This is a genomic window from Vibrio sp. Vb0349, assembly GCF_033338975.1.
The window spans coordinates 1-108,623 of record NZ_JAWOTS010000007.1 but is presented as its reverse complement, the minus strand read 5'-3'; the positions used below and the strand labels follow the sequence as shown (position 1 = coordinate 108,623).

At 44.1% G+C, this 108,623-nt stretch carries 98 protein-coding genes; 41 read left to right on the top strand and 57 right to left on the bottom strand.

Features of this window, described 5'->3' with window-relative positions; translation table 11 throughout:
- On the bottom strand, window positions 1-2,492 hold a 2,492-nt coding region (locus R7Q47_RS10925), incomplete at its 3' end, for a Calx-beta domain-containing protein (RefSeq protein WP_318088973.1).
- A gap of 401 nt (window positions 2,493-2,893) precedes the next feature.
- Here R7Q47_RS10925 and R7Q47_RS10920 point away from each other — a divergent pair.
- Both R7Q47_RS10920 and R7Q47_RS10915 read left to right on the top strand, forming a co-directional pair.
- Complete coding sequence (locus R7Q47_RS10920) at window positions 2,894-4,210, top strand: TolC family outer membrane protein (RefSeq protein ID WP_195723090.1); 1,317 nt, start codon at window positions 2,894-2,896, stop codon at window positions 4,208-4,210.
- 2 nt (window positions 4,211-4,212) lie between these two features.
- Complete coding sequence (locus R7Q47_RS10915) at window positions 4,213-4,827, top strand: OmpA family protein (RefSeq protein ID WP_031781371.1); 615 nt, start codon at window positions 4,213-4,215, stop codon at window positions 4,825-4,827.
- 88 nt (window positions 4,828-4,915) lie between these two features.
- Here R7Q47_RS10915 and R7Q47_RS10910 read toward each other — a convergent pair whose 3' ends face one another.
- Window positions 4,916-14,236, bottom strand: a complete 9,321-nt coding sequence (locus R7Q47_RS10910; RefSeq protein ID WP_318088972.1) for a tandem-95 repeat protein — start codon at window positions 14,234-14,236, stop codon at window positions 4,916-4,918.
- A 400-nt stretch (window positions 14,237-14,636) separates the two neighbouring features.
- On the opposite strand from R7Q47_RS10910, the gene R7Q47_RS10905 reads away from it, so the two are divergent.
- The 6 genes from R7Q47_RS10905 to R7Q47_RS10880 all read left to right on the top strand — a co-directional run bounded on the left by R7Q47_RS10905 (window position 14,637) and on the right by R7Q47_RS10880 (window position 20,836).
- Entirely contained in the window at window positions 14,637-15,947 is a 1,311-nt protein-coding gene (locus tag R7Q47_RS10905; RefSeq protein WP_017821962.1) for a TolC family outer membrane protein, read from the top strand.
- Window positions 15,948-15,949: 2 nt separating this feature from the next.
- A complete protein-coding gene (locus tag R7Q47_RS10900; protein WP_005377354.1) occupies window positions 15,950-16,564 on the top strand; it encodes an OmpA family protein in 615 nt (204 codons plus the stop codon).
- A 175-nt stretch (window positions 16,565-16,739) separates the two neighbouring features.
- Window positions 16,740-17,093 carry a DUF2750 domain-containing protein gene (locus R7Q47_RS10895; protein ID WP_005377352.1) on the top strand — a complete coding sequence of 118 codons (354 nt, stop codon included), beginning with the start codon at window positions 16,740-16,742 and terminating at the stop codon, window positions 17,091-17,093.
- 187 nt (window positions 17,094-17,280) lie between these two features.
- On the top strand, window positions 17,281-19,251 hold the full coding sequence (locus R7Q47_RS10890) for a diguanylate cyclase domain-containing protein (RefSeq protein WP_248486619.1): 1,971 nt from the start codon (window positions 17,281-17,283) through the stop codon (window positions 19,249-19,251).
- Between the two features lie 87 nt (window positions 19,252-19,338).
- A complete protein-coding gene (locus R7Q47_RS10885; RefSeq protein ID WP_017635969.1) occupies window positions 19,339-20,037 on the top strand; it encodes an IclR family transcriptional regulator in 699 nt (232 codons plus the stop codon).
- 106 nt (window positions 20,038-20,143) lie between these two features.
- Window positions 20,144-20,836, top strand: coding sequence for an SDR family oxidoreductase (locus tag R7Q47_RS10880; RefSeq protein ID WP_318088971.1), 693 nt, complete (start codon window positions 20,144-20,146; stop codon window positions 20,834-20,836).
- A 198-nt stretch (window positions 20,837-21,034) separates the two neighbouring features.
- Here the strand turns inward: R7Q47_RS10880 and dkgB are convergent, their stop codons facing one another.
- Window positions 21,035-21,835 (bottom strand): 2,5-didehydrogluconate reductase DkgB, encoded by an 801-nt coding sequence (gene dkgB, locus R7Q47_RS10875; RefSeq protein ID WP_047102673.1) that lies wholly within the window; start codon window positions 21,833-21,835, stop codon window positions 21,035-21,037.
- Between the two features lie 112 nt (window positions 21,836-21,947).
- On the opposite strand from dkgB, the gene R7Q47_RS10870 reads away from it, so the two are divergent.
- A complete protein-coding gene (locus R7Q47_RS10870) occupies window positions 21,948-22,853 on the top strand; it encodes a LysR family transcriptional regulator (RefSeq protein ID WP_005377343.1) in 906 nt (301 codons plus the stop codon).
- Between the two features lie 132 nt (window positions 22,854-22,985).
- The gene (locus R7Q47_RS10865; protein ID WP_262687702.1) at window positions 22,986-23,891 is read left to right on the top strand and encodes a TIGR03571 family LLM class oxidoreductase; all 906 of its coding nucleotides are present in this window, start codon (window positions 22,986-22,988) and stop codon (window positions 23,889-23,891) included.
- Between the two features lie 115 nt (window positions 23,892-24,006).
- On the opposite strand, the gene R7Q47_RS10860 is transcribed toward R7Q47_RS10865, so the two are convergent.
- Window positions 24,007-24,891, bottom strand: a complete 885-nt coding sequence (locus R7Q47_RS10860) for a LysR family transcriptional regulator (protein ID WP_025768150.1) — start codon at window positions 24,889-24,891, stop codon at window positions 24,007-24,009.
- A 159-nt stretch (window positions 24,892-25,050) separates the two neighbouring features.
- Between R7Q47_RS10860 and R7Q47_RS10855 the strand changes: the two genes are divergently transcribed.
- The 3 genes from R7Q47_RS10855 to R7Q47_RS10845 all read left to right on the top strand — a co-directional run bounded on the left by R7Q47_RS10855 (window position 25,051) and on the right by R7Q47_RS10845 (window position 27,943).
- Window positions 25,051-26,232: an MFS transporter gene (locus tag R7Q47_RS10855; RefSeq protein WP_017635963.1), complete on the top strand. Its 1,182-nt coding sequence runs from the start codon at window positions 25,051-25,053 to the stop codon at window positions 26,230-26,232.
- Window positions 26,233-26,375: 143 nt separating this feature from the next.
- Window positions 26,376-26,897 carry a TetR/AcrR family transcriptional regulator gene (locus R7Q47_RS10850; RefSeq protein ID WP_042523849.1) on the top strand — a complete coding sequence of 174 codons (522 nt, stop codon included), beginning with the start codon at window positions 26,376-26,378 and terminating at the stop codon, window positions 26,895-26,897.
- Complete coding sequence (locus tag R7Q47_RS10845; protein ID WP_262643753.1) at window positions 26,894-27,943, top strand: alcohol dehydrogenase family protein; 1,050 nt, start codon at window positions 26,894-26,896, stop codon at window positions 27,941-27,943. Before R7Q47_RS10850 ends, R7Q47_RS10845 begins: the two co-directional genes overlap by 4 nt.
- 193 nt (window positions 27,944-28,136) lie before the next feature.
- On the opposite strand, the gene R7Q47_RS10840 is transcribed toward R7Q47_RS10845, so the two are convergent.
- Window positions 28,137-29,048: a GlxA family transcriptional regulator gene (locus R7Q47_RS10840; RefSeq protein WP_262643752.1), complete on the bottom strand. Its 912-nt coding sequence runs from the start codon at window positions 29,046-29,048 to the stop codon at window positions 28,137-28,139.
- Window positions 29,049-29,168: 120 nt separating this feature from the next.
- On the opposite strand from R7Q47_RS10840, the gene R7Q47_RS10835 reads away from it, so the two are divergent.
- Both R7Q47_RS10835 and R7Q47_RS10830 read left to right on the top strand, forming a co-directional pair.
- Window positions 29,169-29,687, top strand: a complete 519-nt coding sequence (locus R7Q47_RS10835; protein ID WP_005377333.1) for a cysteine hydrolase family protein — start codon at window positions 29,169-29,171, stop codon at window positions 29,685-29,687.
- Between the two features lie 120 nt (window positions 29,688-29,807).
- Window positions 29,808-30,569: a transporter substrate-binding domain-containing protein gene (locus tag R7Q47_RS10830; RefSeq protein WP_005377331.1), complete on the top strand. Its 762-nt coding sequence runs from the start codon at window positions 29,808-29,810 to the stop codon at window positions 30,567-30,569.
- Between the two features lie 98 nt (window positions 30,570-30,667).
- Here R7Q47_RS10830 and R7Q47_RS10825 read toward each other — a convergent pair whose 3' ends face one another.
- On the bottom strand, window positions 30,668-31,741 hold the full coding sequence (locus R7Q47_RS10825; RefSeq protein WP_411912872.1) for a permease: 1,074 nt from the start codon (window positions 31,739-31,741) through the stop codon (window positions 30,668-30,670).
- Window positions 31,742-32,087: 346 nt separating this feature from the next.
- Between R7Q47_RS10825 and R7Q47_RS10820 the strand changes: the two genes are divergently transcribed.
- Complete coding sequence (locus R7Q47_RS10820) at window positions 32,088-33,080, top strand: zinc-binding dehydrogenase (RefSeq protein WP_005377328.1); 993 nt, start codon at window positions 32,088-32,090, stop codon at window positions 33,078-33,080.
- A gap of 147 nt (window positions 33,081-33,227) precedes the next feature.
- On the opposite strand, the gene R7Q47_RS10815 is transcribed toward R7Q47_RS10820, so the two are convergent.
- The 4 genes from R7Q47_RS10815 to R7Q47_RS10800 all read right to left on the bottom strand — a co-directional run bounded on the left by R7Q47_RS10815 (window position 33,228) and on the right by R7Q47_RS10800 (window position 37,027).
- A complete protein-coding gene (locus tag R7Q47_RS10815) occupies window positions 33,228-34,130 on the bottom strand; it encodes a homocysteine S-methyltransferase family protein (protein ID WP_205390900.1) in 903 nt (300 codons plus the stop codon).
- Between the two features lie 276 nt (window positions 34,131-34,406).
- Entirely contained in the window at window positions 34,407-35,141 is a 735-nt protein-coding gene (locus R7Q47_RS10810) for an amino acid ABC transporter ATP-binding protein (RefSeq protein ID WP_170893395.1), read from the bottom strand.
- A 14-nt stretch (window positions 35,142-35,155) separates the two neighbouring features.
- Entirely contained in the window at window positions 35,156-36,103 is a 948-nt protein-coding gene (locus tag R7Q47_RS10805) for an amino acid ABC transporter permease (RefSeq protein WP_054579516.1), read from the bottom strand.
- A 135-nt stretch (window positions 36,104-36,238) separates the two neighbouring features.
- On the bottom strand, window positions 36,239-37,027 hold the full coding sequence (locus R7Q47_RS10800; protein ID WP_017821680.1) for a transporter substrate-binding domain-containing protein: 789 nt from the start codon (window positions 37,025-37,027) through the stop codon (window positions 36,239-36,241).
- Between the two features lie 461 nt (window positions 37,028-37,488).
- Here R7Q47_RS10800 and R7Q47_RS10795 point away from each other — a divergent pair, with 461 nt between their 5' ends.
- A complete protein-coding gene (locus tag R7Q47_RS10795; protein WP_005377323.1) occupies window positions 37,489-37,833 on the top strand; it encodes a DUF3316 domain-containing protein in 345 nt (114 codons plus the stop codon).
- A gap of 606 nt (window positions 37,834-38,439) precedes the next feature.
- Here R7Q47_RS10795 and R7Q47_RS10790 read toward each other — a convergent pair.
- The gene (locus R7Q47_RS10790) at window positions 38,440-39,414 is read right to left on the bottom strand and encodes a porin (protein ID WP_005377322.1); all 975 of its coding nucleotides are present in this window, start codon (window positions 39,412-39,414) and stop codon (window positions 38,440-38,442) included.
- 140 nt (window positions 39,415-39,554) lie between these two features.
- Window positions 39,555-40,478, bottom strand: a complete 924-nt coding sequence (locus R7Q47_RS10785) for a LysR family transcriptional regulator (protein WP_085570005.1) — start codon at window positions 40,476-40,478, stop codon at window positions 39,555-39,557.
- Between the two features lie 378 nt (window positions 40,479-40,856).
- Here R7Q47_RS10785 and R7Q47_RS10780 point away from each other — a divergent pair, with 378 nt between their 5' ends.
- The 3 genes from R7Q47_RS10780 (at window position 40,857) to R7Q47_RS10770 (ending at window position 46,254) form a co-directional block, all read left to right on the top strand.
- Window positions 40,857-42,026 carry an efflux RND transporter periplasmic adaptor subunit gene (locus tag R7Q47_RS10780; RefSeq protein ID WP_053304410.1) on the top strand — a complete coding sequence of 390 codons (1,170 nt, stop codon included), beginning with the start codon at window positions 40,857-40,859 and terminating at the stop codon, window positions 42,024-42,026.
- A gap of 12 nt (window positions 42,027-42,038) precedes the next feature.
- The gene (locus R7Q47_RS10775) at window positions 42,039-45,179 is read left to right on the top strand and encodes a multidrug efflux RND transporter permease subunit (protein ID WP_318088968.1); all 3,141 of its coding nucleotides are present in this window, start codon (window positions 42,039-42,041) and stop codon (window positions 45,177-45,179) included.
- A 145-nt stretch (window positions 45,180-45,324) separates the two neighbouring features.
- Window positions 45,325-46,254 carry a LysR family transcriptional regulator gene (locus tag R7Q47_RS10770; protein ID WP_318088967.1) on the top strand — a complete coding sequence of 310 codons (930 nt, stop codon included), beginning with the start codon at window positions 45,325-45,327 and terminating at the stop codon, window positions 46,252-46,254.
- Between the two features lie 1,233 nt (window positions 46,255-47,487).
- On the opposite strand, the gene R7Q47_RS10765 is transcribed toward R7Q47_RS10770, so the two are convergent.
- The gene (locus R7Q47_RS10765) at window positions 47,488-48,387 is read right to left on the bottom strand and encodes a LysR family transcriptional regulator (RefSeq protein WP_017821689.1); all 900 of its coding nucleotides are present in this window, start codon (window positions 48,385-48,387) and stop codon (window positions 47,488-47,490) included.
- Between the two features lie 112 nt (window positions 48,388-48,499).
- Between R7Q47_RS10765 and eamB the strand changes: the two genes are divergently transcribed.
- The 3 genes from eamB (at window position 48,500) to queC (ending at window position 50,458) form a co-directional block, all read left to right on the top strand.
- On the top strand, window positions 48,500-49,084 hold the full coding sequence (gene eamB, locus R7Q47_RS10760; protein WP_025768137.1) for a cysteine/O-acetylserine transporter: 585 nt from the start codon (window positions 48,500-48,502) through the stop codon (window positions 49,082-49,084).
- A gap of 308 nt (window positions 49,085-49,392) precedes the next feature.
- Complete coding sequence (locus R7Q47_RS10755) at window positions 49,393-49,734, top strand: helix-turn-helix domain-containing protein (protein ID WP_025768136.1); 342 nt, start codon at window positions 49,393-49,395, stop codon at window positions 49,732-49,734.
- Between the two features lie 67 nt (window positions 49,735-49,801).
- Window positions 49,802-50,458, top strand: coding sequence for a 7-cyano-7-deazaguanine synthase QueC (gene queC, locus R7Q47_RS10750; protein ID WP_005377298.1), 657 nt, complete (start codon window positions 49,802-49,804; stop codon window positions 50,456-50,458).
- A 310-nt stretch (window positions 50,459-50,768) separates the two neighbouring features.
- Here queC and queE read toward each other — a convergent pair whose 3' ends face one another.
- The gene (gene queE / locus R7Q47_RS10745; RefSeq protein WP_005377296.1) at window positions 50,769-51,419 is read right to left on the bottom strand and encodes a 7-carboxy-7-deazaguanine synthase QueE; all 651 of its coding nucleotides are present in this window, start codon (window positions 51,417-51,419) and stop codon (window positions 50,769-50,771) included.
- Window positions 51,420-51,635: 216 nt separating this feature from the next.
- On the opposite strand from queE, the gene R7Q47_RS10740 reads away from it, so the two are divergent.
- Entirely contained in the window at window positions 51,636-52,445 is an 810-nt protein-coding gene (locus R7Q47_RS10740) for a Cof-type HAD-IIB family hydrolase (protein WP_017821691.1), read from the top strand.
- 160 nt (window positions 52,446-52,605) lie between these two features.
- Here the strand turns inward: R7Q47_RS10740 and R7Q47_RS10735 are convergent, their stop codons facing one another.
- The 10 genes from R7Q47_RS10735 to R7Q47_RS10690 all read right to left on the bottom strand — a co-directional run bounded on the left by R7Q47_RS10735 (window position 52,606) and on the right by R7Q47_RS10690 (window position 66,099).
- Window positions 52,606-54,051 (bottom strand): bifunctional NUDIX hydrolase/phosphatase PAP2 family protein, encoded by a 1,446-nt coding sequence (locus R7Q47_RS10735; RefSeq protein WP_318088966.1) that lies wholly within the window; start codon window positions 54,049-54,051, stop codon window positions 52,606-52,608.
- 385 nt (window positions 54,052-54,436) lie between these two features.
- Window positions 54,437-55,768: a trypsin-like serine protease gene (locus tag R7Q47_RS10730; RefSeq protein ID WP_248486631.1), complete on the bottom strand. Its 1,332-nt coding sequence runs from the start codon at window positions 55,766-55,768 to the stop codon at window positions 54,437-54,439.
- A gap of 191 nt (window positions 55,769-55,959) precedes the next feature.
- The gene (locus tag R7Q47_RS10725) at window positions 55,960-56,439 is read right to left on the bottom strand and encodes a GNAT family N-acetyltransferase (protein ID WP_005377290.1); all 480 of its coding nucleotides are present in this window, start codon (window positions 56,437-56,439) and stop codon (window positions 55,960-55,962) included.
- 189 nt (window positions 56,440-56,628) lie between these two features.
- The gene (locus R7Q47_RS10720) at window positions 56,629-58,506 is read right to left on the bottom strand and encodes a propionyl-CoA synthetase (protein WP_213874499.1); all 1,878 of its coding nucleotides are present in this window, start codon (window positions 58,504-58,506) and stop codon (window positions 56,629-56,631) included.
- A gap of 77 nt (window positions 58,507-58,583) precedes the next feature.
- On the bottom strand, window positions 58,584-59,780 hold the full coding sequence (gene prpF / locus R7Q47_RS10715) for a 2-methylaconitate cis-trans isomerase PrpF (RefSeq protein WP_222712538.1): 1,197 nt from the start codon (window positions 59,778-59,780) through the stop codon (window positions 58,584-58,586).
- Between the two features lie 9 nt (window positions 59,781-59,789).
- Window positions 59,790-62,381, bottom strand: a complete 2,592-nt coding sequence (gene acnD, locus R7Q47_RS10710; protein WP_054579505.1) for a Fe/S-dependent 2-methylisocitrate dehydratase AcnD — start codon at window positions 62,379-62,381, stop codon at window positions 59,790-59,792.
- Window positions 62,382-62,537: 156 nt separating this feature from the next.
- Window positions 62,538-63,680, bottom strand: a complete 1,143-nt coding sequence (prpC, locus tag R7Q47_RS10705) for a 2-methylcitrate synthase (protein ID WP_005377283.1) — start codon at window positions 63,678-63,680, stop codon at window positions 62,538-62,540.
- Window positions 63,681-63,813: 133 nt separating this feature from the next.
- Complete coding sequence (prpB, locus tag R7Q47_RS10700; RefSeq protein ID WP_042523753.1) at window positions 63,814-64,710, bottom strand: methylisocitrate lyase; 897 nt, start codon at window positions 64,708-64,710, stop codon at window positions 63,814-63,816.
- Between the two features lie 12 nt (window positions 64,711-64,722).
- Window positions 64,723-65,436, bottom strand: a complete 714-nt coding sequence (locus R7Q47_RS10695) for a GntR family transcriptional regulator (RefSeq protein WP_005377279.1) — start codon at window positions 65,434-65,436, stop codon at window positions 64,723-64,725.
- Between the two features lie 264 nt (window positions 65,437-65,700).
- The gene (locus R7Q47_RS10690) at window positions 65,701-66,099 is read right to left on the bottom strand and encodes a GFA family protein (protein WP_017633774.1); all 399 of its coding nucleotides are present in this window, start codon (window positions 66,097-66,099) and stop codon (window positions 65,701-65,703) included.
- A 265-nt stretch (window positions 66,100-66,364) separates the two neighbouring features.
- On the opposite strand from R7Q47_RS10690, the gene R7Q47_RS10685 reads away from it, so the two are divergent.
- From R7Q47_RS10685 to R7Q47_RS10665, 5 genes are all read left to right on the top strand, one after another.
- Window positions 66,365-67,336: a tripartite tricarboxylate transporter substrate binding protein gene (locus tag R7Q47_RS10685; protein WP_005388181.1), complete on the top strand. Its 972-nt coding sequence runs from the start codon at window positions 66,365-66,367 to the stop codon at window positions 67,334-67,336.
- Window positions 67,337-67,574: 238 nt separating this feature from the next.
- On the top strand, window positions 67,575-68,069 hold the full coding sequence (locus R7Q47_RS10680) for a tripartite tricarboxylate transporter TctB family protein (RefSeq protein ID WP_005388179.1): 495 nt from the start codon (window positions 67,575-67,577) through the stop codon (window positions 68,067-68,069).
- 19 nt (window positions 68,070-68,088) lie between these two features.
- The gene (locus tag R7Q47_RS10675) at window positions 68,089-69,615 is read left to right on the top strand and encodes a tripartite tricarboxylate transporter permease (protein WP_005388177.1); all 1,527 of its coding nucleotides are present in this window, start codon (window positions 68,089-68,091) and stop codon (window positions 69,613-69,615) included.
- Between the two features lie 279 nt (window positions 69,616-69,894).
- Window positions 69,895-70,410: an adenylate kinase gene (locus R7Q47_RS10670; RefSeq protein ID WP_054728525.1), complete on the top strand. Its 516-nt coding sequence runs from the start codon at window positions 69,895-69,897 to the stop codon at window positions 70,408-70,410.
- Window positions 70,411-70,491: 81 nt separating this feature from the next.
- Window positions 70,492-71,262, top strand: a complete 771-nt coding sequence (locus tag R7Q47_RS10665; RefSeq protein ID WP_054575024.1) for a sulfite exporter TauE/SafE family protein — start codon at window positions 70,492-70,494, stop codon at window positions 71,260-71,262.
- A 293-nt stretch (window positions 71,263-71,555) separates the two neighbouring features.
- Here R7Q47_RS10665 and R7Q47_RS10660 read toward each other — a convergent pair whose 3' ends face one another.
- The 13 genes from R7Q47_RS10660 to sctW form a co-directional block, all read right to left on the bottom strand.
- Complete coding sequence (locus R7Q47_RS10660) at window positions 71,556-72,527, bottom strand: TAXI family TRAP transporter solute-binding subunit (protein ID WP_005388171.1); 972 nt, start codon at window positions 72,525-72,527, stop codon at window positions 71,556-71,558.
- A gap of 205 nt (window positions 72,528-72,732) precedes the next feature.
- On the bottom strand, window positions 72,733-73,737 hold the full coding sequence (gene vopD / locus R7Q47_RS10655; RefSeq protein ID WP_017821326.1) for a type III secretion system translocon subunit VopD: 1,005 nt from the start codon (window positions 73,735-73,737) through the stop codon (window positions 72,733-72,735).
- A gap of 10 nt (window positions 73,738-73,747) precedes the next feature.
- Window positions 73,748-74,947, bottom strand: coding sequence for a type III secretion system translocon subunit VopB (gene vopB / locus R7Q47_RS10650; protein ID WP_005377260.1), 1,200 nt, complete (start codon window positions 74,945-74,947; stop codon window positions 73,748-73,750).
- 7 nt (window positions 74,948-74,954) lie between these two features.
- Window positions 74,955-75,440 carry a SycD/LcrH family type III secretion system chaperone VcrH gene (gene vcrH, locus R7Q47_RS10645; protein ID WP_005377258.1) on the bottom strand — a complete coding sequence of 162 codons (486 nt, stop codon included), beginning with the start codon at window positions 75,438-75,440 and terminating at the stop codon, window positions 74,955-74,957.
- Between the two features lie 12 nt (window positions 75,441-75,452).
- Window positions 75,453-77,276: a virulence-associated V antigen gene (locus R7Q47_RS10640; RefSeq protein ID WP_282572859.1), complete on the bottom strand. Its 1,824-nt coding sequence runs from the start codon at window positions 77,274-77,276 to the stop codon at window positions 75,453-75,455.
- Between the two features lie 10 nt (window positions 77,277-77,286).
- Window positions 77,287-77,571: an LcrG family type III secretion system chaperone gene (locus tag R7Q47_RS10635; protein ID WP_005377254.1), complete on the bottom strand. Its 285-nt coding sequence runs from the start codon at window positions 77,569-77,571 to the stop codon at window positions 77,287-77,289.
- Window positions 77,572-77,631: 60 nt separating this feature from the next.
- Window positions 77,632-78,045, bottom strand: coding sequence for an LcrR family type III secretion system chaperone (locus R7Q47_RS10630; protein ID WP_005377252.1), 414 nt, complete (start codon window positions 78,043-78,045; stop codon window positions 77,632-77,634).
- Window positions 78,045-80,171, bottom strand: coding sequence for a SctV family type III secretion system export apparatus subunit VcrD (gene vcrD, locus R7Q47_RS10625; protein WP_086013006.1), 2,127 nt, complete (start codon window positions 80,169-80,171; stop codon window positions 78,045-78,047). Before vcrD ends, R7Q47_RS10630 begins: the two co-directional genes overlap by 1 nt.
- Window positions 80,155-80,496, bottom strand: coding sequence for a type III secretion system chaperone VscY (gene vscY / locus R7Q47_RS10620; RefSeq protein WP_005377248.1), 342 nt, complete (start codon window positions 80,494-80,496; stop codon window positions 80,155-80,157). The genes vcrD and vscY overlap by 17 nt, the downstream gene beginning before the upstream one ends.
- A 5-nt stretch (window positions 80,497-80,501) precedes the next feature.
- Window positions 80,502-80,879 carry a type III secretion system protein VscX gene (gene vscX, locus R7Q47_RS10615; RefSeq protein ID WP_318088965.1) on the bottom strand — a complete coding sequence of 126 codons (378 nt, stop codon included), beginning with the start codon at window positions 80,877-80,879 and terminating at the stop codon, window positions 80,502-80,504.
- Window positions 80,876-81,250, bottom strand: a complete 375-nt coding sequence (gene sycN, locus R7Q47_RS10610; protein WP_005388159.1) for a type III secretion chaperone SycN — start codon at window positions 81,248-81,250, stop codon at window positions 80,876-80,878. The genes vscX and sycN overlap by 4 nt, the downstream gene beginning before the upstream one ends.
- Window positions 81,237-81,521 carry a TyeA family type III secretion system gatekeeper subunit gene (locus tag R7Q47_RS10605; RefSeq protein ID WP_005377239.1) on the bottom strand — a complete coding sequence of 95 codons (285 nt, stop codon included), beginning with the start codon at window positions 81,519-81,521 and terminating at the stop codon, window positions 81,237-81,239. Before R7Q47_RS10605 ends, sycN begins: the two co-directional genes overlap by 14 nt.
- The gene (gene sctW, locus R7Q47_RS10600) at window positions 81,502-82,395 is read right to left on the bottom strand and encodes a type III secretion system gatekeeper subunit SctW (RefSeq protein WP_130546115.1); all 894 of its coding nucleotides are present in this window, start codon (window positions 82,393-82,395) and stop codon (window positions 81,502-81,504) included. The genes R7Q47_RS10605 and sctW overlap by 20 nt, the downstream gene beginning before the upstream one ends.
- A gap of 186 nt (window positions 82,396-82,581) precedes the next feature.
- Here sctW and vscN point away from each other — a divergent pair, with 186 nt between their 5' ends.
- From vscN to R7Q47_RS10550, 10 genes are all read left to right on the top strand, one after another.
- Window positions 82,582-83,904: a SctN family type III secretion system ATPase VscN gene (vscN, locus tag R7Q47_RS10595; RefSeq protein ID WP_137282053.1), complete on the top strand. Its 1,323-nt coding sequence runs from the start codon at window positions 82,582-82,584 to the stop codon at window positions 83,902-83,904.
- Window positions 83,901-84,362, top strand: a complete 462-nt coding sequence (locus R7Q47_RS10590; protein WP_239932555.1) for a type III secretion protein — start codon at window positions 83,901-83,903, stop codon at window positions 84,360-84,362. Before vscN ends, R7Q47_RS10590 begins: the two co-directional genes overlap by 4 nt.
- Window positions 84,363-84,371: 9 nt before the next feature.
- Window positions 84,372-85,583, top strand: coding sequence for a type III secretion system needle length determinant (locus R7Q47_RS10585; protein WP_238844307.1), 1,212 nt, complete (start codon window positions 84,372-84,374; stop codon window positions 85,581-85,583).
- A complete protein-coding gene (gene vscQ, locus R7Q47_RS10580; RefSeq protein WP_193579112.1) occupies window positions 85,580-86,548 on the top strand; it encodes a SctQ family type III secretion system cytoplasmic ring protein VscQ in 969 nt (322 codons plus the stop codon). The genes R7Q47_RS10585 and vscQ overlap by 4 nt, the downstream gene beginning before the upstream one ends.
- A complete protein-coding gene (gene vscR, locus R7Q47_RS10575) occupies window positions 86,545-87,195 on the top strand; it encodes a SctR family type III secretion system export apparatus subunit VscR (protein ID WP_005377232.1) in 651 nt (216 codons plus the stop codon). The genes vscQ and vscR overlap by 4 nt, the downstream gene beginning before the upstream one ends.
- A 13-nt stretch (window positions 87,196-87,208) precedes the next feature.
- Window positions 87,209-87,475, top strand: coding sequence for a SctS family type III secretion system export apparatus subunit VscS (gene vscS / locus R7Q47_RS10570; protein ID WP_005377227.1), 267 nt, complete (start codon window positions 87,209-87,211; stop codon window positions 87,473-87,475).
- On the top strand, window positions 87,472-88,257 hold the full coding sequence (gene sctT, locus R7Q47_RS10565; RefSeq protein ID WP_318088964.1) for a type III secretion system export apparatus subunit SctT: 786 nt from the start codon (window positions 87,472-87,474) through the stop codon (window positions 88,255-88,257). The genes vscS and sctT overlap by 4 nt, the downstream gene beginning before the upstream one ends.
- A 15-nt stretch (window positions 88,258-88,272) precedes the next feature.
- Window positions 88,273-89,322, top strand: coding sequence for a SctU family type III secretion system export apparatus subunit VscU (gene vscU / locus R7Q47_RS10560; protein ID WP_005387129.1), 1,050 nt, complete (start codon window positions 88,273-88,275; stop codon window positions 89,320-89,322).
- Between the two features lie 102 nt (window positions 89,323-89,424).
- Window positions 89,425-90,135 carry a helix-turn-helix domain-containing protein gene (locus R7Q47_RS10555; protein WP_154204542.1) on the top strand — a complete coding sequence of 237 codons (711 nt, stop codon included), beginning with the start codon at window positions 89,425-89,427 and terminating at the stop codon, window positions 90,133-90,135.
- A 106-nt stretch (window positions 90,136-90,241) separates the two neighbouring features.
- Window positions 90,242-91,144 carry a DMT family transporter gene (locus R7Q47_RS10550; RefSeq protein WP_373920823.1) on the top strand — a complete coding sequence of 301 codons (903 nt, stop codon included), beginning with the start codon at window positions 90,242-90,244 and terminating at the stop codon, window positions 91,142-91,144.
- Between the two features lie 89 nt (window positions 91,145-91,233).
- Here R7Q47_RS10550 and R7Q47_RS10545 read toward each other — a convergent pair whose 3' ends face one another.
- From R7Q47_RS10545 to R7Q47_RS10450, 20 genes are all read right to left on the bottom strand, one after another.
- Entirely contained in the window at window positions 91,234-92,712 is a 1,479-nt protein-coding gene (locus R7Q47_RS10545; RefSeq protein WP_158173932.1) for a CesT family type III secretion system chaperone, read from the bottom strand.
- A gap of 9 nt (window positions 92,713-92,721) precedes the next feature.
- Window positions 92,722-93,180 carry a CesT family type III secretion system chaperone gene (locus tag R7Q47_RS10540; RefSeq protein WP_005377211.1) on the bottom strand — a complete coding sequence of 153 codons (459 nt, stop codon included), beginning with the start codon at window positions 93,178-93,180 and terminating at the stop codon, window positions 92,722-92,724.
- 230 nt (window positions 93,181-93,410) lie between these two features.
- The gene (vopR, locus tag R7Q47_RS10535; protein ID WP_248486635.1) at window positions 93,411-94,388 is read right to left on the bottom strand and encodes a type III secretion system effector VopR; all 978 of its coding nucleotides are present in this window, start codon (window positions 94,386-94,388) and stop codon (window positions 93,411-93,413) included.
- Window positions 94,389-94,398: 10 nt separating this feature from the next.
- On the bottom strand, window positions 94,399-94,845 hold the full coding sequence (locus R7Q47_RS10530) for a type III secretion system chaperone (RefSeq protein ID WP_248486637.1): 447 nt from the start codon (window positions 94,843-94,845) through the stop codon (window positions 94,399-94,401).
- Between the two features lie 255 nt (window positions 94,846-95,100).
- The gene (locus tag R7Q47_RS10525) at window positions 95,101-96,264 is read right to left on the bottom strand and encodes a VopS family T3SS effector adenosine monophosphate-protein transferase (RefSeq protein ID WP_154204538.1); all 1,164 of its coding nucleotides are present in this window, start codon (window positions 96,262-96,264) and stop codon (window positions 95,101-95,103) included.
- 3 nt (window positions 96,265-96,267) lie between these two features.
- Entirely contained in the window at window positions 96,268-96,699 is a 432-nt protein-coding gene (locus R7Q47_RS10520) for a CesT family type III secretion system chaperone (protein WP_213971029.1), read from the bottom strand.
- Window positions 96,700-96,881: 182 nt separating this feature from the next.
- On the bottom strand, window positions 96,882-97,520 hold the full coding sequence (locus tag R7Q47_RS10515) for an HrpE/YscL family type III secretion apparatus protein (RefSeq protein WP_005387146.1): 639 nt from the start codon (window positions 97,518-97,520) through the stop codon (window positions 96,882-96,884).
- Window positions 97,499-98,164 carry a SctK family type III secretion system sorting platform protein VscK gene (gene vscK, locus R7Q47_RS10510; RefSeq protein WP_318088963.1) on the bottom strand — a complete coding sequence of 222 codons (666 nt, stop codon included), beginning with the start codon at window positions 98,162-98,164 and terminating at the stop codon, window positions 97,499-97,501. Before vscK ends, R7Q47_RS10515 begins: the two co-directional genes overlap by 22 nt.
- Window positions 98,157-98,903 (bottom strand): type III secretion system inner membrane ring lipoprotein SctJ, encoded by a 747-nt coding sequence (sctJ, locus tag R7Q47_RS10505; protein ID WP_086012989.1) that lies wholly within the window; start codon window positions 98,901-98,903, stop codon window positions 98,157-98,159. The genes vscK and sctJ overlap by 8 nt, the downstream gene beginning before the upstream one ends.
- Entirely contained in the window at window positions 98,903-99,247 is a 345-nt protein-coding gene (gene sctI, locus R7Q47_RS10500; protein ID WP_005387149.1) for a type III secretion system inner rod subunit SctI, read from the bottom strand. The genes sctJ and sctI overlap by 1 nt, the downstream gene beginning before the upstream one ends.
- 8 nt (window positions 99,248-99,255) lie before the next feature.
- Window positions 99,256-99,891, bottom strand: a complete 636-nt coding sequence (locus R7Q47_RS10495) for a YopR family T3SS polymerization control protein (RefSeq protein ID WP_186584992.1) — start codon at window positions 99,889-99,891, stop codon at window positions 99,256-99,258.
- Entirely contained in the window at window positions 99,888-100,247 is a 360-nt protein-coding gene (locus R7Q47_RS10490) for a YscG family type III secretion system chaperone (protein ID WP_005377200.1), read from the bottom strand. The genes R7Q47_RS10495 and R7Q47_RS10490 overlap by 4 nt, the downstream gene beginning before the upstream one ends.
- 3 nt (window positions 100,248-100,250) lie before the next feature.
- Window positions 100,251-100,499: a type III secretion system needle filament subunit SctF gene (gene sctF / locus R7Q47_RS10485; protein ID WP_005377199.1), complete on the bottom strand. Its 249-nt coding sequence runs from the start codon at window positions 100,497-100,499 to the stop codon at window positions 100,251-100,253.
- 18 nt (window positions 100,500-100,517) lie between these two features.
- Window positions 100,518-100,721, bottom strand: coding sequence for an EscE/YscE/SsaE family type III secretion system needle protein co-chaperone (locus R7Q47_RS10480; RefSeq protein ID WP_005377198.1), 204 nt, complete (start codon window positions 100,719-100,721; stop codon window positions 100,518-100,520).
- Window positions 100,708-102,009: a type III secretion system inner membrane ring subunit SctD gene (gene sctD / locus R7Q47_RS10475; RefSeq protein ID WP_154204535.1), complete on the bottom strand. Its 1,302-nt coding sequence runs from the start codon at window positions 102,007-102,009 to the stop codon at window positions 100,708-100,710. The genes R7Q47_RS10480 and sctD overlap by 14 nt, the downstream gene beginning before the upstream one ends.
- 5 nt (window positions 102,010-102,014) lie before the next feature.
- Window positions 102,015-103,889 (bottom strand): type III secretion system outer membrane ring subunit SctC, encoded by a 1,875-nt coding sequence (gene sctC, locus R7Q47_RS10470; protein ID WP_238939336.1) that lies wholly within the window; start codon window positions 103,887-103,889, stop codon window positions 102,015-102,017.
- A complete protein-coding gene (locus R7Q47_RS10465) occupies window positions 103,886-104,314 on the bottom strand; it encodes a YscB family type III secretion system chaperone (protein ID WP_017821346.1) in 429 nt (142 codons plus the stop codon). The genes sctC and R7Q47_RS10465 overlap by 4 nt, the downstream gene beginning before the upstream one ends.
- 12 nt (window positions 104,315-104,326) lie before the next feature.
- The gene (locus R7Q47_RS10460; protein ID WP_154204534.1) at window positions 104,327-105,307 is read right to left on the bottom strand and encodes a T3SS regulon anti-activator ExsD domain-containing protein; all 981 of its coding nucleotides are present in this window, start codon (window positions 105,305-105,307) and stop codon (window positions 104,327-104,329) included.
- 148 nt (window positions 105,308-105,455) lie between these two features.
- A complete protein-coding gene (locus R7Q47_RS10455) occupies window positions 105,456-106,316 on the bottom strand; it encodes an AraC family transcriptional regulator (RefSeq protein ID WP_005377191.1) in 861 nt (286 codons plus the stop codon).
- 609 nt (window positions 106,317-106,925) lie between these two features.
- Window positions 106,926-107,339 carry a YscW family type III secretion system pilotin gene (locus R7Q47_RS10450; protein ID WP_154204533.1) on the bottom strand — a complete coding sequence of 138 codons (414 nt, stop codon included), beginning with the start codon at window positions 107,337-107,339 and terminating at the stop codon, window positions 106,926-106,928.
- Between the two features lie 388 nt (window positions 107,340-107,727).
- Here R7Q47_RS10450 and exsC point away from each other — a divergent pair, with 388 nt between their 5' ends.
- Together exsC and exsE2 are read left to right on the top strand one after the other, a co-directional pair.
- Window positions 107,728-108,174: a type III secretion system regulatory chaperone ExsC gene (gene exsC / locus R7Q47_RS10445; RefSeq protein WP_017821349.1), complete on the top strand. Its 447-nt coding sequence runs from the start codon at window positions 107,728-107,730 to the stop codon at window positions 108,172-108,174.
- 8 nt (window positions 108,175-108,182) lie between these two features.
- Complete coding sequence (gene exsE2, locus R7Q47_RS10440; RefSeq protein ID WP_005377171.1) at window positions 108,183-108,488, top strand: T3SS regulon translocated regulator ExsE2; 306 nt, start codon at window positions 108,183-108,185, stop codon at window positions 108,486-108,488.
- Window positions 108,489-108,623 lie beyond the last annotated feature (135 nt).

Sequence of the window (108,623 nt, the reverse complement as noted above, 5' to 3'; positions counted from 1 at the left end):
GTGAAGTTCGCCGTCTCACCCTCATTAATGGTGCCAGCATCGGTAATAGTCACATTCGGGCGGTCATCATCCGGATCGGGGCCAGGACCACTGCCGTCATCCACTATCGTCGCCGTCCCCGTATCACTGCCTTGCACTGCCCCAATGCCAGTCACCGTCACGCTGAAATCTTCTGGGCCTTCGTACACCGCGTCATCAATAGAAGCGATGCGCACATCAAACTCGGTTTGCCCTGCTGGCACCGTCACCACGCCATCGTTTGGCACTGCAACCCAACCACTTCCCGTGTTGTATTCTAAGGTGCCTAAGTCACCGACTTCGGTATCGCCGAGATTAAGACCCAACTCTACTTGCGTTTCTGCTTCAGAGGCGTTCGATAAGGTGACTGTGAAGTTCGCCGTCTCACCCTCATTAATGGTGCCAGCATCGGTAATAGTCACATTCGGGCGGTCATCATCCGGATCAGGGCCTGGACCCGTGCCGTCATCCACAATCGTTGCCGTACCGGTATCGCTGCCTTGCACTGCGCCAATGCCAGTCACCGTCACGCTGAAATCTTCTGGGCCTTCATAAACGGCGTCATCAATGGAAGCGATGCGCACATCAAACTCAGTTTGCCCAGCAGGAACGGTCACCACGCCATCGTTTGGCACTGTGACCCAGCCACTTCCCGTGTTGTATTCTAAGGTACCTAAGTCACCGACTTCGGTATCGCCGAGATTAAGACCCAACTCTACTTGCGTTTCCGCTTCAGAGGCGTTCGATAAGGTGACTTTGAAGTTCGCAGTCTCACCCTCATTAATGGTGCCAGCATCGGTAATAGTCACACTTGGACGGTCATCATCCGGATCAGGGCCCGGACCACTGCCATCATCCACTATCGTTGCCGTTCCCGTATCGCTGCCTTGCACTGCGCCAATGCCAGTCACCGTCACACTGAAATCTTCAGGGCCTTCATAAACGGTGTCATCAATAGAAGCAATACGCACATCAAATTCGGTTTGCTCGGCTGGCACCGTCACCACGCCATCGTTTGGCACTGTGACCCAACCGCTTCCCGTGTTGTATTCTAGGGTGCCCAAATCTCCAACTTCGGTATCGCCGAGATTAAGACCCAGTTCCACCTGCGTTTCCGCTTCAGACGCGTTCGATAAGGAGACTGTGAAGTTCGCTGTCTCACCCTCATTAATGGTGCCAGCATCGGTAATAGTCACACTTGGACGGTCATCATCCGGATCAGGGCCCGGACCACTGCCGTCATCCACTATCGTCGCCGTACCGGTATCGCTGCCTTGCACCGCCCCAATGCCAGTTACCGTCACACTGAAATCTTCAGGGCCTTCATAAACGGTGTCATCAATGGAAGCGATACGCACATCAAACTCAGTTTGCCCGGCTGGCACCGTCACCACACCATCATTTGGCACTGCAACCCAGCCACTTCCCGTGTTGTATTCTAAGAGACCTAAGTCACCGGCTTCGGTGTCACCTAAGTTAAGAGTCAGTTCAACCTCAACATCTATAGCTGATGGATTAGATAACGACACTTTAAAGCTAGCCGTTTCACCCTCATTAACTATCCCTGCATCGCTCATCGTTACCGTTGGGCGATCATCATCAGGACTTAAACCTGGCCCACTACCATCATCAACAATGGTTGCCACCCCGGTTGCAGGTGTATTTTGTTCTTCTGTTGTGCCAGAAAGCGTAAACGTTTCTGGGCCTTCGAATATAGAGTCACCTATAGAGTCGAGAGAAACCGTAAACCCGCTTTCACCTAATGGGACCGAGACTGTAAAAGTACCGTTATCATCAACCAAGATTTCTTCCGTTGTACCATCAGAAAATGTTATGAGAACACGCTCATTAACGTAGTCACTTCCGCTCTCGTCAGTTGAACCGCCAGTTGCGGTGCCATCAAGTAGCGACAAAGTGACATCAGTATTGTCCTCTGTTGCTTGGTTTAAAGTAATATCGAATACAACCTGATCACCTTCGTTGATAGTCGGACTGGATATTTCCTGAACAATTATCGTTGCAGGAATGGGGGTTGCTGTTGGTTCTGGTGGTTGTATTTGGAGAATATCGAGTAGCGTCTCTACCTGAGTACTTGAAAATCCTGTTCCGTCAGTTCCCACTGTCTCAAAATTGGTACTAGCGAGTAATTCAGCACCTGTGCGATCTATAGCTCCCGTATTCTGTGGGCTAGACCCGTTTCCTTCACCTGCAGCAGGTTCAAACTCTTCACCCAGCTCAGTCGGGTCTTCCCCACTCGCAATTGCTTCAATTAACGCAGTGATATCATCAGTTACATTTATTGAACTTCCTTGTGGTGTCACCTGCTCGATAACAAGTTCAGAAGTATCTGATACTTCATCGATTATTAACTCTCCTGGTTGAGGTAGTTGACCCTGACCTAAAGTCCTAATCTCCCCGTCCAACCCGATAACGACAATGTTGCCCGCCAATGAGCTAAAAGTTACACGTTCCATATCTACCTCGCCCCACTTCAAACCAAGTCAAAAGTTTGTCACCCCTACATTTACGTCTATAGTTTAGTCAAAATCATCATATTTTCGTTGTATGTGTAGCTTGTAGGACGTTTGATAACTCTAGGGGCAGAGTTACAAAAAAGCGCAGAGTGACACAGGCCGTGAAACGCTATGATATTAAGAATTCAAGCTTTTCTCCGAGCTAAACTTGCTATGTTGCTAAGCAACATTCGACATATGTGCTAAGGTTTTAAAAGGCGAAATCTTGGATTTTTGAAACAAAAGCTTTGTTTTAACAGTAGGTTGATAAATCCCTTACTCAAGCACTGTTATTTATGATGTTTCGTCTCAGTTATGAGATGAAATAGCAAAAAGCAACACGAATTTTTAGGAGAAATACCGTGAAATGGAACCGACTAAATATTGCTTGCTGCTGTAGTTTAATGGTGTCTATACCCGTTTTCGGTCAAACTTTAGAGCAAGCCGTAGCATTGACGTTAAAAAACAACCCTGACATTAAGAGTGCATTTAATGAATTTACGAGCCGAAAATACGTAAATGAAGCATCTTCGGGTGCTTACTTACCCTCTATTGATCTAGATGCGGGTATTGGGTATGAAGGATTAGACCCTTCTGACGAGGTGGGACGTGGAGATACAGATTACACTCGAAAAGAAGCATCGGTGACACTAACCCAACTTATCTGGGACGGCAGTGCGACTCTTAATGATATAGACCGAACCGCAGCGGATGCTGAATCAGTAAGATTTCAACTTTTGGCCGACGCATCGGATAAAGCACTTGAAGTCACCAAAGTGTATCTAGATGCTGTAAAAGCTTACGAAATACTCAAGCTGTCTGAAAACAACCTGGCTGTTCACAAAGATATCTACGATGACATTAAAAAACGAGTCAACTCGGGTATCGGCTCTACCGCTGACTTAACGCAAGTAGAAGCACGTTTGGCAAAAGCACACGGCAACTTAGCCGCTGCTCAAAATAACCTGTATGACTCTCACACGATGTTCACTCGTTTAGTCGGTCAAACACCGCAAGGGCTAATCTTTCCGAGAGCGGACCAAAACTTTATTCCGTACACAATTGATGAAGCGGTAGGCTTGGCATTTGAACTGCACCCCGTTATTCAAGTCGCACTCGCAGACGTAGACTCGGCTAAGTTTCAATACAAACAGTCTAAAGGTGTTAACTACCCAACCATTTCCATTGAAGCTTCGCAAACATGGCGTGACGACGCTGATGGTTTAAAAGGTCGCAGTGATGAGACACTTGCCATGCTGCGCCTACGCTACAACCTATTCAATGGCGGCAGTGATGCAGCGAACTCAGAAAACTTCGCCTACCAGCTAAATAAAGCAAAAGACTTGCGTGAAGGTGCCTATCGCAATGTTGAAGAAGGGTTAAGACTTTCTTGGAGTGCGCTTGATTTAACATTACAACAAAAAGAGTTTCTATCAGATCATGTAGACTCTGCGTCTGAGACCGTAATTGCTTACGAGAAGCAATATCGCATCGGTAAACGGACACTGCTTGATCTATTGAACACTGAAAACGAGCTCTTTGAGGCGCGTAAAGACTACTTAGACTCTAAATACGCAGAGCAGTACGCCAAATATCGAGTGATGAACGCAACAGGTCAACTGTTGAGTGCATTAAGGGTCGAAATGCCTAAAGAATGGCTAGAAGAAGTGGAGTATTAATTATGAAACACATAACTCTTATTGCACTCTCATTGATGATTTCGGCATGCAGTTCATCCGATAAAGGCGATGAGTATGATTACATCGATACGCCAATTGCCGATCAGTGGGCTGATCATATAGATGATGACTCAGACGGTGTTATTAACGAGCGCGATTTGTGTCCGGGAACTCCTTTAGGAGCCGAGATAGATAACGATGGCTGCGGTTCGTATGTCGACTCCTCACAAGAAATGCAAATTCGAGTCCTATTTGCGAACGATTCCGATGTTATAAACCCTATCTTTACGCAACAAATTCGTGAGTTGTCCGATTTCTTGAAAGAGTACCCAAATACGTCTATCGAGATTCAGGGCTATGCTAGTCGCACTGGTACTGCAGAACACAATCTCGACTTATCCAAGCGCCGGGCTGAGAACGTTAGAAAAGAACTCATGACGAATGGTATTAGTGGGGATAGAGTTACCATTGTGGGCTATGGAGACACAGTGCTTGCAACACAAGGCACTGACCAAGTGAGTCACGCGCTAAACCGTCGAGTAACCGCAACAGTGATTGGTCACAAGGGCGAAGTTAAGAAAGAGTGGACCGTTTTCACTACACTTCCAAAAAGCTAACACAACCATAAACAGAACGTAAAAATAAAAGGTCTAGCAAATTGCTAGACCTTTTTTGATTTTCAATTTTACCTAAATGGTAACGCCACTACATATCTTTGTATTGCGCCTCTAAACTTGCAATCAAGCTTTGAGTCACATCATCAACGCTTGCACCGTCAAAATGGATGTCTAATGTCGAGCTACCTTTTGTAATACTCAGGTTTGCCTCAGAGCTGCCATCTGGTGCCACTTCTACGTGATACTCTCCGACATCACCGGTATGATCACCTGATTGAAGATCATTAAGAAGCTCTCCAATTTCATCTTTAGATAAGTCATCAAAGAGATCAGAGAAGTCTAGAGTGTCTTCATCTTTATTGAAGTCAGTGACAGTGTCGCGTTCATTGGACACATCAATCCATTTAAAGATGTCTTCACCGTCCCCCCCTGTCAAAATATCATTGCCGAAACCACCAATTAAAATATCATTATCTGCACCACCGAACAGCTTGTCGTCACCGCCTTGTCCAAACAAAATATCATCTCCTGAACCACCAGAGATGGTATCTGCCTGGTCGTAATAACGAGACTGTTCAAATTCTGCTTGGTTTTCAGTAATGTAGTGATGAACTTCTTCTTTGGTAACCAACGAAACATCCTTACCTAGTTGAGAAGCTACGTAGTTTTGCAGCGCGGAAACTCCTTGCTCACCATCGACGTCGAAACGCATGGCATCACCAAAAATAATGTCATTTCCATCAAGGCTGTTAATCTCATCTTTGCCTTGCATCAAAGAAACTTCCTTACCAAGGATCACTTCTGCTAGTTGGTTTACATCTATGTTAGCTCTTACTACACCATCAGAGTCGAAGTTTTCTAACGAATCTTCATCTAAGTAGCGACCAAGACCTATCGAACGAACCTCACTAAATTCAGCCAATGCTTGATATGCGTTATTCGCTTGAGATAGAACATTATTTCCATAATCATCATAGACATATGAGTTAAGCATTCTCCCCACCTGTTCACCAGTAGAGAGCGAATACACCGCCCCGCGAAAATCTATGATTGTTTTATTGTTGTATGTGACTGTATCACCAAACCTGTAATCACTTGGCAAGACATCCGCTAGCGTCACTAACTTTTGTTCTGACACGCCAAGTACGACACCCTCCCAACCACTAAACCAACTCGTATTGTTATCCGTAGCTTGGTTTGGTTGACCATCAGATATGAAATAACTTAGGTTTGTTGCGCCACTATCGGCATTAGCAAACCAGTCTAGTGCAGATTGGAACCCGGCTTCATAATTTGTATTACCATCACCGATTTGTAAAATTGCATCCAATGTAGACTCTATTTGCGATGTTGCGTTGTCTGCACTCAAATCTAATTCAAGTACCTGAGAGCTCCCAGTAGCAAATGTGGTCAATAAAACGTTCACTTTGCCCGAATGAGGGCCACTAGCACTTTCGGTAAGAGTATTCAGCACTGTTTTTAGCTCACCTAGCGCTAGACCAACGTCGTAACCCATGCTGCCTGATGTATCGAGCATAAAAGCAATGTTGTAGTCCTGCCCCTCGACAATCTGTAATCCTTGAACATCGCCAACAATCACATCATTGCTATCAGATCCAGCTATCTTGTTATCACCATGCGTACCGGAAACAAAATCATAATCTCGAACTGAAACAGAAGCCGTGTCCGTTCCCATTTGAGTATTGTTATTAACTTCAACACTTCCTGCCGTCGCTGTTACATCAAAATCTAACGAACCATTGTAATCGGCTGGTACAGTAATCGTACCGCTTAGTTGATGACTGGTTTGATTTGGTTCACTTGAAAGGTCAACCGTGTAAGAACCATCGCTGTTTTCAGTAACCGTTTTGCCATTCACCTCTAATGTTAGCCCTGAAGGAATTCCCGTTAATGTGACGCTATCGTTAATGAATGACTCACTGCCATCCACATCGATAAGATCAAGGTTCAGCTCAAAAGAGACTTGCTGCTCTGTAAGTACAACATACTCTCCTGTGTTGTTATTTAGCTTGATAATGGCATCTTGGAAGATAAGTTGTTCAATTTCATAAAGGTGGTCACCCGACTCTTTATGAGTGCTCGAAATAACATCTTTTGTATCAATAAATCGGCTATCTTCGACAATCCAATACGGGACCTCTGAGTGGTCAGACGCAGGGTAATAGTTGAGGTTGTAATCAGACAACTTGCCAGAGTAAACAACTGTGTCCGTCTCCGCTTGATCATCTAATGAACCAATACCGCCATAGATAGAATCATTACCTCCTCCAGTCACAAAGATATCACTGCCTTGAGCATCAACGTTCGCACCTGCTTGTTGATCTCCGACAAAGCTCAGTGGCGATTCAGTGTCACCGCTTAGCATTAAGTCATTACCAACATGTCCGTTATTAAACGTTTGTGTCACCACATGTTCAAAGTCAAGCCCTGGTAAATTACTTGCCTCAAGCAGATCTTTAAGTTCTTCGTCTGTAGACCAGCTTCCGCCTAGTGTCACAGGTACAGACGTTACTGGACCGAAAGTAAGGTCAATCTTAATTGGGTCCGCGACAGGCTCTATGTCGATACTCAACGTACCTGAAGCAGAAGAATTGCCATCACTAACAGTGAAATGAATCTGCTCGTAAGTATCCAAGCCGTTCCCAACACCGTCTTTATCGAAAACATTTGCACCAGATTCATGTTCAGCAGGAACATAACGAACAAGACCATTTTCGATATCAGAAGCGAGCACACTTCCAGAAACCGCTTCCCAACCATCAGAACCTTTCACTTGCAGTGAGCCATTTAGAGCAGAAGTGTCAAACTCAACACTTATACTACTATCAACGATGCCTAAATGTTCTAGTGTTATAACAATAGCTTCGTCTTCTAATCCGGAAATTTCGTTGCTTTGAACTGCTGGCGGAACATCATTATCATCAATATAGCCAACGCCAGACACATCTCCGACTTTAATCACAAGACTCTCTGTTGATTCAACCAACTGATCATCAATACTTGGAATGGTAATCTCAAAGCCATTCACTCCGGCTGGAACAATAAGGTATCCGCCCAAATACTTCACGCCATTAGTAAAAGTTGCGTTCGACAAATCAATGTCTTGAGAGCTCACACTAGAACCCTCTGCAGAGAAATCCACTTGATACTTAACGGTCTGATCTGTCGCGTTATTTAGAGAAACAGAAAACGTGACATCGTCACCCTCAACAACAGTAATACCTGCAATGCTCTCCACCACAGGTCCATTTTCCGCAACATTACCATCTAGTATTTCGTTAACGATATTGACCGTAGACGGATCACTAACTCCACTTTCAGAATCGACTGCCACATATCCAAAGCTATCTCCGGCAGGAATACCTTCTACATAACGTAACTCCCAGTTCCCTTCATTTTTCGTAGAAAAATCTAACTGAGTAATGACTGAACCTTCAGGAAGAGCTAGATCTTGCCCAAAACCAACGCTTGTTTCTTGGAATAGCATGAAGTTGCCTTCAGGCTTCAAGAACTCGAACGTTTGAGTCTGTTCGATATTATTTGAATCTAAATACGTAACCGTAATAAGCGCAGCGTTGTCATCACCGTAATCAAACAATCCACCTAATCCATCTAAGCCAAGGTTTACGCTGCCCACAGGGTTATTAGACAAATCGATCGTAATTGTCTCGCCTTTCTCAATACCCTGCCCATCATTGTCAGCAATACCGTTTCCGATATGTGACACTTGGCGGTTGTATTGAGCAAGTTCACCACTATCAGAAGATATAGTGATGGAGGAACCATTAACTAAATGCTCAGTACGGGAGTGTGATGGACCTCCGTCCTCACTTAGCCCCCAATTATTGAAATCTGTTGTAGACTCGGAGCTATTTGGTGTATCTGGGCGATCCTTGATACCTAATAAGAAACCCACATTATCAGCTTCATAGTAAAGGCTATCTTTTTCATAAAGAGTGTCACTGACTTCTTTTATTTCATGCAGTTCACCGTTGTTATCTCTGAAGAACAATGTTCCTGAGGTCGGTAGTTCAGTAATCCGCACATGCAAATCGTTGCCATTTAAGTCATCTTCAATATCCGCTATATGATCCTGAGAGTCGCCATCACCTAAAGGTTTCGTATCAGTATCAAATACAACTTGCGTCAAAGGCTTGTCAGTAACATGCGTAAAGTCCTCACTGTCAGGCTTGTCATTGACTGGCGTCACATCGACGTTCACCGTGGTGGACTCTGATACCCCACCGGACGTGACGATGTAGGTGAAGCTATCTGTACCGTGGAAGTTGTCGTTTGGCGTGTAGGTCACGCTGCCGTCCGGGTTGACCGAGACCGTGCCGTTAGCTGGACCATTGTTGGTATCCAGCGACACCACTTTGTCGTTGCCTTCGAACGTGTCGTTACCTAAAACCTTAATGATGGTTGGCGTGTCTTCCACAACCGTCGCTTTGTCTGCCACGATGTCCGCCACAGGCGCAACCGTAAAGTTCACCGTTTGGCTAACGCTTTCACCGCTTGGATCGGTAGCAGTAAAGGTCAATGCTTCTGAGCCGTTCCAGTCCGCGGTTGGAGTGAACGTAGCAATACCGTTGACGATCGCCACTTGAATGTTGCTGTTGCCGGAGACGCTGAAGGTCAGATCGCCATCCATGTTATCTACATCGCTGAAAGCGGTATTTAGATCGATGCTGTATGGCGTAAAGTCTTCTGCCAAGGCTTGGTCTGCGATGCTACTTTCAACCACAGGCGTGTCGTTCACCGCATTCACGGTGACGTTGACCGTCGCTTGGTCAGTCAGTGCACCATCGGTGATGGTGTAAGTGATTTCGGCGTCACCATTGAAGTTCTCAGCCGGTGTGAACACCAACTTACCATCAACAATCTCGACTGTCCCTTGCTCACTCGGCACAGACGCTGATTGGATAGACAGCGTATCGCCATCAATATCGGTGTCGTTTGGTAGGACATCAATTGTCACTGGCGTGTCTTCGTCAGTAACAGCGGTATCATCTTTTGCCACTGGCGCGTCATTGACTGGTGTGACATCGACGTTCACCGTGGTGGACTCCGATACCCCGCCCGATGTAACGATGTACGTGAAGCTATCTGTACCGTGGAAGTTGTCGTTTGGCGTGTAAGTGACGCTGCCGTCCGGGTTGACGGAGACCGTGCCGTTAGCTGGGCCGTTATTGCTATCCAGCGACACCACTTTGTCGTCGCCTTCGAACGTGTCGTTACCTAAGACCTTAATGATGGTTGGTGTGTCTTCCACGACCGTTGCTTTATCTGCCACGATGTCCGCCACAGGCGCCACTGTGAAGTTCACCGTTTGGCTAACGCTTTCACCGCTTGGATCGGTGGCAGTAAAGGTCAATGCTTCTGAGCCGTTCCAGTCCGCGGTTGGAGTGAACGTAGCAATACCGTTGACGATCGCCACTTGAATGTTGCTGTTGCCGGAGACGCTGAAGGTCAGATCGCCATCCATGTTATCTACATCGCTGAACGCGGTATTTAGATCGATGCTGTATGGCGTAAAGTCTTCTGCCAAGGTTTGGTCTGCGAGGTTGCTTTCAACCACAGGTGTGTCGTTCACCGCATTCACCGTGACGTTAACCGTCGCTTGGTCGGTCAGTGCACCATCGGTCACGGTGTAAGTAATTTCAGCATCGCCATGGAAGTTCTCAGCCGGTGTGAAGACCAGTTTGCCATCAACAATCTCAACTGTGCCTTGTGTTTCAGGTACGGAAGCCGATTCAATCGACAGCTTATCACCATCGATGTCAGTGTCGTTTGGCAGGACATCAATCGTCACTGACGTGTCTTCGTCAGTAATCGCCGTGTCATTGGTCGCCACTGGCGCATCGTTGACTGGCGTGACATCGACGTTCACCGTGGTGGACTCTGATACCCCACCGGACGTAACGATGTAGGTGAAGCTGTCTGTACCGTGGTAGTTGTCGTTTGGCGTGTAGGTTACGCTGCCGTCCGGGTTGACCGAGACCGTGCCGTTAGCTGGACCGTTGTTGGTATCCAGCGACACCACTTTGTCGTCGCCTTCGAACGTGTCGTTACCTAAGACCTTGATGATGGTCGGCGTGTCTTCCACAACCGTCGCTTTATCTGCCACGATGTCTGCCACAGGCGCTACTGTGAAGTTCACCGTTTGGCTGACGCTTTCACCGCTTGGATCGGTGGCAGTAAAGGTTAACGCTTCTGAGCCGTTCCAGTCTGCGGTTGGAGTGAACGTAGCAATACCGTTGACGATCGCCACTTGAATGTTGCTATTACCAGAGACGCTAAACGTTAACTCGCCATCCACATTATCCACATCACTGAAAGCGGTGTTTAGATCGATGCTGTATGGCGTAAAGTCTTCTGCCAAGGTTTGGTCTGCGAGGTTGCTTTCAACCACAGGTGTGTCGTTCACCGCATTCACCGTGACGTTAACCGTCGCTTGGTCGGTCAGTGCACCATCGGTCACGGTGTAAGTAATTTCAGCATCGCCATGGAAGTTCTCAGCCGGTGTGAAGACCAGTTTGCCGTCAACAATCTCGACTGTCCCTTGGTCACTCGGCACAGACGCCGATTGGATAGACAGCGTATCGCCATCAATGTCAGTATCGTTTGGCAGGACATCAATCGTCACTGGCGTGTCTTCGTCAGTAACGGCATTGTCATTGGTCGCCACTGGCGCGTCATTCACTGGCGTCACATCGATGTTCACCATGGTGGACTCCGATACCCCACCGGAGGTAACGATGTAGGTAAAGCTGTCTGCACCGTGGTAGTTGTCGTTTGGCGTGTAGGTTACGCTACCATCCGGGTTGACCGAGACCATGCCGTTGGCTGGACCGTTGTTGGTATCGAGCGACACCACTTTGTCGTCGCCTTCAAACGTGTCGTTACCTAAGACCTTAATGATGGTTGGCGTATCTTCCACAACCGTCGCTTTATCTGCCACGATGTCCGCCACAGGGGTAACCGTGAAGTTCACCGTTTGGCTAACGCTTTCACCGCTTGGATCGGTGGCAGTAAAGGTCAGCGCTTCTGAGCCGTTCCAGTCTGCGGTTGGAGTGAACGTAGCAATGCCATTTTCTATTGAGACATTGACATTACTGTTGCCTGAGACGCTAAACGTTAACTCACTATCAACGTTGTCCACATCACTGAAAGCGGTGTTTAGATCGATGCTGTATGGCGTGAAGTCTTCCGCCAAGGTTTGGTCTGCAATGCTGCTTTCAACCACAGGCGTGTCGTTCACCGCATTCACGGTGACGTTGACCGTCGCTTGGTCAGTCAGCGCACCATCGGTGACGGTGTAAGTGATTTCAGCATCGCCATGGAAGTTCTCAGCCGGTGTGAACACCAGTTTGCCGTCAACAATCTCGACTGTCCCTTGGTCACTCGGCACAGACGCCGAGTCAATACGTAATGTATCGCCATCAATGTCGGTGTCGTTTGGCAGGACATCAATCGTCACTGGCGTGTCTTCGTCAGTAACGGCATTGTCATTGGTCGCCACTGGCGCGTCATTCACTGGCGTCACATCGATGTTCACTGTGGTGGACTCGGATACCCCACCAGAGGTAACGATGTAGGTGAAGCTGTCTGTTCCGTGATAGTTGTCGTTTGGCGTGTAAGTCACACTGCCGTCAGGGTTGACCGAGACCGTGCCGTTCGCTGGACCGTTATTGCTATCCAGCGACACCACTTTGTCGTTGCCTTCGAACGTGTCGTTATCTAAAACCTTAATGATGGTTGGCGTGTCTTCCACAACCGTCGCGTTGTCTGCCACGATGTCCGCCACAGGCGCTACCGTGAAGTTCACCGTTTGGCTAACGCTCTCGCCGCTTGGATCGGTAGCCGTAAAGGTCAACGCTTCTGAGCCGTTCCAGTCTGCGGTTGGGCTAATGGTCGCGATACCATTTTCAATCGACACCAACACGTTGTTGTTGCCAGAAACGCTGAAGCTCAGCTCGCCATCCACGTTATCCACATCGCTGAAGGCCGTATTCAGATCGATGCTGTATGGCGTAAAGTCTTCCGCCAAGGCTTGGTCTGCAATGCTGCTTTCAACCACAGGCGCGTCGTTCACCGCATTCACGGTGACGTTGACCGTCGCTTGGTCAGTCAGCGCACCATCGGTGACGGTGTAAGTGATTTCAGCATCGCCATGGAAGTTCTCAGCCGGTGTGAACACCAGTTTGCCGTCAACAATCTCGACTGTCCCTTGGTCACTCGGCACAGATGCCGAGTCAATCGACAGCGTATCGCCATCAATATCGGTGTCGTTTGGCAGGACATCAACCGTTACTGAGCTATCTTCCTCTGTAATTGTTGTATCATTAGAGGCAATAGGCGCATCGTTAACTGAGTTTACTGTTACCGAAACTTGAGCTTCATCCTCTAACTCACCATCTGTGATGGTGTAGCTAATCGTTGCATTACCGTTGAAATTTTCAGCCGGAGTGAAAACAAGCTTACCATCGATAATCTCAACGATACCTTGCTCTTCTGGTACAGAAGCAGAGGTAATGATTAAATCATCACCTTCAATATCACTGTCGTTAGCGAGCACATCAATTACAACCTGGGAATCCTCGTCAGTTTGAATCGCATCATTAGTTGCTATTGGCGCGTCATTAACAGGCGTAATATCTAAGTTAGCAGTGCCATTAATAACACCGCCATCGTTATCAATAATGTCATAGGAGAATGACACTTCAGTGTCATCATCAGCCTCTGGAATGTAAGTCCAAGATCCATCGCTGTTATCAATTAAGGTGCCATTCCCACTCTCAATAGTGACGTTTGTAATGACAAGAGTATCGGCATCATCAATATTGACATTAGATAGTAATTCTTCAGTAGTTATCGTGATTGGATCGCTATCTTCCTCAACAGCGCTTAATGTCACTGGAGAATTAGTAAGTGGCTTACTTGAGCCATCCCCACTTGTCTCGATACCTGTTGTGAAGAAGTCATTTAAGGTCAACGCTTGTGTTTCAGATAAGCCGAGGGATTCTAGGCCAATAGTTTCAAAGTTTGTTGAGGCTAGCACTTCAGTACCATCTCGTACAATCGTGGCACTATTTTGCAAACTGGAGCCACTATTTTCACCCGCTGCAGGTGCGAGTTCTTCATCAATAGCAGAAGGGTCTTGACCTTGCTCAATAGCACTAATAATCTGTGCTACATCGTCTGAAATATCTTTTAAACCTTGCTCTTGAGCAAGCTGAATTTTCAGGTCTTGAGGCGCAGCATCTGTCATTGCCACTATCACTTCACCTGGTAGAGGCTGCTGTCCTTCTGCAAGGACTCTCAGCTGCCCATCCAAACCTATTACGACGACTTGATTACCGAGTGGCACTAATGCTGTACGATCCATATAAACCTTAACCCTAAATAACTGTCAAGTTTTTGACTAACAATACTAATTTGCTATATATTGCCCGAATATATAGTGCAATAACAGCAATTTGATGCTCAATAAAGTAATTATGTGTCATACATCAATAAGAATCCAGATGCATAAGTGTTTTATTTTATTAAAATCTGGACACTCGTTTCTAGCCATTACCTCCATCTTTAATTTGAGATCTTAATTCAAGTTTTAGGCAGATTTAGTAGGTTGATTTATCAAAATTGAAACAAATGAACAGCGAATCAACAGGTTACTTCATCGCATATTAATGTTATTGTGCGCTAAATTATTGACGCCCTTATAAGTATTCCACTTATAAGCCCTATCACCTCGAGAATTTTTACCATTATCTAGGAGAATCACAGTGAAGTGGACTCGTGCCAACGCCTTTTGTATTGGTATGTTCACCGCTAGTCATGCGTTTGGGCAAACGCTAGAGCAAGCGGTTGAAAACACATTAAAAACCAATCCTGACATCAAAAGTGCGTTCAATGAATTCGTTAGCAAGCAGTATGTGAATGAAGCATCTGGTGGTGCTTACCTCCCATCCGTAGACTTAGATGCCGGTATCGGTTACGAAGGAATCAAACCCGCAGAGTCAGGGCGAGATTCAACCGACCTGACAAGAAAAGAAGCCACCGTGACACTAACCCAGCTAATATGGGATGGCTCAGCGACACTTAATGATATGGATCGAACAGCAGCTGATGCTGAATCGGTCCGTTATCAACTTCTAGCTGATGCCCAAGACACCGCTCTAGAGGTCGCGAAAGTTTATTTAGACTCAGTAAAAGCTTATGAAATTCTTACACTTTCCGAGAATAACTTGAAAGTGCATAAGAAGATCTATGAAGACATTAAAAAGCGAGTTAACTCAGGTATCGGTTCTACAGCAGACCTAACCCAGGTAGAGGCTCGTTTAGCAAAGGCTCACGGTAACTTGGTGGCAGCTCAGAACAACTTATATGACAGCCACACCACCTTTACACGCCTTGTCGGACAGTCACCACAAGGATTGATTTTCCCAAGAGCGGACCAAAACTTTATTCCCTACACCATCGATGAAGCGATTGACTTGGCATTCGAGTCACACCCAGTAATCAAAATCTCGGTAGCTGATGTGGACTCTGCAAAGTTCCAATACAAGCAATCTAAGGGAGCTTACTACCCAACGATATCGGTAGAAGCGGCTCAAACATGGCGTGATGATGCAAGCGGTATTGAAGGAAGCAGCGAAGAGACAACAGCGATGTTGCGCATGCGTTACAACCTCTTTAACGGTGGTAGTGACGTAGCCAACGCTGAAAGTTTTGCCTACCAACTAAATAAAGCAAAAGACTTAAGAGAACGTGCATACCGCCAAGTAGAAGAAGGCCTTCGTCTATCTTGGAGTGCGTTAGATTTAACACTTCAACAAAAAGAGTTCCTAGCGGATCACGTAGATTCGGCCTCTGAAACTGTCATCGCCTACGAAAAGCAGTATCGCATTGGAAAACGCACTCTGCTGGACTTGTTAAATACTGAAAACGAACTTTTTGAAGCGAGAAAGAACTACTTAGATGCTCGATACTCAGAGCAGTACGCCAAGTACCGCGTTATGAACGCGACTGGCCAATTGTTAAATGCCTTGCGTGTCGATGTACCTACAGAATGGAATGAAAAGGTGGAGTACTGATCATGAAACCAGTGAAGATTCTATTTGCATTGGGTATGCTCGCCATCACTCAACACGTTGTTGCTGAAGACGAATATGAGTATCGCCCTGTACCAAATGCAGAACAAATAGCAGATTTGCAAGATGACGATAACGATGGTGTCATCAATGCTCGAGATATGTGCCCAGGTACACCTGAAGGCTCAGAGGTCGACAACGACGGCTGTGGAGAATACATTAAAGCATCAGATAACATGCAAGTGCGGATACTTTTTGCTAACGACTCTGATGAGATCAATCCAGTCTTCAGAAGACAAGTCCGAGAGCTTTCCGACTTTTTAAAAGAGTACCCTACTACTTCGATAGAGCTGCACGGCTATGCTAGTAAAGTTGGTGGTTCAAAGCATAACCAAGATCTTTCTGAAAGACGAGCACGCAATGTCCGTGAAGCCCTACTAAGCTACGACATCGAACCGAGTAGAGTCCGCATTGTTGGTTTTGGTGACACTCACTTAGCACAACAAGGGACCGATGAAGTCAGCCATGCTTTAAATCGTCGAGTAACCGCATCAGTCGTTGGTTACAAAGGCGAGATAAAAAGAGAGTGGACAATATTCACAACTCTTCCAGAAAGGTAAAGTACCTGTTTTTGTTTGCTCTGCAAGCACAAAGCAAACAAAAACGAGTGAATACTTAACCTCAGAAAAGGAGCTTCGGCTCCTTTATTTTTACTCATTTCGACAACCGTATTATGCTTTAGGAATCGGCACTTTAGTGTTACTCTAGCCACGTCATAACAACGAGAGTTTTGAAATGAGCAAACTTACATCAGATATCCAAGCGAACCTTGACCTTTTTGTTGCAGAAACGAAAGAAAACCAATTGGTTTGGGGTTTACGCAATGAAGAAGGTTGGCTATCTTGCGATTCAACTGAATTCGAAAACAGCGAAGTCATGCCTTTCTGGTCTTCTAAAGAAGATGCAGAAGCACATAATGTTGAAGAATGGGCAGATTTTACTGTACTAGAAATCCCATTAGATATCTTTGTTGAAGATTGGCTTTTGACTCTTGCTGAAGATGGTGTTCTTGTTGGAACTAACTGGAACGATCAGTTAGAAGGCAAAGAAATGGAGCCTCAAGATCTAGCAAAGCTTTACATTGATTAAAGATTTCTGACCTCAACTTTATGTTGAGGTCTTTCTTTTTTATGCCTCTTCTTTCAATATCTCGACCAAGTGCATAGTTTTACTACTCTTTTTCTTAGTACACCCAACTTAATCACAACGCTGATGCGTTAAAAGCGCTATGATAACTCAACTTTAAAGGCACCTTAAATTAAAGGCTCGTTTAAACATGCGCGTGCTCTATCCCTTGCTTGCGTCACTTTTGCTCACTCCAGTATATGCAAGCGACACTCAAGATATTGAACCAAACCAAAATATCACACAGTGGCACTCTGTCTACCAAACCACACTACGAAGCAACCCTGAGTCGGCATTGAGCATGCTTCAAGATCGCTACCATACAGCGAAATCGGACAGCGAAAAGCTCTACGTAAGTGGATTGATTTATGAATATATGTCAAACATAAATCAGCCTTACTACGGCAGCAGTCAAGTCTTAGACAACCATTTTTCTCAATTAGAATCAGAATATATTCTTGCCTTAAATGAACGTAAGCATGGTAGTTACGAGGCCTCAGTAGATAGCTTTTCTTCTTTGCGACAGACAATGAAGAAAATATCCGATTCCGAAGGCAAGGCTCTGATGAACTATCAACTTTGTTATACGCTGAATCAACAAGGTCGTTATCACAAAGCAAACTTTTATTGCTCATCCTTAGAGAGCCACTTAAATCATAAGCATCAAGAAAACTTCCCTGTTGATCTTGCTTTGCGCGTGGTAGCAAATAACTACAATTACCGCGGTGACTATGAAAAAGCCTTAAGTTTGTATCGACAGTTGATGGCCAACATGTCGACGCAAAGCGATCCTTCAGGGATTTACAATGACGTCGGCAATTTACTTGCAGAGCTGGGGCAATTTGAACAATCAGAGCAATATCTCATTCAAGCCTTACTGGTTCGCCAAGATGAAGGGACACCTCTTGAAGTTGCGCAAGTCGAACATAGTCTAGGAGCGATGTACAGAAAATCCAAAGAACTCGATAAGTCCATCAGCCACTACAAAAGTGCATTAACGATTCTCGAACAACTTCATTATCCATACGGGCAAGGGTTGACCTATTTAGGGTTATCTGCTGCTTTGGCCGATTCTGGGCAATTGGATACCGCGGTAGATTACATTGGAAGAGCATTAAACATTGCCCAAACTTATGAGAATACGCACCTTGAAACAGAGGGTCATTTGGCTGCTGGATTGGCATATTTAAAGAACCATACACCCGAAAAATCGATTGAACACACTACAATAGCGTTAAGATTAGCGGTAAAAAACGCTAGGCCCTTATTGCAAGCGCAAGCCCAATTACTCCTCTCAAAAGCATACCAAGCTCAAAATGATTACAAAAAGGCGCTGGAGCATCACAAGGCCTACTCGACGATTGAACTAACGAACCGAGACGCGAGTAATATCAAGGCGTTAGAGGCACTAGATCTCACTAAAAAAGAGTATGAATATGATCTACAAGTCGCGCAGTTGAACAACGAAACTCTTCTAAGTCAGTACCAGTTTGAAAAACTCACAGACCAACAACGCACTTATAATTTTGTTGTTTTCTGTTTATTGGTTCTCCTCGCTCTGGCATTGATGGTTCAGCGACAAACACGCTTAAAAGCCAAAATAGACAGCTTAACGTGTGCATTAAACAGAGCGGCAATTATAGAGACGATTAAAAGCCAAACCTCCAAAGCTGAAGGAGACTTCCGCTACGTTCTAGCATTAATCGATCTAGATGACTTTAAGGCGATTAATGATCAGTATGGTCATCCGACTGGCGACTTAGTACTACAACAGGTATGCAAAGCGCTTAAAGCTAAACTTAATAAGGGAGATTACTTGGGTCGTTTAGGTGGAGAAGAGTTTATCTTGCTATTGAAAAACGTCGATGAGATTGACGTTCCCTTTAGAATACAAAGTCTGCATAAAACAATTTCAGAAAAGAGTGTACATTCGCTTAATAACCATCAATTGAATATATCTGCGAGTCTGGCCTATCTATCAACCTCAATGCCACTCACCAACTTTGATGAGCTCTATTCGATATTAGACCAAGCGTTATACAATGCTAAGAAGCAAGGAAAAAACTCCCTTGTGGACGCATACAACGAGCCGATCAGTTTAAGTGCTGAGTATATTCTCTAATAAAACCAAACCACCAGCGTAGTGGTTTGTTATAGGTGGAAGCATCAGTAAGCCATTCATATGCAACACCATCATCAAGGAGTCTTTGTGCCCAAGGCAAGAAAAAACATTCAGTCTCTAGAGCGAGGTTTTCTAATCCTCGAGTTGCTCTCGATGAGTGAGTCTCCCCTATCATTACAGACGATCAGTAATGCGATCCAGTTAAATAAGACGACTGTTCACGGGTTACTTGCGACTCTACACTCTCTTGGATATGTATCCAAACACAACCATAGCTACAGCCTAGGGTTTAGATGCTATGAACTGTCTAAGCCGATTGAACAAAAAAACGAAGCTATCCGACAACATTTTGTTCCATTGCTGAAAAAAATGGCCCAAATGACTAACAACACTGCTTACCTCGCTGTACAAAGTGGCGCTAAAGAGTACTTGTATATCGATGCTATAGAGCAGGATAACCCTCTTACTATCCGTAGCCCGAGAGGGAAACGAGAAGGACTCACAACATCTGCGATCGGCAAGGTTTTTCTTAGTTTTGATGATGAGCTTCGCCGAACATTGCGCCTTGAAAGCCAAATATCCCCCACGTTAGAAACTGAACTTAATCAGGTTGTATTATCAGGTTACGCACTCGATTTAGAAGAGGCAGAGCCAAACCTCAATTGCTTAGCGATCCCCCTTTACTTGGATGGTAAGGTCGTTGCTGTTGCAGGTGTCAGCGGTGCTGCCTCCGAACTGACGGTCACTAGGCTAAAACACTTTGCCAGCATCTTTCTCAAACTTTAAGATTTGACAATGTCGAATTCTAGGCCATTTTTATACTGTTTTGATTACATGCTTATACGTCGCCTCTAATATGGTCGTTGTTCAACTCAACAACGTAGGAGAAGCGATGTCTACTGTATTAATCACTGGCGCTAACCGTGGCTTAGGCTTGCAATTTGTCCGCCACTACCTTGGAAAAGGTTGGCAAGTTATCGCAACTTGTCGTTCACCAGAAAATGCTAAGCAGCTCAATGAACTAGTAACCCAATCTAATCAACTTCAACTGATGGCTCTAGACGTCACTAACCAACAAGATATCGATCATTTAGCCACTCGATTAGCGGATCGTCCGCTCGATCATTTAATTCTGAATGCAGGTGTATTAGGCGAAGAGTGTGCAACGCTTGGCGAAATGACCCAGAAAAAATGGCTAGAAGTACTAAACATAAATACCGTCGCACCTGCCCTGCTAATTCAAGCCCTACAAGACAACGTTGCGAAAAGTCAGCACAAAACCATCGTGGGAATCTCAACCCGAGTTGCGAGTTTAAGCGATAACAGTTCAGGTAACATGTACAGTTATCGAGCATCTAAAGCAGCGCTTAATCAGGTTCTAGTATCAGCAGCACGCAATCTCGAATCGCGAGGAGTAAAAACTGTCGCAGTTCATCCCGGCTGGGTAAAAACCGATATGGGCGGTGAGGACGCAACCTTTTCTGCCGAGGAAAGTGTTGCAGGCATTGTTTCGGTCGCAGAACAGCTAACACTTGAGCAATCCGGAAGCTTCCGCGTATTTGATGGCTCTACAATCGAATGGTAATTGATCTCTAAATGACGTCTCCCGGCCAAATTGAAGGCCGGGAGAATACAGTAAACTAATAGGCCAAAAAGATAAAAGCTCGCACTATCGTCAGACAAGCGAGCCGTTATCGTCTATGGTGTTGTACTACCGTCAAACGCTGAGGAAGTCAGCGATTGCAGAGGTGCCATTTAGACAATGATTTCCCGTGAAACTCACTCAATCATCCCACTCAGGCGCTAGCCCTTCAGGGTTTACTTCGCGGCCATTTCTTTCCAACGCATCTATCTTTGCAATCGCCTCTTCACTGAGATTAAGTTCAAGTGCTTTCAGGTTACTTGCTAAATTCTCTCGTTTAGTTGAAGACGGGATCACCGCGTAACCTTTTGACAAAGCCCAAGCAAGCGCGACTTGAGCTGGCGTGGCCTGATAGTCCTCAGCAATACCTGCAATAGTTGGGTCCCCAAGTACTTTCCCATATGCCAAGGTCATGTAAGACGTTACCTGAATATCGTTTTCCTGCATGAAGCTGACCAACTTACGATTTTGCAAATAAGGGCTAAGCTCGATTTGGTTAGTAACAATATTCTCTTTACCGACCACTTCTATCGCTTGTTGCAACAAGTCAATATTAAAGTTGGAGACGCCAATATTACGGGTTAACCCTTGCGATTTAGCTTCAAGTAATGAAGCCATGTATTCGCTCAAGTTATTGTTATTGCCAGGCCAGTGGATCAAGGTCAAATCCACATAATCTGTATTTAGCTTTTCTAAGCTCTCTTTTAGACTTGGAATGAGTTGTTCCGTGTTCATGTTATCAACCCAGATCTTGGTCGTAATGAATAGCTCATCACGTGCAATACCGGACTGTGTCAATACTTCACCGATTTCTGCCTCATTACCGTAAATCTGTGCAGTATCAATTACGCGGTAACCCACTTCTAACGCATTACGGACTGAATCCTTAACTACTTCACCCTCTAAACGAAACGTGCCGACGCCAAATGATGGTACTTTCATCTAAATCTCCTGAATTATCGATTTTATAGTTGATTCGAAGCAAAACTTTACGCCGCAAGAAACTTTCCGTAAAGTTAACAATACTCAAATCTAATTTGAAATATATTCAACAATGAAAGCTACTCTAGATGAAATGCGCACCTTTATGGCCGTGGTCGATACGGGTTCAATCAGCTCTGCGGCTGAACTGTTATCGATGACCGTCTCGGCTGTGAGTCGATCGGTATCTCGGCTAGAAGCCAAACTCGAAACGACCTTGTTAAATCGCACAACCCGTAAGTTAGATGTTACTAATGAAGGAACGATATACCTCGATAAAGTCAGACATATTGTAGAAGCAGTAGAGAATGCCGAAGCACAACTGAAAAGCCAGAAATATAAGCCTTCTGGCCTCCTACGAATAAACGCAGCTACCCCCTTCTTACTGCACGTACTAACGCCGCACATTGCTAAATATCAGAGCTTGTATCCAGAAGTCGAAATCGATCTCAATTCCAATGAGGAAAATATTAGCCTTTTGGGAACAAAAACCGATATTGCTTTTCGTATCGGTGAGCTACAAAACTCAACCATGCGCGCGATATTTCTTGGTAAAAGTCGGATTCGAATCGTCGCGAGTCCAGAGTATTTAAGACAACATGGTACTCCAACCTCAATAGATCAGTTACTCAATCACAAGCTACTTGGATTCAACAAGCCGGAGTATCTTAAGGAATGGCCGATCATGGATGATAAGAACAAACTTCTGCGTATTATGAGTAGCCTAAGATCTGATAATGGCGAGACGCTAAGATGTTTAGCCTTACATGGTGCGGGGATAGCTTGCCTGTCTGACTTTATGACCTACTCTGACCGACAAGCTGGTCGCTTAGTGGGCGTGCTTAGTGAACACACGCATAATGTCGAACAGCCCGTTCATGCGGTGTATTACAAAAATGCCAGTACCTCACGCCGGATCAGCTCTTTTATTGACTTCATCAAGCAAGAAATCAAGGTAGAGAACCACCAGTTCCTTTAAAGACCACCGCTGTTTGTGGCAAAACACTTTTGTCTTTTTGCCGCTTTTTCTCACAACAAAAATCTCATAGTGTCCTGAATATCAGGGAGGCACCTTACCTCCTAGTACTCACAGTAATAGTCAGGCTTCATAATGCATAAAGATTTAAGTAACAGATTCACCATCGGGGTTGAGCTCCCCCTAGATAATGACTGGACCCAAGAAGGCCAGAAAAAACGCCTGCTCCAACGAAAACCGTTCGGCGTACCAGACATGAGTGCACATAAACAGCGTATTATGTTAGCCGATAAGTTAGGCTTTAACGTAGCGTGGGTGAGAGATGTCCCGTTGTACGACCCTAACTTTGGAGACGCGGCACAAATTTATGAACCGTTCAGTTATCTTGGCTATCTCTCTGCGTGCACTGACAACATTATACTAGGGACAGCAGCGATAGTATTACCGTTAAGACAACCTTGGCTAGTAAAAAAAGCCGCTGCGACCATCAACGAGTTAAGTGGTGACCGCCTGATACTCGGTGTGGCTAGTGGAGACCGCCCTAGTGAATATCCCGTTTTTAATGCCAACTTTGACAGCCGTGGCTCAGCTTTTCGAGAAAGTGTAGAGATTTTGAAAGATACGCAAAATGATAAGCTGGGTAACGATCTACAGTTATTACCCGAGTTTGCTGATATTCCTATCTATGTCGCAGGGTTAGCGCAGCAAAGTCCACAATGGATAGGAGAAAACCTAGACGGCTGGCTCGCCTACCCAGGCACACCTGATGATCATGAACACCGCGTTGCACTTTGGCGCTCCGTAGCGGGAAACAAACCCTACGCCAGCTTTATTCATCTTGATTTAGTCGATAACCCAAATGCACCAGTCGTTCGGCATCATTTTGGTATCCAGGCCGGAGTCAATGGCTTGAGCGATGAGCTAGAAAAAATGCAAGAAGCAGGAGTCAACCACATCGGGTTGCATTTCCGTCGTAATAGCCAACCAATTGAGAAATCAATGGAACAGATCGCTCAGTACGTGTTGCCACGCTTTAACTAAGATCAAATAAAAATATGTGCCACCTTACTAAGGGGTGGCACGCTAGGCTTGGCACTTGGGAAAATAAAAGATGCAATAACGACAAAACTCTTTTGTTAAAACAACAATAATAGAGTTATCTTAAAGTAAGTCTTGGTTGAATAAAGTCGATGAACGCGGAAATACGCTTAGAGACTGAAGAAGATTTGTAGAAGACAGCATTGACCTGTTCTCGTCCAGTATTTGTGATTTTTTCCGATTCAAACAATGCCACTAACCGTCCAGAATCAAGATCATCTTTCACCATAAAGCCAGATAAACATGCAATGCCATTCCCTGCCAACACTAACTGTCTAACCGTTTCACCACTGCTGGATAGGATATCAGGCTCTATCATCTCAAACCCTCGTAATGGCCACTGATTTAACACTTTAGCGCCAGAAAAACCGATCAAGTTATGACTGCGCAAATCGCTCACCGCTTCAGGGAAACCTCGTTTAGATAAATAACCAGGCGTGGCAACGATAAATAGTGGGCTTGTTCCTAAAGGTTTAGCATGCAGTGTTGAATCCGATAATCGTCCAATACGTATCGCCACATCGGTTCTTTTTTCCAATAGATCCACAAAACCCTCATTAGAGGTAAGATCGAGTTGAATATCAGGATAAGCCTCTTTAAATGGCTGAATTAACGGCACGAGTTGATGTAAAACAAATGGGCTAGCGGCATCAACTCTTAAGCGCCCCTTGGGTAATTCACCTCGTGTGATGATCTCTTCTTCAGCTTGCTGTATTTGTAGTAAACCTAAGCGAACCGCTTCAACAAACTGATGCCCTTCCTCAGTAACTTCCACTCTGCGTGTCGTGCGATTCAGCAAGGTTACCCCCAACTGTGATTCAACTTTACTAACCGCACGAGATACCCTAGCGACTTGAATACCTAGTGCATCAGCAGCGGAAGAAAATCCACCACTATCCACAACTGCCATAAGAATCTCTAATTCATCTGATCGGGTTAACATTTCATCCCCTTTCTTAACTGCGCACTTTCATCATTTATAACAAAAGTATTTTGTAATAAACACCATTTTTCGCAACGAATAACTCTTTAATAATACACGACATGGAAACGGGCTATTCGTTTATCCATTCATATTCAATGATTATAAGAGAGAGTTGTTATGCCTTTAGCTTTACTTGCATTGACGCTTAGCGCCTTTGCTATTGGAACCACGGAGTTTGTAATTGTCGGTCTGATACCGACTATGGCCTCCGACCTCAACGTATCATTACCTTCAGCGGGTCTTTTAGTTAGCCTGTACGCACTTGGTGTTGCGGTTGGTGCTCCCGTTTTAACAGCGCTGACTGGTAACTGGAAAAGAAAGTACGTTCTGCTTTCTGTTATGGCACTGTTTGTTCTTGGCAATCTGTTAGCCTGGCAAGCACCTGGATACAACACACTAGTTACAGCAAGGATACTGACCGGGCTTGCACACGGTGTGTTCTTTTCGATCGGCTCGACTATCGCCACTGGCCTAGTGTCAAAAGAAAAAGCCGCTAGCGCAATTGCTATTATGTTTACCGGTCTGACCGTAGCTCTAGTGACGGGCGTGCCACTTGGCACCTGGATTGGCCAGACATTTGGTTGGCAGGCAACCTTCCTAATCGTCGCGATCCTTGGAATCATCGCACTGATAGGAAGCGCTCTGCTAGTGCCGAGTAATCTGAAACAACCACCAGCAACCAAGCTGTCATCGCAAGTAAAAGTCTTGACTCAACCTCGTCTACTTTTGGTGTACGCAATCACCGCGCTCGGTTACGGTGGTACGTTCACAGCCTTCACTTACTTGGCTCCTATTTTGGAAGAAGTTTCGGGGTTTGGCTCTAGCGCTATCAGCCTAATTATGTTGGTTTATGGTGTATCAGTCGCATTCGGCAACATCTGGGGCGGAAAGATGGCCGACTCTATGGGGCCAATCAAAGCTCTGACCGCGATTTTCTCGGGCCTAATTGTGGTATTGCTCGTGTTTAGTGTCACAGCATTTAATCCAATTTCTGCAGTAGTGACCATTCTTGTCTGGGGTGCCTTTGCCTTTGGTAACGTTCCAGGACTTCAAGTTTATGTTGTCAAACTAGCAGAGAAATATTCACCTGATGCAGTCGACGTCGCTTCTGGTCTCAACATTGCTGCATTTAACGTAGGTATTGCACTGGGTTCTTGGGGCGGTGGCCTTATCGTGGCCAATGCTGGGCTGATGCACACACCTTGGATTGGCGCGATCGTAGTATTAGGTGCTCTACTACTAACCCGTTTCAGCGGAATGCTAGACAAGCGTGGAGAGCAGCACGCAACGGCACACTGATTCACGTTCCGAATCGATAAAAATCACTTAAGTTAGCCCGGCATTACGTCGGGCTTTCAATACAGAGTTTAAATACACCATTGACTGAGGTAGAAAGTTTATTCTACCCTTAGGTAAAACAAACGTTCTACCTGGTATGTCAAATAGTGAAAGAAAAAATCGCAGCAAGCCTAGAAAAAGCATTCAGTCAGTATGGCTTCGCCGAGCCGAGCGTACCCCAACTCAAAAACGCCTGCGAAGTCAGCCTGAGAACCCTGTACAAATACTACCCCTCCAAGGAAGCGATGATTGTTGCAGCTCTCGAGCATCGCCATCAAAGGTATTTGAGTTTTTTGCTCGAAGACGCCCCTGCCAATGGAACACCGGCTGTATTACACCTATTCACTCGCCTCGAGGATTGGATGAAGGAGTTTGCACCGAATGGCTGCATGTCCATCAATGCATTAGCAGCCTATCCAGAAAATCTATCGATTAATCAAGCAGTAAAACAACACAAATTGGCGGTCCGTCAGCTTATGCTCCAACTAAGTCAGCGAGAAGACCTCGCAACCACACTCTTCTTGTTACATGAAGGTTTATCCAACGCATGGCCGGTTCTCGGTCACGCTGCCTTTGCATCCGCTGAACACACTCTGCTAGAACTAATGAAGGAGAACAATCAATGACCACAATCCCGAAAGTAATGAAAGGCGTCCAACTTATCGGTCATGGTGGGCCAGATATGCTTCGTTACCGCGATGATATACCTGTGCCAGTCCCCTCGCCTGATGATGTATTGATCCAAGTTGCCGCCGCCGGAGTCAATAACACCGACATCAATACCCGAACAGCATGGTATTCTAAAAACGACGCCAATAGCATGGATGCAAGTTGGTCAGGAGACGCGCTATCTCTCCCTCGAATCCAAGGTGCCGATGTATGCGGTACCATCGTCGCTGTTGGTGAGAATATCTGCCCATCACGAGTCGGCCAGCGCGTGCTCATCGAACCATGTATTACGCGCTTCAACAGTCAAGCACTTAGCTCACCTTGGTACTTCGGTTCAGAATGTGATGGTGGCTTTGCTCAGTTCACTGTTGTTGACAGTAAACATGCATATGCAGTGAATAGTAGTTTATCGGATATCGACTTGGCCTCCTTCCCTTGTTCTTATTCAACTGCCGAGAACATGCTTGTCCGCTCTAATGTCACAGCGAGCGATACCGTACTGATTTCAGGGGCATCCGGCGGTGTTGGCTCTGCCGCAATCCAACTGGCGAAGGCGCGTGGAGCATACGTCATTGCTATCGCCAGCCCAGAAAAAAAGGAACAGATCACGGCATTAGGAGCAAACCAAGTTATCCCTCGCGATGCAAATTTGCCGGCGACTCTCGGAGAAAACAGCGTTGACGTAGTGATTGATCTGGTCGCTGGAGATCAGTGGCCACAATTTCTTCAGGTACTAAAGCCAGGATCAAGATACGCTGTTTCCGGCGCCATAGGCGGCCCAATTGTCGAGCTGGATGTAAGAACTCTTTACCTTAAAGACCTAGCGTTATTTGGCTGTACCGTTTTGGCACCAGAAGTATTCGGTAACTTGGTTCGCTATATCGAACAGAACGCAATTCGTCCCTTAGTCGCGGAGTCATTTCCCTTAAACCAGATAGGTCAAGCGCAAGAAGTATTTTCACGCAAGCAACATACTGGAAAACTGGTTTTGGAAATCACATAGCTTTTCGATTAACAGCGGTCTATACAAGTCGTTGTAATTTGAGAACACTTTAAGCATTCTAAAAAGTTCTCAATACTTAGAAGATCGCTACGGTTGGCTTAGCTTGTTATCCCTTTTCATCACGCTAAGCCAGCTTGTAAAAATATGCGGTGTTTATAAATGTTTAATACCAACATTATCTTACTTCTGGCGTTTATGAACAGAACCGAGATCTGAACGACTTTGGTGTTAAACCTACGAACCTATTAAATATTTTCCTGAACGCGCTCACATCTTGGTAACCCACTCTAAATGATATTGCGTCAAATGTTAGGGTTGTCGACTCAAGTAAATCACAAGCTTTTTGGACTCTTAAGCTTTGTATGTATTGGTTAACATTGAAACCTGTCGCCTTTTTAAAGCGTCGCTGCAATGTCCTTTCTGTTAAACAACTCAACTCTGCAAGCTCTTTATTGCTCAGTTTTCCTTGATAATGATCGTTTATATAGTGCTGTAGTTGAACAATTACCCCATCACCATGTTGGAAGTTTGGAGTAAACTGTTGATAAAAGCGTTGCTCTCTCGGACCAGTATCAATAACCAACATTTTTCCTAGCAGGCGCATTACTGCCGGTGACGCAAATAAGGAAACCAATTCCAAACCTAAATCCACCCATGACATCATACCCCCAGCCGTAATGATCGTTCCTTCGTTAATAAGGATGGCTTCTTGTCTTACGTGGATATCGGGAAACTGACTCGCTAATGAAGGAGCCAAGCCCCAGTGTGTTGTACAAGACTTATTGGTCAACAACTGGGTTTGAGCAAGAATAAAAGTACCAGCGCAGGCGGAGGCTAAAATCGCACCTTTACTATATTGGACATTTAACCAGTCGAGTAGCTCTGGTTCTGGTTCTAAGTAATATTGACCAGTGCCGCTAGGCGGAATCATTACCGCTGTTTTCACATCGAAGTGCGTGTTTGGCCAGTGATCCAATATCTCTACTTCAAAGTGCACATCAACGCCCAATTTAGCCGCCGCACGGTTTGCCATCTCGAAGAGTTCGCTTAAACCATATACGGAGGCTTGCGAGCTATCTGGGTAATTAACGAGTGCTATTTTCATTTTCAATTATCTTCAAGTGTCGCTTTTTGACTCTTTTGTGTCATTTTAGACTCTAAAGAAGGTAGCTAAAAGTCTTTATATTATTCGTACCGCAATGATCCTGAATAAAAGGAAAAGAAAATGACTCAAAAAGCCCTACTTGTAATTGATTTGCAAAACGACTATTTCCCAGAAGGAAAGTTTCCTTTATGGAATACAGAATCAACTTTAGACAATGTTAAGAGAGCAATAACTAAAGCCAATGAGCAAAACATTCCTGTGATTCATATTCAGCATATTGCCGATCCTGCCATGGGTATTGCCCCGTTCTTCAATGAAGGCAGCGACGGTGCCAATATTCACCCAGAAGTTCTTGCTTTAGCGCCGAATTCCGAAATCGTGGTAAAGCACTTCGCAGATAGCTTTGAAGGAACACGTTTAGAAGAAGTATTGGCAAGCAAAAATGTAACGGAGTTACTTGTATGCGGAATGATGACACAAAACTGCGTGACACATACTGCTATCTCAAAATCTGCGGACAAGTATGATGTTTCGATCTTAATGGATAGCTGTACCACGGTCGATGAAATGATTCACAACATTGCACTTCACGCTGTCTCAACGAGAGTTCCCCTCGTAACTATTGAAGATAAGCTGTAATACACGTAAAACCTTTCGCTCACACAATGCGGGCGAAAGGTCACACATATATGCACTTTCATTGATATTTGCTTACTTTGTGTTAAACATTGGTTTCCAAACAGTTACAAGGAAACGTTTATGAAATGGATAGTCGTATTGTTTATTAGCTTATTTTCAGTTTTCAGCCATGCGAAAGAGTGGAAACAAATTCGCTTCACTGTTGAAGGGGCTTACCCTCCATTTAGCTGGACGACAAAAGAGGGAAAGCTAGAAGGGTTTGAAGTCGACCTCGCTAACGCGTTATGCAAAGAGTTAGAAGTAAAGTGCGTTATCTCAAAAATGGATTGGGATGGCATCATCCCTTCTCTCCTTAGTCGCAAGAACGATGCGATTATTGCTGCAATGACAATCACAGAAGAACGAGAAAAGAAAGTCGATTTCACCGTCCCTTATGCAAAAGTACCGACTCGTTTTGTAATGAAAAATGATAGAGAAATCAACATGGATGACGGCAGCCTAAATCGTTTATCTATTGGAGTTCAAAGAGCCACAATTGGTGATAAGTACCTTTCGGCCTTGTATCCAGATATTGATATTCGTCGTTATGGTACGTTCGATGAGGCATTTACCGATCTACTCAATGGACGGTTAGATGCTGTATTTGGCGGCTCAATCGGTTTAAGTGCTGGTTTTCTTGAAACTGCACAAGGTCAAGGCTATCACTTTACTGGACCAGCGTTTACTGAGGAAAAGTGGTTCGGCCGTGGCATTGGCGTAGCAGTGAGAAAACAAGACAAAGAATTAAAAGCATTACTCGATAGCGGAATACAAAAATTGATCCAGAGCGGTAAGCATAAAACCATCGCCAGCAAGTATTTCTCCTATAGTATTTACGAGTAACCTCTTTATCTTTTTATAGCCTGCGCGGTATAGGAAACTTCCCTTTCCCTATATGGCGACAAAAACGGAGCCCTCGAGCAGTCGCCCGAGGGTTATTTTTATAAAAAAGCCCACGTATATAAGTAACCCGCTCCCATGGCCATCGTTAAGATAACGATTAGGAAGGCAGCGATCATTTGGTTCTTAAAAATTGATTTCAACAAAATCACTTCTGTAAGACTTGCGCCAGCACTACCAATAATAAGCGCCATAACAGATCCAAGAGCCATACCTTTTTGTACTAGTGCCGCGCTAAGTGGAATGACCGCCTCTGCACGGATGTACAATGGAATACCAATGATTGCTGCGACCGGAATCGCGTACCACTTCGCTTCACCAGCGAACTCCGCAATGAACTCCGTCGGGATGAAGCCATAGATAAATGAACCAATCGCAATGCCCATCATGAGATAAGGGAACACTTGCTTAAAGTCTTTCCAAGTTGATTGCCAAATACGTACCCAGCGGCTAGGTTCTTTCTCTTCCACGACTGTCGCTGTTGCACTACCGTCTGATGAACAGCAGGACACTTCCACTTTAGGTTCAGGTTTTGGTGCATCACCACAGCAAGATGTTTTCGCCGCAACTGGCGTAGGTTCATTGCAGGCGCTGGTACCACAGATTGATGCTGGTCTCGCTTCTTCTTTTTTCTTGCTTGAATCGCCACAAGAAGTACCGCACGAAGAAGAACCTACCGCTTGATATGCTTCTGGTTTGACGTAACGTTCAAACCCTAGTTTTTCAAGTACATAGCCTGCTACCACTGATACTGACATCGCGATAGCAAAGTAAAATACCGCAACTTTCCAACCAAAAATCACCACAAACAAGCCAATAATCACTGGGTTAAGCAACGGGCTTGCAAATAGGAACACCATCATAGGTCCAAAACCTGCTCTTGCACGCAACAAGCCTTTTAAGAAAGGAATGGTCGAACACGAACAGAAAGGCGTAATCGAACCTAGCAACGCAGCAATGAAGTAACCTTTACCCTTTTTCGAGCTGAGAATAGATTGAATTTTTTCTGGCGTTAGAAAATCTTGCAACACACCGACAATGTAGCTAATTGCCAGAAATAAGATGATAAGTTCGGTTGCTAGAAACGCAAACATATCCAGCGCTTCTTTAGCCATAGTTATAATTTCTGTATTCACATTTACTCTCCTAGTCATTTTTCGCTAACGAGCTTACCTGATAGATAAGCCTTTATTTCGATATTTCTGGAATTATAGAATCACAAAACAAAAAATCAACAGAATATTTCCATAAAAATGGAATAATAAAACTAGTCATTACTTATCATAAAGTTACATGTCGTTAGCTATGCAGACTGGTTGTCGGTGATAATTTCAGAGCATCTCGATTCCTTTTTATCAAACATAACCTAAAATTATCAAAATAAGAAAAAACCATAATTATTGCAGCAGCACCCTCTGAGTTAGTATGACTTTCGACCATTCTTAATAATAAGGAAAACCTATGAGAGCGATAACTTACCAACGAGATAACGATACTTTCTCTTTATCCGAATTACCTACACCAAAACTAGAAACCCAATTTGATGTATTGGTTAAAGTTAACGCTGTTGGTTTGAACCCTGTCGATGCAAAAATTCATTATTGGTCAGACATGGTCACTAACATGGATAACAATTTTGTTGGCGGGTTAGACGTATCAGGAGAAATAGTCTCTGTAGGCGATGCGGTCGTTGATTGGAAGGTTGGCGATAAAGTGTTGTATCACGGAAACATGAGACGCCATCACGGTGGATTCGCTGAATTTGCTATCCATGATTCAAGAACGCTCATAAAGCACCCTCAGGTTCCGGTTGAAGTGGCAGCATCTACACCTTGCGCAGCCTGGACCGCATATCGCGCTTTGGTAGACAAGCTCGATATTTCAAATCGAAGCAGCATTTTTATCGCCGGAGGTGCTGGCGGCGTTGGAAGCTTTGCTATTCAGTTAGCAAAGACATTTGGTGTTGAACAGATCATTGCTACTAGTTCAGAAGCTAATCACGCATATTTGTCCTCGTTAGGAGCAACCCATACGATTGATTATCATCATGAAGATGTAGTTCAGCGAGTAATGGACATTACCGGAAATCATGGCGTTGAGGTTGCACTCGATTGTGTAGGCGGTGATAACGATCGAATTGCAGCCTCGGTGTTAACCTTTGAGGGCGAAATGGTGGAGCTCGTCAAGACTGTCGACCCTTCTCAATATCCAGATGCCTTCTTAAAAGGCTTGGGCTTCCACCAAATAAGTTTGGGCTCTGGTCATGTCTTTGGCGAGAGAGGGTTTGCAAGTATCGTTAATGCCGGAAAGGAAGTGTCTGAGCTATTAGAAAATGGAGAATTGGAAGTACCGAAACTGAAGATCATCGGCTTAGAGGATGTAGGTAACGCACTCTTGGACATGCGAAATCAGAGAACAGTTGGAAAGATTGTCGTTAATCTGAACCAAAAATAATTAATAAAGATCTCGAGGCAAACTGGCAAAGTAATGAGCAAGTTAAAGCATCTTGTTACTTTGCCAGATATGAAAGACCTTTATTTTGTCTATAACGATGAATGAAAAACAAAACCTCTTGCCATACTTCCCTGCGCTTCACCAAAATTAGGCGTTTTCGAGAGTGTCTCTCCAAGTCGCTAGCAATTTAATATGACGTGGTTCAATCCCACAGCAACCACCAATAATGCTTGCTCCCTGCGCATGCCACTTTTTAGCATACTCAAGATATTCAGTCGGAGAGAAATGACGAACTTCCTGAATGGTCTCGTTGGCTTGGTGCGCTTGCTTTATCGGAGCAAAGCTATTTGCGAAAACACCTATCGTCAATTCTCTACCTGACTCACTCAATACTGCTTGTGTATCTATGATCGCTTGCTCGACAACTTCAGGAATAGAGCAATTGAAAAAGATACCTGAAACATTTGTTTTCAACAGCGTATTAACCGCGACTTTAAGAGATTCCCCTGAGCGAAGGCGAGGCAAAGAGTTAGGCTCATCCATTAAGGTGAAAGCAAGATAATTGGGCTTATCTGTTTTGGCTAAAATTATTGATAGAACTTCAACTTCAGCGAGGCTAGACACGGTCTCAGCTAACCAAATATCAACATATTGATCTTGAGCTTCAAATAACTCAGAAGCCACTTCCAGTGCCCTTTTCGGCTCGAATAATTCAGGCCTGTAAGACCCCATTACAGGAGGAAGAGAACCCGCAACGAGCACTCTACCGTTAGAGCTGGTGACTACATCTCTGGCAATTTTAGCTGCAGATTTTGCTAAGTCAGTCCCCCGTTTTGCATAGAGTTCCTCGCCTAAGTGAAATGGGACACATGCATAACTGTTGACAGTGATAATCTCAGCGCCAGCGTCTATGAAATTCTCATGGGCCATTTTTACATGTTGTGGTGATTCAATTAGCGCTTGTGCACTCCAAAGCGGCTGAGAAAAAGGGGCGCCAATACGTTTCAACTCTCGCCCCATGCCACCATCTAAAATTGTTACTTTCTTCATTTAGACATCCATACCGCCAAACATCCATACGCTCTATTCAAACACAATTTTTATCAATTCAAAATGAAATTGTTATGTTTAAAGTGAACAAAGACTTAATGGCTGATTAAACACTTTAGTATTTACCAGACCTTTCATTCGGACCAAGCTAATGTTATCGCCATTAACTTCGAGTAAAAAGCCCATTATCTATGTCTCTCGGCGAGGCGAACGTTACGAGCCACAATAGTGCATGAAGTGATTGAGGGACTCGCCCTCAATCAAATTTTCTTTTTATTATAAGACTTTAGATAAAAACTTCTGCAATCTAGGGTTGGTGGGGTTATCAAAAAATCGCTCAGGAGAGTCAGAAACCAAAAGCTCACCATCTTCCATAAACAACACCCTATCAGCGACCTCTTTTGCGAAACCCATTTCATGAGTAACCACGACCATCGTCATTCCGTCCTTGGCCAAATCTTTCATCACATCAAGAACTTCTCCAACCATTTCAGGATCTAGTGCTGATGTGGGTTCATCAAACAACATAATGTTGGGCTTCATTGCTAACGCACGAGCGATTGCGACGCGCTGCTGCTGCCCACCTGATAAATGATTAGGATAATTATCCATTCTCTCCGATAGACCGACTTTATAAAGCAAATCTTTTGCTTCTTTCTTCACCGATTCAGGGTCACGTTTAGAAACCTTTAAAGGTGCCAACATGACGTTCTCTATCGCCGTTTTATGTGGAAAAAGGTTGAAGCCTTGAAATACCATGCCCACATCAGCGCGTAGTTTATTGATATCCGTAGATTTGTGGTACATATCGATACCATCTACGATAATAGACCCACTATTTATTGTCTCTAATTGATTGATCGTCCGTAAGAATGTTGACTTACCAGAACCTGACGGTCCTACGATGACAATCACTTCCCCTTTTTCTACATTTACCGATACGTCCTTGAGCGCATGGCAGCCATTAGGGTAAATTTTATTAATTGTTTTTGCTGAAATAATGTATTCCATTAATGACTCCACCATTAATCACTTGCTGCCAATTTCTTTTCTAACGTTTGTATTGCCCAAGATAAGGTACTAGTCAGAAGCAAATAAAGGGCCGCTACGGTAAACCAAACTTCAAATGGGGCAAAACTACCACTTACGACTTCCCTGCCCGCTTTTGTCAGATCAGTAATCGAAATCACGGAGACAAGTGAGGAATCTTTTATCAGGTTGATAAACTGCCCGGCTAAGGGAGGTAATGTCTGCTTAAACGCTTGAGGTAAAATGACATAAATCATCGCTTTGGGATAATTCATTCCTAGTGAACGCGCCGCTTCCATTTGTCCTCTTGGGATTGACTGGATTCCTGACCGCACAATTTCTGCGACGTAAGCGGCGGTAAACACGGAGAGCGCTATCACTCCCGCAGTAAAACGCTCAAGGTCAAGCACAGTACCAATAAAGAAGTAAACGATAAAAATCTGTACTAAAAGAGGCGTTCCACGAATGACCTCGACATACACAAGCGCCAGCTTTTTTAATGCCAGATTGCTGGATATACGCATTAGTCCGACAACTAAGCCCAACGCTAGAGCAATGATAAGTGACCAGAGTGAGATTTTAATGGTCGTCACAACACCATCTAAAATTGGGCCAGAGCGCCACTCTTTTATAGTTGCTAAGGTATCTCCTTCAAAAATAAGATCACCTTCATAGACGTCGACAGACTTATATTGGCTTAGTTCAAGAACAATATCACCATGAATACTTTCCAGAGCCAGTTGGTTATTCTCGTCGAGAATGATGTTCCCATCGACAGGCGCGGTAATGGATGAAGCAGCGTTAGTGGCAATATAAGGAAGGACACGCTCCCAATTCCAGCTGTAATCGATTCGCTTACCTGACAGATAGACAAGACCGCAAATTGATAGCAAAACAAGAACAAAAACAGCGTTCCACAATAGGGATTTAAAGTTATTTTGCATGTGATTCCGAGAATGACTTTGATTAAAGTTGGTTGGGTATTTGAATAAAGAAAAGCGTTAGCTTCACAGCACGAACCGTTTGGTTGGCGATGAACCGAGCCAGAAGCTAACCGCTCCTCTACAATAACAAAATGATTACTTAACTTGCTTTAACCATTTATCGTCGTTAAACCACTTATCGTAAATGCGATCGTAAGTTCCATCGCCCTTAATTTGACGTAAATAGTTGTTTAAGAAGTTAAGCGTATCTGGATTTCCTTGCGGCACAGCCCAACCCAAAGGCTCGTAAGTAAACGGTTTAGCCAAGTGCATTAACTGCCCTTTGTTTTCCGCCACATAAATAGAGTTGTAAGGAAAGTCATAAACAAACGCATCTACCTTTCCGTTGGCAACCTCAAGTACCGCTTCAGACTGAGTTTCGTATAGATTTATCTTAGCTTTCGGAAGGTATCGTTTTACCGCTTGCTCACCCGTTGTCCCAAGCTTAGTTGCAACAACATAATCTGGACTATTGAGATCACGGTAACTAGACACTTTACCTTCATGCTTGAGATCTACGAGAATAGATTGACCAATAACCACATAGGGATCAGCGAAATTCACCTGAGTATTTCGCATAGGTGTGATCGTCATCCCGCCCATAATCATGTGACACTTACCAGTCAACAGTGTTGGGATAATGCCATCCCATGAAGTGTTTACCGGCACAAACTTAACATCCATGGCACGCGCCATTTGCTTACCCAAATCGATATCAAACCCGATGTACTGCCCATTTTTTGCTGTCATTTCAAAAGGCATATACCCAGAATCAAAGCAGACTTTTAGCTCCCCTGTACTTTTGATGTCGTCTAAAATTGGGTCTGCATTAACCGTCGTCGAAACAGCTAACCCCAGTGCAGCAAAACACAATAACTTTTTCATGGATATTCCTTTATCATTTGTTGTAAAGTTTTTTTATACACGACAATAGAATAAAAAACCACAAACAATGACTTTTTAATCACTAGAATTTGTAGGATCGTTACTAAGCTGGAAGATCTGAATGAAAATCTATACCAAGCCATTGCAATTGAATTGCATGCATTAAGTGATTAAGTTGTAGGCAGGTCACTATAATGACAAGAAACATACGCTTTGACTGAATAGTCAGCGTTTCCGAGAGTGGTTTAATTAATAACGAAACCATACAGATATTCGCTTTTTCACATTGACCGTAATGTCAAAAGTGCTTGAGTTTTATTGTTGACAATTCTTCCATAGTTAATGGTCACAAATGTGATGTACAGCACATTTCTATAATGGCACTATCACCTTTGTCGAGAGATATTAACAAGGATTCGTTGGACATCTTGACTTTGTAATACAAATAAAAAGGTGACTATATGAAAAAACTAATGACGCTCTCATCACTATTATTATTCAGTTTATCTGCTACTGCTGGTATTCATGTCGAACACTCTACAAACAAAGTTGTTCTCAATGACTTTACGACAAAAGATGCCGCTTATAGCTCTGCGTTTGATCTTGTCGATGAATACCAAACGCTATCAAAACATGAACTTAGAAATCGTCTAAACATCATTGGAAGCGGTTTCCCTCGTGATATTGCAATCGATGATAGTAAAGTGAGAGTTGAAGAATACGCACTTAACCGTGATGAAGTTAAATATCGTGCAATCATAAACTTCGATTATCACTTCAGAACAAGTGACGGCGGTAAAAACTAAAAAATCATCTGCACCTTTACTTTCTTAGAGCCCTTCCTATTTTAAGAAAGTAAAGGTGTCTAATCATATTGAAACGACTGCTTTTCATAAATCGCTCTCTCCTTACATAAACAGTATCAATCCCTACCTCTATCGTTTACATAAAAATAATTTTTCCAATCTTCATTGAGATACATTTCGTCGTTTGGCGCTTTATCATTCACTTGGTTCGCCATATGGATTCCACATCACTTAAATGAAAAAGACCCTTGAAATTGAGTTCACTTTTTTATGAAGATTAACTCAACCTAAGATTGACAATTTTCGTTATATTTTTCTCGTTTATAGCAATATATAAAAAAACTCTTTTTGTTTTAATTAACCATAAGACGTAAAAAAAAGGCAACAAGATACTTCTTGTTGCCAAAGAAAAAATCATCATTCAAAAAATATGAAAATGAAAACTAGCAGTGGACTAGCTAACAAAACAATTATATCCAAAACACTTTAACAAGTAACGATCAATATAATCCATTATATATGGATGAAAATCAGCACTTATAAAATTACACCGATAAATATAAAAAGCCTGAAAATAGTTTCAGGCTTTTTATATTTATTAATTTTTTAGAATGAATATCTCGCAGCTATTGCAAGAATATCGTCTTCATTGTCTACATCTGTAATTCTGTATTCTGCTAGTGCTTTAAAATTAGAAGTCAAATCGTACTCTGCACCTAGTGAGTAGTAATCGACGACATCTTCATCATCACGCTCTAGATTGTTATAGCCAACTAGTGCCCAAAGCTTATCTGTTACTTCATAAGTGGCAACTGCTTCAATACCGGTGTAATCAATATTACTTTCAGAACCATCTTTAGCCCAGTTTTCACCATCACTGTATAAAACAGAGGCATAAAACTTGTCGTATTCAAATGCAATAGCACCCGTTAGCAGCTCTGCATCTTCTGCACCCGATTGCCCTTCACCTTCGTTGTAACCAAGCGCAACTTTGAAGCCATATGGCAACTTGTAGTCCGCCGCCGCACCATAAGAGGCTGCATCTGTTGACACTTCATCGTTTTCAGCCTGATAGCTAACATGAATATTCAAACCTTCATAGCTTGTCGTTAGCTTAAATACTGAATCGGAGCGACCGGTACCATATAGATCCGCACTTACGCCAGCAGCTTCATTACCAAACTCCGGGAAAATATCCGTGTAATCAGATACTAAAGTGACCGCACCGTATTGACGTCCATAACTTACTGTTCCGTAATCTGCACCAACTCCTACATAGCCTTTTCGGATATCAAATTCATCATCTTCAATCCCATCAGCATCTCTGCGATTAGACTTAAATTCCAACTCATATAAGCCGAAGGCATAAAGATCTTCATTTATTTTAGACTCACCTGAAAGTCCTACACGAATGTAGCTATTATCTCCGTCAGCATTTTTATCATCAGAGAAATAATACATCCCTTGCGCTCGGCCATGAATATTTAACACTGATTCTTGATCTTCATAAACTACGGCTGAATTTGCAGCACTTGCAGAGAAAAGTGCTGCGATTGCGATCGACGTTCTTGTCATTTTCATTTAATTACCACTACTTGTGTTGTTTGAATCGAGTGAAATTATGAACAGTGGCAATTATTTTTAAAGTGCAAATTCAACCATATTCTATGGATAAATATAAACAAGCCCTCAATCTAAAACATTATGTCCTAGTACTCATATTAGTTGAGATAATCCATCCAAACAGGAGGCGTCCCTATTATTTTTTGAACAGTATCAATGAATAGTTTGGCTAATGGTTGTTGATTTCGGTGAGTATACATTGCATATATTTCCCCTATTGCGGGAAGATTATAATCAGGAAGCAACTGGACAAGATCTTGTTTACTCAAACTCTCCTGAAGAAAGAACTGCCCTATTAAAGCATACCCTAGATCAGATTTTACGGCATCGAGCATTAACTCAGTTTCATTCACGAAGTACTGCCCGTTGATATTATACGTTCTAACGTCGCTTGATGACTGGCTTGGCGCTATACGTAGTTTATCCGCCTTAAAGTTAGCATTAGAGTATATTACTGCTGGCATTTTTATAAGCTCTTCTGGAGAGCTCGGGGCTCCATACTTGTCAATAAAACTCTTCGATGCAACCAGTGCCATATTATTGCTTGCCAACTTACGCACTATCATGTTGGACTCTCGGATTGGTCCGATACGAAACACAACATCAAAACCTTCGTGGATAACGTCGACTCGATTATCATCGAGCAGCAGCTCTACAGTAATGTTTGGGTACTGTTTTATAAACTCTTTAACTGCCTGATTTAAGTATGCTCTGCCAAAGAAAGTGGAGCTTGATATTTTCAAGTTACCCTTCGGTTCATCCTGAAATGTAGCAGCAATACTACGAGTTTCGGTTAGAACCTCTCTTACTTTCTTGGCTTGCGCCACCATCTCAACACCTGCATTGGTCAGGGATAGCGAACGCGTGGAACGGTTTAACAGCCGTAAGCCCAATTCATCCTCTAGCTTTTTGATCTGTTTTGACAAAGCTGAACGATCTATATGATTTCTGTCAGCAGCCTTAGCAAAAGTTCCGTATTCAGAGACATCCAGTAGTAATTCAAGTTGGCTTGCGAGATCCACTGCACAATTCCTTATTTAGTTTTTATTCTTTATGTGATGGGAAATGGATTTTACAAAATTAATTTCAATTTTTTATGGTTCAAATTGCATCAGTGAATTGCAAATAATGCACGAATTAAAAAAGCTTTAATTTTCGTCGCTATCTTTAGCTTCTGTTTAGTTATTCCTATCTATTATGGCTTATTACATTTAACAATACTCCACGTCTTTAAAACCCTAAACTGACCTTTTTCAAACCAAAAAGCGAGCATTTTGACCAATATTTAATCGTGCATTTTTATCACTACTCTATGTTCGCTGAGGGCCTATTTACCCACAGGTACAATGAATACAATGCCGTTCCTTTTAGTATGAACAGAATCATTTAGGGCGCGACAAATGTTAAAGAAAGTTTTCGGCATTGGCCTTTTATCCGTTTTAGCTGCTTGTGCAGACGAAGAGATAACCAAACAACCTAATACTCCCTTACCTACGATAGACGTCTCCAAAGTCATCTATGAGCCCGTTCAATCGTGGTTCACCTTTACAACAAGGCTCCAAGCCCCAGAGAAAGTTTCTTTAATGCCACGCGTTTCCGGTGTTATTGAAACGGTAGAGTTCAAAGACGGACAGAGTGTCAACAAAGGCGACTTACTCGTCACTCTTGATGATCGAACCTTCAAAGCTCAGGTCTCACGACTTGAAGCGCAAGTTAAGAGTGCTCGAGCTGCGCTAGAGCAAGCAGCAAACGAACAAAAGAGAGCCGCTCAACTTGTTAAGCGAAAGGCCATCTCAGCGGAACAAGCAGAGGCCCGAGATACCGCAGTAAAACAACGCTCTGCAGAACTAATGGCTTTGCGTGCTCAGTTAGAATCCGCAAAGTTAGATCTTGAGTTTACGAAGATATATGCCCCTATTAGCGGCACTATTTCAAGAGCATTCATTACTAAAGGAAACAATGTAAACGCAAATCAAAGCGTTATATCAAACATTGTCTCTAACGATCAGGTATATGCATACTTTGATGTCGATGAGCGAACTTGGAACCGTTACTTCTCGACAATCAATGCCGACTCTAACTTACCTACTCGTCTTGAACTATCTGGACAAAATGGGCAAGAGTTTTTTGGACGCGTTGACTTTGTCGACAACTCCATCAACGAAAACACCGGTACTTTGCAGGTTCGAGCGGTATTCGATGCAACAAAATCAAACTTAAAAGTGGGATCGTTTGGCCGAGTTCAGATATCAACAACCAAACCAGTTGAACGAGTTCTCGTTCCAGAGCGTTCTATTGGCACAGATCTAGAAAACCGCTTTGTATTAACACTCAATGAAGAGAATACGTTGCAATACAGCATCGTAACCTTAGGCGAACGTTACGGAACATTTCGTGCCATCGAGAATGGCTTGAACGCCGACTCAATTATTGCGGTAAATGGCCCAGCAAAAGTTGGCCCAAATAGCAAAGTCACACCAAAAAATGTCACGCTAGATATTAGCAACACTTCATTGATTATGGCTTCAAACTCAACATCGTTGCCAAACAAACGTTTAGCTCAAGACTAAGAAGACAACCGAATGAAATTTGCACACTTTTTTATTCAAAGACCCATATTTGCCTCTATGTTATCGCTATTGATATTAATAGTAGGCGCAATTTCACTTTTACAGTTGCCTGTGAGTGAATATCCAGAGGTTGTCCCTCCTACAGTGGTAGTTACAGCAAACTATCCTGGTGCGAACCCAAAAGTAATCGCAGAAACAGTTGCTACGCCTCTGGAGCAAGAAATTAATGGTACAGAAAACATGTTATATATGTTTTCGCAGGCAACCAGTGACGGCAGAATGACATTGACCGTAACCTTTGCTTTAGGTACGGACTTGGACAAAGCTCAGGTTCAAATTCAAAACCGCGTCACTACAGCTTTGCCCCGATTACCAGAAGCCGTCCAACGGTTAGGAGTTGTTGCCGAAAAAGCCTCTCCTGATCTCACTATGGTTGTGCATATATATTCTCCAGATTCTAGCCGTGAAGTCAGTTATTTAGCTAACTACGCTAATTTAAACTTGAAAGATGAGATAGCTCGGCTCGGAGGCGTCGGTGATGTGCGCCTTTTCGGTGGTGACGAGTACTCAATGCGCTTGTGGTTAAATCCAGATGAGCTCGCTTCTAGAAATCTAACCGTAATGGACGTTGTCTCCGCCGTCCGATCTCAAAACCAACAGGTGGCAGCAGGCTCATTAGGTGCGCAACCAGCCGCTAATGAAAACCAATTCCAAGTTTTGTTGAACGTAAAAGGCCGCTTGGAGAATATTGATGAATTCAACGACATTGTAGTAAAAGTTGACGAAACAGGGGCTTTGACACGTCTTAAAGACGTTGCACGCGTAGAGCTAGGTCAAAACTCTTATGCACTGCGCGCCTTGTTAAATGGTAAACCAGCGGTGGCGATGCCCGTATTCCAACGCCCTGGTGCTAATGCTATTGAGCTATCTAATCAGGTTCGTTCAACCATGGACCGTTTACAAGCAGCCTTTCCAGCTGGAGTTTCATATGAAATAGCCTACGACCCGACCGTCTTTGTTCGTGGATCGATAGACGCGGTAGTTCATACTCTGCTAGAGGCAATTGTACTAGTTGTTGTCGTAGTCATTTTGTTTTTGCAAACATGGCGCGCGTCTATCATCCCTATCATTGCGGTGCCTGTTTCATTAATCGGTACGTTCGCCGTAATGCAAATGCTTGGAGTATCGATTAACACGCTTTCGTTGTTTGGGCTTGTTCTCGCCATAGGCATCGTCGTCGATGACGCCATTGTCGTCGTCGAAAACGTGGAACGGAACATCCATAATGGACTTGCACCACTAGAAGCAACGAAACAAGCAATGACCGAAGTTACCGGGCCAATTATTGCAATTGCTTTAGTGTTATGTGCGGTGTTCATCCCGACGACCTTTATTACAGGGTTATCCGGTCAGTTTTATAAGCAGTTCGCACTAACAATTACGATCTCGACGATTATTTCAGCAATTAACTCGTTGACGTTATCGCCTGCTTTATCAGCACTGCTATTACAAGATAAGAACGCAAAACCCGATCGGCTAACCAAGCTCTTGGATGCGGTTTTTGGTAAGTATGTTTTTGCGCCATTCAATAGAATTTTTGAGTATAGCTCGAACCAATATCAAGCTCTGGTCAAGAAGCTGATTCGCTTTAGCCTTGTTGTTGTGGTGGTATACATTGCGTTACTCGGGGGAACGGTTTCTCTATTCAAAGCTGTTCCTGGAGGATTCATTCCTCAACAAGATAAGCAGTATTTAGTTGCGATCGCCCAACTTCCAGATGCAGCAAGTTTAGATCGAACAGAGTCCGTTATTAAAGAAATGGAAAACCTCGCGCTGGCAACACCTGGCGTAGCACAAACCATTTCTTTCCCAGGCTTATCGGTCAATGGTTTTACTAACAGTCCGAATAGTGGCATCGTTTTTGTTACGCTTGAGGACTTCGATAAACGAAATGATCCAACTCTCGGAGCAAATGCGATTGTTGCATCTTTGAATAAGAGCTTTTCAATCATTGATGAAGCCTTCGTTGCGATTTTTCCACCACCACCAATCCAAGGACTTGGCTCTACTGGCGGCTTTAAACTTCAAATCGAAGACCGTGCGAACAAGGGGTTTGATGAGCTCTTCAAGCAATTGAACTTGGTAATAAGTGAGGCATCAACAAGACCCGAGCTGATGGGATTATATTCCACATTTCGTATACAAGTGCCGCAGATGGACATCCAAATAGATCGTGAACAAGCGATGCTGCAAGGTGTTCCTCTAGAGCAGGTTTTTGATGCGCTTCAAGTTTATTTAGGATCATTATACGTCAATGACTTCAATATGTTTGGTAGAACATACAAAGTGAATGCCCAGGCAGACATGAACTATCGTCTCGAACCTGACCAAATACTTAACTACAAAGTAAGAAATGCTGCCGGACAAATGGTTCCTCTCGGCGCTGTACTGGAGATCATACCCACGATTGGGCCTGACCGCGTGATGCACTATAACGGCTACCCTAGTGCAGAACTAAACGGCAGTCCTGCTTTTGGTTACAGTTCAGATCAAGCCCAAACGGCTATTGAGGAAGTACTGGATCAAAACCTAGCAGAGGGAATGGTTTATGAATGGACTGATGTAACCTACCAGCAGATTTTGGCTGGTAACACGATGGTGTATATATTCCCACTTGTTGTCTTGTTAGTTTTCATGGTGCTAGCTTCGCAGTACGAGAGTTTAAAACTGCCATTCGCTATCATTTTGATCGTTCCTATGACCATTTTTTCTGCACTAGCAGGTGTTTGGTTCATTGGTGGTGACAACAATATATTCACACAAATTGCTTTGATTGTCCTTGTGGCTCTAGCGTGTAAAAATGCCATCTTGATGGTGGAGTTCGCTAAAGAACTTAAAGACAATGGCCAAGATACCTTATCAGCGATTTTGGAAGCATGTCGTTTACGTCTTCGACCGATTCTAATGACATCAATTGCATTTACCGCTGGTGTTATTCCATTAATGATTGGTACAGGGGCCGGAGCGGAAATGCGACAAGCAATGGGTGTTGCCGTATTCTCGGGTATGGTAGGCGTAACGGTATTTGGATTACTACTCACACCTGTTTTTTACATGTTAGTGAGTCGAAACAAAAAACGTCAAACACTATAACCATAATATAAATACTCATTTAAATTCATACTAAAGGGAGCTATTGCTCCCTTTTCTTTTGGTTATTAAGTATATTAATAATTTCTAGACAGAGCAGTAGTTATACATGAAACTAATACGCTAATATCTAACTTGGATAAACATTGTGGATTTAGCAAATAAACTACACCTGCTTTTAGAAGTCTCTAAAGCTGGATCTTTTGCAAAAGCAGCAGATGGGATGAATATCGACCGCTCTGTTTTATCTAAACACATCAAGCAGTTAGAAGAGCACTTAGGCGTTAGGCTATTAAACAGAACAACTCGCTCTCTTTCATTAACACAAGTCGGCCAGCAAATAGTTGAAAAAGCAGACCAAATATCTCAACTCCTTGATGATACTCAACAAATAGCGGAGAACTTTCAGACTGAGCCTTCAGGGAAAGTACGAATTTCAAGCTCAACATTATTTGGAAAACTCTATCTACAACCTTCGATAGAGAAGTTTTTACATAAGTACCCAAAAGCAAGTGTTGAACTAATGCTAGATGATCTTTATGTAGACGTGATTAGAAGTAATTTTGATATTGCTTTTCGAATCGGACCTATGAGGGACTCATCAATGGTAGCAAGAAAATTAGCAAAAAATACGACTGCAATCATTGCTTCTCGAAACTTAATTGAAAAACATGGTAACCCAGAAACGCCTGATGAGTTAGTTAAGCTACCTTTTATTATTTATTCAAATGGTAATTTTATTGTCGACAAACTTAAATTCTACGACAAAGAAAAATCAGATGGTTTAGATACATACCCAATATCAGGGTCATATATGGTAAATGAAGCTGAGCTAATAATTGAAAGCGTAAAGTCAGGTCTGGGCGCAGCACTTATAGGTCAATTTATGCTTCCTAACAACCTAGAGTCTTCTAATTTAGTTCAACTTTTACCAGAATATGAAACTCAAGATTTTGGTGATATTTATGCTATGTACTCACACCGTCAGCAATCACCATTGGTTAGGGCATTCATTGATATCGTTCAAGAAGAAATTGGCATACCACCAATATGGGAAAAGCATTTCAATAAAAGCTAGGTGATTCTATTTAACCAAAATTAACATAAAATAAAAAATCAAATAAAAACAATAAATTAAACCAGCAACGTTTAATATTCATCGAAGTTTAATGTTAGGTGAATTAAGTTCCATTCTAAATGGCGCTTAATTCACTAAATATAAAAAATTCTTGATTTATAATACTAACAAATCCATCACCTATACAAGTTACGATGTATATTGAAGAAAAACACACCTCGGTCACTAGTTTGTTAGTATATAAAATATCTTATCTTATTTTTTTGGTTATTTATACGTTAGCAACGATTTACTTTAGCGTAAAAATGGACAAAAGCACATCGGAGAACTCTCTTATAGAAATGACTCAAATAGCATTTGTGCTTTTTTCATCGTTAATGTGTTTGTATAAATCTAAGGAATATCTTGAACTCAAACACATATTAGTAATAATGTCTTCATTTTTTATGGTTATATTCGTTAGAGAAATGGACTACCACATAGAGCAGTATTTCTCTCACGGTTCATGGAAGTACCCTGCTTGGATTATAATAGTCTCGGTCTGTTATTTTTGTTTTAATAACATAGTTAACATAAAAAATGAGGTCAAACTTTTCATTTCTCACTCTAGCTTCACGACATTAACGATTGGCTTTTTCATTGTTTTCTTATTCTCACGCTTTGCAGGGTATGGTGATTTTTGGGTCGAGTTCATGGGGAACTCATACAATAGAGACGTGAAAAACTTGGTTGAAGAAAGCTTAGAGTTACTAGGTTACGCGATACTTTTAAACGGTGTTTTACTTATTAAAGTAGAAAACCACTAAGTATAAACAAAAGTTCAGAGCTTGTAGTTCAAGCTTTGAACTTTTTTGGCTAAAAAAAAGCAGCAAATTATATTTGCTGCAAATGATGAAAAAAACAATATGCGTAAGTTAACTTCCTAGCAATGGATGCGTTAACGAGTTAATAATAACGAACCGTAACAATTAAGTCTCGTTGAAAATAATCCATAAAGAATGGCATTTATTACACTGTTAATTATGTAACCTTATCTAATCTAGTTATCACACGCCGTGGTTTTTATATCTTATCTCTTTCCGTCAATAAATAGCTCTTCACATCAGATCCCATTTATCATCCCACAACAGTCGGATTCACAACAAAGCAATAAAAATCAATAAATTAGAAGTAGCCACTTAAAAAGTAAAAAGGAGTAAAAACGAAACTATGTCAGATAGAACATATTAAAGATCACCGACTCTGAGTAGAAAACCGTTCATACTCGTTACGCATACAATCAATAAAGACTTCCATCGCCGGCGTCACACACTTCCCAGCATGATAAGCACAAAGTGGCTTGATCATCTGTGAAAATTCGGTGAACTCAAGCTCTTGTAAACTGCCCTCTTGCAACTCTTTTTCAACCGTAAAACGAGGTAAATAAGAGATACCAATATTACTCTCAACGCAATTTTTGATCGTATTAATACTGCTAAGTTCGATCATGTTGTCGATGCTAATATCACGCTCCTGAATAATGCTCTCAAACATCTGTCGAAAAAGGCACTTAGGGCCATTGCTTATAAACCCTAAATCAATATGTTGCTCTCTCTTCTTTAAATCTAGCCCTTTTAAAAGCGGTGAAGCAACCAATACCAGTGGCTCCTGCTCAAACTCGTGGACCTTGAGCGTATCGTCATTACCTACTCGATAAAACACACCTAAATCAGCTTTATCCGCTATCAACTCATCTCGAATCTGATAGCAATTTTGTGATTGCAGAGAGAGTCTGACATTGGGCGCTCTGATCCTGAACTCTTTTAAAACATTAGCCATCTTATAAGCAAGTTGAGTCTCAGCAACCAGCACTTTCAATTCACCGGTCGGCTCCGAGTTTTCTTGCTGTGCTGTTCCCTCAATATTTTCCATCACTCGCGCCAGTTCATAGACGTAAGGCAGTATCTTTTCTCCTGCTTGAGTCAAAACCATCTTACGCCCTATTTTTTCGAACAGCTGCAGAGACAGATCTTGTTCCAACTGCTTGATTTGAAAGGTGACGGTTGATTGCGTGCAATAAAGCTTCTGTGACGCTTTTAGAAACGATCCTTCTTCAACAATAGCTTTAAAAGTAAGAAAGCGTTTTAGATTCATGACTAGACTCCACAACCAACAGTTCAATAAATTAAAAGTCTAAGTTTTAATTTATTCAATTTTTTAATCAATTGTAGCGAAGTATAGTGCAGTAAAAACAGGAGAGATAGAGATGACAGCCATCTACACCGCATTTTTTACTTACGTAATCATTACTTCAATTACACCAGGGCCAAACAACATTTTATCGCTCAGCATCGCGACGCAATATGGACTAAAACGCTCTACAAAAGTGATTTCGGGGATGTTTTGTGGCTATGTTGTTTTGATGCTACTTTGTGGCGCTTTCACGTATAACATGATCAGCCTCTTGCCCGTGATTACACCTTGGCTAACATGGATTGGAGCAGCTTACATTGTTTGGTTGGCTTGGGGGCTTGCTACGAGTGAGATCAAAACTTCATCGGATAATTCTAAAGGTATCAGTTTCTTAACAGGTTTAGGTTTGCAGTTCGTTAATGTGAAAATCATTCTTTATGGAATTACCTCTATTTCTACGTTCGTACTGCCCCACACTCAGAATATCTACTGGATCTTAGCGACTAGCCTCATTCTTGCTTTGATCGCACTTCTTAGCAACGTAGTTTGGGCCGTTGCAGGAAAGCTACTTCAATCGCAATTCCAGAGATATGGCAAAGTCATCAATATGAGCTTAGCAGCAGCTCTGATCTATTGTGCGACACAGTTATTTACTTAAGTATATAGTTGATCATCAAGAACAATATTGCTCTTCAACTTAGACGACTACGTTTATGTGAAGAGCAAATTCTGCTCTACAAATCGCTGCGGTTTCTCGTGCCCTTACTCGCTCCTCCCGCGCCTCCATACGGCAGTTTTTGAAGAAGTAGATTCAACGTCACTTAATCAACCTAAAGATACGAAATCTTGTTTAGCTATACATACACGGCCTTGGCGACCTCGGCAATAACTAAGCATTACTTAGTATACACAAATCAGAAAAACTAAGATAATCTTAGTCATCCAAGTCCTTCGTATGAACTTTAAGTGTTGTTTAATAACCCACTCCCAGCCCGCCTTAAGCATGCGCGTAAACAAGCGAATCTGTCCCAAAAAGCACTGGGCATCCGTATCGGCATGGATGATAGTTCTGCAAGTGCAAGGATGAACCAATACGAAAGGGAGCGCCATACTCCCGACGTAAAAACGCTCAAACTTATCGCAGATGAGCTAAACGTACCTCTAAACTATTTTTTTTGTGAAGATGAAATCACCGCTGAACTTGCTGTGAATCTCCACAAGCTGTCAAATGATGACAAGCAAAGAGTGCTTGAGAGCACAGCCCAGTTGATTGCGGACGCAATCGCTACGAACAAGTCGAGTACGTAATTGGGATTAAACGCCTAAGAATACGTATCAATACCAAAGAATCAAAGAGCATAACTAAGGGTTCAACATGGCTACAACAAAAGCACTTGTGGTTTTTTCCGGTGGGCAGGACTCTACGACCTGCTTAATCGATGCATTAAATACATATGATGAGGTTCATGCTATAACGTTTGATTATGGCCAGCGTCATTCAGATGAAATAGATATCGCTATCGAATTAGGTAAGCAACTTAACATCAAAAGCCACAAAGTCCTGGATGTAAAATCAATTAATGAGTTAGCGATAAGCTCGCTGACAAGAGACAACATTCCGGTATCTAATGACTTAAGCGACGCTAACGTACCCAATACATTCGTTCCAGGGAGAAACATCCTCTTTCTTACTTACGCATGTATCCATGCTTACCAGCTTGGTATTCAAGACATCATTACGGGAGTTTGCGAAACAGACTTTAGTGGTTACCCTGACTGCCGAGACAACTTTATTCGCTCTCTAAATCTCTCTTGCAATTTAGGTATGGATAAAGCCTTCAATATTAAGACTCCTTTAATGTGGCTTACTAAAGCAGAGACCTGGGCTCTAGCTGATAAGCACAATATGTTGGAGTTTGTCCAAAACAATACGTTAACATGTTACAACGGAATCGTTGGTAAAGGCTGTGGTGAATGCCCAGCGTGCCTACTGCGACAAAGCGGCTTAGAAGAATACTTAGCGAGCAAATAGTCTTTGTTAGCGGTAATAGCGCTGGGATAAAACCTTTTGCGTTAGCTTCTAAACGTTTTATCTCAGCGTGAAACTCCAGCCAACAGAGCTTTATTTTGATGCCGCCAGATTGGTGGCATCAATTAAATGCGAAACGATTGTCGAACCAAAGATAGCACTACACCACAACAGCCAACACTGCTTAGCTTTTACAACGCTATAAATTGCTTAGATATATCGACAATGTTTCGATAGCAAAGCTACCAACGGCATTACTCGCGAAACCGGGATTAGATAGAAAAGCTACCTCGAATGATGACGAGTCTCTCGTCTAAGCAATACTCAAATATTTATGAGTTTGAACAGACAAACGCCAATTGCGGGCAATACACGTATCAATACACAATTGCGTAGCACGAGGCTTCTGGCTAATTGGTTGTAGTGCAATGATAGTCTCAGCCGCTACGTTCGCATTTGCTAAAAGATCATCAAGGTGGTCGATGTCTTTCTGGGTACCGACTGGATGCTTAATCTCATTTGCCCGCTCTAACGCGCTATTAAGCACTGGTAATTTACCTTTCATTGCTACTTTTGGTGACACTGTCACCCACGTATTTTCTGAAGTAATCACTTCTGATGTGCCACTGGTTTCAATTTGGCATTGGCACCCCATATCTTCAAACGCCTTTGTTAAAGGGCGCAGATCATAAATACAAGGCTCTCCACCAGTAATCACGATATGCTTAGCATTAAAGCCTTGCTGTTGATATTGCTCTACGATGTTCTCGGCAGATGCAACACACCACGTCGGAGAGTCTTCCGTTTTCACCAGAATATCGCCTATTTGACGTTGATCATTCTCATCTGCATACCACGTTTGTTTGGTATCGCACCATGAGCAACCAACCGGACACTCTTGAAGCCGAACAAAAACAGCAGGGACTCCAGTGAAAACCCCTTCCCCTTGGATGGTTTCAAACATCTCATTTAGCTTATACAACGCAGAACTCACTCAACTCATAACATTTCGAGGCGAAGACCATAATGGACACGCGTGTCTAGGTCAATTTAAACCAAAAATTAATTGTTAAAATAGACCATTTTGTAGTTTCATAGCGTAATGAATATAGGTTTCTGGTTAACGTTAAACCAAGCCTTATTCACTGACAGCTCCCAAAAAACTTTAAGGTAAGAAATGATGTATAAACTGATCGCACTAGATATGGATGGCACGCTACTCAATAGTGATAAAGCCATTTCTGAAGAAAACAAACAAGCGATCGCAAAAGCTCGAGAAGCAGGCGTTACTGTCGTTCTCGCTTCTGGTCGCCCATTAGAAGGAATGCAAGACAAGCTCGACGAACTGAATATCCATTCCGATCGAGATTTTGTTCTTTACTACAACGGTTCGATGGTCAAGAACGTAGGCACAAACGACATCATCCACCAGCAAATCATAGATGGTAAAGCTGCAAAATTGGTGGCGCGAAAAGCCGAAGAGCTAGGTGCGTACGTCCATGCTTTTAGTCAAGTTCATGGTTTAATCACCAACGAACACAACCCTTACACCGATATTGAAGCAAAGATAAATGGCTTAAATGTCACCGAGATGAACTTCGAATCACTAGAAGACGATCATCCAATCATCAAAGCTATGATGGTTGCAGAGCCAAGCAAACTAACAGAAGTTATAGCAGCACTGCCAGCTGAAATGCGCGAAGCGTTTACGGTTGTTCAAAGCGCTCCGTTTTTCCTTGAGTTTCTTAACCCTGCGAGCAACAAAGGTATTGGTGTTGCCGCAATTGCCGAGTATCTGGGAATTAAACCGGAAGAAGTTATCTGTATGGGTGACGCAGAAAATGACCACCACATGCTGAAATACGCTGGCCTTGGTATCGCGATGGCAAATGCAATGGAAGAAACCAAGCAAATCGCTGACTACATTACGGCAAGTAATGATGAGCACGGTGTCGCTAAAGCTATAGAAAAGTTCGTGCTCAATGCATAGCCCTTTCCGCCATGTCTGTTGCGTTAAGCTTCTTACGTTTAACATCCCTAGCCGTCCAAGATAGGCAAGCGGCGTTGTTCGAGGACTAAACGTGTAAAAGCCTTGCTGTAATGCAAGGCTTTGTTTTTACTTAAATACTAATAGATAACAAATACAGCCATCAATCTAGCAACGTTTTGCTCGGTTGGTTTTCACAAGTCAGCTTCCTTGCAAGCAGCATAAATAACAACATTAATAATGGATAATGTAACGTCGACAAGACTAATGACCACAAACCGCTAAACGATACGATATTAGCCGAGTACAAATAGAGTTGATCAACAAGCAACAATGCCAGCGTCACAAAGATCATCTGCCGAGTATCTAAATGTGCTTTCGACTCTTTAAATGTCATGACCAACGCTGATGCAGTGATTAAAATTGCTAGCCAGCGACCAAACACAGGTAATGGCCAGATGACGGAGATGACCGCTGTTGCCACAGTCATAATGAACCAGACGCCTTTTGAGCTTAGAACTTGATCAACGTTCACATCTTGATTTGTTTCCAATCGAAGAACATGCCAAGCCACCAAGCTGCCTAACAGCGCGCCAAATAACATATCTAAAATAAAGGCACTGCCGAGGAAAAACTTACCTAACACCACTGTAAGAGTGATGAACACGAAGACTGCCGTTGTTCCATTCAAACCGAAATACTGGGTTCTATGAAACAAGAACGTCAGAACACAAAACCACACAGCGATAGGCAAGCTAGGAAAACTAAAGCCAAAGCTGTGCGTTAACTCCATCATTGGTATATAGACATGTGGGCGCGGTAACGAAAAGCCTTGTTGAGCGACAAGCACCATAAGCGACGTTGCACTAATTGCAAAAAAGAGTCGGTACACAAACCGGCTACCAAAGCGCATCATGGCAAAAGGAAATAGAAAGAGTAGTACCGTCGGTTCTGTCAGGTCTGTAACCAGTTTCGAGATCTGACTAGCTACCTCGTAACTCGTTTCTGACAACGCCCCTACCCAACTCTGTAAATCTATCAGCCACGCCAATTCAACCTGACGAAATGAAGGCGCGGATTCGATCAGCTGAGTCACATAAGATACTGATTGCTTGGTAGCTTGATCAAAAAACTGAGTGACTTGTGGCCATTGCTCAGGGTAACGATACAAAGATGATGGTAATTCAGATGGGCTAAGCAGCATCGCTGACGCAACTTCTACTCCATAATGAGGGGCAAACCAAATAGGCAGTTCATTTCCACCTAAAGAATTATTCATAGAAAAAGCGATAATGTCAGAGTCTGATATACAGTCGTAAAAAACCGCAGTGTCCGTTCTGCCAAGCTCCTCTCCAACCGTAACCACTATACCGGTTTCTTCCCACGTTTCTCGTTGAGCAGCAACTTGTGGAGACTCACCATCAATAATGGTTCCGCCAGGTAGAGAAATCTTATCCGTTAATACTTCATGAACGAGCACTAACTTGTCATCAGCGCGAACAATACAGAGCGCTCCTTTAACTTCGCTCGCAGTGGCTTTAGCCGTAGAGATCGGTGAAACAGGTAACAAAATAAAACAAAGGATGAGTAATAACAGCTGTCTCAACACAAAATATGACCTTAAATAAACATAATGATAACCAATGAATCATGGCAGTTAATCTTATCTTTTTCGACAAAAATTAAGTAACGAGTTATGCCAAACTGAGTTGATCGCGTAAAACCTGATCTCAACGCTCACTGGAGAATAATTTAATGCAAACCTGACAAAAATCAGACAAAACATAAAATGTTGATCGCAATTCTGCCAGTTATATAAAGATAACGTCAGGACAAAGTCATACACATTTTGTGGGTTCTCATAGTTGACACAATAAAAAAGGGCTTATTATTCGCAAACAATAAACCCCAGTTATGATAACTATGTACTGATCGTTGAAACCAAGAATGAATCTTATCTCATGGTCAACGAATCAAATTCACTGGCCCGATAGTTAGTTAGACGTGCAATTCGCATCACCTACTTTTTGCCAAACACCCCAAGGCCCTGAGTCTGCTGGATTATCACCTTGAGTCCACCACTGCGCTTGCCAAACTTTACCATTCCAAGTGACCGTATCTCCTTTGAGATACACTAAGCTGGCTTGCCATACAGTTGTACAGCTATCTGTGGGAGGCGTTGTCACCGTTTTCGCTTGAGCGGATACTAACGCTTGGTATTGTGTGCTGGTCTTATCAATGTTGAAGTTCAAAACCACTCTTGCTTCTCCGCTCTGAGTAGCACCAAATTCAACATCAACACGACAACTTGCATTCATTGCTAACGTCGCCTGAGAGCACTGATCATTGGCAATAACAGCTGCATCAGTAACACCCGAAGCAAACGCGCGAACATTTTCCACAGTGAACGTGGTGCTCCCTGAATTCTGGATAACCAAGCTATGTTGCTGTAACTCCCCAACATTAAATGATGCCAGTGTCTGTTCGGTGGTGTATCCAACAGAAACATTTTCTTTTGGTGGTGTTGCTGTTCCGATAACACCATCGACAAAATTGCGCATAGCAGCGATATCGCTATAAACCCCATACATACCAGGACGAGCACAACCTATTCCCCAACTGACCACACCAAGTTGAGTAATTACACCACTGCGATTAATGACGATTGGACCACCACTATCTCCCTGACAAGAATCTATCCCACCTTGAGGAATACCCGCACAGAATGACACTTCTCCAACCGTTGTGTAGTTGCCACCGGCTTGACGGCAAGTCATATCCGACACAAGTGGGACGTCAACCTCTTGCAATCGAGACGGAGAGCTTCCTCCTTCAGAAGTTCGCCCTAAGCCAGCAACACTAAGCCAATCTCCGATGCTCGCGTATTGCGTTAGACTGCCATTCGCAATCTCAACTGAAGAAACACCTTGAGGCACAGAGTCGAGCTTCAATACCGCGAGGTCATGAGAAAGCGTCGCGCGGCGATATGCCGGGTGCATATGGATCTCACTGACGTTTGCACGAACACCATCACTACCGTTATAAACAACGCCACCGATTTTAACCGCAATCTGACTCGGAGAATCACCCTCAACACAATGTGCAGCAGTCAGGACGTAACCATTCCCGATATAACTGGCCCCACAATATGATCGGTTACCATAACGACTAACAATTTGGGTGTAGAATTTCCAGTCACGTGGGTCGGCAGTTACTCCGCCTACGATCTGGGGTTGGATAGTATGATTTTGCGTCTGTGACAAATCATCAGCACTTGCGAACATTGGCAAAACGGCTAAAGCAAGTAACGATTTTGTTAGTTTCAAAATATTGTCCTCTTGTTTTTGTAAGCACGATCCTCGTGCTACTAATAAACAAGCAGACAAAAACGCCGATACCAATGTGGGTGCATATCAATTTGTTAACATTGCGAGCAACTTATAGAGAAAAGTCTATTGACGAACTGAATGATTTCAATTCGATAGAACCTAAATCACAATATTAAAGTTAAATACGATTATTCGTTCAGCGGTTTTCTTAAATAGTGGATATGATGTGCAAATCCTTGTTTTTCATACAAAGATATTGCGCCCTGGTTAAAATGCCATACTTCAACAAACATCTGTTTTGCACCGTAATCAGAGAACGTTGACTCAATTTTATTAATCAAAGCCTGCGCCGTACCTTGTTTTCGATATTCAGGCAGCACATAGAGCTCATCCACGCTTCCCATCATAACTGGCTGGCTGACGGTAGAAATAAGTTCACAGAAGTGACCAGAAATAAAGCCAATAATTTCATCTCCTTGTTTTGCTACGTAAACAAGGCACTCAGGGTCATCAATATATCGAGCAATGCTTTTTTCTTGTTCTATCTCCTCTGCCGTTTTGAAAAGCTCAGGAGATTGAAGATGATGCTCATCATGAAGCTCGAACATAAGATCGTTGAGCAACTCTAGGTCGCTAAAACACGCAGGTTTAATCGCAAACGTGGTCATACAAAGGGTCACTAAAAATGGAATGGCTGTAGTTTGTGAGGAAAACGTCGTATTGGCAAGTCACAAATGCTTTCACGATACGTTTGTACTGTTTGAGCAACAAAAAAGCCCCTGTACTTAATAAACGTACAGAGGCAGAACCAACCTACAGAGTTCGAGGATCAGGGGTTAGTTAGAATTGAGTTTTTATCAGCGTCGTAACACTCGCTCAATTTCGTTCAAGCTACTTGGGTCATCAATCGTTGACGGAACGGTGTATTTTTCACCATCAGCTATTTGACGTATAGTTCGACGCAAAATTTTACCTGAACGTGTTTTCGGTAAACGGTCTACAACCAACGCATGCTTGAAGCAAGCAACTGCACCTATCTCACTACGCACTTTGCCAACAAGCTCACCTTCAAGGTCTAGCTCATCCACTTTGACGCCGTCTTTCAGTACAACAAAACCAAGTGGAAGCTGACCTTTTAGATCATCGTGGATACCAACCACCGCACATTCTGCAATCGCTGGGTGGCCTCCTACTATTTCTTCCATTTCACCTGTCGACAATCGGTGTCCCGCGACATTAATCACGTCATCAATACGTCCCATAATAAACAGGTAACCGTCTTCATCCAGATAGCCACCATCACCTGACACGTAGTAGCCTGGGAATTGGCTAAGATAACCAGTTTCAAAACGGTCATGATTACGCCAAACCGTTGGCAGACAGCTTGGTGGTAGCGGACGTTTTAATGCGACAAAGCCTTGTTGGTTAGGCCCGACAGCCTCTCCAAGTTCATTCAGAATTTCGACCTGATAACCCGGAATGGGCTTCGTCGAAGAACCAGCTTTAACTGGCATCATTTCGACACCTGTCGGGTTGCCAGCGATGGCCCAGCCCGTCTCGGTTTGCCACCAGTGGTCAATAACGGGCTTGTCCGCTTTGCTCTGAACCCACTCCAGTGTCGGAGGGTCAAGGCGTTCTCCCGCCATAAAGATGGTTTTCAGATTCGACAAGTCGTACTGTTTTAAGTGCTCGCCTTCCGGGTCCTCTTTCTTAATCGCACGAAACGCCGTTGGTGCAGAGAACAACGCATCTACTTTATATTCATCACACACTCGCCAAAATGCGCCAGGATCCGGTGTTCGAACAGGCTTGCCTTCGAATAGGATAGTAGTGCAACCGTGAATCAGTGGAGCGTAAACAATGTAAGAGTGCCCGACTACCCAGCCCACATCAGATGCCGCCCAAAAGACGCCATCTTGAGGAATGTTATAGATTGCGCTCATGGAGTACTTCATCGCGACAGCATGACCACCGTTATCACGCACAACGCCTTTCGGCTTACCTGTCGTACCCGATGTATAAAGTATGTAGAGCGGCTCGGTTGCTAACACCGGAACACAACCATGTGGCAGCGCTTGGTTGTACTCTCGCTGCCAATCTAAGTCTCTATCTTGGTTTAGCTCAGCGTCGCACTCTGGACGTTGGAAAACAAACACTTTCTCAGGCTTCCAACGGCTGTCCATAATGGCTTTGTCTACCATTGGTTTGTATGGAATGACTTTGTTGATCTCAATCCCGCACGACGCCGTCATGATCACTTTCGGCTCTGCATCTTCAATTCGTACAGCAAGCTCATTAGGAGCAAAACCGCCGAATACTACGGAATGAATCGCCCCCAAACGCGCGCAGGCAAGCATCGCCATTGCGGCTTCTGGGATCATCGGCATATAAATAACGACTCGGTCGCCTTTTTCAACACCTTGAGCAGACAGCATGCCAGCAATTTTTGCTACTTGGTCACGTAGATCGCTATAGGTGTACGTGGCTTTACGACCTGTCACTGGCGAGTCATAAATGAGTGCAGTATTATCACCGCGTCCTTGCTCGCAATGGTAATCTAATGCTAACCAGCACGTATTCATTACACCATCTGGAAACCAACGTTCTATGCCGTTTTCATCAGATTTCAAGATAGTTTTAGGAGATTCGAACCAATCGATATTCTCCGCTTGAGCGCGCCAAAAACTCTCCGGTTCATTCTTCGCCCATAAGTATTCTTTTTCGTATGAAGACATATTGCTTCCTCCAGTATGTCCTGACATTGCTCTCGTTCTACTCAAAGATCGCTCTTTTAATCCAAAGATCGTCTCTTTTAATCGAAGACATAGAAGGGTACACGCACAAATCCCTCCATCAGTATTCTCGCACTTCGGCTCATAATGGCTTTTTGCACCACCCAGCCCTGCTCAGTTTGCTTCGCTTGTGCCCCAACTTTTAACGTTCCTGACGGGTGACCAAAAGTCACGGACTCTTTTTCACCGCCACCAGCGGCTAAATTCACTAACGTTCCGGGCACACACGCAGCAGAAGCGATAGCAACGGCTGCTGTTCCCATCATTGCATGATGTAGCTTGCCCATCGACAGCGCGCGAACGAGCACATCAATATCCGACTCATTAACGGCTTTGCCACTTGAAGACAGGTAACTTTTCGGTTTAGAAACAAACGCTATTTTCGGCGTATGTTGGCGTGTTTGAGCTTCTTCTAAATCAGAAATCAGGCCCATTTTTAACGCGCCATATGCGCGGATGGATTCGAACATCGCTAATGCTGTGTCATCGTTGTTGATATCGTCTTGCAGCTCGGTGCCCTGATATCCTATCGATTCAGCATCAATAAACATGGTTGGTATGCCCGCGTTAATAAAGGTCGCGTTGAACGTACCCACATCCGGCACCACCAAATCATCAACTAAGTTGCCCGTTGGGAACATACTTCCTTCGCCATCGGAAGGATCAACAAAATCCACTTGAATCTCTGCCGCTGGAAACGTGACACCATCGAGTTCAAACTCTCCAGTTTCCTGGACAAAACCATTGACGATTGGCACGTGAATCAAGATGGTTTTGCTGATGTTCACCTGCCAAACACGCACCGTCACAATGCCATTTTCTGGAATGCGATCTTGTGGGATCAGACCAGCATGAATGGCGAAAGGACCGACAGCGGCAGACAAGTTGCCGCAGTTACCGCTCCAATCGACGAATGGTTTGTCGATCGACACTTGACCAAATAAGTAGTCAACATCGTGATCGGCTCTGCTGCTGCGCGAAACAATCACTGTTTTACTGGTGCTTGACGTCGCGCCCCCCATGCCATCAATTTGCTTCGCGTAAGGATCAGGGCTGCCAATAACGCGTAGCAACAGTTTGTCACGTGCGGCTCCAGCCACTTGCGCTTCTTGAGGCAAATCCTCTAGGTTGAAAAAGACACCTTTACTCGTGCCGCCACGCATGTACGTCGCGGGCACTTTTATTTGGCTTGTTTGATTCGGAGTATTATTTGACATACGCACTCCTTATTGTGCCAAGAAATCTTGCGCGAAACGCTGCAGAACACCGCCTGCGTTGTACACGTGAACTTCGTCAGCGGTATCTAAGCGACAAGTAACCGGAACATCGACTTTATCGCCGTTGCTGCGTGTGATAACCAGCGCTAAATCAGCGCCCGGCTTGATTTCTCCAACCACGTCGTAAAGTTCCGTACCATCCAGCTCTAGCGTATTGCGGTTAACGCCTGACTTAAATTGCAGTGGTAGTACGCCCATGCCAACCAAGTTAGTACGGTGAATACGCTCAAAGCCTTCAGCAACAATGGCTTCTACGCCTGCCAGTCGAACGCCTTTTGCTGCCCAGTCACGGGATGACCCCTGACCGTAATCCGCGCCAGCCACCACGATCAATGGTTGTTTACGATTCATGTAGGTTTCAATCGCTTCCCACATACGAACCACCTGCCCTTCTGGCTCTACACGCGCCAGAGATCCCTGCACGACTTCGCCGTTTTCCTTCACCATTTCATTGAACAACTTTGGGTTAGCGAAGGTCGCGCGTTGCGCCGTTAAGTGGTCACCACGGTGAGTCGCGTAAGAGTTGAAATCCTCTTCTGGCACACCCATTTTCGCTAAGTATTCACCTGCTGCGCTGCTTGCGAGAATCGCGTTGGATGGTGATAAGTGATCAGTGGTGATGTTGTCGCCCAGAATCGCCAATGGACGCATGCCAGACAATGTTCTTTCTCCCGCTAGCGCACCTTCCCAGTACGGTGGTCGGCGGATATAGGTACTCATCGGACGCCAGTCGTACAGCGGGTTGGGATTTTGCTCTTGATCATTCAGCTTAAACATCTGAATGTAAACTTGCTTAAACTGCTCAGGTTTAACATGAGTACCGACAACTGCATCGATCTCTTCATCGCTTGGCCACAAATCATTTAAGTAAATTGGTTTGCCATGTTGGTCAGTGCCCAGTGCATCGCGCTCGATATCAAAACGAATCGTACCGGCCAACGCATAAGCGACAACCAATGGTGGTGAAGCCAAAAAAGCTTGTTTGGCGTACGGATGGATTCGACCATCAAAGTTACGGTTACCAGAAAGCACCGCTGTCGCATATAAATCACGGTCGATGATCTCTTGTTGGATTTTTGGATCCAGCGCACCACTCATACCGTTACAAGTTGTACATGCGTAACCAACAATGCCAAAGCCAAGCTTCTCTAGCTCTGGTAATAAGCCCGCTTCTTCCAGATACAAGCGTGCAACTTTAGAACCCGGAGCAAAAGACGATTTCACCCAAGGTTTACGTACAAGACCAAGTTCGTTGGCTTTCTTCGCCACAAGACCAGCAGCAACCACGTTTCTTGGGTTACTAGTATTCGTACATGAGGTAATAGCAGCGATGATCACTGCACCATCTGGCAACTCGCCTTCTTTCTCTTCCCACGCTCCAGAAATACCGCGCTGTGCCAACTCAGAAGTTGGTAAACGACGATGAGGGTTTGACGGACCAGCCAAGTTACGGCTAACTGATGATAAATCGAACTCAAGTACGCGCTCGTAAACGGCGCTATCAAGATCGTCTGCCCAAAGACCGGTTTGTTTTGCGTAATTTTCTACTAGAGCAACTTGTTCTTCATCTCGACCAGTTAGTTTCAAGTAATTGATGGTCTGCTCATCAATATAAAACATGCCAGCTGTTGCGCCGTATTCTGGTGTCATGTTTGAAATCGTTGCGCGGTCTCCGATCGTTAGATCACGTGCGCCTTCTCCGAAGAATTCAAGATATGAAGATACCACACGCTCATTACGCAGAAACTCAGTAATCGCGAGAACAATATCCGTTGCGGTAATGCCCGGTTGACGTTTACCCGTCAGTTTGACACCGACAATATCTGGTAGACGCATCATTGATGGTCGGCCAAGCATGACGGTTTCAGCTTCCAGACCACCGACACCTATCGCAATAACACCAAGAGCGTCTACGTGAGGCGTGTGACTGTCCGTACCCACACAGGTGTCAGGGTAGGCAATGCCCTGCTTTGCTTGTACCACAGGAGACATTTTTTCCAAGTTGATTTGGTGCATGATGCCATTCCCAGCTGGAATCACGCTGACGTTTTCAAACGCTGTTTTACACCACTCGATAAAGTGAAATCGGTCTTCATTACGGCGCTCTTCAATCGCGCGGTTTTTGTCGAAGGCATCAGGGTCAAAGCCCGCATGTTCAACCGCTAAAGAGTGGTCAACGATCAATTGTGTCTCAACCACTGGGTTCACTTTTGCAGGATCGCCGCCCTGATCTGAAATGGCATCGCGCAGACCCGCTAAATCGACTAGAGCGGTCTGACCAAGAATGTCATGACAAACAACGCGTGCTGGATACCAAGGAAAATCAAGATCGCGTTTGCGTTCAATTAACTGTTTCAGGCTATCTGTCAATGTGTTCGGGTCACAGCGACGGACCAGTTGCTCAGCTAGCACGCGAGAGGTATAAGGGAGTGTTTCATAGGCTCCAGGAGAAATGGCATTGACGGCTTCGCGTGCATCAAAATAATCCAGTTGAGTTCCCGGAAGCGGCTTACGATATTGGGTATTAATATTTGTGTTCATGGTTTGCTTCCATTCAGTCTTTACATCTTGCCTTCATCAAGGTTTTCCATTGCTCCAGAAACACAGTGATGAGAGGATCTCCTTCCTCTGTTAGAGAGAATGACAAAGGAAGGAGGTGGTCAACCAAAGCATATAATGCCCTCGTTGACCTTCGCGCTAGCGATTCTCGATAGGCACCCATTCTTGATGATCTGGGCCCGTATAATCGGCACTTGGGCGAATAATACGGTTATTGGCACGCTGTTCATAAACGTGTGCAGCCCAGCCCGTTAAACGACTCATCACAAAGATTGGGGTAAATAGTTTGGTTGGAATGTCCATGAAGTGGTAAGCCGATGCATGGAAGAAGTCCGCATTACAGAACAGACCTTTCTCTCGCTTCATCACTGATTCAACACGCTCAGAAACCGCATATAGATGAGTATCACCAACTTGTTTCGATAGCTCTTTGGACCATCGTTTTATTAAGGCGTTGCGAGGGTCACTTTCACGATAAATCGCGTGACCGAAGCCCATGATCTTGTCTTTATTGGCTAGCATTTTCATGATGTTCGCTTCCGCCTCGTCGGGCGTTTGCCAATCTTCAATCATTTCCATCGCCGCTTCGTTCGCACCGCCGTGAAGTGGCCCACGAAGCGTACCGATTGCCGCCGTGATACAAGAATGAATGTCTGACAACGTTGATGCACAAACGCGTGCTGCGAATGTAGAAGCATTAAACTCATGTTCAGCATAAAGAATGAGCGAGCAATGCATCACTTGTTTGTGCAGCGCAGATGGCGCTTTGTCTGTAAGTAATCGTAAGAAGTAACCACCGATGCAATCTTCAGTCTGATCCTCGGTGTTGATACGCACGCCATCATGACTAAAGCGGTACCAGTAACAGATGATGGCAGGGAACAAGGCTAGCATACGTTCGGTTGCTTTCAGTTGCTCCTCGAAGCTCATTTCCTGCTCTAGGTTACCCAATACAGAACAACCCGTGCGCATTACGTCCATTGGGTGTGCGCTTGCAGGAATTAACTCTAAAGCTTGTTTTAGCTCGGCTGGCAAACCTCTAAGGCTGAGTAGGTGTGTCTTGTACGCATCAAGTTCTTGTTGATTCGGCAAGTGACCGCGTAACAGAAGGTGAGCCACTTCTTCAAACTGTGCGTTGTTCGCAAGATCAGTAATATCGTATCCACGATAAGTTAAACCAGTTCCCGTTTTTCCGACAGTACATAAAGCTGTGCTTCCTGCGCTTTGACCACGAAGGCCCGCGCCACCTAATTCTGCTTTCTTTTCTGCAGTTTGAGACATTGTTTGAACTCCTTTTCTGTCTGACTTTTCCCTCTCTGGGGTGTTTTTAGCCAAACGAATTTCACGTTATTAGATGAGATAAATTCCGATTATCTTTTTCTTGGGCTTCCGTCTATTTTTGCTTTTCCCCCCGCTATTTCCCTTCAGAGAATAACTGGTCAAGTTTGTCTTCGTAGTCGTGGTAATTCAGGTGCTGATACAACTCTTTACGTGTTTGCATCGAATCAACCAGTGCTTCCTGATTACCCACTTCTAGCAAATGTTTGTAGACCGTTTCAGCAGCTTTGTTCATGGCACGGAACGCACTTAATGGATAAAGCACCATGTCCACTTTTGCTTTTGCAAGCTCATCGCAGCCGTACAGTGGCGTTGCGCCGAACTCGGTAATGTTGGCCAGAATAGGAACGTGCTTTCCAGTTGCTTGCTCAAGTGCGTTTGAGAACTGAAGGTACTGATCCAGCTTGGTCATCGCTTCTGGGAAGATCATGTCTGCGCCAGCTTCCACACACGCAATCGCACGCTCGATTGCGCTGTCCATGCCTTCAACAGCTAGCGCGTCTGTACGAGCCATAACCACGAAACTTTCATCATTGCGTGCGTCAACCGCGGCTTTTACGCGATCAACCATCTCTTGCTGGCTGACTATTGCTTTGTTCGGACGATGACCACAACGTTTCTGTGCGACTTGGTCTTCCATGTGCACCGCTGCCGCGCCTGCTTTTTCCATCGCTTTGATCGTGCGAGCAATGTTAAATGCACCGCCAAAACCCGTGTCGATATCAACCAAAAGAGGCAAATCACATGCGTTAGTGATGCGGTCAACGTCAACCAAAACGTCGTTTAATGTTGTGATACCGAGATCCGGCAATCCGTATGACGCATTTGCGATACCGCCACCAGACAAGTAAATCGCTTGGTGACCCAAGTTTTTTGCCATCATGGCGCAATACGGGTTTATAGTGCCGACAATTTGTAGTGGATTATTTTGTTCAATGGCGAGTCTGAATTTCGCTCCCGGTGTTAAGCTCATGACGAATTCCTTCTAGTCTTTGTCTAAACTTTCTGTATGTATAATTTGAGATTGGATGAGCTTTCGACTTCCTGATATGTGTCTTCTCATCAACATTTCTGCAAGCTCTTCATCGCGATTGCGAATGGCTTCCAAAATGAATTTGTGTTCGGTGAGCGCCTCATTCGGGCGAGATTGCGCACGTGGCGACTGGTAACGATACATCCGTAATAAGTGATAGAGTTCATCACACAGCAGAGATATTAACTTACTGTTTCTGCTCGCTTGGATGATGCGATAGTGAAAATCAAAGTCACCATGTTGATGGAAGTAAGACGCGCCTTCCATTTGGTCTATATGCTTGGAATGTGTCGACAATAGCATTTCCAAGCTTAAGAGCTCTTCTTGCGTAATGTGTCGCGCTGCTAACCTTGCTGCCATGCCTTCCAATGCTTCTCGAACGGCATAAAGTTCTATCAGCTTTTCCGGAGAAAAAGTGGTCACTCTGGCCCCAACATGAGGAATTCGCTCGATGAGCCCTAGCCCCTCTAAGCGCATCAATGCTTCACGCAAAGGCCCACGACTGACTTGATATTTCTTTGCTAGCTCAGGCTCTGATATCTTATGGCCAGGCTTCACATCGCCATTAACAATGACTTCAATCAGTGTTTCGGTCAGCGTTTCGGATTTGGTGTGTTCTTTCTCAGAACCCAGCACTTTATAACGAGCTTTCAACTCAGAGTTCATATTCAGATACTCTTGTTACCGACATCGAAATGTCTACAATTTCTTAACCTGAATATAAAGTAGCCGATCAAAGTGTCGACAATCAAGTAAATTGTCGACAATTTAGACTAAGGTCGTAATTTAAATGGGCCTAAAATGCCCATTAAGTGCCTTTTTTAGCAGAAATAAAGAATGGTGAGTTCATATTGTCGACAACTTATAAACCTTTAAGCTTATGATCTAAAAACTAAAAGCTCAGCTGTCGAACAATAATCGGATAAAAACCTATTCTTTAGGTACAAATTGATCAAAGACTTGTTGCGAAGTCATCTTTTGTGAAGCGGAATTGAGGTCATAATAAGCTGGCTTTTCATCGGTAAAAATCTCTAAAGTGAGTTTGAAATCTGGGTTATCGAACAAACCAGCGGAAAGAATGTACTCACCTGTCGGCAACAAATGGTAGAAAAGGTTTGTGCCACACTCACCGCAAAACCCCCTCACTCCCCAGTCTGACGACTGATAACGTTTAGGTTCGCCACCTTTAAACGTCACGTTAGGCCCACAATGCACCGCATGAAGTGCGCCACTCGACCATTTTCGACACATAGAGCAATGGCACAGGCTAACCTCATTTTTAACCTCAGCGATGACTTCAATTGCGCCGCACAAACACGTCCCTTTCATTCTCTTTTCCTCGTTCATTTCCGTCATTTTATTATGGCCTACCAAAGCGTAAAGCCGCGTGACCTAACACCAACTTCTCGCCGTGAACTTTATGAACAAAATAACCGAAATGCTCAATATTCTCTTTATATCTCTTTTACAGACAGATATTTAACACTTAATTAACCTTTACACCAAGTTCAGCTTTAACGCTTACAAGGCATAACAACTGAGCAAAAACAATAAGGCTCAACTAAATAGAGTCGCTAACATAAGGAACGTGAACATGTTAAAGGTACTCAAACCAACGCTCGCCGCTTCAATCATCGCAGCTTCATTTTCATTCAACGCTCTTGCTGCAGATATTGAAAAAATGCACTTTCTTATCCCTGGAGGTGCCGGTGGCGGTTGGGACATGACCGCCCGAGGTACTGGTGATGTATTAATAAAGTCGGACATCGTCGAAACCGTATCATTTCAAAACCTATCTGGTGGTGGCGGTGGCAAAGCAATCGCACATTTGATTGAAACGGCTGATCGTCAAGAAGATACACTCATGGTGAACTCAACACCGATCGTCGTTCGCTCGCTCAGTGGGATCTTCCCACAATCTTTCCGCGACTTGACTCCTGTTGCCGCAACGGTTGCCGATTATGGCGCCATTGTTACATCAGCCGATTCTCCTTACAGCTCTTGGGAAGATGTCGTTAAAGCTTTTAAAGAAAACCCACGTAAGGTGAAGGTTGCTGGTGGCTCTGCTCGTGGTTCTATGGATCATTTGGTTATAGCAGCAGCTTTCAAAGGTGAAGGTTTTGATGCGCGTAAAGTTCGTTACATTGCCTATGATGCAGGTGGAAAAGCCATGGCAGCCCTACTTTCAGGCGAAACACAACTGCTCTCTACAGGGCTAGGTGAAGTACTCGAAATGTCTAAGTCTGGGCAAGTGAAAGTGTTAGCGATTACAGCACCAAAACGTTTAGAAGCTGCGCCTAACATTCCAACTCTCACCGAATATGGTAATGAAACTGTCTTTGCTAACTGGCGTGGATTCTTTGCAGCACCAGGCACAAGCCAAGAAAAGCTAGATGAATGGAATGCCGCATTTACTAAAATGTATAACACCGACGAATGGCAAGTCGTTCGAGACCGCAATGGTTGGATCGACAACTATAAAGCGGATAAAGCATTCTTCGCGTTTCTTGAAGATCAAGAGCAGCAGATGGGTGACTTAATGCGCGAGTTAGGCTTCCTGAAGTAACAATCGAATTGGGGTCCCTCAGATACCAACCTCAATGAATAACGTAGGTTGGTATTTCCCCATTGTATTTGCACTCTAAGTTTCACCGCATATGGACATTGTCGACAATCGACATGCACACTCCTTTGTTTATATACCCAAAGCGGCTCGACTAGCAGCGAAATGCTTAATTGTTAATGGTTTAGTTTATTCATTGACGTCCATATGCGGTCTTTTTTACTTTTGTTAGGAGTTGAATATGCCTCGTTCAACCAACTTTTTCACCAAAGAGTATTTGCTCTGTCGTGACCGCGTCGGCGCAATGATCTTTCTACTTTTCTGTCTTTGCTACGGTTATCAAACCTCGCAGATTCCATTGTTTCCAGGTGATGAGTATGAACCATTCACCGCACGTACTCTGCCAACCATCCTGACTTACGTTGGTGTCGGCCTTTCTTTGCTATTGCTGGTGACAGGACAACCAGATAAACAAAGTGGCGCAGTGCTGACCTTCAATTGGAAGTTACTGATTGCCTTTTTAATTTTAATGGCGCTCTACGGCGTGGGCCTGACTTACTTAGGTTTTGTGATAGCTACTGGCTTCTTTTTATTGGCTGGCTTTTATCTGCTCGGGGAAAGACGTAAACCCGTTCTGTTTGGCGCGTCGTTTCCATTCGTGATCGCGTTCTACTTATTACTCACTCAAGGTTTGGACATCTATCTCGAACCAGGTTTGATTTTCACCATCTGGTAGTCAAAGAAAGGACTGAATTATGTTAGATGGAATTCTACAAGGTTTATCCACCGCAGTAATGCCAATGAACATTATGATGGTGATCGTTGGTTGCTTCGTCGGTACATTTATCGGCATGTTACCTGGACTTGGGCCGATCTCAGCCATTGCTTTGATGATCCCAATTACTTATGGCCTAGAGCCCTCCTCGGGCCTTATTTTAATGGCGGGTGTTTATTACGGTGCGGTATTTGGTGGTTCTACATCGTCGATTTTAATTAATGCGCCGGGTTGTTCTTCAACCGTGGTGACAGCATTCGACGGCTACCCAATGGCCCAAAAAGGCCAAGCAGGTAAAGCATTAGCTTTGGCAGCTTATTCATCTTTCACTGGCGGAACGCTATCTGCCATTATGTTGCTTGTTGCCGCACCAGCATTGGCTAGCGTCTCCCTTAGCTTCCAATCGTCGGACTATTTTGCGTTGATGCTACTTGGGTTATCAGCAGTCGCGGCTTTTGCGGGGAAAGGTCAGGTAATCAAAGCGTGGATGATGACCATTCTTGGTTTGATGCTATCTACAGTTGGAATCGATAAAGGCGTAGGCGTTGAACGCTTTACCTTCGGTTTAACGGATTTAATGGATGGCTTTAGCTTCTTGTTGCTTGCAATGGCGACATTCGCACTGGGTGAGACACTGATGGGCATCCTTAAACCATCAAAAGACACCAGCGATGAAGAACAAGAAAAGCTGAGCAACATTGGCTCAATGAAAGTGACCAAGGAAGAAATCAAAGATGTTGCGCCTGTTTCAATTCGCTCTTCAATATTAGGTTTCTTCACTGGCGTTCTTCCTGGCGCAGGGGCAACCATTGCTGCTTTTTTAAGCTATGGTATGGAGCGCAACCTCGCACCTAAAGAGAAAAAGGATGAGTTCGGTAAAGGCAGTATCCGTGGTTTGGTTGCGCCAGAGTCTGCGAACAATGCAGCATCTAGTGGTTCATTTGTACCGCTATTAACGCTTGGTATTCCGGGCTCTGGTACAACAGCAATAATGCTCGGTGCGCTGATCGCTTATGGTATTCAACCTGGCCCTCGCCTATTTGTTGAACACCCAGATGTGTTCTGGTCAGTGATCATTTCCATGTACTTCGGCAACATCGTACTTGTGATCCTGAACTTACCATTGATTCCGTACATTTCAAAGCTTTTGGCGGTTCCAAGAACGGTGCTTCTACCGATGATTTTATTCTTCTCAATCACCGGGGTTTATTTGGTCTCTTTTAACACTATGGATGTGTTCGTGATGCTGATTGTGGCTATGGCTGCCATTGCACTTCGGCTCGCTAACTTCCCGCTCGCACCTTTATTACTGGGCTTCATCCTTGGAGGATTAATGGAAGAGAACTTACGCCGCGCATTAATGATTTCAGATGGAGAACTGAGTTTCCTATGGGAGCGTCCTATTACCCTTACCTTTACTGTTTTAGCTGTATTGGTATTGGCAAGTCCACTAATCGTAAAGCTGATTCAAAAGTTTAAAGCACAGCCAGTCAGCGTTGAGCAGTAATCGCTGTCTCTTTCAACCTAGATAAAGCCATCCATCGTGATGGCTTTATCTTCCGCCCTCCAAATCGTTCGCTTATTGTGCAGATGGTATTGACAAATCACTGTCGTTATATAAAGGTGATTGTATGAACACACACTTAGCGCAACTTAACCAACGAATTATCATCATTCCATAGGAATGGTGGGATTTTTTGATGCGCTCAGTATTTATCGAACCCACCCATAGCGGTGGGTTTTCTGTCTCTACCGTATGGGAAAAGCTCTCTTGGAGGCGGTCACAATGCAAAAAATAGCAGTTTTTGGTAAACCCGGCAGTGGAAAATCGACGGTAAGTAAAGCAATCGCGTCTGCTACCGGTCTTCCTCTTCATCAATTAGATTCAATAGTCTATAAACCAAACGGTGATCCCGTTGAGCGTAACGTTTTTGATGAAGCCCATAGCAATATACTAAGCTCAGATCGTTGGATTATAGATGGCCTTGGACCGATCAGCTCTTTCAACGCTCGTTTAGATGCAGCCGATACTCTCATTTATATTGATCTACCATACTCCGTAAGCTATTGGTTTGTGACGAAACGTCTCCTTAAAGGACTATTCATAAAACCTGAAGGTTGGCCTGATGGTAGTTCGGTACTGAAAGGAACGTTACAAAGCTACAAAGTTCTTCAGCAATGCCCCGCATTCTGGAATGATGACTTTATGTATCGCCTCGAAGGGTACTCTCAAAGTAAAGCCGTTCATGTCATCAAAAACGTTACAGAACTGAACAATTTTGTTTTAGAGCGGGTAAAGTAAACCTCATATCAGAACATTAGAGCATGTAGGTTAGATCATCTGAAGCTCTAACAATGAAAAAGAACATAACAAGGATTGTTTATGCTTTTAGAACTCTCACTTTTATTCATTGCTGGCGTAATTGGTGGGATCATTAACTCCATAGCGGGAGGCGGAAGCTTTATTACTTTTCCGGCTCTATTGGCAGTTGGTGTTCCTCCTATTATGGCTAACGCAACAAACACATATGCTTCATGTGCGGGTTACATTAGTGGAGCCGTCGGGTTCAGAGAAGAGATCATGAAGAACAAGCATGAACTGCTGTTCACAGTCTCATTCAGTTTAGTCGGCGGCGCTGTCGGAGCATATCTGTTGCTCAACACGCCAGAATCGCTATTTATGGAAGCCATCCCTTGGTTACTCTTATTTGCCACCGTGCTTTTTCTCACCGGTTCTCGTTTAACAATGCTAATCAAAACTGTCGCGAAAGAGCACAAACATGCTGGCATACTCGGAGCAATCGCGTTGGGTTTACTACTTGTTGGTGTCTCTGCTTACGGTGGTTTTTTCAACGCAGGTTTAGGGGTTATTGTTCTGAGCTATCTGGTAGTAGCTGGCCACCAAGACATTAATTTAATGAACGGTTTGAAATTGCTCGTATCTACGTGTGTTTCACTCATTGCTATCGTGATTTTTGTTGCCAATGGCTCCATTGACTGGCACACAGGTAGTGTTGTTTTGGTCGGTACGTTAGTAGGTGGGTATCTTGCAGCTCGTGTATCTCGTCAACTGAATCCCAATCATGTTAAAGGGTTTGTTGCTCTTTCTTCTATTCTCATCACTCTCTACTTTTTCATTGATGTTTATGTTTAAGCAAAACTTGTACAAGTGGATAACACTCCTACAAAAACACCAGCGCGAAAGATTAATGCAGATAGCTTAACGATTTTTTGTGTCACTCCAGCGAGGTTAGGAATCTAATAGCACTACACTGAGCGGCTAATGAAACCATTTTGATCACAAAGTGCTCGGATGGAAAAGCCTGTATCACGCTCCTTCGTCGCTGTACAGGATGACGAGAGATAGAAATATGCCACTCGCAGTTAAACGAGTGGCATTGATCGAGAAAGATGGCGTTTTACATCAATAATAAGAGAGGGTAACGCTTACTTAATCAGCCCTACTTCTTTGTAGTATTTGAGCGCACCTGGGTGAAGAGGCGCAGATAAACCGTCTTTTACCATTTCCTCTTTCTTCAAGTTTGCAAACGCTGGGTGGAGACGGCGGAAATCATCGAAGTTTTCAAATACCGCTTTAACCACGTTATAAACCACATCTTCTGGTACCGCAGTAGAAGAAACAAACGTCGCGCCCACACCAAAGGTTTGAACATCACTATCTGTGCCACGATACATACCACCCGGGACATTTGCGACACGATAGAAGCTGTTGTCTGCAACCAGTTTTTCTACATTAGGTCCAGCTACCGTTACGATATTACTATCACACGACGTAGTGGCTTCTTTAATCGCTCCACTTGGGTGACCAACGGTATAAATCATCGCATCAATTTTGTTATCACAAAGTGCTTTTGATTGCTCTGCTGCTTTTAACTCAGAGACAAGCTTAAAGTCGTCGTTACTCCAACCATACTGGTTCATTAGCACTTCCATAGTACCTCGCTGACCAGAACCAGGATTACCAATGTTAACGCGCTTACCTTTCAAATCATCAAAAGTTTTGATGTTCGCGTCTTTACGTGCAACGACAGTAAACGGTTCTGGATGAACGGAGAATACGGCGCGTAGCTCTTTAAAAGGCCCGCTTTCTTCAAACTTACTGGTTCCTTTGTAAGCATGATACTGCCAGTCTGATTGCGCGATACCGAGGTCCAATTCACCAGCACGAATAGTGTTGATGTTATAAATCGACCCCCCAGTACTTTCTACCGAACAACGGATACCGTGATCTTCTCGCGATTTGTTAACCAAGCGACAAATAGCGCCACCAGTCGGATAATAAACCCCTGTTACGCCACCGGTACCAATCGTGACAAACGTTTCCTCCGCAGACGCAGAAAAGCCTGTTGTGAGTGCAGCCAAAGAAGCCGCAAGTGCGATTTGCTTAAACTTAAACATTGAACATCCCTTTTACTTGTGTTGATGACCGTTTAAGTATAGCAACCGTTAACAATTTGATAACGTTTGAGTTCTCATCCTTGGAGGTTGATTTATAGATATATACTTTTTTATCAACTTAACCTACTGATAAATAGCATTTAGACTTGAATTCCATAAAAAAAGCGTTGTATAAACAACGCTTTGTAGTTAGTGAAACGGATGGTTACACCGTTGGGACTGATGCTCGCCACGCTTGGTTCTGGCTATCTGAGATAGATCGGAACAAGTCACGTAGCTCTTTCAATAAACCTTCTTGGAAACCAATGTTTTCATCGGCTTTCTGTTTGGCTGCTTGTGCGCGAGTCGCTTGTACTTCATCATCTTTGCTGCGCGCTTGCGCTTTGGTTTGCTCTACATTCGATGCTGAGTTTGCCATCTGGCCCAAAGCTTGAAGAATAGCGTTCTTCGCTTGGTTTGAGCTCATCAACTTATCGAACTTACGGCCACCACTTGTCAGCTGCGCTGTCGTGTCTGCGATATTGTCTTTCGCTAGTGAGTGCGCACGCTTAACCTGATCTTGCTGCGTTTTAGACAAGCTATTGTTATTTAATAACTCTTCTGCTTGATCGAAGCCAGCTTTTTGCGTTTTCAGTACATTATTGCTCGCCATTTCATTCTTGATTTCTTTCCCTGCTTTGAAAGAACCAAGGGCACCAATAATTGCGGTAGCACCCGCTAATACACCCGAAACGACTGCCATCGCGATCATTGCGCTTGCCGAATTGTTTAGCTCTGCCGCTTGGCTTTCTAAACTCGCGACGTTTGCTTCAACAGCAATTTCACGTTGTAGCACTTGCTGCTCACGGCTCAGCTTTGATACTTGATACAACAATGTTAATAGCGTCAACGATTGTGATACCGCATCTGATGGTGACTTGATCACCTCCTCACCGTTAAGTGCTTTCATCGTTGTGCTCACTAATGAGCTCACCGTCGGCGCAAGAGCGCTCATTAGGTTTGCAACAACTTGAGCTTGATTACTCACTGTAGGAGCTTTAGGTGTCTCTAACTGGTAGCGTGCTGCACCAGAAACACCTGACTCACTTTGGCTTTTAACGGCGCCCGCTTCAAGCTTTGTTTCCGGCGCTTTTTCTGCTTTGTTGGTTTTAATGGTATCGCCTAAACCGTATAGTTCACCACGACCCGTTCCGCCTACTTTATCTAGCATAATAAACTCCTTATACCGTTGCAGGACGGCTTAACACCGTTTGCATAGTTTCACTTTTCGCTTGAATCATTTGCATGATGAGGCTCATCAACTCTTGGAAGTCTTCCATCAACTTACCAATCTCTTCTTTGAGCTTATCAATGACAGCCTGGCTTAACGTCATTTTGGCTCGAAGGTCTGTGATATCAGCCTGAATCTCTGTCACGTGAGCATTGTTAGCAGCGTGAACACTGTCCGTTGCGCCTTTACCCACGTTGACGGCAAGATCGACGGTTTCTGCGCCATAACGAATCGCTTTCGCTGTTGTTGTCGCAGCTTTTGTGCCCATATCCGCCACTTTCGCCATGTTTGCAGCGGCTTTCGTAGCGATTTCCGTGACCTTTTGAGCTACCTTACCAGCACCTTTCGCTGCAAGTTTCGCGATACCGCCAGCTGCTGCACCACCAAACGTCACAACAGCTCCGATAACCGCGACGGCGATTTCTAATGCCATTACGACTTTGTTTAGCACATCGACATTTACGCCCGCTTCTTTTAGCGCATCTTGAACGGCTGGCTCTTGCAACGCCATGCTCACTGCTCCCATAACGCCACCAGCGATCATAAGTGCACCGGCTGCTGCACCAACACCCGTTGCCACCATTACGGCACCAACAACAATAGAAACCACCGCACTGATCCAACCAAAGATCTTCGCTGCTAAGCCTGATTTTTGGGCTTCTTTTGCAGCGGCTTCCGATTCTTTGATTTTGTCTTGGTTTTCCACCATCTCTTTTTCGTGTTTAGCTTTTGCGACCTTCACTTCCTGAATTTTCAGCTCGTTTTGAGCACTTTTCAGTTTATCCGTGATAGCAGCAAGCTCTACTTCAAAATCATCAGCAGATCCTGCGATGATTTTGACGGCAATCGAACCTGTTTGGTCTGCAACTGCATGGAGAGATTTTGCAATGGTATCGACGATCTTTTGCAGCTGTGCCATGGCTTTTAGCGTCAAATCATTCACTTTGTCACTAACAGCTGCGTTAGGTGCATCTAACTGAACTTTTACTTTTCCGGTGTTCAGTACATCTGCATCTTTACTCTTCACGTTTTCTACCGTCACAGAAGGCGTCGCTGTAGACGCCGTTTTCTGCACGTTATCTAACGTGGCTTGGCCAGATTCAGGGCTATAAACCTGTGTCTGGATGCGGTCAAGTGCAATAGAACTCATAGTCTAATTACTCCTTTTTATTTCTCACCGCTTCTAACATGATGCCTGCACGCTCATGCAAATCTGCATATTGTGATTTTCCGGCAGACATCTCCTTCGCGCTGTAAAACCCACTCTCTGCTTCTGTCAGTTGTTCCAGTTTCAGGTGACATTCAGCAGAGTGAAAAGGTGGGCGTGGATCATTTACGTCCACTAGCGCTGCGTAGCTGTAGGCGTCTATTGCCTGCAGATACTCACCCAACTCCTGACGAGCCGCGCCAAGGCCAATGAAAAATCGCGCCTGATAATGATCAAGCATGCTGAGTAATTGAAATACTTTCGCTGCTTGCTCAATCTTTCCCGATTGGAAAAAGTTGTAACCTACGGCATAAATATGTTCGATGGTGTCCTGAGACACATCGTGCAACATTTTTAACGTGCCTCCCTCTTCCAAAAAAGACAGCAGTTCTTCTGCTTGCATTTGAGATGGATCGGTCGCGTTTGTTTTAGTCATGGTTGGTTATCCTTAAATGGCTCGTAGGATTTCTTGTAAAATACTGTGGTACTTCTGAACAAACTTGTTCATCGCTTCAACGGTCGAGTTGTATTGAGAACTGGTGTCGTTCAGCTCAGTGGTTTTGATTTGCACTTCATCGTTAAGCAACTTGGATTTAGCACTGACAGAACTAGAAAAATTAGACAGTTTTTTCGACTTCTCTTCGTCTTGGTACGACGCACCATCACCGATAGTAATACCTTGTGTTTGAAGGAAGTCTCGATGGTTTGTTATTTTATTATCCGTCAAATACTTGTACTCAGGTGAAGCTTCAAAATCCGTTTGATTGCTGTAGTTAAAGTCACTCGCTTTGAAGTTACTTTCTGGATATCCCGGTTTATAAACCCCATCAACACTTTGCGTAGAGTGAATTTTTGATTGCACAACACCAAAAACTTTAAGCTGTATTGTGAGATCCTCTAATGCCTCTTTCTGATCATTACGTTTCTCTAAACGGTTAACACGACGCTCATTTAGCGCAAGCAGCACTTGCTCATCAAAACGGTCTCCAATGCTGGACTCAACAACGGCCAACAAATCACGAGCCGTTAGAGAGTGCTCTGCTCTCACCTCGCGATCCGCTTTCTCTTTATCGGTGATATTGAGTAGACGCTCTTTCAATGCCCCTAAGTTCTTGCGCAATGCCTCGTATCGCTCAGTAAATGAAGCCCCGGTAGATTCACCTTTTACTATTTTTTCAAACTGTAATCGGATATCTCGTTCGGTGTTTTCTTTGATCAAATTAACTTGAGCTGCCGTTATTTGTGTCTTTTGGACATCGGCTATCGCTCTGTCCTGGTAAAAGTCGTCGATTTCTATATTTGTTAAACTCACCGCGAAGTTGGCGAACAAGCTAGAAAGGGTCAAAGGCTCAGTTCCACCAATAACAGTGTTAAGTGCTGCTTTTAGATTGTTCGTTCCACTCGCCTCACCATAAGCTGCGCTATATTGGCCTTTCACTTGAGCGGCCATTTCATCTAACGCTTCTTTAAGCTGCTGTTTAGAAATACCAGGAGTCCAGGTAATTCTGCTAGCTAGCGCACTTGCGTCATCGGTGCTTAAAGTAATACCGATGCCTTGAAAACTACTTTTTAATTGAGCTGAGACTTGAAGAGCGAAACTCTCTTTAGTCAACAGAAAATCCGAGCTCTTCAGTTGCGCGAGATTAACGGTACCTAAGCTACTAAAGGCATTGCGAAGAAAAGAAATAGAAGCATCTCTCACTTCACGGGAGCCCATTTGATTAGCAAGCTCTGCAACAAAAAGAGAAATTTCTTTGGTGGCATTAGCCAGACCTGTCTCGGAGAGGTTGGCGATCTGCTCCGCTTGGTTACTCTGAGTGCCCAGATTAAATTGACTAACAAACTCAGTAGATAACGAGCTATCTACGTTTTCCGTCAGTAACTTACTAAACCAAGACTGAAACTGATTTGATAGCGTTTGGTTTGTTTGAGCATTAAACTCGGCTGCGGTTAATTCACCATCTGAGTTAGCACTTTGTAGCGACTTTAGCCAAACAGATGCGGTGTCGGTCAATGATATACCAGCAAACGCGTTATTTTTCGCTTTTAGGTTTTCAAGCGTATCAACATAAAGCGCGATGCTTTGTGATTCCGTTTGTCCCGAGATAGTTGGCAATGAAGAGATTATCGAGGCAAGTTGCTGAGTCTCTGCTTCACCCAGTACAGGGGTAAATGCCTCTATCAAGTTTTGTTGGAAAGTGGGTAATGGTGCACTACTCGCAGCTGTGTCTGTTGCTCCTGTCGTAGAGCCAGTCGTTTTCATATTCGTCATTTCCAAACCTCTAAATCATCATGCCGCGCATCACTGTGGGACGCTTTCTGCGTTTACCTGACGTACCTTGTAGCTGAGTTTGTTGTTGCCGGCGGCGCTGGACTTCGTCTATTAGCTCTTGCTCTGCACGTTTCATGGTATCTACTGGCGCTTTTATGCCGCCAAGTAATACATCCCCCGCAACAGGACCAACACCTAAGCCTTCCAATAGCTCATTAAAAATATCGGTTCTGTCTTCAGCTTTTCTAATGGCAAGCTCAGCGTTCTCAATCGCATCGGTAAACGGTTGCTTCATCTTGATTCCTATCTTAAAGTGGGTCATCTCATCGGTGCTGTCAGTAACAGTCGTGAGTTTTTACTTTTTCAACTTTTTCAAAGGTCTATAATCTGCTAGGCGTAAACAGTACCAGTCTTCTAGCTCATCATGGCTTGCACCGCATGCTTTTAGATAGAACTGTGCCAATCGCTGGCTGCTCATGTTGCTACCACGTAACACATCGACGTTGCCGCGAATGACCCAATCGGAGGGATAAAGTTGAATGGCATGTTCAGCCAAGAGAAATAAGCCGGCAAAGGGGTTACTCAACCCCAATTTTGGACGAACGCGTTTCAGAAGAACGATGATGATTTCACCGTCCTCCACCCGAAAAACGAGCTCTAAGCCTTCAACTTCAATTCGATAACCAAGTTGAATTTCACTTTGTTGCCAAAAGTATGGCGTCACTTCGATCCCCGCTTGCGCCAGCGAGAGTATTAGTTTTGTTTTCATTACATCCCCACCCTTCCAAGTGGCTGAATATTGATTTGCTGGGTTAGTTCTTGAAATGACAAAACGGGCAGATCGTAGTATTCCGATTCAATAAGCTTTCGCACATATCGGCGTACATCCATAGACACAACTAGCACAGGTTTATTCGGCATGCGGCTTAAGTCACCAATGGTCTGTTTCACATCACTGACAAATTGTTGCGTTACTGACGGGTCTAACGCCAAGTAACTCCCTGCTGAGGTTTGACGAATACCGCTGCGTATTGTGTCTTCGAGATTTTGATCCAATAAGTAAGCGGGCAACATGTTTTGTCCGCTCGCGTATTTGTAGCAAATGTAACGTTTTAAGCTGGAACGAATGTACTCCGTCAGCTGTACAACATCTTTCTCTTTTTGGCCCCACTCAACCATCGCTTCCAAGATCACGCGAAGGTTTCGGATAGAAATGTCTTCAGAAACCAAGCGTTGCAAGATTTCCGTCATTTTTTGCAACGGAACAATACGCTGGGCCTCTTTGACTAGCTCCGAATAACTGCCTTCCATCTGCTCCAACAGATAACGCGTCTCCTGAATACCAATAAAGTCTTGTGCGTACTCCTTGAGAACATGAGACAAGTGGTACGTTAAAATCCTGTCGGGTGTGAGAAAACCGACATGACTGGCTACGAGTTTTTGCTCATAACTCTGTGCCACCCAAATGCTAGAAATACCGGGTAGAAAATCTTCATCTTGCTCATAAGGCACGCCTAATAAGTCGATCTGCTCATTCCCTTCTGTCACCAAGAGTTGGTCTTTTACAATTCGTCCTCGTGCAACCGGAACTTCTTGTAACTGAATTAAATATTCGCCATTTTGCATCCCCTCGTTAAAACGCAGGTGGATACCCGGGAAAGGCACGCCGAGGTCGAGATATAGTGCGCGCCTCACCCTTGCTAGCTCTTCATTTAATGCGACCGCTTCCAAGCTTTCCTGAAGGCTCGCGTCAAGATCAATCAACAGCGGGACCGTCATGGCGAACTCTTCTTGCTCACCTAACTTACCTTTACTGTTTCTAGAAGGCGTAGGTTTGCTTGGCTTCGCTGCTGGCGAACCGGCCCCTTGCGAAACAAAGCTTGATAAGTCGGTGCTATCTGATTCCGCTTGTTTTTTCTGTTGATAGAAAAGGAAGAAACCACCACCACCAACCACGGCGGCCAAGACCAGAAAAGTGATTTTTGGAAACCCAGGGATGAGTGCGAACAGCACCAAAAGCACACCACCAATAAGAAGTGCTCGTGGCTGAGCAATCACCTGCCCACCAATATCCGATCCAAGATCAGAAGAGTCTTCATGAGAAACACGCGTCACGATAATACCGGCGGTAATCGCGATAAAGAGTGCCGGGATCTGCGATACCAAACCATCACCAACGGTCAAAATCGCAAACAATTCAAGTGCTTCAGAAGCACTCATGCCTTTTTGCGTTACCCCGATCGTGACGCCACCTAAGATGTTGACCACAATGATGACCAGACCCGCAATGGAGTCGCCTTTAACGAACTTCATCGCGCCATCCATCGAGCCATACATTTGGCTTTCTTTTTCAATCAGTGATCGTCGGTGCCTAGCTTCGTGTACGTCAATTACTCCGGCACGCATGTCACCGTCAATACTCATCTGCTTACCAGGCATCGCATCGAGTGAGAATCGCGCACTAACTTCTGCTACCCTTTCTGAGCCTTTAGTGATCACCATAAACTGAACAATGGTAATGATCAGAAACACAACGATACCGACCACTAAGTTACCGCCCACAACGAAGTTACCGAATGTATAAACGATTTGACCAGCATCGCCTTGTAGCAAGATCAAGCGGGTTGTCGTGATAGATAAAGACAGACGAAACAATGTCGTGATCAATAGCACCGCAGGAAATGCAGAGAACTCAAGTGGCGTGGTGATGTAAATAGCTAACATAAGCAGCACCACCGCAATGCTCATGTTGGTGCCAATCAGTACATCCACCAGTGCGGTAGGAAGTGGCAATATCATCATAAAGACGATCGCGAGTAACATCACCGCAAGCATGATGTCTTTGCGTTGCCCTACTTTGTTTAGAATATCGATCAACTTATTCATGTGATTCACTATTTAAAGATTGCAGATAGCGTCGGTGCGCTTGGCGTGCCCCATCGACGTCATTTTGTTTCCAACGCGCTTGGCTTAAACAAAACCAGAGTCCTGCCGAGTCAGGATGAAGGTCGGATTTTAATAAGTGCTCACACACCTCAATCGCCCGGGTATATCGACCACTTTGTAAACACGCCACAGCAAGTGTTTGCATCGCCTCTTTGTGCTGCGGTTCTATTTCTAGAACCGCATCGAGAATAGAAATGGCATGCTCTGGCTTTTGGTATTGAACTTGTAGCGCAGCGTGAACAAGTAAGAGTTCAATGTCTTTGGATCTCAACATGTTGGTTAGACCTGGATAAGGAGATTGAGCGCCATAGTGAGGTAACGCTGATCAAGTTGTGTACTTTGTAGCGTTTCAGATGCTTTGATAAAAGAAGCGGAGCCTGGATCCTGTGCAAGAACTTGCAGCTGAGCTAACGTTTCATCAAATTGTTGACGGTAATTTTCTGGACGCAACAACTCTGAGTGCAGCAGCTTGGGCTTAGTTAACGCGATGAGATATTGGTCTGAAGGCCGGAGGTCATAGAGCTTCTCTAAATGTGTAGCGACCGCCTGACCATCAGGAAGCAATTGAAATCGCTCTGGGAAATCGGCCTTAACTTCACTATGAGAAACATGCGTAAAGGCTTCGATGCCTACGTTTAAAGTGCTGACTCGAGTCATGAGCCTGCCACATCGTTATGTAGACGAGCCAAAAGCGTAAACGCTTGCTCTAAGGTCGGAAGTGTTACTTCTTCTCCTTTTAGCCTTGCTGAAAAAACCAGAGTTTGCTCATCTAACAAGCCGGTTTTAATTTCGAAAGGCCAGCCTTGATCGGCATGACACAAACACAGTGCACTTTGAATCATGTCACTGGTTTGATGCCAAGATAACGCTCGAGACAACATCAAGAATAACTGCTCACCCTGTCGCTCAATATGCAGCGTACCACTTTGCTCAAAATCCAGCTGCACCCGTCCAGCTGATGAGAAATCGACGGCATCGAGCCCCATTCCTCGGCAAAATTCATCGACGGATGCATCAATCCAACTCATCTTCCCACGCTTCCTCTTCTTCTATATCAATGGCTTCGTCTAGCGCCTTTTGTACCGCTTGGATTAAATTCTGTCGTTGTTCTTCATCGGCGAATACGTCAATTGGGATTGCGCGAACTAACTTATGGAACTCTCGAAAAAAATCGATTTTTTGTTCTACCGCCGTCAATTCCATTGCGTTGGCGACTTTCCATATCTCATCACTGCTTACCCATCGCTGCTCTACCAACGCAATCACATCAGCCATCAAATTAGAAACTTGATAAGCCATAATTCGTCCTTTCCGGTTTAAACATTTGGAACAGCTGACTCACACGATCTTGCAACGTATTTAGAGTTTTGAGTTTTTGCATATCGGACATCAACCACTGCAACTTAACCGAATCGATACTGCTACCTTGAACACTAAGATCTGCACTCATGCCTTGCAGCATAAAGTCAACAGCGGTCGATACCTCCTGCTCACCAAAGCGCGCCACAACATCTTGATAAGCCGCGCCGAGCCCTTGATAACTATGAACGGTATCGCGGTAGAAGCCGCGCAGCTGATGCAAAGAGCTAAACTCTTGCTCTTGGCTGTATTCATCAGCAAAATTTGAGACACGGATTTCCGTATCAATTTGAGACCATGTATCTGGGTTTTGCTCGATTCTTAGAAGTGCTTGGTCAATCAGCGCTAGTAGGTGTTTACTTTCTGGACTCGCACTCAAAAACTTTTTAACGGCTTTTAGCGCGAGGTATTGATGGCTTTTCTCCTCGGAAAACCCATTCAAGTAGGCTTGTAATTGCGCGATGGTCGAGATATTTCCTCCCGCCATTTTTGTAGCCAAATCTTTGATCTTTTGATTCTTTTCAAGATCAGGGACTTTTCTTAAATAGTCCGAAACGAGTTCATGTGCTTCATTAACTCGAACACCACTGTCTTTCACTTTGCGCTTGGTCAGATCTTTCTCTGCTTTTTCGGAACCGAGTGAAGTGAGTTCTTCCATCGCATCAAAAAGTGATTGTGTGGCATTGTGAACACGGACGGTTTCACCGCGATAATTGCCTTTTTGTGAAACGTCGGGGAGAGACGATTCCAACCCGTTTTGGATAGACGCATCAAACTTTGGATTTGTTGCGATATGATTGTTGATAATACTCATTCACTTGCACTCCTTCCGCACAATACAGGCGAATTATAGGAAGTGCGCTTTGTTGAAGCTGTCAAAATCAGACGTGTTTTTTTAGTGCACTTTCAGTTTTCTAAAAACTCCCGACTGATATTCACTATAAATTGATTCTTATACTTTCTATCCTCTCAGCATCAATCATTGCGCATATTTTTTACCTTGAACGATTTCTCATACATCACTGATATCCAACAATCTGCGATTAAACACACGCGTTTGATCCAAATTCGCGGGCGCGTTACACAAGTCACCGGCACCATTATCAAAGCTGTCGTCCCTGGCGTTCGTGTAGGTGAACTGTGTGAGTTGCGTAATCCCGATCAAACTCTGTCTTTGTTAGCGGAAGTGGTTGGCTTCCAGCAGCATCACGCTTTGCTCACCCCGTTAGGAAATATGTTTGGGATTTCCTCAAATACAGAAGTAAGCCCAATGGGTAAAATGCACGAAGTGGGTGTTGGCGACCACCTGTTAGGTACAACGCTTGACGGGCTTGGGCGTCCTTTCGATGGCACGCAAAGTCAGGAACCAAGTGCTTGGTATCCTGTTTATCGCGATGCGCCACCACCAATGCAACGTAAACTGATTGAAAAGCCAATCTCTCTTGGCGTTCGATCCATTGATGGGCTACTGACCTGTGGTGAAGGTCAGCGCATGGGTATTTTTGCAGCGGCTGGCGGGGGTAAAAGTACCCTACTGGCAAAACTGATTCGCTCCGCAGAAGTTGACGTGACCGTTCTCGCCTTAATTGGTGAACGCGGACGCGAAGTGCGCGAGTTTATTGAGCATGACCTAGGCGAAGAAGGAATGGCCAAATCGGTTTTAGTGGTCGCTACCTCTGATCGCCCAGCAATGGAGCGCGCCAAAGCCGCTTTTGTTGCCACTTCTATCGCAGAATATTTTCGTGACCAAGGTAAACGCGTGCTACTGCTGATGGATTCTGTAACGCGTTTCGCCCGCGCACAGAGGGAGATTGGACTAGCCGCAGGCGAGCCACCAACACGACGTGGCTATCCGCCTTCCGTTTTTGCCGCTTTGCCAAAGCTGATGGAACGAGCTGGACAATCAGACAAAGGATCAATTACATCACTGTACACCGTGTTGGTGGAAGGTGACGACATGACAGAGCCTGTCGCGGATGAAACTCGCTCCATTTTAGATGGGCACATCATTCTCTCGCGCAAACTTGCGGCAATGAACCATTACCCCGCCATTGATGTACTTCGGTCAGCAAGCCGAGTGATGAATCAAATCGTTGAACCCGATCATCAGGCGTCTGCTGCTCATATTCGCGAAATGTTAGCTAAGTATGAAGAAGTTGAGCTGCTAATCAAAATTGGCGAATACCAACATGGCGCAGATAGCCTAGCAGATATGGCCATTGCACAAAGTGATGATATACGCGCCTTTTTACGCCAAGGCACTCATGAACCAAGCGATCTTGATGGCGCTATCGCTCAACTTAAAGGGATGGCGAAACAATGATAGAACGTTTATTAGAAATCAAAAAAATTCGCGCTGACCGTGCGGATAAAGCCGTCAAGCGTCAAGAATACCGAGTGTCAAACGCCGCAGCACAGGTTCAAAAGGCCGAACGTTCTGTCGCGGACTATCACGTTTGGCGCCAGGAAGAAGAAGAGCGACGTTTTGCTAAAGCAAAACAACAAACGCTCGTTCTCAAAGAGCTGGAAACATTAAGACAAGAAATCGCGTTGTTAAGAGAGAGAGAAGCCGAACTTAAACAACGTGTGGCCGAGTCAAAAAAAGCGCTTGAAATCGAACGCTCGGCACTTAAAGAAAAGCAAAAAGAGGCGCGACAAGCCCATAAAACCAAAGAAAAATTCGTTCAGTTGCAGCAACAAGAAGTCACGGAAAAATCGCGAGAAAGGCAATACCAAGAAGAACTCGAACAGGAAGAGTTTCGCACTGTCGACATTATCTAAAGGTTCACTATGCGCATTACCCCAACAACTGAAACATCGAATACGCTGCACAAATCAACGCCAGAACAAGCGCCTCTCGAGAAGGAGGCCGAGCTTCAATCACAATTCGAGCATGCAATGACGAAGAAGCCTAGCAAGGGAAAGGAGTCTATCGTTGGGAATCCCCAAAAAAATCATACTGGCGAAGAAGACATACCGCTAAGGCATAAGACATCTCAAGGTCTAGATAAGAAACCTAACCTATCGAACCAAGAAGCCAACGCTGACAAAAACACCTCCACTTTAAAAGGTAAAAGTGACGTCGTCACTAAGAGAGATATAGAGAAACCGCAAGACGACGCAGCAAATAGCGAAGAAATAATTAGCGAAAACAATAAATTGCTTAAAAATGATGGAAAAAGCGATGGCGACACAGTTCTAAGCTCCCCTTCTACCGAGCGTGTTGATCCTCACTTTCAAGCTCAAGCTCATTTGAAAGATGATAAACCGACGCCGATGGATAAACATACCTCGCCGGATTGTCTCTCTACGCTTGAATCTGGCTTGCTTCCCCAAAGTGCGACAGAGACAGAGCTCGCTCAATATGGGATTAACATTGTTGGCTTAACGAAAAAGCAAACTGAAAAAACGCACAATAAGCGTGCAACTCCGCCGCTACAGAATACAGGCAAACGACCAGACCAAACTGGTGGCCTGCCTGAAACCAAGCCTCTTGAAAAAATCGTGACGAAAAGCGCACTAGTCGCCGTTAAAACGGATGAAGAAAAAGTGCCTTCTCAACCCTTTGCAAGTGCGGTAACACAAGGCGATGTCATCCTAAAAAGTGTTGCTTCGCAGGCTCAACCAAGCCCAACGCGAGACGTAAACCAATTACTCCAGCAATTGGTGGACAAAATCTATGTTGCTCTACCAACCGCATCGGACAACAAAGAGGTTCGGCTGTTTCTAAGTGAAGGGCAATTAAAAGGTGGTGAAATCCACATAAAGTTGGACGCTCAAGGGTATAGCGTGACGATTCGACAAGAGCATGCCCTTTCCATTATTAGCCAGCAAGCTAGACAAGATCTTGCTGAACGGCTAAACCGATTCGGCGGTGAGCAGCCACTTCGCTTAGCGATCAGCGAACAAACTCAACAGCTCGATCAACAACAACATGAACAACAACACTCACGCCAACAACGCAGCGTGTATGAAGAATGGCAAGCGGAGAATGACCTATGACGCCGTTAATAATACCCAAAGTGGATGCAGAAAGTATCGCGCTCAGCAATCAACTTTGTGCAAAACAGTGCCACTTCCAAGGGACTGATGGTCAGAGCGTATCGATTACTGTTGCTCAAATCCCTTCATTTGAAGGGTTCCGTTTAACCACGTTGATTGGAGGGCAAACCCTACAAGTAGACTTTTCTCGTGCGCAGCTCCAACATTGGCTGAAATCGACCTTAAATGCTACTGCGTTTGAGTCCCTGCCTAACTCCCTCCAGTTAGCACTTTTGAGCTCACAGATAGAACCGCATAGTGAGGCAATCAAAGCGCTATTTGGTCAGTTACCCATTCTTAGTCAACTACAGCCGTTAGAGGCGAGCCAGGCCCAAGAGCATACTTTAATGTTAACCCTCAATAAGCCTAACGGCTCTCTTTGTTTGTGGGTTAGCGAAGGATCAGACGTGTTGTTGGATGCGCTACCAAACAGCGCTGCTCTACAAGCTCGACACCTCGCTTTACCTGTGTGGTTAAGTCTTGGAAGGACCCATTTGACGTTAAGCGAATTTAATTCGCTCGAGCTGGGAGATGTCATCTTTTTTGACGATGGTTACATCGCCAAGCAACAAGCCATTTTTCAAGTATCTAACCAGAATCTCTGGCGCTGCCAGCTAGATGACCAAACTCTTCACATTATTGAAAAAGAAACCAATATGAATGACGTAAACACTTCAGAAATGTTAACCGACCACCAGCAACTGCCTGTGGAACTCACGTTTGATATCGGCCATCAAACCATCACGCTAGAGCAGCTTAACCAGCTTCAGCCAGGGTACGTATTCGAGCTAAACCAGCCTGTATCTAAGCCGGTAACATTGCGTGCCAACGGCAAAATCATTGGTGAGTGTGAACTGGTTAATGTTAACGAACATTTAGGTGTGCGCGTAGTGGAGCTGTTCGGTGGCACGCAGGAGCCAGCATGATCCAATTACCCGACGAGCTCAATCTCATTGTCAGCTTAGCACTGCTGGCACTGATCCCATTTATCGCCATGATGGCGACGTCATTTGTGAAACTCGCCGTTGTATTCTCACTGCTGCGTAACGCTCTCGGTGTACAGCAAATTCCGCCGAATATGGCGCTTTACGGATTGGCCATCATTCTGTCAATTTTCATCATGGCTCCCGTCGGGTTTGAAACCTACGACTACGTAAAGCAGCATGATATCTCCCTTGAAGATTCTGCAAGTGTAGAAGGCCTCATTGAAAGCGGTTTACAGCCTTATCGAGAATTTTTGAAAAAGCATATTCGGGAAACCGAAGCCATATTCTTCACTGATGCTGCACGCACATTGTGGCCACAGAAGTACGTAGACCGTTTAGAGTCGGACAGTTTATTGCTCTTACTGCCCGCATTTACCGTCAGCGAGCTTACTCGCGCTTTTGAAATTGGCTTTCTGTTGTACTTACCGTTCATCGCTATTGACCTAATTGTGTCGAATATCCTACTCGCGATGGGGATGATGATGGTATCGCCAATGACGATTTCCCTCCCCTTCAAATTGTTGCTTTTTGTCTTGCTTGACGGCTGGACAAAGCTCACCCACGGCTTAGTGTTGAGTTACGGTTAATCACGGAGAAAGTATGCATTCTGCTGAAATCATTCATTTCACGACTCAAGCATTAACCCTAGTGTTGTACTTGTCATTACCGCCGATTTTAGTCGCAGCATTGGTTGGTACATTGGTGTCGCTTATTCAGGCGTTAACTCAGGTCCAAGAACAAACGTTAGGCTTTGTGGTCAAGCTTATCGCGGTCATTATTACGCTGTTCGTCACAACGCAATGGCTAGGGGCAGAGCTCCACGCCTTCGCCTCGCTTGCTATGGATAAAATTCCTCAAATACGATGAGTTATCACGACTTACACCAGACTTTATTTTTGTACAGCCTGACGTTACCTCGGTTAATGGCGTGCTTCATCTTTTTGCCTATTTTGAGCAAGCAAATGCTAGGCGGCACCATGGTGAGAAATGGTGTGCTTTGCTCACTCGCGCTGTTTATATTTCCGATGATTAATCAGCAAAGCTTGCCCACAGAAACCGACGGCATTTGGCTGATAATGATTTTGGGTAAGGAGGTATTAATTGGGCTATTGATAGGGTTTGTTGCTGCTATCCCTTTTTGGGCGATAGAAGCGGCCGGTTTTCTGGTCGACAACCAACGTGGGGCTGCCATGGCAAGTATGTTTAACCCAACGCTAGGCTCACAATCCACACCAACAGCGGTATTACTGACCCAAACGTTGATTACCCTGTTCTTCTCTGGCGGGGGCTTTGTCACTTTTATCTATGCGTTATTCAAAAGCTATACATCTTGGCCGATCGTGGACTTTTTCCCAACCGTTAGCGACGCATGGGTGAGCTTCTTCTACGCGCAATTTGAACAGCTTATGTGGCTTGGTGTGTTGATGTCCGCTCCACTAGTGTTGGCAATGTTTCTTGCTGAGTTTGGTCTGGCGCTTATCAGTCGTTTTGCACCGCAATTGAATGTTTTTTTCCTTGCCATGCCAATAAAAAGTGCCATCGCGAGTGTTTTACTGATCGTGTATCTCGGAATTATGATGGATCACTTTGAAGTACAGTTTTACGGCATTACCCGATTCGCAGAACAACTCAATACCATTTGGCAATAACGCTTAGGATTCTTTATGAGTGCAGAAAAAACAGAGCAACCCACCGCAAAAAAGTTACGCGATGCTCGGCAGAAAGGTCAGGTTGCCAAAAGCCAAGAAATCGTATCGTCTGCATTAATTTTGGCGCTCATAATTGTACTGTTTGCGTTCGCCGATTATTACATGTCGCACATCTCAGCGCTTATTCTCCTACCAAGTAAGCTTGCTTATCAGGGTTTCCAAGATGCGCTAGTCGATGTCGCTATCGCCATCGCAAAAGAAATTGCCTATCTACTCGCTCCGATTATTCTGGTTGCTGCACTCGTCGCCATCTTTTCCAATATGGGGCAGTTCGGGTTCCTATTTAGTGGTGAATCCGTTAAACCCGACATCAAAAAGATCAATCCCGTCGAAGGGGCCAAACGCATTTTTTCCCTCAAGAGTGTGATTGAGTTTATCAAGTCGATCCTTAAAGTCTCTCTTCTTTCCTGCATTATCTGGGTGACATTACGCGGTAACATCAACGCTTTAATGCAAATTCCAACTTGTGGGCTAGAATGTGTCCCGACCATTACTGGCGTCATGATTAAACAATTAATGATTATCTCTTCGGTAGGCTTCATCGTCATCGCTGCAGCAGATTTTGCGTACCAGAAGTTTGATCACACGAAAAAGCTCAAAATGAGCAAGGACGAAGTGAAGCGCGAATACAAAGAGATGGAAGGCAGTCCAGAAATAAAAAGCAAACGTCGTCAGTTGCACCAAGAGCTACAAGCCTCCAATCAACGCGAAAACGTTAAACGTTCTAATGTATTAGTTACAAACCCAACACATATCGCGGTTGGCCTTTATTACAAGAAAGGCGAAACGCCCCTGCCCGTCATCACTTTGATGGAAACCGATGCGGTAGCCAAACGTATGGTCGCAATCGCTAAAGAGGAAGGCGTGCCTGTGATGCAAAAAGTCCCTCTTGCTCGTGCACTATACGCCGACGGTAACGTCGACCAGTACATCCCAAGCGATCTTATTGAGGCAACTGCGGAAGTGCTTCGTTGGTTGGCTTCGTTAGAGTCCGAGGCAGACTAACAAACCACATCCCATTCAAGATCTGGGCTTACAACTGCCCAGCTTTCAACCTCGATACTTTCAACGCTATAATGCGGTATCCTTTAACTGTATGTTGTTTTTATGAAATCTAGCTTAAGCATTCGCTCCTACACGAAACGTATGAGCCGACATACTCATAGTGATTATCATCAACTGGTGCTTCCTCTCCAGGGCAACATACATATTGATATGGATAGTTATGTCGGAAAGGTGGCGGTTGGCGACTGCATAGTCATCCCCAAAAGTTGTGCTCACGGTTTTAATGCCGAAGAGTCATCACGCTTTATTGTTGCGGATATGACCACTTTGCCCACTCATTTGATGGATAGTAGTGTGGCTGTGTTTTCGATTGGCCCACCTCTACTGAGCTTTATCCAGTTTGTCGAAAAACAGCTTGAGTATCAGGTTAATGATGAAATTGAAAACTCAATGGTTGCAACCTTCTATCTGTTGCTGGAGCAGCAAAAGCGGTCTCGCTCCATAGATTCGCGTATTCGAGATGTACAGGTTTTGATCGCCGAGCAGCTTGATCAGCCACTCACCATTGCCTCATTAGCGAATGCCGCTTGCTTGAGTCCGACGCAGTTTAAAAAGCTTTTTAAAGAGCAGCTAAAAGTGAGCGTTCATAAATACATTACATTACAACGTATGGAAAAAGCCAAAGCACTACTGACTCATACAGACCTTCCAGTTCAGTTGATAGCTGAACGAGTTGGCTATAGTGACCTTTCCGCGTTTAGTCGACGGTTTTCAATGCATTTTGGCATGTCTCCTAGAGAGTTTTCTCGGTAGTCACTAAAATAGTCCTCTGGAACAAGTATTCCGTCTTTTCAGCACAAAAATCTCTATCGCTTTCTTTTATTCTTTCTACCCTAAAACAGCCATTCACTAGGTAGAAATTACAGTGTTAAAAAAACATTTCACCGACTATCAATTAGGAACTTTATCCATACTTTTTGCTTCAACCCTGTGGGGGACGACGGGCACCGCTGCCAGCTTGGCACCGGATGTCAGTGCTCTCGCCATTGGCGCATTTTCTATGGGTATTGGTGGATTTATGCAAGCATGTCTGTCTGCGAAGTCACTGAAGAGAGATTTTCGAAAAGTCGTACATAAGAAGAAAACGTTACTGGTTAGTATTATCGCCTTAGCCACCTACCCACTGGCTTTTTATTCATCAATGCGATTCGCCGGTGTGGCTATTGGTACGGTTGTTTCTATCTCCACTGCACCTTTCTTTTCTGCTTTGTTAGAGTGTCTCTTTAGCCGAAATCAGACCATAACCAAGCGCTGGATGATGAGTTTCGCAATCGGGGTCATTGGCATTACCTTGTTGCTGGCTTCTGAGTCATCCGCAAATAGCTTATTTGATCAGGATATGAAGCATTGGGGTGTATTACTTGGCCTATTGGCAGGTCTGACGTACGCCATTTACTCATGGGGAGTAAAGGCTATGATTGACCACGGCATTGAATCGCAAACGGCCATGGGAAGTGTTTTTGGTATTGGTGGAGTTTTGCTTCTACCAACACTTTTCATCACGGGCGATAATCTATTTGCATCATCAACTAATACGACGGTCATGCTCTACATGGCCTTGATTCCAATGGGGTTAGGTTACGTCGCTTTTGGGTTTGGGCTACGGTTTGTTACAGCCAGTGGAGCTAGCATACTCACGCTATTTGAACCTGTTATCGCAGCCGCACTAGCAGTTGCGATTGTTGGGGAAGAAATTTCTTTCATTGGTTGGGTTGGTATAACGTTGACACTTGTGTGTTTGTTTCTTCAGTCGAAAAGTTAAATTCAATGGAGATGAGCCAGCCCCAAAAAGTAACGCTGACGGTAGATAAAGTAAGGAGCAGCACCTACTCCCTACTTTACCATTTGAAATTACACCCAGCCTTCTGCCAAGTACATCAATCGCAATTGACTTGGTGAGCCTAGTTTTTCTAGCGCATCTAATTGGACGTCACTCAGGTTTGGGCATTTATCAAGATAAACCCGTCCGTTTGCTGCATCTAGGGGGAGCTTGTAGGTGAGCTTTTCGTTGATTTTACTTGCTTCCCCTTTATCAATCGCTCGAACAGCTGGCATGAGCCAATCCCAATCTTCTCCTAACAGTTTTTTAAACGCCCCGTTAGCAATAGACTCGGTTTTACTTGGTGCATCCTCTGGGCTTAGCTTCAAGATAGAGTCTACGTCAGGAACCAAGTGCTCACTTGGCTCTGAACCCAACATCTTTTTCAGTGTTAATCGAGCGGCTTCCATCTCTTGTGCCTCTTTAGGCGCTTGAGGAGAAGTCATTGCAGTATTCTCCTTAGGGCCAAGGTACGCCATTAATGCGCGGACAGAAGCCGGATCTTGCATACTGAAGGTAAAGTCTCCTTTTGCATTGGAAACTTCAAGTCTAGGTAAAACACCAGACATTTCGCCTTGCATAAGTTGCTCTTTTACTTCCGTATTTAACCCGTATGCCCCAGCTTGGTTCGCCACAAAGCCACCGCCGCTCATGATAGCAGTCGTTGCCGCAGAACCGATTGCCTCTTTTGCTATCGGTGTGACGCCCACCGTTGCTACAGAGCTAACACCGAACGTGCCCAGGCTCCCCGTCGCCATACCTAACGTAGCTCCAATGCCACCTTCAGCCGACAGTATCGCATGACCTTGAGCCAAGGTTTGCTGCATCGGCATAGAAAGACGTTGATCTCGCCCTGGCAGCTGTGAAATTTGTTCTAACTGATGATGGTAAGCCTCAGCATCACCATTTACGGCCGCTTTGTGCAGCTCTCGACCTGTAGAAATCAATAAGCCAACACCAGGTAATGCCAAGTTAATAACGGCGTTCACACCAGAACCTTTTAGCTTTTCTTTGCCCATCTGTAACAGTTCAGCAGCGAAGCCATCCATTTTTCCTGGATACTGGGCTTCTAAACTCACCTGCATACGCGGATCTTTGCTGATCGCATCAAACGTATTTTTAAGCTGCTGGTACGCATCGCTGCTCACTTTTATTTCATCCAATAGGCTGACAACTTCTAAGATTTTACGCTCAGTAAGTGGCTCACCGCGATAGCCTGAAGGACTCACTAGGGAGTAAGCCAACAGCGCAACCTCAGGTTTTTCTTGCTTAAGTAGCGCCTGCTTTAAATCAAGGTGAGTTTTGATGTTTTCTTGGAAAAACTTAGTGTATTTGCTTCTCAATACGCCTTCGTGAATAGAAGCAAACTTATGACCTTTGTGGAATGTGGAAGGTTCTTTTACTTCACCTCTTTTACTGATCACTCGGTCATCTTTTTGCGCAGCAACTGCACGAAACTGTTCTAGATCAGGTACTGGGCTTTGACTGATTTTTTGTGTTGTATTAACCATTTTTCTCTCCTACACACGAAGTGATTGAACATGAGCTTGTTCATGATTAGAGGTGGTTGGAATCGCTTGATCCAACATTGCGAAACGCGCTTGCCACAGCTCGGCCTGTTCAATAACTTCGTGAAACCAAGCGGTAAGGTTCGTCGTATTTAGATGCTCAACGGGTTTACGTCCTGCTAAGACAAGCTGTCGACCATTTGGAGCTAAAGCAAGTGCGAGGTTGCCACTACCAATTCCTTGATAGTTAGCATGAGCAAGAAGCTCTAAACCTTTTAGTCGTTGTTCACCGGATTTTTCTAACCCTCCGAACGTTACAGACAACATCAAATCATCCGTATCTGTCGCAATGAAATACAACATGTAGCGATCATCGACCAGTAGCTGACAACGTTCATTTTCTTCAAAATTCAGTTCGGGCAACTCATTGAGTTGGCAAAACTCCAAGAGCAGTTGTTGAATCGTGTTCATAACTTTTTCCTTTTGTTTCAATAACTCTATTGAACAACGATTGCAGATTGAACGATGTCGGTAATGGCTTTATTTTTGTCACTTTTTCGCCTTCATTGTGAGGTTTTCCGCAGAAATCTCGCTCTAAAATCGAGTTGCCAGAGTAATAAAAAAGAGCAGCTCAGAGCTGCTCTTTCAATAAAGGTTAGATGCTTAGCATGGTGTATTTGCTCACTTCTTTTGCAGAGTGACTAACCCAGTTTATGGCTATCAAAAATGACTTCTGTTGGCGGGAACATATTCGAAACAGGTGGTCGTTGTGCATCTCCAAACATTGGTGCACCGAATGCAGATGTCGCCCACGGGTCAACAATTTTCACATCCTTACTCCACGTTGATGGATCTTTTATGTCGCTCCCCTCTTGTCGACCAACCAGTACATAAAGGTGTGTACCTGAATGACCCTTTTTAAACGCAACCACTTCTACTTTGGGTTCACTTTCAGGTGTTCCTGACATGCCTTGAATCATCTCAGCGGCGGCAGCAAAAGCAAATGTAGTACAGCAGCCGGCTTTCGCGGTTTGTACTGCCTTAGCAATGTTCTGTAGAGTGCTTAATTGCGGTGCGGTTCCTCTTTGTGCTGCAGCTTGAACTCCGTTTGCGGACATCGTCGCTCTGTGATCTTGCATGATTCGCGCTTGATCCGCGTGAAGCTCTTTTAGTCGTGGCTTTCCTTTTGTTTCATAAAACTGTGACCCCTTAACACCGAACGTATTTAAGTCCGTACAGGCAAAATCACCAAGCTTTTGAAGGTTGGCTTTATGTTCGTTGATAAGCGCGACACTCGATGAAGCTTTATTGGTTTTGGAAGATGAGGCTGCCGTTTGTGCAGTGGGCCAATTTGAGCTAGGGCCAGACGACAATCTCTCAAGATTTTTCAGGCTCCCAAGCGTTAACTTATTTTCACCGTTCAACACATTTTTCAGCATGAGCTTCGCAACATCTTTAGGAATACCCTGCTTAGTAAGCAGGTTCACTAAAATATCTTTCGCTTTATTCTGGTGGCTAATACGCGCGCTGATACTTTTATTTTTTGGTGCGCCCTCTTTAACAAAAATATCTTTACCGTTGTGTGCTCGAACCTCTTTGTCGTCAGCTTGATTTTGTGTCGCCAAATGTGACGTTAACTGACTCAACGAGTGCATGTGCGATGTATTAATATTGACCATGTGTGATGCCTTAAACTTGAATAAATGCGTGTACGTCTGTTTGGCTAAAATCTACAACCGTGTTGTTTTGAAATAACTCTACCCAAGTATCAACTAATTCATTCAACTGAATGATTAAGTTAGCAATGTTGGTGAGTTCACTTCCAGCCGCGATAGCAACTTGAAGAACAACGTCTTTGCGTGTTGGATTCACACAAAACTGCACACCACCTGTTTCTCGATACAAGAAGTTGTATTCAAGTAAAACTTGAAGTTTATCTAGCGTAATATCATCTTGTTCTATAAGCAGGTTTTTGGAAATCAATAACTCGCCTTTTTCCTCTACGAGCAGAACATCGACACTGTTGTTTTCAGCAAAATGCAGTGACCACATTTGATCGTCATACGCTGTCACGCGCTCAAGGTTCAGCACTTCTCCTAGCTCAGAGAGAAGCATATTAATCTTTCCTGTATCCATGTTGTGTCCTGTCTAATTTATTATAACTAAGTGACATCGATATATTTATTGCAGCGAAGCCACTTGGGTATAACGGCTCATTTAAATAAGCGAATAAGGATAAAAGCGATTTTATGGCGAGATAGAAACCGACACTTTATTTCAACGTCTCATTTTTATTGCTATTATCCGTTTTATTGAGAAGAAAAATTAAGGTTAAGCTGGAAAATAAAAGAGCGGCAATCGCCGCTCCGAAAATTAAATAGAAGTAGAAAATCACTTAATACCGTGAAGGCTATTTTCTGCATCCATAGCTAAAGGATTGAACGAGTCGTTACGAAGTTCTGCTATCGCGTATAGCATGCGCCCCATGCGACCATTTCCATCTGTAAAGCCATGGTACCCGATAACTCCGGCGAACAAATGTTTACCTAAGTCTTTATCTTCTACAGGGTTCTCTTTCAAAAAGCCTTCAATGTGCTGCTTTAACATGCCCTCACCGCCAATACTTGACGGCAAAGTGCCACCCGAAATATTTGGCCCTCGGTAATCACGCTCAACATTAGGCACCAATCGAGCGTGTAGCTCTTTTAGGTTTTCCATATTCAATAAGTCTTTACCATTAGACGCGTATTCCTTCAGTAAAGACGTAATATTTTCGGCATCGTTTCCTTTTGAGTTAGAAGCATTAATGATCCACGCCGCAGCTCTTTCAACATTATTGGTTACGCCACTTTTGTTAAACACGTCCTCTGCCAGTCCTTCAGCGTATACACCTTGGCTTAGATCGGTGCTTGCTAGACCTTCGATATGACGTTGCGCCGATTTAAGATGCATCACCTCCATATCAAACACCGCTTGCATTTGATTGATGCTACCTGCTGGATTTTTCTGCGCTGCAGATATACCACCGCCGTAGTCCTTTACTACACGTCCAGCAAGCGACTTCGCTGCACTTTCGCCAATCAGTGATGTGAGGTTTTTACCAGAATCGGTTTCTAACATTGCCTCTGTCATCGCTCGCTCAGCTAACTGGTTTAGCTCAGCAGAGTTCGACTGAACTGATTTACTGTCTAACTTCGCAAAGGCATTTAAGACATCTGATGCGGTTTTTATGCTTCCATCTTTGAAGAACATTTGTCCATGCTCAACAGAAGAAGCAGCTTGTAAACGCTGAGCTTGTCCTTGCTCATTATCAAATACGGCTTTTGTAAGGGCTTTCGCTACCGATTGTGGGCTACCTTCGCGAAACAGTTTTCCTGTCGCTTCAAAAAATCGCGCTACCGCACCATTCGTAGGATTGGCGCGAGTAAATTCTTGGGTCGCTGCGTTGATTTGGTATTCTTTGCCACCAATACTCAGCTTACCTTCGTTAAGTATCTCGTTACGAGCTTGCGGCATGGCGGCCTGCAACGCGCTAACACTTCCAAAACTGATCATGCTTTAAACCCTTAATGTGGAAAAATGAGTGGTATTCGTTTCCGGTACTTCGATTGTTTTATTGGTTACTTCTTGTGTATTCGCACTTTTTAACCACTCGATGAAATTCGCAAATGACTCATCGAAAAAAGATGCAGTTAGCAGTTGCTGAGGCAGGTGTATGAAACCGATATATCCGGTCTCTTCCCCCCAGAATACCGCTGGAGAGCCTTGCGTTAAGGCATCTTTCATATGTTGATGCAAAGTATCATCACTCGGCTTATCGCCTGAAATCAGCCCGATAAGCGTCACACGATCTTCTTGTGCACGAATTGTGATTGCTGTGTTTTGCTCAACGAGTAGATGGCAACAATCATCTTCATCAAAAACCAACGGCTCCAATTGGCAGCGGCTGGCAAAATCTGTCAGTAAAGAAGTTATAAATCCATTAGCCATTCGACTAAATAATCCTATTTTTGTTTTAGAGGCGCTGCTTGGTTGCAACACTTATCAACTAAGCAGCTTTCTTAGGTGTATTCTTAAGGATTTATGGCAGTGAATATTTTAGAAATGGTCGGATTTTTTTTGTTTAAAGGCATTAAAATGAAAAAACTCAGCAAGTGCTGAGTTTTTGAGGTTTATTCATGAATCGTAATTTTACGCTCGCTGAGCTGCTTCACCATGGCTTGCTTTAATGCATGCAGCTGTCCATCAATACTGGCGTCGATGATCCCAACTTCTGTTTCCAAAATGCAGCCTCCATTTTTCAAGCGCGCATCTGCTACCACGTCAACGTAACCGACTTCAGGGAAATCACTTAATACACCAGCCACCTTTTCTCTCACCTCAACAACCTGCTCTGGGTGGACATGTAAAATGACCTGCTTTTGGTTACTCACCAGTTGCAACGCTTCTCGAACTACACTCACCGTGGTATCGACATCATCGAAGGTATCGATGATCTTACGTACTGCTTCTAACACCACACCTGTCATTTTTTCTTCGACTTGCTGATAGTAGTCATTACAACGTGCTAAGGTTTCAACCATCGTTTGCGCATTTTCAATCTTGGCTTGTGCAAGGCCATCTTGATAACCACGTTGTTTTTCGGTTTCGTAGGCTTGTTGGGCATTAGCAATGATGCTTTCAGCTTTGGAGTTCGCGGCTTCAACTAAGTGTTGCGAATCCAGATAACTGGCATAATCTTTCGCTTTCAGCACCTTTAAGCCAGGTGCCAGCTGCAAATTGTCTGTTTTTATTTCAACAAATGAAACCATTGAGGAATAACCTGTTTTGCGATTTTTTTTGTGAGTCGATACGCCAGATCTCGCTGATCTTTTGCCAACCAGCTAGCCATTTCCGTACTCTCGCTGAGCTGCTGTTCTAGTTTGAATTGCCAACGCAGAACAATGTCTTCTGGCGAGTTAACTAAAACAAACCTTATCCAGGAGTACCCAAGCGCTTGCATTTTTGCTTCAACAGACCGCTCATCCAATGATTCTGGCAACGGATGTTGCCAACCTTGCGGCCAACTGGACAACAACATCGACCCGTTTTGAATCAAGAACCGAGTGCCTTCCAATCCAAAGACGTTGTTCAGAACCTGTTTCGGATGTTTTAAAACAACGCCTCGCATTGCCACACAATGTAAAGCTCCGCCCACCATCAATACGAGTTGGTTCAACGCATCCGCTGGGAGCAACGCCAAACTATGACAAGGTCTGTTAAAAGCCGTCTCAGGAACTGGAGATAACGCCCACTCATTGATACACCATTGGTTGAACATGGGGTTATCTCTCCAGCCTTCGATATTTAGTAACCAAGGCTGCTTTTGCTCTATCCAACTTCTATGGATGTACTGGCAAGGCGCATAGTTAAACTGGTGTTGTACCTGCGCGAGTGGTGTTTCTGGTTTAACCACGCTTCGTGTTCCTACGACACCATGTAAAAGTAGCGATATTCGAGCCGATGAGTGCCGCTACCAAGAACACCAAAATGGCGATAAGATTATTCGCCGTCTCTTTGGTGACCTGAACCGACAAAATGCTTTTAAATTGATTGTTTTGAGTAGCAACTCGAACCTCTGATGAGGGTACCATCACTACGCTGATTCGATCGTAGTTCAACCCCTCAATACTGTTGTTCACTAATAATTTGATCTGCGGAACATATGAATCAAGCGCAATATCTGCCGCGTGTTTAATAAATACGGAGGCAGAAGCTGGAGTTGGGCGCTCTCCTGGACGCAGATCTTGATCTTCCAAAACAACATGAACACGTGCCACTAGCACGCCATCAATCTGAGATAAGGTTGAGGAGAGCTCTTGAGATTTCGCGTATACCAAACGTGCTCGTTCTGCTAATGGTGACGAGATCAAATCGTCTTTGGGAAACACTTCTTTCAGTGTGGAAAACTGCTCTCTTGGATAACCTTTTCGCTTTAGCGCATCTACCGCGAAGGCGATTTGAGAACTGTCTACCATTAACTTGACGGTGTTGTCTTTGTCAGGTTCTTTTGTTGCAACGACACCTTCGGATAGTAAGATCGACAACATCTCATTACCCTCTTTCTGAGTAACGTTGGTGTATAACTCGGTCTGACAACCTACCAGAAACAACGTGAGCATGATGAAAACTGCTCTCATTTTATTCATCATCACTATTGTGCCTTCAATAAGGTTTCTACGTTTTGTGTGGTTTTACCCACGGTTTTCGCGATCAGCTCTTCTTGAAAAGTAATGCGTGTCAGCGCCCACTGCATTTGCAGTAATTGCGCCGGATCATCACCCACCATCTTCATGTTGTCTTGCAGGTTACTTTTCGCGTTATCGATAGTGTTTTTCAACTCGCTGATGTTTTCTAGCAAACCGCCCTCCAGGCCATTACTTGCCTCGGGAACCGACATGGCTTGCTCAAAACGTTCGCTTAAACCGTCTTCGACTTGCGCATCCTGCAACTTATCAATGTTGGTTTGCATCACCTCGGTGTACTGCGTGTTTATCATATGTACTCCTAAGATAAATCTAACTTGTGACTGTGAGTCATGATGTTTTTCACCATCGCATTTTTTTGGATCATGAAGCTAAGTTCATCACGAACCATGTCCAGTGTTGATGCCATATCAGGTAACGACTTCAACTCTGCCCAGCAATGCCATAAGGCTTGTTCTTTCTGGGCACCCAGTGGAAAATGCTGCGCTAGCATTGCTTTTAGTGCTGTTTTATCAGCAGGTGGTTCGGCAATAAGCTGTCCCGAAAAATTCCCTAGTAACTCCTGCTTCAACACCTTTAACAAATCAGATTGTGGCTGCTCGTTGCCTTTTGCACTCTTCGCCTCATGAAAGGCGTACCACATTGCCTCTCGTTTAACTTGAGGGTCGGAGAACGCTTCATTTAACGATGATAAGACACTTTGTTTACTGACAACCTCTGCGTCTTTTAATGATTCGTACCACGCTTTAATCTCCGCCAGTTTCGCTTCTGTTTTCTCTAGCGTCTCTTTTGGAGAAACATGTGAAACTTGCTCTTGCTTGTCACTTCGCTCCATGAACGTTTTCATCTTGTCTTCATCGCTCCGCTCATAATGGCGCGACTCCGACTGACGCAAAGATTGGTGTTGAAGACTTAGGTTACTTGAATCAATGATCATCCAAGATTCCTAATGTCCTGAGAAAAGCTCGCAGCAAATGCTTGGCTTTCTTCGCTTCCTTGTGACGCAAGTTCTACCCAGCTTTCCGCTTTGCTCAGTAAACCGGCTTTGGCAGAAGCAAGAGCCGCTAAGCTGATCAGATCTGGATAGGCGTTACAAAGTGGTTCGAGTAATTGATGAGCCTCTTCATACAAGCCTTTATTCATGAGGCTCATTGCACGAATCATCGCAACGGTCTCTTCAGAACCTGAGCTTGCTTCAAGGCCATCTGCAATCGTGTTGGCTTCTTGATGACGATGCATACCTGTTGCCATCAGCGCGATTTCAGCCAGCAGTTGGCGCGTTTCTCGTTCCATGCTTTACACCTTCTGGAGAATCGACTGCATCACATCTTTAATCGCACGAGTGGTGGTCGCATTGATATTGTAAACAACAGACCATTTGTTGATCGCGTGCTGAAGCTCGGCAAGCTTTGATGGATCATCGGCATTGGTTTCTAGGTTCTTGATGGCTGCCGTCACTTCTGTGTTGGCATCTTTCGCTTGTTGTTCTAACTTAGCTTTAACATCATCAAGGTTTACACTGTTACTAGCATCGTAAAATGACATAAGACTTCCTCGTATTTTTTAGTTAGCTTCGTATGATTCAACGACCGCATGGGCGGCTGTGTAAGCTTCATACTGTTTGAGTAGCAATTGGTACTGCTGTGGTGAGCACCCTAAATCCAACTGACGTTTCACCACCGCTTGTGCTTCTAAGAGCTTGCTCTTAATCTTGTGCACTTCCGCACCGTTTGTGTCGTTATTTAAAATTTGTTCAAGATTTGTCATTGTTCGTCTCGCCTTCATATCCGAGTTCTATTGTTATCACCCGCCCGCCTTTAACCAACTCAATACCAGCAGGTGTAACACTGGATATTCGGTAGCCCTGAGGCGTTCTTGCACCGACCATATAGCGAACATTATCGGTCAGAATCACATATGGAACCTGGCCAAAGTTAACGCTACGAAACGGGAAATCGATGTTGGTGCCTTTACTCACCTTAGGTATGGATTTCAAAACTAAGTACGGTTTCTCACCATATTGTTCCCGGAAGTCTCGGGTCACACCGTAAAATCGAGTCGTTTCGATATCATCAAGCTCACCACGAACTTCGATGCGATCACCGCTGGTGACCAACTGGACTTTTTTCAGTAGCTCCGCATCCGTCAATAACGCTTTTAGCGTATCCATGTAGGCACCCGCTCGCTGCAGTTCAACCTTCCACGCAATAAGACCCGGCACGTCTCGCTCCAAGATTTGTTCAACTTGGTTCCAGCGGCTTGCATCATCGATATAGCCCGTCAGCAGCAGTGTGCCGGTCTCATCGCCATTTTCGACTTTCACTTGGTGATAGCCGAGGTTGCGCAAAATAAATCGAACCCCGCGACGGATTTCTTCCATCGTTCTTAAGTCACTTTTGTAATTGATGCCCAATACATCAATTCGACCAAGCAGATCGAGTTTCTGTGTTCGGTCTTCAACATAGCCCTCTAGGACTGCTTGGCGTGCGGCGGCATTCCATTCCACACGAACGTCGCTAAGTTTGAGCTCGCCTAAGATGTTACGCACCAAAACAATGGGTTCTGCTTCTGTAACAATTTCATTGTTGTTTCCGTTAGCTTGGCTGTACCACATACCGGCAAAAATGACACTCGGGACAAAACTACAAAGCAAAGCGATGAGCGTTGTTTTTTTCCAGCTAGAGCGTTGCACAGCAACCACAGGTGTATTCTGTTGGCTAGATTCGTCGCTGACGTTACTCACAATTAACGCATCTTCCGCGTATCCCAGAGCGAACTTCACAACGCCGACCGAGACAACAGCATGGCGTGACAACTCGATACCACCACCTGCAACAGCGATGTCTTCACTGTTAATATTTGCCTCTTCGCAGCCTCGTAAAATGACCGAGTCTTGCTGGCAAACGAGGGTGAAATGGTTCGCTTCGACCCCAGCATCAGACAGTACAAGATCAGCAATAAAGTCGTCACTGCCAAGCACGAGAGCACCTTCAGGTAAGGTGACTTCTACTCCGGTATGCACGCCTGATAAAATACGAATTTTCCATTGCTGCATCGCGGTTAAGACTCCTCTGAAGGGCGCACACACTCACTTTGTGAGTCATCACATTCCAATACTTTCACCCGCCAACCCTTTTGCCCTGTTGGTAATTGGCACTGCGTTAATTGAGACGACTTTTGCTGTGACAATAAGTCTTGTTGATAGCGCTCGGCTTGAACCCTCGATGTGCAGCTATATACTTCCACTACCGATTTAAATTCAGCGCTATTGTTGGAGATGTTGTTAAGCTTGCCGATACTTGGTCGCAAGTCATATTCGTTGCCAATCAACACACTATCGCCAATACCATCCACAACAATTCGAGGTTCTAAAATAAACATTCGTACTGTGCGGCGCTTAGTATTGGTATTACTTCTAAACAACGCGCCTAAATATGGGATGTCTCCTAGCAATGGCACTTTACGTAACTGATGGCTCACTTCATCTCGGTACACACCACCGATAAGTAAGCTTTGCCCTTGTTTAACCGTCGCTAAGGTGCTGATTTCAGTTTTACGAACGGAAGGAAGATCATCGACGCCACCATCAGCGATCTTTGCACCGTCTTCGAGATGAAGGCTCAGGTTAATTTCAGGTCGTGCAGCAAATCTATCACCAACGATACGTGGGACAATTCTCAGTAACGTGCCATACGTGACCTCTTCCAGCGCTGCGGTTTCTTTACCAACCAGCTTGACGTAAAACGTGCTGCTGTTGTTCAGTACCGCTTCGACATTTTCCTGAGTTAACAATGTTGGTCTTGAAACCACTTGAGCACTGCCTTTGGATTCCAATAAACGAATTTGAGCCAGCAAGTAATTTAGGTTGGTTGAATCAAGCAAGGACTTAAAGTTCTGTCCACTGCCGAGCGTCACATCCCCCGAATTCACATCACCTGTTGTTTTGATATCAACAATGCGGTTGTTTCCGACAGACACTCCCGCTCGCCAATCCACTCCTAACTGACTTAAATCGTTGGCACTGATATCGACAATCGATAGCGCGACTTCAATTCTTGATTGCGGCTGGTCTAATTGCGCGACCAGTTTACGATAGAGCGGTAATCGTGCTTGAGTATCACGAACGATAATTGCATTAAGGCCCGGCTCTGCTTCAACTGTTGCGCCACCATGAACTGAGGCGGTTTTATTACTTTTTACAGGCTTATCTGAACTGGTAACTTCTTTGCTAGACGCACTCGTCACTTGAGTTTGAACACCAGACACGACCCGTTTTAACACCGATGCGATGCCAGGGACCGTAATTGTCTGATCTCGATATGCAATTTCTCTATCCGTTGCAGAAGCGTACTTCAAAGGAATTATCTCAACGAATAATTCGTCGGTTGAATTCGATTTCTGCAGCAAGCGCGTTTCCAATGCCTCCGCCGTTTGTACCACTAAGTCGACATAACGTGGAGGACCCGCAAGATAGACTAACCCTTTGCTCTCAGCAGCTCTCCAACCATAACGAGAATCCCAAACGCCGGTGGAAATTAACGTACTGCGTAGCTCTCTAGCCGTAAGTAATTCCAATTGAAGTAAACGTGAGCGAGTTTCTGTCGCCTTATAGACATGTAAGACGGCACCATCGAAATACCACATCAAGTTGTACACTTGCGATAAGTAATCGAGGAATTCCGCCGGATCTTCAGGGGTAAAACGCCCATTCACTCGATCGTTGACTTTGTCACTAACAGAAACCGAGACACGATAATTTGCACCGAAGTTATTCAACAACTCTTTTAATGAGTCGTTATCTGCATAGTAGCGGAACGGTTGTTCGGGCCAGTGTAAGTCTGTTGCTTGCGCGTATCCCAAAGGAACAACACTCACTGCGCATAACAATGCCTTTGTTGCAGCACGCCTAATGTTGGGAAAGATTTTTAGCATCATGGTAACCACACTGTATGGTTGATTGTGTGGTTCACGCGTGCTTGTTCCAATAATGCAATGTAACGTTCGCATAGATTGACGTGCTTAGAAAGCAAAGCAGAGAACCGTTCCACCGAACAGTCCTCAACCCTTACTTTACTTTGCAAAATCAATTGCTGATCATCATTGGTTGTCAGTACGCCGCCATCCTCACGAATGGTTTTTAATGAGAGCTGCATGCAACGTTGTAACGCTTGTTCTTGTTGATAATCTAGATGCTCTTTAAACTGGAAGGGTAACGTCGCTTCCCATAAAATCCATGACGCATGTTGCTTGATGGTCAGTGATAACTGGTCAACCTCGATGTTGTAAGAACCATTTTCTGAGGCAATAAAATCCCCTACCTTTAGCGCTTCCGCTAAAGATTTCATCATCTTATCTAACATTTAACGCCCTATTTAGATCTGGCTGAGGTGATTGCAAGCCTGGCCGCACTGACCACTTTGAGTATCAAAATAGTAGTGATCGATATCACCAACAGTTTGCATATTCTTGAACCATTGCCATACTTTCGCAACCGCATTTTGGTCGTTGTAAACCACATCGCATGCATCCCAAACTTCGTTCAGCTCAGGGGCTTCAAGTCGCACTTCCGAACACCAATTTTTCCACTCAGAAATAAATTGTTCGGTTGTAGAGGTGTACTCCGCGAACCCTTTCAGCTCGTCTAAAGACGGTTGCCACTTCTCAATTAACGAACGATGACATTCAATCACTTGCAACTGTTGTTCGCTTAACGTCCCAAGTTGCTTTTTAAGTTGATGCTGCTGGCTCTTAATAAGATCGAGTTGCTGTTGAACAAAGACGGCACTGGTGTCTTCCCCTGATAGCTTCGACCAATATTCCTTCTGAATATCGAGTTGATTGATAAGTTGTTCAACTTTAATCGAAGCATGAAGAGCACTTTGCTCGACTTGTCGGTTAATCCACTCGTTGAGTGATAAATGGAAACAAAGCATCAACGTTTTTGGGACAGCCAAATTAAAGCGAAAGCCCAGACGAGAGTTGATGTAGTCCAGCCTTTGTTCGAACGTTGTGATTGTGCTGCTATCACTGAGCTGCGATCCAATTTCCAAAAATAAACGCATGGCAAACCGGTCTATCGAAGCACCAAGTTTTTGATACGTTTTAACTAACTGGCTAGCGCACAGGCTATCGACGACATTTCTATCCAACAAGCGTTGAAGTAAAGATAACTGCTCATAATTTATGACGCCTTCACTCAACAATTGTCGGTGATTGACGTGCACAACATTGAGATCCTGCGTAGGTTTCGAGGCGCTTTCATAACGAGCTCCTCTTTGTAAAACAGTCACTTTCCGCTGTGTCACTATGCTGTCTGGAAAAAGCGAACGGCGTCGCCAATGCTGCTTTTTCATTTATGTTCGTCTCCGCACCCCTTTCGAACAATCCAGAAAGAAAGAGATGTAATAATTTTTAATCGTTCGTTGTTACACGATACATAATAGAATTTACACTGGTGAGTGACTTTCAAAATTAGTCAGAAAATTTTAGTCCCAAGTCATTTCATTTCGCGATAGCCACTTGATCGTCTCCCGAACGTACGCGGCTTGGGGTCGTTCCAAAACGACGACGGTAACTCTGCGTAAAGTAAGACTGGCTGGAAAACCCTGCCTCCATCGCCACATCTACAATGCTCATCTTGCTCGTCAACAGCAGTTTATGAGCATGCAGTAGTCGACGCTCACTGATCCAGGCTCTTGGAGAAATGCCATAGTGCTCATTAAAAAGCTCTTTAAAAGTGGTTAAGCTGGCACCAAACTCCTGCGCGTAGTCTGTCAACTTCCATTCTTTTAAGTAATGCTGTTCCATAAACCGACGTAACCGTTCCGACGTACGGTTTGTTTGTTGTGACAGCAACGCATACAGTGATTCTCCTCCTTTGCTGTGTAGCAAGAGAATGAGTAGTTCTTCGTATTTTAGGCACATAATGGCATCAGGGTACGCTTGTTGCTCAAGCGTCTGCATGCTAGAAAGCACTTGTTCAACGAGTATGTTCAAACCAAAAGTAAACAAACCAGAACAAACTTTGTCTACCTTAGGCAGCATCATCAAGAGATCACTGTGTTTTTGCAGCAACTGACTAACGAGTTCATTGTCGTAGGCAATAATCGACGCTTTGTATGCCCCATCTAGCGGAGAGTACTCTAACAAGTAATCTCCTTGGGATAGAAATACCCCATTTTCTGCAGCAACATCGATTGTGCAATCACCTGTTTGAACTCGAAGCTGACCATTGTGAACGACAACAATGTGAGACTGGTCTGAGTGAAATACTTCGTCAGATTTTTCATAGCAGGAAAAACTACGAATTTTTCGTGAACTCGAGTCGACCCTTTCTGAGTTTAGTTGGCCTGACACATCCATTTTCTACCCTTCATTATTTTGAGTTTCTCAGTGCAAATGTTGAGAAACTTTCAAAGCACTACTTTGATTGTTGTTATTTCTAAGTACTGCTGTATGAATTAAAGAAGCAAAGAAAAGAGCATAGAAGTTCTATCACTTACCATACCCCCCGAATAATTAGCGAATAACCCAAGCATTACCTTTACCTAAAGGTAAAAGTTTGACTTAGTAAATTTCTGCTGTCCGTCTTTATTATTTTTATCAGATAGCGTTTATCATTAGCCAAAACTTAAATATCATTTCGTTATTTAAGCTTGGTTGTTTTGTTATACATTAGAATACAATTAAATAGATTTCGGCATCGTTTCGAGAACAAAATTAAATTTCCAAAATCATAAAAATGTATGTTTTATAGCCTAAAACGCCAAGCCAACGTGTTCAAGGAGCGAGATATAATCATAAAAAATACTGTTTTTGCAACAAGTATGAGTCTAAAAAACAACTGACCCGATGACTTCAAAGTCATGTAATTAATGTTTATAAAAGACAACAAATCTTTCACAAAAGGAAAGATATGGTCTTTATTTTTATAAATTAGAAAATTCTAATAAAAATGTAGTACTTAAAATTTTATCTGTTTATTTTTGGAACAAGAATCAAGTTTTCTTGTTTATTTCCCTCTAAAAATAAATAGTTCTTTTCTTTTTCAGCAACGAGCTCACCGTTTGAATAAAGCTTTCCAATAATCTTCATTTTTCCTTCACCAGCTTGAATTGGTGCAATTAAAAACGAATACTGCACAGGCAACTGAACGCCTTGGTAGCTCTGAGATGCCGATTTAAAACATTGATTATCAATAACTTTACATATTTCCACTTCAAGAGAAGTAATCGAAGGTGGAAAGTAGCCGTCGACAGAAACCCAACCATAGACTGATGCCTGACTCTGTGTATCAAAGCCATCCACCCCATTGACGGACACAGTCTGACTGCACCCACTCAGTATGAATAACCCAATAAAACCAGCCCATATAGAATTGTTCATTATGACCCCATAAACGTATTTTATATAATCTAGCTCATTTGAAATTCACACAATTCTTTATGTAAAAATATAAAAGATCAACTTATATTTATACTACAAGCGGACAATAAATCGCATTTTTCAACAACACGTAGTTAACATGGACTGTAATTTCAAAAGCAGTTTCTGTTCTCTTTCATTCCTTCCTTAATTGAAGTTTATTAGAGAAAAGTGATATTCATATATATCATTACCATCGAGATATGCATCTGAACACATTTACTTTTGCCTTTCTATTTCTCTCAACACATTTAAAAGCCAAAATATAATAACAACCGACTAATATTGATAAACATGAAGAGATACATCTAATATTTTCCTTGATAAAATTTCAAAAGGGACTATTCCTATGTCAGCACGCCAAACTATCGATGAGATTTTGCTAAAGTTTGCTCATCAAATAGGCTTGCCTGCACTGCATCTAACGGAAAATGAAGTAAGCTTAGCCTTTGATGATAATCTAAGGGTGCATATCATCTTTCATCCTGAATCGACAACTCTGCAGCTCGAAGCTGAGATTGTTGGCCTTCAAATTGTAAATTCCGATCTTTATCGCTCTTTCTTGGCCTTTAATTATCACTGGCCTGAGCACCAGTTATTTTTTAGTTTAGATAACCACCGACATGTCCTATGTTTAAACCGACTCATTAACATTAGGCGACTGGATTACGAATATTTTGAAACAGCTTTAGCAGAATTGCTGACGCACAGCGAGTCGTGGGAAGCGTTATTGTCTTCTCATGTAACTATTGATAAGGCACCACCGATGCCACAAACTTTAGACTTGAGAGTTTAGGTGTCTTTATGTCCAATGACATCCAATCCACATACACCAATTCATCGGTTCATGACGTTCAACAAGCGCAGCAAAGTGATGCAGTGCCGCAAGGAACGTTTCATGGCCGTAAAGTCACCCTACTCTCCTCATCAGAAAGCAGTATGACGCGAACAAGCTCTAAAAGAGAGCTTGGTGAATGTTTAAATCAATTTGCCAGTCTCGAATCTTGCAATCGCGTTTTGGACTTTGATCCGCAACTCAATATTGACAAGCAAAACGCCGCCGTAGAAAAGCTTATGGAACGAAAAGTGGCGATAATTCAACGTTCCTGATATCACAATATAAGCGGGTTAAACATCTAAGTTAACCTTCAGCCGACAAGCTCACGCTAGTAAATTACCACCTTCTAAAGAAGGTGGCTTTGTGTGAGCCCCCTAAAAGGGGGCCTTTGTTTAGTCCAGCGCCAA

What these genes read in the sequence shown, in the direction of transcription:
- R7Q47_RS10665 (WP_054575024.1), top strand. Translation starts at nt 70,492, where the DNA reads ATGCTTTTAGAACTCTCACTTTTATTCATTGCTGGCGTAATTGGTGGG.
- R7Q47_RS10605 (WP_005377239.1), bottom strand. Translation starts at nt 81,521, where the DNA reads ATGGCTTATCAAGTTTCTAATTTGATGGCTGATGTGATTGCGTTGGTA.
- R7Q47_RS10820 (WP_005377328.1), top strand. Translation starts at nt 32,088, where the DNA reads ATGAGAGCGATAACTTACCAACGAGATAACGATACTTTCTCTTTATCC.
- R7Q47_RS10515 (WP_005387146.1), bottom strand. Translation starts at nt 97,520, where the DNA reads ATGGTTTCATTTGTTGAAATAAAAACAGACAATTTGCAGCTGGCACCT.
- vscY (WP_005377248.1), bottom strand. Translation starts at nt 80,496, where the DNA reads ATGTTGAGATCCAAAGACATTGAACTCTTACTTGTTCACGCTGCGCTA.
- vcrH (WP_005377258.1), bottom strand. Translation starts at nt 75,440, where the DNA reads ATGACTAAAACAAACGCGACCGATCCATCTCAAATGCAAGCAGAAGAA.
- acnD (WP_054579505.1), bottom strand. Translation starts at nt 62,381, where the DNA reads ATGAACACAAATATTAATACCCAATATCGTAAGCCGCTTCCGGGAACT.
- dkgB (WP_047102673.1), bottom strand. Translation starts at nt 21,835, where the DNA reads ATGAAAGTACCATCATTTGGCGTCGGCACGTTTCGTTTAGAGGGTGAA.
- sctW (WP_130546115.1), bottom strand. Translation starts at nt 82,395, where the DNA reads ATGAGTATTATCAACAATCATATCGCAACAAATCCAAAGTTTGATGCG.
- R7Q47_RS10855 (WP_017635963.1), top strand. Translation starts at nt 25,051, where the DNA reads ATGCCTTTAGCTTTACTTGCATTGACGCTTAGCGCCTTTGCTATTGGA.
- R7Q47_RS10775 (WP_318088968.1), top strand. Translation starts at nt 42,039, where the DNA reads ATGAAATTTGCACACTTTTTTATTCAAAGACCCATATTTGCCTCTATG.
- prpB (WP_042523753.1), bottom strand. Translation starts at nt 64,710, where the DNA reads ATGAGCTTAACACCGGGAGCGAAATTCAGACTCGCCATTGAACAAAAT.
- R7Q47_RS10845 (WP_262643753.1), top strand. Translation starts at nt 26,894, where the DNA reads ATGACCACAATCCCGAAAGTAATGAAAGGCGTCCAACTTATCGGTCAT.
- R7Q47_RS10805 (WP_054579516.1), bottom strand. Translation starts at nt 36,103, where the DNA reads ATGCAAAATAACTTTAAATCCCTATTGTGGAACGCTGTTTTTGTTCTT.
- R7Q47_RS10630 (WP_005377252.1), bottom strand. Translation starts at nt 78,045, where the DNA reads ATGAAAACAAAACTAATACTCTCGCTGGCGCAAGCGGGGATCGAAGTG.
- R7Q47_RS10690 (WP_017633774.1), bottom strand. Translation starts at nt 66,099, where the DNA reads ATGAAAGGGACGTGTTTGTGCGGCGCAATTGAAGTCATCGCTGAGGTT.
- sctI (WP_005387149.1), bottom strand. Translation starts at nt 99,247, where the DNA reads ATGATAAACACGCAGTACACCGAGGTGATGCAAACCAACATTGATAAG.
- prpC (WP_005377283.1), bottom strand. Translation starts at nt 63,680, where the DNA reads ATGTCTCAAACTGCAGAAAAGAAAGCAGAATTAGGTGGCGCGGGCCTT.
- R7Q47_RS10635 (WP_005377254.1), bottom strand. Translation starts at nt 77,571, where the DNA reads ATGAAGCAACCGTTTACCGATGCGATTGAGAACGCTGAGCTTGCCATT.
- R7Q47_RS10810 (WP_170893395.1), bottom strand. Translation starts at nt 35,141, where the DNA reads ATGGAATACATTATTTCAGCAAAAACAATTAATAAAATTTACCCTAAT.
- R7Q47_RS10880 (WP_318088971.1), top strand. Translation starts at nt 20,144, where the DNA reads ATGTCTACTGTATTAATCACTGGCGCTAACCGTGGCTTAGGCTTGCAA.
- R7Q47_RS10555 (WP_154204542.1), top strand. Translation starts at nt 89,425, where the DNA reads ATGAAATCTAGCTTAAGCATTCGCTCCTACACGAAACGTATGAGCCGA.
- R7Q47_RS10585 (WP_238844307.1), top strand. Translation starts at nt 84,372, where the DNA reads ATGCGCATTACCCCAACAACTGAAACATCGAATACGCTGCACAAATCA.
- R7Q47_RS10800 (WP_017821680.1), bottom strand. Translation starts at nt 37,027, where the DNA reads ATGAAAAAGTTATTGTGTTTTGCTGCACTGGGGTTAGCTGTTTCGACG.
- R7Q47_RS10840 (WP_262643752.1), bottom strand. Translation starts at nt 29,048, where the DNA reads ATGAAAATAGCACTCGTTAATTACCCAGATAGCTCGCAAGCCTCCGTA.
- queC (WP_005377298.1), top strand. Translation starts at nt 49,802, where the DNA reads ATGGCTACAACAAAAGCACTTGTGGTTTTTTCCGGTGGGCAGGACTCT.
- queE (WP_005377296.1), bottom strand. Translation starts at nt 51,419, where the DNA reads ATGTTTGAAACCATCCAAGGGGAAGGGGTTTTCACTGGAGTCCCTGCT.
- R7Q47_RS10660 (WP_005388171.1), bottom strand. Translation starts at nt 72,527, where the DNA reads ATGTTTAAGTTTAAGCAAATCGCACTTGCGGCTTCTTTGGCTGCACTC.
- R7Q47_RS10680 (WP_005388179.1), top strand. Translation starts at nt 67,575, where the DNA reads ATGCCTCGTTCAACCAACTTTTTCACCAAAGAGTATTTGCTCTGTCGT.
- vscU (WP_005387129.1), top strand. Translation starts at nt 88,273, where the DNA reads ATGAGTGCAGAAAAAACAGAGCAACCCACCGCAAAAAAGTTACGCGAT.
- R7Q47_RS10815 (WP_205390900.1), bottom strand. Translation starts at nt 34,130, where the DNA reads ATGAAGAAAGTAACAATTTTAGATGGTGGCATGGGGCGAGAGTTGAAA.
- R7Q47_RS10640 (WP_282572859.1), bottom strand. Translation starts at nt 77,276, where the DNA reads ATGACGAATATGAAAACGACTGGCTCTACGACAGGAGCAACAGACACA.
- R7Q47_RS10530 (WP_248486637.1), bottom strand. Translation starts at nt 94,845, where the DNA reads ATGGATACAGGAAAGATTAATATGCTTCTCTCTGAGCTAGGAGAAGTG.
- sycN (WP_005388159.1), bottom strand. Translation starts at nt 81,250, where the DNA reads ATGAGTTGGATTGATGCATCCGTCGATGAATTTTGCCGAGGAATGGGG.
- vopD (WP_017821326.1), bottom strand. Translation starts at nt 73,737, where the DNA reads ATGCTAGATAAAGTAGGCGGAACGGGTCGTGGTGAACTATACGGTTTA.
- R7Q47_RS10870 (WP_005377343.1), top strand. Translation starts at nt 21,948, where the DNA reads ATGAAAGCTACTCTAGATGAAATGCGCACCTTTATGGCCGTGGTCGAT.
- eamB (WP_025768137.1), top strand. Translation starts at nt 48,500, where the DNA reads ATGACAGCCATCTACACCGCATTTTTTACTTACGTAATCATTACTTCA.
- R7Q47_RS10495 (WP_186584992.1), bottom strand. Translation starts at nt 99,891, where the DNA reads ATGATCATTGATTCAAGTAACCTAAGTCTTCAACACCAATCTTTGCGT.
- vscR (WP_005377232.1), top strand. Translation starts at nt 86,545, where the DNA reads ATGATCCAATTACCCGACGAGCTCAATCTCATTGTCAGCTTAGCACTG.
- R7Q47_RS10520 (WP_213971029.1), bottom strand. Translation starts at nt 96,699, where the DNA reads ATGGCTAATGGATTTATAACTTCTTTACTGACAGATTTTGCCAGCCGC.
- R7Q47_RS10525 (WP_154204538.1), bottom strand. Translation starts at nt 96,264, where the DNA reads ATGATCAGTTTTGGAAGTGTTAGCGCGTTGCAGGCCGCCATGCCGCAA.
- R7Q47_RS10915 (WP_031781371.1), top strand. Translation starts at nt 4,213, where the DNA reads ATGAAACACATAACTCTTATTGCACTCTCATTGATGATTTCGGCATGC.
- R7Q47_RS10860 (WP_025768150.1), bottom strand. Translation starts at nt 24,891, where the DNA reads ATGTTAACCCGATCAGATGAATTAGAGATTCTTATGGCAGTTGTGGAT.
- R7Q47_RS10780 (WP_053304410.1), top strand. Translation starts at nt 40,857, where the DNA reads ATGTTAAAGAAAGTTTTCGGCATTGGCCTTTTATCCGTTTTAGCTGCT.
- R7Q47_RS10795 (WP_005377323.1), top strand. Translation starts at nt 37,489, where the DNA reads ATGAAAAAACTAATGACGCTCTCATCACTATTATTATTCAGTTTATCT.
- R7Q47_RS10830 (WP_005377331.1), top strand. Translation starts at nt 29,808, where the DNA reads ATGAAATGGATAGTCGTATTGTTTATTAGCTTATTTTCAGTTTTCAGC.
- R7Q47_RS10450 (WP_154204533.1), bottom strand. Translation starts at nt 107,339, where the DNA reads ATGAACAATTCTATATGGGCTGGTTTTATTGGGTTATTCATACTGAGT.
- R7Q47_RS10790 (WP_005377322.1), bottom strand. Translation starts at nt 39,414, where the DNA reads ATGAAAATGACAAGAACGTCGATCGCAATCGCAGCACTTTTCTCTGCA.
- R7Q47_RS10540 (WP_005377211.1), bottom strand. Translation starts at nt 93,180, where the DNA reads ATGAACACGATTCAACAACTGCTCTTGGAGTTTTGCCAACTCAATGAG.
- vscX (WP_318088965.1), bottom strand. Translation starts at nt 80,879, where the DNA reads ATGACTCGAGTCAGCACTTTAAACGTAGGCATCGAAGCCTTTACGCAT.
- R7Q47_RS10890 (WP_248486619.1), top strand. Translation starts at nt 17,281, where the DNA reads ATGCGCGTGCTCTATCCCTTGCTTGCGTCACTTTTGCTCACTCCAGTA.
- R7Q47_RS10545 (WP_158173932.1), bottom strand. Translation starts at nt 92,712, where the DNA reads ATGGTTAATACAACACAAAAAATCAGTCAAAGCCCAGTACCTGATCTA.
- vopB (WP_005377260.1), bottom strand. Translation starts at nt 74,947, where the DNA reads ATGAGTTCTATTGCACTTGACCGCATCCAGACACAGGTTTATAGCCCT.
- R7Q47_RS10685 (WP_005388181.1), top strand. Translation starts at nt 66,365, where the DNA reads ATGTTAAAGGTACTCAAACCAACGCTCGCCGCTTCAATCATCGCAGCT.
- R7Q47_RS10455 (WP_005377191.1), bottom strand. Translation starts at nt 106,316, where the DNA reads ATGGATGTGTCAGGCCAACTAAACTCAGAAAGGGTCGACTCGAGTTCA.
- R7Q47_RS10835 (WP_005377333.1), top strand. Translation starts at nt 29,169, where the DNA reads ATGACTCAAAAAGCCCTACTTGTAATTGATTTGCAAAACGACTATTTC.
- R7Q47_RS10900 (WP_005377354.1), top strand. Translation starts at nt 15,950, where the DNA reads ATGAAACCAGTGAAGATTCTATTTGCATTGGGTATGCTCGCCATCACT.
- R7Q47_RS10765 (WP_017821689.1), bottom strand. Translation starts at nt 48,387, where the DNA reads ATGAATCTAAAACGCTTTCTTACTTTTAAAGCTATTGTTGAAGAAGGA.
- sctF (WP_005377199.1), bottom strand. Translation starts at nt 100,499, where the DNA reads ATGTCATTTTACGATGCTAGTAACAGTGTAAACCTTGATGATGTTAAA.
- vscQ (WP_193579112.1), top strand. Translation starts at nt 85,580, where the DNA reads ATGACGCCGTTAATAATACCCAAAGTGGATGCAGAAAGTATCGCGCTC.
- R7Q47_RS10460 (WP_154204534.1), bottom strand. Translation starts at nt 105,307, where the DNA reads ATGAAAAAGCAGCATTGGCGACGCCGTTCGCTTTTTCCAGACAGCATA.
- R7Q47_RS10590 (WP_239932555.1), top strand. Translation starts at nt 83,901, where the DNA reads ATGATAGAACGTTTATTAGAAATCAAAAAAATTCGCGCTGACCGTGCG.
- R7Q47_RS10465 (WP_017821346.1), bottom strand. Translation starts at nt 104,314, where the DNA reads ATGTTAGATAAGATGATGAAATCTTTAGCGGAAGCGCTAAAGGTAGGG.
- R7Q47_RS10895 (WP_005377352.1), top strand. Translation starts at nt 16,740, where the DNA reads ATGAGCAAACTTACATCAGATATCCAAGCGAACCTTGACCTTTTTGTT.
- prpF (WP_222712538.1), bottom strand. Translation starts at nt 59,780, where the DNA reads ATGTCAAATAATACTCCGAATCAAACAAGCCAAATAAAAGTGCCCGCG.
- R7Q47_RS10865 (WP_262687702.1), top strand. Translation starts at nt 22,986, where the DNA reads ATGCATAAAGATTTAAGTAACAGATTCACCATCGGGGTTGAGCTCCCC.
- exsE2 (WP_005377171.1), top strand. Translation starts at nt 108,183, where the DNA reads ATGTCCAATGACATCCAATCCACATACACCAATTCATCGGTTCATGAC.
- R7Q47_RS10725 (WP_005377290.1), bottom strand. Translation starts at nt 56,439, where the DNA reads ATGACCACGTTTGCGATTAAACCTGCGTGTTTTAGCGACCTAGAGTTG.
- R7Q47_RS10490 (WP_005377200.1), bottom strand. Translation starts at nt 100,247, where the DNA reads ATGGAACGAGAAACGCGCCAACTGCTGGCTGAAATCGCGCTGATGGCA.
- R7Q47_RS10825 (WP_411912872.1), bottom strand. Translation starts at nt 31,741, where the DNA reads ATGGCTAAAGAAGCGCTGGATATGTTTGCGTTTCTAGCAACCGAACTT.
- vscS (WP_005377227.1), top strand. Translation starts at nt 87,209, where the DNA reads ATGCATTCTGCTGAAATCATTCATTTCACGACTCAAGCATTAACCCTA.
- R7Q47_RS10670 (WP_054728525.1), top strand. Translation starts at nt 69,895, where the DNA reads ATGCAAAAAATAGCAGTTTTTGGTAAACCCGGCAGTGGAAAATCGACG.
- sctT (WP_318088964.1), top strand. Translation starts at nt 87,472, where the DNA reads ATGAGTTATCACGACTTACACCAGACTTTATTTTTGTACAGCCTGACG.
- vopR (WP_248486635.1), bottom strand. Translation starts at nt 94,388, where the DNA reads ATGGTCAATATTAATACATCGCACATGCACTCGTTGAGTCAGTTAACG.
- R7Q47_RS10740 (WP_017821691.1), top strand. Translation starts at nt 51,636, where the DNA reads ATGTATAAACTGATCGCACTAGATATGGATGGCACGCTACTCAATAGT.
- R7Q47_RS10695 (WP_005377279.1), bottom strand. Translation starts at nt 65,436, where the DNA reads ATGAACTCTGAGTTGAAAGCTCGTTATAAAGTGCTGGGTTCTGAGAAA.
- R7Q47_RS10720 (WP_213874499.1), bottom strand. Translation starts at nt 58,506, where the DNA reads ATGTCTTCATACGAAAAAGAATACTTATGGGCGAAGAATGAACCGGAG.
- exsC (WP_017821349.1), top strand. Translation starts at nt 107,728, where the DNA reads ATGTCAGCACGCCAAACTATCGATGAGATTTTGCTAAAGTTTGCTCAT.
- R7Q47_RS10675 (WP_005388177.1), top strand. Translation starts at nt 68,089, where the DNA reads ATGTTAGATGGAATTCTACAAGGTTTATCCACCGCAGTAATGCCAATG.
- R7Q47_RS10910 (WP_318088972.1), bottom strand. Translation starts at nt 14,236, where the DNA reads ATGGATCGTACAGCATTAGTGCCACTCGGTAATCAAGTCGTCGTAATA.
- R7Q47_RS10480 (WP_005377198.1), bottom strand. Translation starts at nt 100,721, where the DNA reads ATGACAAATCTTGAACAAATTTTAAATAACGACACAAACGGTGCGGAA.
- sctC (WP_238939336.1), bottom strand. Translation starts at nt 103,889, where the DNA reads ATGATGCTAAAAATCTTTCCCAACATTAGGCGTGCTGCAACAAAGGCA.
- sctD (WP_154204535.1), bottom strand. Translation starts at nt 102,009, where the DNA reads ATGCAGCAATGGAAAATTCGTATTTTATCAGGCGTGCATACCGGAGTA.